The organism is Streptomyces sp. NPDC019937, from assembly GCF_040631655.1.
GTDB lineage: Bacteria > Actinomycetota > Actinomycetes > Streptomycetales > Streptomycetaceae > Streptomyces.
The window spans coordinates 111,134-226,476 of the sequence record NZ_JBEYAL010000008.1 but is presented as its reverse complement, the minus strand read 5'-3'; the positions used below and the strand labels follow the sequence as shown (position 1 = coordinate 226,476).

The window sequence follows — 115,343 nt, the reverse complement described above, 5'->3', positions numbered from 1 at the left end:
TGTCCCCGCTGTCCAGCAGCACGGTGCAATGGCGGTCGGGGACGGCCCCGTACGCGGGATCGGTGAGGGCCGCGGCCAGATCCTCGATGGTGTCGCGCACCACGGGAAGGTCCGGAAGCTTCGGATCGGAATAGCGACTTGTGCCGATCAGCACCGCCCGCGAACGCTCGGAATCGGGCAACCGCATGGCTATTCCTCTTCTGCGCGCAACGCCTGCCGGAGAATCTCCTCGACGGACTCCTTGGTCACGTGCCGGGCGTCGATCTCCAGCCGCCGCCCGTCCGGGCGGTGGACCGTGACCTTGATGCCGGAGCGGCGCGGCTGGGCCAGCCAGGCCCGCAGCGAGCACGCGAGGACGGAGAGGGCGCCGCCCGCGCCCAGCGACACCACGAGCAGCTCCGCGGCCGCCCCCATCTCGCCCTCGCGCGGCGGTGCCGCCTTCGGCTTGACCCGGCCCGCCAGTTCGGGCTCGCCCTGCAGCCACTCGGCGAGCTGCTCCAGGCTTTCGTCCGGCTCCGGGCCGTCGACCGAAATATGGCTCTCCACCGCTGCCCCCGTTTCCCCCCGGCGCGCGCCAAGCGGCATGGTGCGCGTCCATGCGAACACTCAAGGTAATGATAGGGCCCGGCACGGACAAACGCGCCCGCGGGCGCCGGGCGGTCGGCCCGGTGCCCGCGGGCGGCGCCCTCCGAGGAGGGCCTTGCGGCTCCCAAACAGGTATGTGGTTTTCCGGGGGTTATTCCCCGGTGTTGTACACGTGCATTCCCGGGATGGTCAGTTCGCCGCCGAACTGACCGGCCTGGGTGACCGTCACGTCGGTGAAGAACACCTCGGGGATGTTGACCGGCGGCGGGCTCTTCGGGCTGAAGGTGATCGGGATGATGCCCAGGAGGTTGCCCTTCAGCTCCTCGGTGTACATCGTGACCGTGCCGTTGCGGAAGGTCGAGGTGGAACCCTCGCGCGCCGCCACGTTGGTGGTCGTCCCGGCCGGGCCCTTGACCAGCTGGTGCAGGTCCTTGATGTCCACGCCGTCGGCGGTGAACTTGAGGACCTTCTTCGACTGGCCGTTGTGCGTCCTGACGTCGACGATGCCCTGGTAGTCCAGGCCGTGCAGGGTGAGCAGGGTGCTCCGGAGGGTCCAGGGGTCGTCGGGCAGCGGGCTCGCGGTCGGCTCGTCGTCGGCGTTGTTGTACGCGTCGGCGTCGAACTCGGGGCAGGGGTAGCCCTCCTTGCCGCCGTCCGCGCCGTCGCCGCTCGCCGACGGGGAGGGCTTCGGCAGGGCCTTGCCGGCCTTGTCCTTGGCGTCCTCGGCCGCCTTCTTCGCCTTGTCGACGGTGTCCTCGGCGCCCTCGCCGACCTTGTCCACCGTGTCCTTGACCGGGTTGTCGGCCTTCTTGCCGGTGGACGGGGAGGGGCTGGGCGAGGCGGAGGACGCCGACGGGCTGGGCGTGGCGCTCGGCTCGGCCGACGCGCCGCCCTCGTCGGCCTTGGCCTTGTCGGCCTCGTCCGGGGTGAAGATGTCGTGCAGCGTGTCCCCGAGACCCAGCGGGTCCAGCGGGTTCTTGGTCTTGGACTCCGACGGGCTCGGCGAGGCGCTGGGCTCCCCGGACTCCTCGTCGCCCCCGGTACCCGACGTGCCGGACGGGCTCGGGGTGGGGGTCGGCTTCGACGGTGCGGCGTCCCCGCCCCCGGACGGAGTCGAGGGGGCCGAGGGGGTCTTCGAGCCGGAACCGGACGTACCGTCCTGGTCCTTGGATCCCGAGTCCTTGCTGCCCGAGTCCTTGCCGTCCTTGTCCTTGCCGCCCTTGTCCTTGCCGTCGGACGCGTCCTTCTTGTCCCCGGCCTCGTCCTTGTCGGCCTCATCCGGCTGGGAGACACACGGTCCGGCCTTGTAGCGGTCCTCGGCCCGGGTGGTCGCCGACGCCAGCTGCGGGGTCAGCCCCATGCCCATGAGCACGGCCGTCGGCATGGCGGCCAGCGCTATCGCTTTCCCCGCGGGCACCTGAAGGCGAGTGAGCATCGACTTCCTCGGCGCCGCATGCCGCGGTCCGGTTCTGGCCCGGCGCGGACTTCCGTCCGCGGCCTGCTCCTCTTCACCCCGCACGGTGCCTCCCATTCGTGGCTTCCTGGTCCGGTGCGGGTCCGGCCCCGGCCGGCTCCGGCACACCGCCATCGTCAGCGCCGTCCTCGGGCGCGGTTCCCGGGCTCTCGGCCGGCTGTGCCGCGGGAGCCTCGCCCGGTGCCCAGGCGACGCTCATACCCCCACCGAAGAGGGCGAGCAGGAATCCGATCAGGAAGCCGCCGATGTTGGACACGGGCAGCGACACCAGGCCGAGCAGGATCGAGGCGACCCCCGCGAAGACCCGCACCATGGGCTGGAACCACATGGTCATGCCCAGCAGCACCAGCAGTACGCCGATGATGAGCGAGGCGGATCCGGCGGTGGTGGACAGGTTGATCGTGAACCCGCCCGCGTTCAGGTCGTTGTACGGGAAGTACATGATCGGCAGCCCGGCCAGGGTGGTGAGCAGCCCCGCCCAGAACGGGCGCTGCCAGCGCCATGCCCTGAAGGTCTCCCGCCAATGGCTGGTACGGTCACGCGCCCCCGGCGACTCGGCACTCATTGAAAACAGCTCCCTGGGGCTGGCGATCTAGGCGATCGCAAGTGTTCTACTGCGGTACTGAACTGCGTAGCGCCTCAAGCGCTGCTGGGCGTTGCCGGGTGAGGGGCAGCGCCGCGGCCCCCCACCCTTCCAGCTCAGCGCTTCAGAAGCACTCGTTCTTGCCCTTGCTGACCTTCATCGAAAGTCCGGAGAGCTTGAACGTGCCCGCGCTGGTCGCCCAGGCGGTCTGCTTCACACCGGTCAGCGTCGCCGAATCGGCTTGCTGAGCGAACGAGCCGGGAAGGGCCTTGTCGCCCTTGTTGATCCCCGGACCCTTGTTCGCGTCGCCCGCCGCCACGCCGATGTCGATGCCGCGGAACGTCGCGTCGGCGTCCAGCTGGTCGAGGTCGATGAAGAGGTTCTTCGCCTCGACCGTCTTGCTGCCGTTACCGGCCGACAGCTTCAGCGACACATCGCCGAAGACCGGGACCGGGACGACCACCGACTGGCACAGGCCCTTGAGCTTGGCGCTCTTGAACGCCGACACCGCGACGGGGATGTTCTTCCCGCCGTGCTGGGTGTCTATGGCGCCGTACTGCGCGAAGCCCGTGCCGTCGAGCCGGTCGACCGCGACCTTGAATTGCTGGCCGGACACGTTGAACGAGGCCGCGAGCGCACCCTGTGACAGGGCGACGCCGATCGCGGCCGTGGCAGCAACGCTCGGGACCATGACAACGGCGAACCGCTTCCATCTTGTCCCGCCACGAGCCAGGGACTCCATGACTTTCCTCCTTCTCGGACGTACATCTCCGGCCGGGGCCGCGGCCCCGAACTGGGATGGGAGAAGTGCTACGTCCTCGGGAAGGAGAGCGCCCACGTCTCACAGGCGCGAACTGCACCCGCCGAAACACCGGCGATCACCCCCGAGCGACAACCACTGGCCACGCTTCTCGCGCAACCTCCTGGACAGGCCCTGCCCGTTGGGCAGAGACCCCCCTGTCCACGGCCGGCGCCACTGCCGCCGGCCTGCTCGGTGGGGACCCACCCGCAGCACCACGCCGACCGGTTGCCGGGCTTCGATGAGGATGGACCGAGCTTGGCTGATCGTGGTCCATTCACGGCCGGGGCACAAGGGGTTCGTTACTAGCGAGTAACGGACGGATAACCGATCTGCGGCAGGCCGGTCGAGACCGGGCACGCAGGGTCGTCGCCCGACGGCCGGAAAGAGAGGGAGATTTGACGCCAAGAACGGACAAAGTCCAGGCGTTCACTTACTACCAGTAACAGCAGCCGCGTTTACCAAGTTTTGGTAAAGCGCGGCCGCTGTTCCGTTTGAGAGCCGGGAAGTCAGAACAGGACGCGCGCCAACGCGCTACGAGCTGTGACCACTCGGGGATCGTCACCGCCGATCACCTCGAAGAGGCCGAGCAGATGGAGCCGCGCCGCCTCGCGGTCCTCACCCACCGTGCGCCGCACCGTGTCGACCAAGCGACCGAAGGCGTCCTCCACATGACCGCCCACCAGGTCCAGGTCGGCCGCCGCGATCTGCGCCGCCGGATCCGCCGGGCTGTCGGCGGCCTCCTTGCGCACCTGCTGCGCGTCAAGACCCTGCACCCGCTCCAGCAACTGGGCCTGGGCCAGACCGAGCTTCGCCTCCGCGTTGGCCGGGTCGTCGTTCAGCACGTTCTGGTACGCGCGGACGGCACCGCCGAGGTCACCCGCGTCCAGCGCCTCATGGGCCGCGGCCAGCGCGCTGTCGTACGGGCCCGCGGGGGCCGGGGCCTCCTGCTCCGCGTCCTCCGCGCCCGCCGCCTCGGCCGGCGCGCCCACGATGCCGAACTGCTGCTCCGCGGCCTGGATCAGCTGGTCCAGCACCTGGCGGATCTGGGCCTCCGGCGCCGCGCCCTGGAACAGCGGCACCGGCTGCCCGGCGACCACCGCGAACACCGCGGGGATCCCCTGCACGCCGAACTGCTGGAAGAGCATCTGGTTGGCATCGACATCGATCTTCGCGAGGACGAACTTCCCCGCGTACTCCCCGGCCAGTCGCTCCAGGATCGGTCCGAGCTGCTTGCACGGCTCGCACCACTCAGCCCAGAAGTCGATGACGACCGGTACTTCGGTGGAGCGCTGCAGGACCTCCTGCTGAAAACCCGCCTCGTCGACGTCGAAGACCAGGCGTGTGGGCGCGGGCGCGCCCGTGCGGGCGGAGTCGGCCCGCGCCTTCTCCGCCTTCTGCTTCGCTTCCCCGGCCGCCTTCACCGCGGCGAGGTCGACCACTCCACTCATGGACATGTTCCGTGGCTGCATGGTCCTATCCTCCCCTCTCGACGCGGTGAATGGAAAAGCGCGTCGGCCGATCCGACGGACAGGCCTGTCTTACGCTACGAGCCGTAGCGTAACCGGCCGGGACACCCACGTCTACCTGCGAGTAGGGTCGTGCGCCATGAGCCCGCCGAAGCGGCGCACAGGGCGCCCCCGCAGCGAGGAGGCCGACCGTGCCATCCTCGGCGCGACGCGTGCCGCCCTGGTCGAGCTGGGCTGGGGAAAGCTCACGATGGGTGACGTCGCGGCCCGCGCAGGAGTCGCCAAGACGACCCTCTACCGCCGCTGGGCGGGCAAGAACGAGCTGGTCGTGGACGCGGTCGCGGCGGTCTTCGACGAGCATCTGCGGTCGGCCGACTGCGGCAGCCTGCGGGCGGACATCGAGAACGTGGTGGTGCGCTTCGCCGAGCTGCTGGAGCTGCCCGAGACCAAGACGGCGCTGATGGCCGTGATCGCCGAGGCCACCCACGACGAGGCGCTGGGAACCCGGGTCCGGTCCGCGATCGTCGACCGGCAGAAGCGGCTGGTGCTGATCGGCCGGGAGCGCGCCCAGCTGCGCGGCGAACTGCCGCGTGAGCAGGATCCGGGTGCGGCGGCCCGCAACGCGGATCTGATATTCGACGTGATCGCCGGATCGGTGGTGCACCGGCTGCTGGTCAGCGCCGAGCCGGTGGACGCGGAGTGGGCCCAGGGCTTCTCGACGCTGCTGCTGCACGGGCTGACCGCGGCGGCACTCCCCGGTGGCACACCGCCGGGGAGCGGGCCGGAAAGCGGCGAGGACGGTCAGAACCCGGCGGGCTCGGTGTAGACCCCCCACTCCTCGCGCAGCGCGTCGCAGATCTCGCCGAGCGTCGCCTCGGCGCGCACCGCCTCCAGCATCGGCTCGATCATGTTGGAGCCGTCCCGGGCGGCGGCCATCAGCGCCTTCAGCCCCTCGGCGACCTGGGCCTCGTCCCGCCCGGCCTTACGGGCCCCCAGGACCCGTACCTGCTCGCGCTCGACCTCGTGGCTGACCCGCAGGATCTCCAGGTCGCCGGTGACCGAGCCGTGGTGGCAGTTGACGCCGACGACCTTCTTGTCCCCCTTCTCCAGCGCCCGCTGGTAGGTGAAGGCGGACTCGGCGATCTCACCGGTGAACCAGCCGTCCTCGATGCCGCGCAGGATGCCGGAGGTGATCGGCCCGATGGTGTGCTGCCCGTCGGGGACGGCCCGACGGCCGCGCTCCTTGATCTGCTCGAAGATCTTCTCGGCGTCGGCCTCGATCCGGTCGGTGAGCGCCTCGACGTACCAGGAACCGCCCAGCGGGTCGGCCACGTTGAGGATGCCGGTCTCCTCCATCAGCACCTGCTGGGTGCGCAGGGCGATCTCGGCGGCCTGCTCGCTGGGCAGCGCCAGGGTCTCGTCCAGGGCGTTGGTGTGCAGCGAGTTGGTGCCGCCGAGCACGGCGGACAGCGCCTCCACCGCGGTCCGTACGACGTTGTTGTACGGCTGCTGGGCGGTGAGCGAGACGCCGGCGGTCTGGGTGTGGAAACGCAGCCACTGCGCCTTCTCGGACGTCGCCCCGTAGACGTCGCGCATCCAGCGGGCCCAGATGCGGCGGGCCGCCCGGAACTTGGCGATCTCCTCGAAGAAGTCGACGTGGGCGTCGAAGAAGAAGGACAGGCCCGGCGCGAAGGTGTTGACGTCCAGGCCGCGGGACAGGCCCAGCTCGACGTAGCCGAAGCCGTCGGCGAGGGTGTACGCCAGCTCCTGGGCGGCCGTCGCCCCGGCCTCGCGGATGTGGTAGCCGGAGACCGACAGCGGCTTGTAGGCGGGGATGCCGCTCGCACAGTGCTCCATCAGGTCGCCGATCAGCCGCAGATGGGGCTCGGGCGGGAACAGCCACTCCTTCTGCGCGATGTACTCCTTGAAGATGTCGGTCTGCAGCGTGCCGTTGAGCACCGCCGGGTCCACGCCCTGCCGCTCGGCGGCGACCAGGTACATGCAGAAGACGGGGACGGCCGGGCCGCTGATCGTCATCGAGGTGGTGACGTCGCCGAGCGGGATGTCCTTGAACAGGACCTCCATGTCGGCCGCGGAGTCGATGGCGACGCCGCAGTGGCCGACCTCGCCGAGCGAGCGCGGATCGTCGGAGTCGCGGCCCATGAGCGTCGGCATGTCGAAGGCGACCGACAGCCCGCCGCCGCCCGCCTTGAGGATCATCTTGTAGCGCTCGTTGGTCTGCTCGGCGTTGCCGAAGCCCGCGAACTGGCGGATGGTCCAGGCGCGGCCGCGGTAACCGGTGGCGTAGAGGCCGCGGGTGTACGGAAACTCCCCGGGCCAGCCGATGCGCTCGAATCCCTCGACCGTGTCACCCGGCGCCGGGCCGTAGACCGGCTCGACCGGATCCCCGGACAGGGTCGTGAAGTCCGCGTCGCGCTTGCGCGCCGCGTCGTACCGGGCCTGCCAGCGACGGCGGCCTGCCTCAATGCCTTCGGCGTCCATGGGTCAAATTTACTAGGACGTCCAAGTAATTGTCGATGGCTGACGGCACCGGACGGGCCGACCGGGTGAGCGATCGGCCCGTTGTCGCAGGTCAGAGCGGTTCAGGCCTTCGCGGTCTGCGGCTCGGCGCCGCTGACGAGCGGCTCCAGCTCGCGGGAAACCTTGCGCTCGACGAAGAACGCCGCGGTCGGGATGGTGCCCGCGAGCAGCACCCAGGCCAGCTTGCCGAACGGCCACTTCGCCTTGGAGCCCATGTCGAAGGCGAAGACCAGGTAGAGGACGTACAGCCAGCCGTGCGCGATACCGACGACGCTGGTGAACCCGGCCGCGCCGTCCACGTCCAGCAGATACTTGGCGATCACGCCGAGCGTCAGCAGGATCAGCAGCACACCGGTGATGTAGGCCATGGTCCGGTAGCGGGTCAGGACGCTTCGTTTCATGCGGTTGAGCGTAACCGCCCGTTCCGGGGCGATCTTCGCCGCCCCCAGCGGGTTACGCGCCCTCTTCCCCGGGCTCCTCGAAGTCCTCCGCGGCGATCCGCAGCGGGCGCAGCATCCGGAAGATCTCCCCGCACTCCTCGGCGTCGTACACCCCGAGCCCGAAGTCCATCGCCATCAGGTCGCGGGTGGCCGACTCGACCACCTCGCGGCCCTGGTCGGTGATGGTGGCCAGGGTGCCCCGGCCGTCGGCCGGATTGGGGCGCTTGGCGACCAGACCCGACTTGACCAGGCGGTCCACCGTGTTGGTGACCGAGGTCGGGTGCACCATCAGCCGCTCGCCGATCTTGGACATGGGCAGCTCACCGGATTTGGAGAAGGTGAGCAGCACCAGCGCCTCGTAGCGCGCGAAGGTCAGTCCGTAGGGCTTGACCACCGCGTCGACCTGGCCGAGCAGGATCTGCTGGGCCCGCATGATCGAGGTGATCGCGGCCATCGACGGCACGGATCCCCATCGCTGCTTCCAGCGCTCGTCGGCGCGGGCGATGGGGTCGAACGGGAGGCTGAGCGGCTTCGGCACGGTACCGACCCTACCGGCCGGTCATATCGCGGTCAGCCCGGTCTCACCCCTCGAACCGGGGTCCTGCCCGCCCCCGCGCACCGTGCGCCGCACCTCCAGCGCGGCCGGCAGCGAGCACAGCGCGCCGACACCGCCCGCCAGCGCCGCCACGGCGTGCACCGGCACGGCCTCCGCGACCGCACCCGACACGGCCATCCCCAGGCCCTGCGCGGTCATCAGCCCGGCCGTCAGCACGGTCATCGCCCGGCCGCGCAGCTCCTCCGGCACCGCCGCCAGGAACCACTGGTCCAGGCCGAGGCTGTACGCGATCCCGCAGCCGGTCGTCACCTGGAGGGCCAGCGCCCAGCCGAACGAGGGATTCCAGGCGTACCCGACGGCGGGCAGCGCCGCGAGCACGCCCACCGGCAGCGTCAGCCGGGCCCGTCCGCGCGGCCCCAGCAGGGTCCCCGCCAGCACCTCGCTCACCACCGCGCCGACCGGCATCCCGCACATCAGCAGCCCCAGCCCGGCCGGGCCGAGGCCCTGGGCGTCCGCGTACGGCGTCAGCAGCGCCTCCGGCATCACGACGAACATCGACGGCACCCAGGCCAGCAGCATCAGCGCCCGGACCCGGCGGTCGGCGAACAGCCGCCGGACGCCGCGCAGCGACTCCCCGAGCAGCGCCCCGCCCGCCCCGCCCGCCACCCGGCGCGCGGGGCGGTGGCGGGTGCCGAACCGGAGCAGCAGCGCCGAGCAGCACAGCGCCGCGGCCGTGAGCACGAGGACGGTGCGCGGCGACACCGCGGCCAGCAGCAGCCCGCCCGCCGCGAATCCGGCCAGCTGGGCGCTCTGCGCGGTGATCCGGATGACCGAGCGGCCCAGGACGAACAGATCGCCCTCGCCGACGATGTCGCCGAGCGTGGCCGCCCGGGTGCCGCTGAACACGGGCGAGATCGCCGCGGGGACGCAGCGCAGCGCGAGCAGCACGGCCACCGGCATCCCGGGCACCGTCATGGCGGCCACACAGCCCGCGTGCACCAGATCGCACCCGACGAGGACCCGGCGGGCCGGGTAGCGGTCGGCGACGGAGGACAGCAGGGTGCCGCCGATCACGTACGGCAGCAGCGCGGTCGCGAAGGTGAGGGCACTGAGGAGGGGCGATCCGGTGAGCCGGTAGACGAGGACGGACAGCGCGATCCCGCCGGCCATCTCGCCCAGCATGGAGATGAGGTGCGCGGCGAAGACGGTGCGGAACTCCGGGACGGCGAAGACGGCGCCGTAGCCGGGGCGCGGCGCCGGTCCGGGTACGGCGGCGGGGCGTAACGCGCCCGGGTCCGCCGCCCCGGACCCTGAGGTTGTCGTCATGCCCTCAGCCTGCCCGCGCGGGCGGCCCGGCTCCAGATGACGCTACGCCGAGAGGTGCCGCTCCACGGTGTCCACCTTGGAGGTGAGGCCGTCCGTCACGCCCTGGCGGATGTCGGCCTTCAGGACGACGGAGACGCGCGGGGCGCGCGCCTCCACCGCCGCCACGGCGCGCTTGACCACGGCCATGACCTCGTCCCACTCGCCCTCGATCGAGGTGAACATCGCGTCCGTGCGGTTCGGCAGGCCCGACTCGCGGACCACCCGCACCGCGTCCGCGACGTACTCCCCCACGTCCTCGCCGACACCCAGCGGGGTCACCGAAAAGGCGACGATCATACGTTGACCACGCCCTCGCGGCGGGCCCGGGCCGCGATCACACCGGCCTCGGCCTCGCGCTTGAGCTTGCGCTCGGCGAAGAAGCCGCCGGTGGGCAGGACGGAGAGGACGAAGTAGAGCGCGGCGGTCTGCCAGCCCCACTTGGTCTTGTTCCAGGCGTCCGCCCAGAAGACCACGTAGAGGATGAAGAGGACGCCGTGCACCATGCCCATCACCGGCACCGCGTTGAAGTCCGTCGTGCGCTTGAGCACCGAGCAGACGAGCAGCAGCAGGAAGGACACGGCCTCGGGCGCGGAGACCAGGCGGAGCCGGCGCAGCGCGGTGGCGGTCTTGAAGTCCACGAGAGCACCTTCGCATGAGGAGACACGGACAACGGATCGGAACAGGTGCTTGTGAAGCCATGCACAAGCGCTCCTATTGTCGCAGCCTCACCCGCGATCATTTCTCCAGGGTGGCGGGACCGATACGGTCGGCTCCGTGGCTCACTTTCGGCTCCAGGGATCCAGGGTGCTCGCCGTCGACCTGACCGGCGACTCCGTGAAGGCGAAGAACGGCGCGATGGTCGCGTACGAGGGGGACATGACCTTCAAGAAGAGGACGGGCGGCGGTGAGGGGCTGCGCGGCATGGTGACGCGGCGGCTCACCGGCGAACAGATGGAGGTCATGGAGGTGAAGGGGCACGGCACGTGCTACTTCGCCGACCGGGCGAGCGAGATCAACCTGGTGTCGCTGCACGGCGAGAAGCTGTACGTCGAGTCCGGGAACCTGCTGTGCACGGACGCGGCGCTGCGCACCGGCACCTCCTTCACCGGGCTGCGCGGCTCCGCCCAGGGGAACGGGCTGTTCACCACGACCGTGGAGGGCACCGGCCAGGCGGCGATCATCTCGGACGGCACGGCGATCGTGCTGCGCGTCACCCCGCAGACCCCGCTCCAGGTCGACCCGGGCGCGTACGTCGCCCACACCGGCGACCTGCGGCAGCACTTCCAGTCGGGCGTGAACTTCCGCGCACTGATAGGCGAGAGCGGGGGCGAGGCATTCCAGATCCGCTTCGAGGGCGAGGGACTGGTGTACGTGCAGCCCAGCGAGCGCAACACGATCGGGGGCGAGGTCTGATGCCGTTCACCACGCTCACCTCCCGCATGGTGGAGGCCCAGGTGACGCCCGGCCAGACGCTGTTCAGCCAGCGCGGCGCGATGCTGGCGTACCGCGGCCAGGTGCGGTTCACCCCCAGCATCACCGGCGGTCAGCGCGGGGTGATGGGCATGATCGGGCGGCGGGTGGCCAACGAGGCGACGCCGCTGATGACCATAGAGGGCCAGGGCACCGTGATGTTCGGCCACGGCGGCCACCACGTGCAGGTGATCGACCTGGTCGGCGACACGCTGTACGTGGAGTCGGACCGGCTGCTGGCGTTCGACGGCTCGCTGCGCCAGGGCACGATGTTCCTGGGGTCGCAGGGCGGGGTGATGGGCCTGGTGCGCGGCCAGGTGACCGGGCAGGGGCTGTTCACCACCACGCTGGAGGGGCGGGGTTCGGCGGCGGTGATGGCGCACGGCGGGGTGATCGAGCTGCCGATCCAGCCGGGCCGTCCGGTCCATGTCGATCCGCAGGCCTATGTAGCCCACCGGGGTGATGTCCGCAATAAGCTCTCGACGGCCCTCGGCTGGCGCGACATGGTGGGCCGCGGCTCGGGGGAGGCCTTCCAGCTGGAGCTGTCCGGCACCGGCACGGTCTACGTCCAGGCATCGGAGGAGAAGCTGTGAACGGCCCCGTCATCCACGACGCGTACACGCTGCCCGCCGACGACAACGTCAATCCGTACGCCTTCAGCGTGGAGCTGGACGGGCAGTGGTTCCTGCAGAAGGGGAAGATGGTCGCCTACTACGGGCAGATCGGCTTCCAGGGGATCGGGCTCGGCCGGCTCGACCGGCTCGTCGCGGGCAGCTTCCACTCGCCCCTGCACGCCGCCGAGTGGGTGGTGGCCGAGGGCAAGGGCAAGATGGTGCTCGCGGACCGCGCCTTCGACGTCAACTCCTATGACCTGGACGAGGGGAACCTCACCATCCGGTCGGGCAATCTGCTCGCCTTCCAGCCGTCGCTGGCGCTGAAGCAGTCGATCGTGCCGGGCTTCCTGACGCTCATCGGGACGGGGAAGTTCGTGGCGGCGTCCAACGGGCCCGTGGTCTTCATGGAGCCGCCGATCCGGGTCGATCCGCAGGCGCTGGTGGGCTGGGCGGACTGCCCCACGCCCAACCACCACTACGACCACGAGTATCTGCGCGGGGTCATGGGCGGCATCCGGGCGCACACCGGGCTCGGGGGCACATCGGGTGAAGAGCACCAGTTCGAGTTCGTGGGCGCCGGGACCGTGCTGCTGCAGTCCACGGAGGAGCTGATGGCGGAGATAGCCGTCGGCGAGACAGGGGGTACCGGTTCGTGAGCGCGAGGACGCGGAGTGTAACGTCGAACAGGTGACCTCTAGCCCGAGACAACCATTGGTTCGGAATTCAACTTCTATAGGTAGAATACATCCCATGGAGACCGAGAACGGCACGCGCTGGCTCAGCGACGAGGAACAGCGCGCCTGGCGCACCCACCTGGACGTCAGCCGGCTGCTGACCTACCAGCTCGAACGGGACCTCCAGCCGTTCGGCCTGACCATGAACGACTACGAGATCCTGGTCAACCTCTCGGAGTCGGAAGAGCACCGGATGCGGATGAGCGACCTCGCCTCCGCCACCCTGCAGTCCAAGAGCCGTCTCTCCCATCAGATCACCCGGATGGAGAACGCCGGGCTGGTCCGCCGCGAGAACTGCGAATCCGACCGGCGCGGGCTGTACGCCGTCCTCACCGAGCACGGCTGGGACACCATGCGCAAGGTCGCGCCCCATCATGTCGAATCGGTGCGCAAGCACTTCATCGACCTGCTCGCCCCGGCGGACCTGGAGTCGCTGTACGGGTCGCTGGTGCCCGTGGCCGACCATCTGCGCGCCGAGCGCGGCCGGGTCTAGACCGCCGGCGCCTCAGCCCGCGAGCGGCAGCCGCACCTCGAACAGGGCTCCGCCGCCCGGCGCCTCACCCACGGTCAGCGTGCCGCCGTGCCGCTGCACCACGTCCCGCGCGATGGCGAGGCCGAGCCCGGCCCCGCCGTCGTCGCGGCTGCGGGCGTCGTCCAGCCGTACGAACCGCTCGAAGATCCGCTCCCGTTCGGCCTCCGGCACCCCGGCGCCGTCGTCGGCGACCGCGACCACGCCCTCGGCGCCGTCCGCCCGCACCGACACCCGCACCTCGCCGCGCGCGTGCCGCTGGGCGTTGTCGACCAGATTGCCCAGCACCTGGGTGAGCTGCCCGCGCGAGCCCGTGGCGGCCACCTCCGCCAGCTCGGTGCGCACCGGCACCCGGTCCCCGGTCCGCTGCTCCACCGCCTGGCGCACCAGCGCGTCCAGCCGCACCCTGCCGTCCCCCCGGGGCCGCTCCCCCGCGTCCAGCCGGGCCAGCAGCAGCAGATCGGCCGCCAGCCGCTGGAGCCGCACCACGTCCTCGACCGCGCCCGGCAGGTCCAGCAGGTCGGGGTGGGCCACGCCCACCTCCAGCTGGGTGCGGAGCGAGGCCACCGGGGAGCGCAGCTCGTGCGAGGCGTCGGCCACGAACGCCCGCTGCCGCTCCACCGACGCCTCCAGCGCGGTCAGCGTCTCGTTGGTCGTCCGGGCCAGCCGTGCCACCTCGTCGTGCGAGCCGGGCTCGGGCACCCGCCGGGACAGGTCCGTGCTCGCCGTGATCGCGGCCATCTCCCGCCGGATCCCCTCCACCGGCCGCAGCGCGCGCCGCGTCACCAGCCAGGTCACGGCGGCGACCACGAGCAGCAGCAGCGGCAGCCCGATCAGCATCGCCCGCCCCACCGTGCCGACCGCGTCGCGCTGGGTGGCCAGCGGCGCGCCCGCGTAGACGGTGACGTCCCCGCCGTGCGGGTCGGTGGCCTCCACGGCCGCCCAGCGGTAGTCGGCGGTCGTGCCGTCGATCCGGGCGGAGCCGTCGGCGTACCGCACGTCCCCGTCGACCTCGCCCTCCTCGCGCTCGCCGTCCGGCGGCACGGACACCGGACGCACCGACCGGCTGCCCGTCCCCGTCACGGCCTCCAGGTCCTCGCTGACCGCCCGCACCCGGCGCTTGTCGTCCACCACCTGCACGGGGGCGTCGTCGCCGAGGTCCAGGGCGCGGTAGCCGGTCCCGGCGGCTATCTTCGAGGCCACCCCGCGCGCCTCCACCTGGGCGTGCAGCCCGGCCTGGTCCGCCAGGTTGCCGCGCAGCACCTGGAGCACCGCGAGCCCCGCGGCCACCAGCGCCACGGCCACCACCACGGTCGCGCCGAGCGCGGCCCGCGCACGTACCGAACCGAACGCCCTACGCACGGAGCCGGTACCCCGCTCCCCGCACGGTCTCGATGAACCCGGGACCCAGCTTGCGGCGCAGCGCGCTCACGTACACCTCGACGATGTTGGGGTCGCCGTCGTACGCGAAGTCCCAGACGTGCTCCAGGATGTCCGCCTTGGAGCAGACGTCGCCGCCGTTCGCCGCCAGGTGCTCCAGCACCGAGAACTCCTTGGCGGTCAGCGCCACCTCGTCCCCGTCCCGCTCCACCCGGCGCGCGCCCCGGTCCACCACGAGCGCCCCCACCCGCACCACGGGTGAGGCCCCGGCGCCGCGCCGCCGCAGCAGCGCCCGGATGCGGGCGACCAGCACGACGTACGAGAACGGCTTGGTCAGGTAGTCGTCGGCGCCGGTGTCCAGGCCCTCCGCCTCGTCGTACTCGCCGTCCTTCGCCGTGAGCATCAGGATCGGCACCTCGCTCCCGGCCGCCCGCAGGGCGCCGCAGACGCGGTAGCCGTTCAGCCCCGGCAGCATGATGTCGAGGACGATCAGGTCGTACGTGCCCTCCTGGGCCCGGTGCAGCCCTTCCCGTCCGTCGTGCACCACATCCACCGCGAACCCCTCGGCCCGCAGCCCCTTGGCGAGCGACAGGGCGAGCCGCCGCTCGTCCTCCACGATCAGCAAACGCATGGGGGCAAGCGTCGCAGAGCCCACCTGAAGGATTCTTCAGGTGGGCTCCGGGACGCGGCTGCCGCTACGAGCCCTCGGTGACCCCCGCCACCAGTTCGTCCGCCGCCGCGTACGGGTCCAGCTCGCCCGCGACGACCCGCTCCGCCAGCACGCCCAGGCGGCGGTCGCCGTGCAGATCGCCGATCCGGGCCCGCAGCGCGGTCACCGCGATGGTCTCGACCTCGCCCGCCGCCCGCCGCATCCGGCGCTCGGCCAGCACTCCGTGCTCCTCCATCCACGCCCGGTGCTTCTCCAGGGCCTGGACGACCTCGTCGGTGCCCTCGGCGCGCGCCGCCACGGTCTTCACGATCGGCGGCCGCCAGTCCCCCGCCGCCCGGGCCTCGCCCAGGCCCAGCATGTGGTTCAGCTCCCGGGCGGTGGCGTCGGCGCCCTCCCGGTCGGCCTTGTTGACCACGTACACATCGCCGATCTCCAGGATCCCGGCCTTGGCCGCCTGGATGCCGTCGCCCATGCCCGGGGCGAGCAGCACCATGGTCGTATCGGCCTGGGCGGCGATCTCCACCTCCGACTGGCCGACGCCGACCGTCTCCACGATCACCACCTCGCACCCGGCCACGTCCAGTACCCGGATGGCCTGCGGGGCGGCCCAGGCGAGGCCGCCCAGATGGCCGCGGGTGGCCATGGAGCGGATGTAGACGCCGGGGTCCGAGGCGTGCTCGGACATCCGGATCCGGTCGCCGAGGAGCGCGCCGCCCGAGAACGGCGAGGAGGGGTCGACCGCGAGCACCCCGACCCGCTTGCCCGCCCTGCGGTACGCCGAGACGAGCGCGGAGGTCGACGTGGACTTGCCGACCCCCGGCGAACCGGTCACCCCGACCACGTACGCGCCCTGCGCCAGCGGCGCCAGCGCGGCCATCACCTCGCGCAGCCGCGGGGAGTCGCCCTCGATCAGCGAGATGAGCCGGGCGACCGCGCGCGGCCGCCCCTGCCGGGCCTGCTCCACCAGCGTGGGCACATCAGCGTCAGCCATGGGTGCCGCGCTCCTCATCACTCGTACGGACGGAATCACTCGTACGGAACAACCGCACGGGCCGGTTATGCCCCCGGGACGCGGACGATCAGCGCGTCGCCCTGGCCGCCCCCGCCGCACAACGCCGCCGCCCCGACGCCGCCGCCGCGCCGCCGCAGCTCCAGGGCCAGGTGCAGCACGATGCGGGCGCCGGACATGCCGATGGGGTGGCCGAGGGCGATCGCGCCGCCGTTCACGTTCACCTTTTCGGGGGAAAGGCCCAGGTCCTTCATCGACTGCACGGCGACCGCGGCGAACGCCTCGTTGATCTCGATCAGGTCAAGATCGTCGACCGTCAGCCCCTCCTTGCCCAGCGCGTGCGCGATCGCGTTGGACGGCTGGGACTGCAGCGAGTTGTCGGGCCCGGCCACATTGCCGTGGGCGCCGATCTCGGCGATCCACTCCAGGCCCAGCTCCTCGGCCTTGGCCCGGCTCATGACGACGACGGCGGCCGCCCCGTCCGAGATCTGCGAGGACGACCCGGCCGTGATCGTCCCGTTCCCGCCGCCGGCGAAGGCCGGGCGCAGCTTGGCCAGGGACTCCACGGTGGTCTCGCCGCGGATGCCCTCGTCCTTGGCGAAGACGACCGTGTCGCCCTTGCGCTGCGGGATCTCGACCGGGGTGATCTCGGCGTCGAACAGGCCGTTCTTCTGGGCGGCGGCGGCGCGCTGGTGGGAGCGGGCGGCGACCTCGTCCTGCTCGGGGCGGCCGATGCCGAGCCGGGTGTTGTGCGCCTCGGTGGACTCGCCCATGGCGACGTTCTCGAAGGCGTCGGTCAGGCCGTCGTGGGCCATGGCGTCGAGCATCTGGATCGCGCCGTACTTGTGGCCGTCGCGGGAGCCCGGCAGCAGATGCGGCGCGTTGGTCATGGACTCCTGGCCGCCGGCCACCACGATGTCGAACTCCCCGGCCCGGATCAGCTGGTCGGCCAGCGCGATCGCGTCCAGTCCGGACAGGCACACCTTGTTGACGGTGAGGGCGGGCACGCTCATCGGGATACCGGCCTTGACGGCCGCCTGACGTGCGGGGATCTGCCCGGCACCGGCCTGCAGCACCTGCCCCATGATCACGTACTGCACCTGGTCGCCGGTGACCCCGGCCCGCTCCAGCGCGGCCTTGATCGCGAAGCCGCCCAGGTCGGCACCGGAGAACGAGCGCAGGCTACCGAGGAGGCGGCCCATGGGGGTGCGGGCTCCCGCCACAATCACTGAGGTCGTACGAGTCATGGTGCGTTCCTCCACGAGGAGAAGGAAGTTAACGAGGGTTATCGTCAATGTACTGACGAGTACCCGCCCGGTCACCGCCCCATCGGTGTGATCGCGCGCACGTTGCGTAACCGGCTGTGCAGCGGTGCACTAAGCCCATGCTGACGAGAATCGACCACATCGGGATCGCCTGCTTCGACCTGGACAAGACCGTCGAGTTCTACCGTGCCACGTACGGCTTCGAGGTGTTCCACACCGAGGTCAACGAGGAGCAGGGGGTCCGCGAGGCCATGCTCAAGATCAATGAGACCTCGGACGGCGGGGCCTCCTACCTCCAGCTGCTGGAACCGACCCGGGAGGACTCCGCGGTCGGCAAGTGGCTGGCGAAGAACGGTGAGGGCGTCCATCACATCGCGTTCGGCACCGCGGACGTCGACGCCGACTCCGAGGCCATCCGCGGCAAGGGGGTCCGGGTGCTGTACGAACAGCCCCGACGTGGGTCGATGGACTCGCGCATCACCTTCCTCCACCCCAAGGACTGCCACGGGGTGCTGACCGAACTCGTGACCGCGGCGGCACCCGGTGAAGCGGACCACTGAAGCGGACCACTGACCTACCCCTTCCCCGGCCGGTAGAGTGCAGGCTCGGCCGGGGTACGGGAATCGAAAGGGATCGGGGTCCGGCCCGGGCTGAGCCGATGATCTGACACCATTTCTTCGGAAGGGCCAGCTCCGGTCCGCCCGGCACGCATCACGCCGGGTCGGGGCCGCGAGGGACCGCAAGGGACTGCCAGGAACCGCGCGGTACGGAGCCGGCCGCCAACGCGACCAGGGGACGGATGGGACCGCGCAGTGCGGGGCTACGACCGCTACGAGCCTGACGATCACCTCTCGAAGTTCGAGGCCGAGATGGAGCGGCTGAAGAACGAGCGGGAGAAGGCCGTCCAGCACGCCGACGACCTCGGCTACCAAGTCGAGGTGCTGCGCGCCAAGCTGCACGAGGCGCGGCGCGCGCTGGCGAGCCGTCCTGCCTACGACAGCGCCAACCTCGGCTACCAGGCAGAGCAGTTGCTGCGGGACGCCCAGCTCCAGGCGGAGCAGGTGCGCGCCGACGCCGAGCGCGAGCTGCGGCAGACCCGTGCCCAGACCCAGCGGCTGCTGCAGGAGCAGGCCGAGCAGCAGGCCCGGCTCGAAGCCGAGCTGCACGCCGAGGCGGTGGCCCGCCGTCAGCGCCTGGACCAGGAGCTGGCCGAGCGCCGCGCCACCGTCGAGTCGCACGTCAACGAGAACGTCGCCTGGGCCGAGCAGCTGCGCGCCCGTACCGAGGCACAGGCCCGCCGGCTGCTGGAGGAGTCCCGGGCCGAGGCCGAGCAGGCGCTCGCCGCCGCCCGCGCCGAGGCCCAGCGCCTCGCCGACCAGGCCAGGGACCGGCTGGGCTCCGAGGCGGAGACGGCCCGCGCCGAGGCCGAGGCGATCCTGCGCCGGGCCCGCACCGAGGCCGAGCGGCTGCTGAACAAGGCGGGGGCGCAGGCCCAGGAGGCCACCGAGCACGCCGAGCAGCTGCGCACCTCCACCGCCCAGGAGTCGGACCAGGCCCGCCGGCACGCCGCCGAGCAGACCCGCGCCGCGGAGGCGCGGATGCTGGAGGCCGAGACGGCGCTGCGCGCGGCGCGCGCCGAGGCCGAGAAGGTGCTCGGCGAGGCGAAGGACGCCGCGGCCAAGCGGCTTTCGGCCACGGAATCGGACAATGAGCAGCGCGCCCGCACCGCCAAGGCGGAGGTCGCCCGGCTGGTCGGCGAGGCCACCAAGGAGGCCGAGGCGATCCGCGCCGAGGCCGAGCAGCTGCGGGACGACGCCCGCGCCGAGGCGGAGCGGCTGATCTCCGAGGCCGGTGAGGACGCCCGGGCCCGGGTCGCCGAGGACTCGGCGGCGCAGCTGGCCAAGGCGGCGCGCAGCGCCGAGGAGGTGCTGTCCCGCGCCTCGGAGAAGGCGCAGGCCACCACCAAGGCGGCGGCCGAGGAAGCGGAGCGGATCCGGCGCGAGGCCGAGGCGGAGGCCGACCGGCTGCGCTCGGAGGCGCACGACACCGCCAACCAGCTCAAGGGCGCGGCGAAGGACGACACCAAGGAGTACCGCGCCAAGACCGCCGAGCTGCAGGAGGAGGCGCGCCGGCTGCGCGGCGAGGCCGAGCAGCAGCGGTCGGAGGCGATCGCCGAGGGCGAGCGGATCCGGGCCGAGGCGCGCCGCGAGGCGGTCGAGCAGATCGAGGAGGCGGCCAGCACCGCCGAGGAGCTGCTGACGAAGGCCAAGCAGGACGCGGAGGAGACGCGTTCGGGCGCGACCCACGAGAGCGAGCGGGTCCGCACCGAGGCCATCGAGCGGGCGAACGCGCTGCGCCGGCAGGCGGACGAGCTGCTGAAGCGGGCCCGCGGCGAGGCCGAGGAGCTGGTGACCTCGGCCGAGGAGCAGGCCGAGCGGGTCAAGGAGGAGGCGGCCCGGACCGCCGAGGAACTGCGCGAGGAGGCCGAGCAGGCGGCCGAGGCGCGGCGCAGCGAGGCCGAGGCCGAGCTGACCCGGCGGCACGAGGAGGCGGAAGCCCGGTTCAGCTCCGCCGAGCAGGAGCTGAACGACGCGCGGACCGAGGCCGAGCGGCTGCGCCGGGAGACCACCGAGGACATCGAGCGGCAGCGCGCCGAGTCCGCGGAGCGGCTGGAGGCCCTGCGTCAGCAGGCCGAGGAGGAGGCCGACCGGCTGCGCGACGAGGCCGCCGCCGACGCGTCCAACGCGCGCGCCGAGGGCGAGTCGGTGGCGGTGCGGCTGCGGAGCGAGGCCGCCTCGGAGGCCGAGCGGCTGCGGAGCGAGGCGCAGGAGACCGCGGACCGGGTGCGGGCGGAGGCGGCGAGCGCCGCCGAGCGGATCGGCGCCGAGGCCGCCGAGGTCCTGGCCGCCTCCCAGGAGGAGGCGGCGCGCCGCCGCCGCGAGGCCGAGGAGCTGCTGGGCGACGCCCGCGAGGAGGCGCAGCGGGAGCGTACGGCGGCGCGCGAGCAGGGCGAGGAGCTGCTGGCGGCGGCCCGGACCCGGGTGAGCGAGGCGCAGGCCGAGGCGCAGCGGCTGGTCGAGGAGGCCGAACGGCACGCGGCGGACCTGGTGTCGGCCGCCGAGCAGCACGCGCAGTCCGTACGGGACTCCGTCGCGGGGCTGCACGAGCAGGCCGAATCGGAGATCACCGGGCTGCGGCAGGCCGCCGAGCACGCGGCGGAGCGCACCCGGCACGACGCGCAGGAGGAGGCCGACCGGGTCCGCGCGGACGCGTACGCGGAGCGGGAGCGCGCCTCGGTCGACGCCTCACGGGTGCGGCGGGCCGCGCACGAGGAGTCGGAGGCCGCCAAGGCGCTCGCGGAGCGTACGGTCGCGGAGGCGATCGCCGAGGCGGAGCAGCTGGGCGCGCGCTCCCGCGACGAGGCCAACCGGCGCCGCTCGGAGGCCGCGGAGCAGGCGGACCGGCTGCTGGCCGAGGCGAACCACGAGGCCGAGCGGCTGCGCGCCGAGGCCGACGAGACGCTGGACGAGGCGCGCAGGAGCGCCAACAAGACCCGCGCGGAGGCCGCCGAGCAGGCCGACACGCTGGTCAGCGGCGCCACGGAGGAGGCGCAGCGGATCGTCGCCGAGGCCACGGCGCGGTCGCAAGCGCTGCGGACGGAGGCGTCGGACGCGCGGGCGACCGCCGAGCAGGACGCGGCGCGCACCCGGGCGCAGGCCCGCAGCGACGCCAACAACATCCGCGCGGAGGCGGCGGCCCAGGCCGACCGGCTGGTCACCGAGGCGTCGAACGAGGCGGACCGGCTGCTCGCGGAGTCCACCGCCGAGGCCGAGCGGCTGCGTACCGAGGCCGCGGAGACGGTCAGCTCGGCGCAGCAGCACGCGGCGCGCACCCGCGCCGAGTCCGAGCGGGTCGCCGCGGAGGCGGCGGCCGAGGCGGAGCGCATCCGCGCCGAGGCGCAGAACGAGTCCGACCGGCTGGTGGACCAGGCCCGCGAGGACGCCAACAAGCGCCGCTCCGACGCGGCCGAGCAGGCGGACCGGCTGGTCACCGAGTCCGCGGCGGAGGCCGAGCGGCTCACCGCCGAGGCCCAGGAGTCCGCGCTGCAGGCGACGGCCGCGGCCGAGGAGCAGGCGGACGTCATGGTGGGCGCGGCCCGCCAGGAGGCCGAGCGGCTGGTGTCCGAGGCCACCGCGCAGGCCAACGGTCTGGTGGAGAAGGCCCGTACGGACTCCGACACCATGCTGGCCGAGGCCCGCGGCGACGCCACCGCCATCCGGGAGCGCGCCGAGGAACTGCGGGCGACGACGGCGGCCGAGGTGGAGGAGCTGCACGAGCGGGCCCGCCGGGAGTCGGCGGAGCAGATGAAGGCGACCGGCGAGCGGGTCGACAAGCTCGTCGCGGCGGCGACCGCCCAGCTGATGAAGGCCGAGGAGAAGGCGAAGACGCTGGTCTCGGAGGCGGAGACCGAGGCGAGCCGGGTGCGGATCCAGGCCGTGAAGAAGGCCGAGGGACTGCTGAAGGAAGCCGAGCAGAAGCGGATCGAGGCCGAGAAGGACGCCGAGCGCACCAAGTCCGAGGCGACGGCGGAGGCGAAGGAGATCGTCGACGAGGGCAAGCGCGAGCTGGAGCTGCTCAAGCGCCGCCGCGAGGACATCAACGCCGAAATCACCCGTGTCCAGGACGTCCTGGAGGCGTTGGAGTCTTTCGAGACCCCCGCGTCGGGCGGCGCGGGCGGCAAGGACAACGGCGGAGTCAAGACGGCGGCGGGAGCGGGAGCGACGCGGTCGAGTGGAAAGCGGTCCGATGGGTAGGGGAACACGGTCCGACGGATAGGGCCTGGCTGCACCCGGCGTGTCGTGTCCGTATCATCCCGACGAGTGACAAGGTCTCCGTCTTACGTCCACTCAAAAGGCTGGACATTCTCCAGATCAAACGGACGTTGACTCGATGACACGCCGTTCGGCCCCCTAGGATTTGCTCTATCACCTCACCGGTCTCTTTCGACAGGAACCCCATGAGCGACACTTCCTCCCCCTTCGGCTTCGAGCTCGTGCGGCGTGGGTACGACCGCGGTCAGGTGGACGACCGCATTACCAAGCTCATCGCCGACCGCGACAGCGCGCTGTCCCGCATCACCTCGCTCGAGAAGCGCATCGAGGAGCTGCACCTCGAGACGCAGAACGCGCAGGCCCAGATCAATGACGCGGAGCCGTCCTACGCAGGCCTCGGCGCCCGGGTCGAGAAGATCCTCCGCCTCGCCGAGGAAGAGGCGAAGGACCTGCGCGAGGAGGCCCGCCGGGCCGCCGAACAGCACCGTGAGCTGGCCGAGTCCTCCGCCCAGCAGGTCCGCAACGACGCCGAGGCGTTCGCCGCCGACCGCAAGGCCAAGGCCGAGGACGAGGGCGCGCGGATCGTCGAGAAGGCGAAGGGCGAAGCCACCACGCTGCGTCAGGAGGCGCAGAAGGACGCCCAGTCCAAGCGCGAGGAGGCGGACTCCCTCTTCGAGGAGACCCGCGCCAAGGCCGCGCAGGCCGCCGCCGACTTCGAGACCAACCTGGCCAAGCGCCGGGAGCAGTCCGAGCGCGACCTGGCCTCCCGTCAGGCCAAGGCCGAGAAGCGGCTCGCGGAGATCGAGCACCGCGCCGAGCAGCTGCGCCTGGAGGCCGAGAAGCTGCGCACCGACGCCGAGCGCCGCGCCCGCCAGACGGTGGAGACCGCGCAGCGCCAGGCCGAGGACATCGTGGCCGACGCGAACGCCAAGGCGGACCGCATCCGCAGCGAGTCCGAGCGCGAGCTGGCGGCGCTGACCAACCGGCGCGACAGCATCAACGCCCAGCTGACCAACGTCCGCGAGATGCTGGCCACGCTGACCGGCGCGGCGGTGGCCGCGGCCGGGAACCCGGGCGAGGAGGAGGCCGTCTCCCGCGGCGTCCCGGCGCAGCAGACCCGGTGACGCTCGGTCACGACTTAGCGCTCCGTGCCCCGTGCCGCCGACAGTAGCGGCGCGGGGCACACGCATGTCCAAGCGCCCCGCCCCCTCGGGCCGTGGCTCGCGTAGCCTCGGGAGCGTGGACGACCTCAGCCTCGCCGCGCTCGGCTTCGGCGACGTGCCCGCCGAGGCACCGCTCAGCTATCCCGGGCGGCCCGTCACCACGCCGACGCTGCTCACCGGCGGCGAGCTGCGCCCCCTCGACCCGGCGCTCCTGGCCCGGTACCGGCACCGGCATCCCGTCATCGCGGTCGGGTCCAACGCCTCGCCCGCCCAGCTGCACCACAAGCTCAGCCGGCCCGGGCACCCCGCCACCGTGCCCATGGTGCCGGTCCGGGTGCACGGGATCGCGGTCGGCTGCTCGGCGCACATCGCCCGGTACGGGTACGTCGCCTCCGCCCCGTACGGCGAGCCGGGCGCCCGCACGCCCCTCGTCGTCAGCTGGCTCGACGACGCGCAGCTGGCCGTCGTGGACCGCACCGAGGTGCCCAACTACCGGCGGGTCCGGCTGCCCGGGGCGGACTTCCCGATGGTGCTGCCGTCCGGGGAGCGGCTGGACGCGGCGTATCTCTACGTCAGCACGCACGGCGTGCTCACCGCGCCCGGCGACGGCGGGCGGCCCCTGCCGGGCGGCGGCGACCAGGGCGCGCTGCTGACCCGGCTGCTCGCCTCCTCCGCGCGGCTGCGGGACCTCCTCGGCCCCGATCCCGCCGCCTGGATCGGCCGGGCGGGCGCGGACGCGGCGGTGCGGACGGCGGGCACCCGGGTGTTCCACGACGAGGGCTGGGCCCGGCCACAGGATCACGATCCGCTCTCAACCCTGCCGTGAAGGGAACCGCCAGGTGGCCGATAGGCTCCTAAGCCTCACGGGGGCGAGGCGCCCCGACCCATTCGCACGAGGGGCGGAGCATGATCGAGGCAGTCGGCCTGACGAAACGCTATGGCGACAAGACGGCCGTGTACAACCTGTCGTTCCAGGTGCGGCCCGGCGCCGTCACCGGCTTCCTGGGTCCGAACGGCTCGGGCAAGTCGACCACGATGCGCATGATCCTCGGACTCGACGAGCCCACCGCGGGACACGTCACGGTCGGCGGCTACCCCTTCCGCAAGCTGCCCAACGCCCCGCGCCAGGTCGGCGCGCTCCTCGACGCCAAGGCCGTGCACGGCGGCCGCAGCGCCCGCCAGCACCTGCTGTGCCTCGCCCAGCTGTCCGGCATCCCGGCCCGCCGGGTGGACGAGGTGCTGGGCGTGGTCGGCCTGCAGAACGTCGCCCGCAAGCGCTCCAAGGGCTTCTCGCTCGGCATGGGCCAGCGCCTGGGCATCGCGGCCGCGCTGCTCGGCGACCCGCAGGTGCTGCTCTTCGACGAGCCGGTCAACGGTCTGGACCCCGAGGGCATCCTGTGGGTCCGCAACCTCATGAAGCAGCTGGCCTCCGAGGGCCGCACGGTCTTCGTCTCCAGCCACCTCATGAGCGAGATGGCGCTCACCGCCGACCAGCTGATCGTCATCGGCCGCGGGCAGCTGCTCGCGGACATGAGCGTCAAGGACTTCATCTCGTACAACTCGGCGGACTTCGCCCGGGTCCGCACCCCCGACGGCGAACCGCAGCAGCGCGAGAAGCTGACCGCCGCGCTGAGCGAGGCCGGTGGCCAGGTGCTGCCGGAGCAGGACGGCGCCCTGCGGGTGACCGGGCTGCCGCTGCCGCGCATCAGCGACCTGGCGCACTCGGCGGACGTCCGGCTGTGGGAGCTGTCCCCGCACCAGGCGTCGCTGGAGGAGGCGTACATGCGGATGACGCAGGGCGCCGTGGACTACCGCTCGACGGCCGACCAGCGGGCCGGGCTGCAGCAGCCGCCCGCCGGATACGGCCCGCAGGGCGGGGCGTACGGCTACGCGCCGGGCGCGCCGGGCGTTCCGGGGCAGCCGCCCGGGCCGTACCCGCCCGGGACCGTGATGCCGGGGTACGCCGAGCCGCCCGCCCCGCCGCAGGGCGCCGCCCCGGGCCAGGGCGCGGCCCCGGCGCAGGGCGCGGCCCCGGCGCAGGGCGCGGCACCGGCGCAGGGCGCGGCACCGGCGCAGGGCGCGGCACCGGCGCCGCCCGCCGCCGCGCCCGCGCAGCCGCCGGCCGCTCCCCCGGTCCAGCCGCCCGCCGCCCCGGCCCGGCCGCCCGCCTCCGCCTCCGCACCCGCCGACCTGACCAAGCGCGACAACGAGGACGCCCGATGACGACGCCGTACCAGCAGCAGGGCCAGGCGCCCGTCCCGCCGCAGACTCCGCCCCAGGCACCGCCGCAGCAGCCGTACGCTCAGCAGCCACCGCAGCACCAGGCGCCCCAGCACCAGGCGCCGCACATCCCGCCGGGGTACGTCTCGCCGCCTCCCGGCGCGCCCGCGCAGCCGTACGCCGCCGTGGGCACCTACACCTCGCCGATCCCGATCCAGCGCACCCACCTCGGGAACGCCCTCGCCTCCGAGTGGACCAAGATCAAGTCGGTGCGCTCGACGATCTGGACGCTGAGCGTCATGGCCGCGCTGGTGGTCGGGATCGGGTTCCTGGCATCGGCGGGCACCGACGACGGCGACTACGCCAGCGCCCCCACCACCCTCCCCGGGTTCTTCGGCGCCCTGCTCGGTCAGCTGTGCATCGTCACCCTCGGCGTGCTGGTGATCTCGTCCGAGTACGGCACCGGCATGATCCGCACGACCTTCACCGCCTCCCCGGCCCGCGCCCGGGTGCTGACCGCCAAGGCGCTGGTCTTCTTCGCGCTCTCGTTCGTCACCACGACCCTCTCGCTCGCCCTCGTGGCCTTCATCAGCTCCGGGATGCACAGCGGTCCGGGCGTCATGGACCCGACCAACGACCAGCTGATCGGCGCGACCCTCGGCGTCGGGCTGTATGTCTCCCTGCTGGGGCTGCTCTCACTCGCCGTCGGCAGCATGCTGCGGCACTCGGCCGGTGCGATCACCACGATGCTGGGTGTGGTGCTGCTCCCGTCGATCCTCCCGGCGTTCCTGATGATGTCGCCGAGCCTGGCCGAGCTGGGCACGCAGATGCAGAAGTACTCCTCGCCCTTCGCGCTGGCCGCGCTCTTCCAGATCGATGACTCGGTGGGCTCCGGCTGGTCGCAGCTGGGCGTGCTGGGTGGCATCACCGCGGCGGCCTTCGTCGGGGCGTTCGTGCTGCTGGAGAAGCGCGACGTGTAGCGACGACGGCGCGCGGCCGCCGCGGGATCAGTACCGCGGGGCGTTACGGGACCGCTGGAGCTTGGCGCTCCGGCGGTCCCGCGCGTTCCAGCAGGCCTTGTGCCAGTGGCGCCGGTCGTCCACGCCCATGTGCTGCTGCCAGGCCACCACATGCGGCACCCCGGGCGGGATCTCCTGGTCGCACCCGGGGCAGCGGTAGTGCTTGGCGGCGGCCCCGCCGCCCACCATCCGCACCACCCACTCCTCGCCCTGCCAGCTCTCGGTGCGCTCCAGCCCGTAACGGTCCGTGCCCACGCGGTCAACGGACTTCTCGCCACCTCGGGGACGGTTTCGGCGTGGAGACACGGGGCACCTCGACAGGGCTGGGAGCTACTGACTGTGACCAGCGTACGCGCTACGGTCACGCACCCGGTAAGTCGTCATCCACAACCACGCTCAGATCATCATGAAAGATACGTGCCAGACCGTGCCCTTGGCACGTGTCAGACGTTAATGCCAGTGAGGGGGATGCCCACGTCGGCGATGGAGCCACGACAAGGGAGGCAGCAGGCGATGCGTGTGGGGGCTTTCATTCTGGCCGCTCAATTTCCCGGCCAAGGACAGGAGGAGGCGCTGCACCGGGCGGTCCGCTCGGCCGAACTGTCCGAGGCCGCCGGGCTCGACGCGGTCTGGCTCGCCGAGCACCACTTCGTGCCGTACGGCGTCTGCCCGTCCGCCGTCACCCTCGCCGCGCTCCTGCTGGGACGTACCCGGCGCATAGGCGTCGGTACTGCGGTGAGCGTACTTCCGACCGCGCATCCCGTCGCGCTGGGTGAGCAAGCGGCACTGCTGCATCTCAGCTCCGGTGGCCGCTTCACCCTCGGCGTCGGGCGCGGTGGCCCCTGGGTGGACCTGGAGGTCTTCGGCGCCGGGCTGGGGGCCTACGAGCACGGCTTCCCCGAAGCGCTCGACCTGCTGCTGCGCTGGCTGCGGGAGCCCCGGGTGGGGGCGGACGGCGAGCGCTTCGCGTTCCGCGAGGTCCCGGTCGTACCGCGCCCGGACGACCCGGGCCGGACCGGCGCCCCGCCCGTGATCATGGCGTGCACCTCGCCTGGCAGTGTGCGGCTGGCCGCCGAGCGCGGGCTGCCCATGCTGCTCGGCATGCACTGCGGGGACGAGGAGAAGGCCGAGGCGGTCGGCCTGTGGAAGAAGTCCGCGCTGGCCGCGGGCCGTTCCCCCGAGGAGGTCGCGGCGGTGGCGGCGGAGCACGTCTCGGCCGGGGTGGTGCAGATCGAGGACGCGCGCCCCGCGGCACGTGAGACCCTGACCAAGGCGATGCCGGGATGGTTACGGCAGGGGCTGGGCGCCCATGTCACCGTCGACGGCCGGGAGCGCCGGATGCGCGACCCCGCCGGCTACGCGGAGCTGCTGTGCGAGCTGCACCCGGTGGGACCGCCCCGGCTGTGCGCCGACCGGCTGGCGGCGACCGCGGAGCGCACCGGCATCACGCGCTTCGCGCTGATGGTGGAGGGGTCGGGCGATCTGGCGGCCACGGAGCAGAACGTACGGCGTCTCGGTGGTGAAGTGCTGCCGCTCCTGCTCTGACACACCTCCCCCTGGTGGAGCGGCAGCGACATCGCGTCAGCAGTCGCGCAGCGTGGGCGACTGGTTCAGCAGCTGTCCCCGGACCGAGGTGAAGCGGGCCAGGCGCTCGTCGGCCGACGGGTCGAGCGGGAAGACCGCCACCCGATGGCAGTTCTGGAAGGCCAGCCGCACCCCGAAGTGGCGCTGGAGCGCGCCCCGTATCGCGTCACTCGCCAGCGCGCGGAGCAGCTGCCCGCGGGCCTGCTCGTCCGGCGGCGGCGTCTGGTTGTCGGCGAACTCCCCGCCGTCGACCTTCAGCTGGGCCACCAGAGAACTGATCATCTCCCATGCGTACGGTAGGGAGTTCCGGACGCAGTCGACGAATGCGGCTTCGTCGACCTCGCCTCGCTCGGCCTGTTCCAGAAGGGCCGGTGAGACGTCGAGCGACATGGGTTCTCCTCTCGCGACCCCGAACGCGGGGTCTCAGGGATGGGATGGGCGGACGGCGACGCAGCGTACCCGTCCGGCGACCGCCCGCTTCAAAGGTATTCCGGCCACTGTGCCCGCACCACCAGAATGGGCACACAACCAGCCAATGCTGAACGGGTCCATCGCCGGACGAATCGCGTGGAGCCTTCGTGGTCGAGTAGCGTTGCGGACCATGCGTCTCGTCATCGCCCGGTGCTCCGTGGACTACGCCGGCCGCCTCACCGCCCACCTTCCCTCGGCACCCCGCCTGATCCTCGTCAAGGCCGACGGCAGTGTGTCCATTCACGCGGACGACAGGGCCTACAAACCCCTCAACTGGATGTCTCCGCCGTGCACGCTGAAGGAAGGCGATGACAATGTGTGGACGGTCGTGAACAAGGCGGGCGAGAAGCTCATCATCACCATGGAGGACGTTCTCCATGATTCCTCGCATGAACTCGGGGTGGACCCCGGGTTGATCAAGGACGGCGTGGAAGCCCATCTGCAGGAGCTGCTCGCCGATCGGATCGAGACACTGGGCGATGGCTGGACGCTTATTCGGCGTGAATACCCCACTGCCATTGGCCCCGTGGACATTCTCTGCCGTGACGCGGACGGCACGACGGTGGCCGTCGAGATCAAGCGGCGGGGTGAGATCGACGGCGTCGAGCAGCTCACGCGCTATCTCGAACTGCTCAACCGGGATCCGCACCTGGCCCCGGTCAAGGGCGTCTTCGCCGCCCAGGAGATCAAACCGCAGGCCCGTGTCCTCGCCACCGACCGTGGCATCGGGTGCGCCGTCCTCGACTACGACGCGCTGCGCGGCATCGAGGACGACAAGCTCCGCCTCTTCTGACCCCCCGGGACCCACCTATTCCGGCCACGGCGGCCGAACAAGCCCCGGCCGGTTTGCGGTGCCTGTCCCCCACCGGACCCCCGTACGCCCCGAGGACGTACGGGGGTCCCGCCTTACGCCGTGGTGCTCGATGGGGTCGTGGTGGACGCCGACTGGCTCGGGGGCGGGCCGCCGGCCGTGTTCGACGTGGTGTTCGTCGGTGACGTCGTCGGGGTGTCCGTCGGAGTGTGGGGCGGCGGCGTCGTGGGGGATGTGGGGGCGTCCGTCGGGGTGTGCGTCGGCTCGTGCGTGGGTTCCTGCGTCCTCGGCGGCGACGTCGGCGCCGACGGGCTCTGGGGCTGCGTCGGCTCACCGCTCGTGGACGGGTCCGTCGGCCCACTCGTCCCGCTCGGGGTTCCGCTGCTCGTCGGTGCCGAAGACGGCGACGACAGCGGCACATTGCTCGGCCCCGGCTGGGGCGCACCCTGGCGGGGGGCGTTCGACGGCTCGTCGGCCGTCAGGTCCTTGTCGTCGTCCTGCCGCGAGGCCGATTCACGCGGCTTGACCCGGTCGGGCGCGTCCTTGTCGTCATCGCCGCCGAAGGCACCCAGGGTGACTACGGTGCCGAGGACGGCCACCAGCAGCGCACCGGCTCCCGCCGCGACCAGGTTGCGCCGGCCCCCGGTCAACGCGAGGGCTCGTAGCCCCTTCTTCTTGGCGGGCGGTGCCGCGAACGTCGTGGTGACGGCGGCCACCGGGGGTATCTTCGTGGTCTCGGCCACCACCGGGGTGACGATCGTGGTGGCGTTCGCCCCCGGAGCCGGGGCCGGCTCCGGTTCCGCTGCCGGCTCGGGTGCCGGCTCCAGTGCCGGTGCCGGTTCCGCCGGACGCGTCCGCGCGACGCCCGGGCCGAACGCACCGGCCATCGCCGCGCCCGTACGGTCGCTCACCAGCGCCAGCGCCCTGCGCCCCGCGACCGTGCCGCGCTTGTCTGCGAGGGCGCCGCGCAGCCCGATGGACGCCTCCAGCTCGGCACGGGCCCGGTCGAGGTTGCCGGTGCACAGGGCGAGGACGCCCAGCTCGTGGTGGAAGTACGCCTCGTCGGCGACCTGTCCGGCCAGCCGCGCCGCCTCCTGGCCGTGGCGTACGGCGCGTTCCCACGCGCCCCAGTGCAACGCCGCCGCGAAGGCGGGGGCGGCGGCCCGGGCCAGCTCCACGGCGGCGTCGGCGTGGCCGGCTTCCCGGTCGGAGACCAGGGCGGCCATCGCGGCGAGTATCGCGTCCGCCTCGACGGCGACCCGCTCGGGGGCCACCGAGGGGTGACCGGCCCACCAGGTGTAGTGCTGGGCCACGGTGTGCGCCCGCCCGGCGGACTCGGCCGCGTCGCCCGCGTACCCCTCCGCCGCGAGCTGGGCGGCCACCCCGGCCGCCAGCCGGTAGTGCGGGCCGACGGTGGTGGCCAGGCCGTGGGCGAGCAGTTCGCCGAGGGCGGCGTCCGCGTGCGGGTCGTCGGTGAGGGCGGGCAGATGGGCCTGGTGCGGGCATTCGCCGCCGAGCGCGACCGCGAACCGCAGGGCGTCGCGGGCCGCCTCGCCCAGCCCCGCGGCGAGCAGCGCGGCCGGGGCCGCGGCCTCGGGGATCGAGGGCAGCGGGGCCGCGTCCCGCGGCTCGGCGTCAGCCTCGGCCGCGTCCGCCACCGCCGCCTCGCGCTGCCGCAGCAACGCCCCCGCCTGTACGAACCGCAGCGGCAGCCCCTCCGACTCGAACCACAGGTCCGCCGCCCAGCTCGCCTCGTCCTCCTCCAACGGGCGCCGCAGGGCCCGCTCCAGCAGTTCCAGACCGGCGGTGCGGCTGAGCCCCGGGAGGGAGACCTCTTCGAGGTGCGAACCGGCGGACGGGGCCGGGACGTCCGGCGTGGCGGAGATCAGGAAGGCGCATTCCGGCGTCGCGTCGAGGAATTCGTCGAGCGCCGCGCCGCCGAACTCGATGTCGTCGAGGACGACGACCGCGCCGATCTCCTGCACCGCCTCCAGCAGTTCCGCCCGGTCGGGCCGGTGGAGCGGGGCGCGGTAGACGGCGGCGTACAGGTCGTACAGCAGGTCGGTGGGGGTGCGGTGGTAGCCGGAGAGCCGTACGACGCCGTCGGGCGCCAGGCGTTCGCAGTCCGTGGCGACGGCCTCCAGCAGCACGCTGCGCCCGGCGCCGGAGGGTCCGGTGACCCGTACGGAGCGGCCGCGGGCCAGCAGCCGGGCCAGCCGCTCGCGCTCCTCGTCGCGCTCCAGCATCGGCAGGTCGGGCACCACCGTGCCGGACGGCCGGGGCGCGGCCGCGGCCCGGCGCAGCTCGGCGCGCTGGTCGGGGGTGTGCCGCTCGGGCCGGGCTCGCCGGGCGGACCGCTCGGCGGGCGGGCAGGGCTCTATCTCGCTGCCGTCCACGGGGTTGATCGTCAGCAGATGGTCGCCGGCGACGATGCGTACGGTACGGACCGGCCCGGGGTCGGCGGTGCCCTCCGCCCCCTGCAGGGCGGCCGAAGCACCGCCCCGGGCGGGCCGCCGGGCGGGCAGAGCCGGCCGCGCGTCCGCGTCCGGCGGCGGCTGCTGCGGCGCGGCGGCGGCATCCGCGTCCCGCGGCTGCTGCGGCGCGGCGGCGGCGTCCGCGGAACGCGGGCTCGGGTCGTCGTGGCCGTGCTCATGCGGTGCGCGGTTGTGCTGCTCCATGGCCCTGTGCCCCCCAGATGCGTGGCGCGCCGGTGTGTGCCGCCGTAGGGATGATGTCCGGCGAGTACCGGACAAGACCTCGTCACAGTATCCACCGGGCCCGGAACGCCCCGCGCCACCCCGGGGATTCAGACGCGGGGCAGGCTCTCAGCCTCGAGGCCGCCCTCGATGGCCAGGATGCGGTGCAGCCGGGTGGCCACCAGCAGCCGCTGCATCTGGGGCGGCACCCCGCGCAGCACGAGCCGGCGGCCCGCCCGGCCCGCCCTCCGGTGCGCCCCCATGATCACGCCGAGCCCGGTGGCGTCCCAGGAGTCCAGGTCGGTCAGGTCGAGTACGAGATCCCCGCCGCCGGAGTCAACGGCGGTGTGCAGGGCCGTACGGGCGTCCGCCGCGCTCCGGACGTCCAGTCGGCCCCCGACGACCAGCTCGGCGTGGTCGCCCCTGATGTGCATATGCGCTCCCCTGGATGGTGCGTCGTCGTGTCGTCAATGCGCCATTTCTCTCTACAGAACTGACTGCCTCTCACCCGAGGAAGTTGCCGTCTGTAAGCGAACCGATACCGAATTCACCCGAGAGGGTGAGTTACGGGCCTGGCGCCGCACCAGGGCCCTCAGTAGCGGTAAAAGCCCCCACCGCTCTTGCGGCCGATGTCACCCGCGTCGACCATCCGGCGCATGATCTCCGGTGGCGCGAACTTCTCGTCCTGGGACTCGGTGTAGATGTTGTCGGTGGCGTGCAGCAGGATGTCCACGCCGGTGAGGTCGGCCGTCGCGAGGGGTCCCATCGCGTGGCCGAAGCCCAGCTTGCACGCGATGTCGATGTCCTCGGCCGTGGCGACCCCGGACTCGTAGAGCTTGGCGGCCTCGACCACGAGTGCCGAGATCAGGCGCGTGGTGACGAAGCCCGCGACATCGCGGTTGACGACAATACAGGTCTTGCCCACGCCCTCCGCGAACTCCCGCGCCGCGGCGAGCGTTTCGTCACTCGTCTTGTAGCCGCGCACCAGTTCGCACAGCTGCATCATCGGGACCGGCGAGAAGAAGTGGGTGCCGACGACCCGCTCCGGGCGCTCCGTCACGGAGGCGATCTTGGTGATCGGGATGGCGGAGGTGTTGGACGCGAGGATCGTGTCGTCCTTGACCAGGCCGTCGAGGGTGCGGAAGATCTCCCGCTTGACCTCGATCTTCTCGAAGACGGCCTCCACCACGACGTCCGCGTCGGCGGCGGCGTCGAGGTCGGTCGTGGTGGTGATGCGCGCCAGCGCCCGTTCGGCGTCCCCGGCGTCCAGCTTGCCCTTGGAGACGAACTTCTCGTACGAGGCGCGGATGCCGTCGGTGCCGCGGCGCAGCGCCTCATCGGTCACATCGCGCAGCACGACGTCCCAGCCCGCCTGGGCGGAGACCTGCGCGATCCCGGACCCCATGAGTCCGGCTCCGATGACCGCGAGCTTCTTGGCCACGACACACACCCCTTCGTCGACGTTCGGTGTGCGTGGACCTTAACGCCCGTTCACCCCTTCGGGCACCCCTTGGTAAGGCGCGTCACGGTGTGTTCTTCACCGCATAGTTGAGCACCGTGTCGCTGAGGAGCGACTCCATGACGTCGACCGCCCGCAGGGCGTCCTCGGCGACCTCGTCCACGCCGCCGCCCTCCGCGAGGGCGCGCATGATCCAGCGCTGAACGGCGTTCTGCAGCCCGACGAGTTGGTGGGCGACGAACTCGGGAGTCGGGTCCTCCGGCGCCGCGGCCACCTCCTCGCGCAGGGTGACCCCGAGCCGGTTGACCGCCTTGCCCTGGATGGTGAACAGCCGGGCCATCAGCGTGGGCGACTCCGTCATGACCTGCCGGAACCGGTCGTAGCCCGCGCTCAGCCCGACATACGCGTGCCGCTCCCGGAGGTCCTGGCGCAGCTGCCCCAGGATCGCCCGCGCCGCCGACTGGCCGACCGCGCGCTCCCGCACGAGCCGGGAGGGCCGGTCGACGACCTCGTCCTCGCGGTCGACGAAGAGGTCTTCCTTGGCCGGGAAGTAGTTGTAGACCGTGTTGACGGAGACCTCGGCCGCCTCGGCGATCTCCGCGATCGTGACCGCGTCGAAGCCGCGCTCCATGAACAGCCCGGTCGCCACGTCCGAGATGTACTGCCTGGTCTGCCGTTTCTTCCGCTCCCTGAGCCCTTCCGCCATGTCCCCATCCTAGCTTCGTTGGACTCACTCTGTTTTTGGGGTCATTGCAAAGTTTAAGTGGCTCTGCTTTTCTGGACGGCATGCCAGTCATCACCACGAGCGGGCTCGCCCGCACCTTCCCCACCAAGCGCGGCCCCGTGGAGGCCGTCCGCGGCGTCGACCTGACCGTCGAGGCCGGGGAGATCCTGGGCTTCCTGGGCCCCAACGGCGCGGGCAAGACCACCACGCTCCGCATGCTCACCACGCTGCTCCCGCCCACCGGCGGCACCGCGACGGTCGCCGGGCACGACCTCGCCGCCGACCCGGGCGGGGTGCGGCGCCGCATCGGGTACGTCGCCCAGTCCGGCGGGGTCGACCCCACCGTCTCCGTACGGGAGGAACTGGTCACCCAGGGCCGCCTCTACCGGCTCCCGCGGCGCGAGGCCGTGGCCCGCGCCGGCGAACTGGCCGAGGACCTGGGCCTGACCGAGTTTCTGGACCGCCCCTGCGCCGCCCTCTCCGGCGGGCAGCGGCGCCGTCTGGACATCGCGCTGGGCCTCGTCCACCGGCCCGGGATCCTGTTCCTCGACGAGCCGACGACGGGTCTTGACCCGGCCGGGCGCGCCGATCTGTGGGACCTCATCCGGCGGCTGCGCGCCGAGCAGGACATGACCGTCTTCCTGACCACCCACTACCTCGACGAGGCGGACGCGCTCGCCGACCGGCTCGTGGTCGTCGACCAGGGCCGGGTGGCCGCCGAGGGCACGGCGGCGCGGCTCAAGGCCGAGTACGGCGGCTCGCCGGACGCCACGCTCCAGGACACCTTCATCGCCATCACCGGGCGCCGCGCCGCCCCGCGCGACCCCGCCCCGCTCGCCGTCTGACCCCGGGATCCCCCATGCCTCACGTCATCTCCGACACGGCCCTGATCTTCCGCCGCTACGCCCGCCAGACCCTGCGCTCCAAGCCCGCCATGGTCTTCGGCCTCGTCCAGCCGCTGCTGTTCCTGGTCTTCTTCGGTCCGCTGCTCACCGGCATACCGCTGGGCGGCGCGGGCGACTCCTGGCAGACCATCGTCCCCGGCATCCTCATCCAGCTCGGCATGTTCAGCGCCTCGTTCGCCGGGATCGGCATCGTCTTCGAAAAGCGCACCGGCGTCATCGAGCGGATGCGGGTCACCCCGGTCAGCCGGTTGGCCCTGCTCATGGGCCGGGTGCTCAAGGACGTCGTGCAGCTCCTGCTCCAGTCCGTGGTGGTCGTCCTCGTCGCCGTCGCCATGGGGCTGCGCGCGCCGCTGCCGGGCGTCCTGATCGGCTTCGGCTTCGTCGCCGCGCTGACCGTCTCGCTCGCCTCGCTCTCGTACGCGCTGGCCATGCGCGTGGAGTCGCCGCAGGGCTTCGCCCCCGTCATCAACTCCGTCACCATGCCCGCGATGCTGCTCTCCGGCATCCTGCTGCCGATGTCGCTCGGCCCGCGCTGGCTCGACATCACCTCGCACGTCGTGCCGTTCCGCTACCTCGTGGACGGCGTACGGGCCGCCTTCGCCGGGGACTACGGGGACGGCAGGATCGGGCTCGCGTGCCTGGTCGCCACCGGGCTCGCCGCCGTCGCCGTCACCCTCGGCGCCCGGCTCTTCCGGCAGGCCGGCGCGTAGCCGCTGCGCGTAGGCTCGGCCCCATGGTCAATCTCACCCGCATCTACACGCGCACCGGGGACAAGGGCACCACCTCCCTCGGCGACATGAGCCGCACCGACAAGACGGACCTGCGGATCGCCGCGTACGCCGACGCGAACGAGGCGAACGCGGCGATCGGAGTGGCCATCGCGCTGGGCTCGCTGCCGGCCGAGATCACCGAGGTCCTGGTCCGGGTCCAGAACGACCTGTTCGACGTGGGCGCCGACCTGTCCACCCCGGTGGTCGAGAACCCCGAGCATCCGCCGCTGCGCGTCCAGCAGACCTACATCGACAAGCTGGAGGCGGACTGCGACCGCTTCCTGGAGGACCTGGAGAAGCTGCGCAGCTTCATCCTCCCCGGCGGCGCCCCGGGCGCGGCCCTGCTGCACCAGGCGTGCACGGTCGTACGGCGCGCGGAGCGCTCCACGTGGGCGGCCTTCGCCGAGCACGGCGACATCATGAACCCGCTCACCGCGACCTACCTCAACCGCCTGTCCGACCTGCTCTTCATCCTGGCCCGCTCGGCCAACAAGGAGGTGGGCGACGTCCTCTGGGTCCCCGGCGAGAACCGCTGACGCGGGGTCTCCCCCGCGTCCGGCCCGGCGGGGGCCTGCTTCGGCCAGAGGGTGTAGCTCAGCGCGATGATCACGTTGATGCCCATGACGAACAGCATCTTCCCCTGCCAGTCGCGCAGTGAGCCGATGTCGCCGTCGTCGCCGACGTACCAGATCGCCGCCTGCAGCAGCGCCATCGCGATGGCCGCCGCCAGGATCCAGCGGGCGGCGGTCTTCCATTCGTGGGCCGCGCGCGCCATGCCGTACTTCGGCGGCTTCACCGGCGGCGGGCCGTTGAAGAAGCGGTGGGCCACCCTCGCGTCGACCCACGTGATCGTCTGGTGGCCGAGGGCGATCGAGAAGCCGATGTAGGCGGCGGCGATGCCGTGCTTGACGTCCGGTTCTGCGCCGTTCTTCAGGTCGATCGCCGTCGCCACGAACAGCACCACCTCCAGCAGCGGTTCGCACAGCAGCACGGCCACGCTCGCACGCGGCATCCTGGCCACGTACCGCAGCGCGAGCCCCACGGCCAGCAGGACCCAGAAGCCGACCTCACAGGCGATGATCAGCGCGACGATCACGGTTCGCTCCTCTCGGTTTCTCCTCTCCCACCGTTCCGTGCGATCCGGGCGTCCGCCTCGTCGCGGGCGATGAAACCCGGCTGCATCCTTCGATGTACGCCGTGCGGGGACAAGCACGTCCCCAAGGGGAGGCCCGCGCGCCGTCTCGCGTGCTGTGATGGAGCCATGCCTGCCCGCCCCCACCGCGACGACCTGCTGATCGCCCTCACCGGGGTGCTCGGCGGGGCGCTGCTGTGGGCGCTGGGGCTGCACAACAATCCGCCGTTCTTCGGTACGCCCCAGTGGTCCGGGCTGGTCGCCCTCGTCGTCATCTCGGGGGCGGAGCTGCTGCGGCGTACGGCGCCGGTCGTGGGGCTCGGCATCGGGACCGTCGCCGTGGCCGTGGACCTGTGCAGCGGCGGGCTGGCCGCGACACTGCTGATGTACACGGACCTGATCTACGCGTGCGTCATGTACGGCACCCCCGCCACCGCCCGCCGCGTCCCCCGGCTGTGCGTGCTGGTCGCGGCGCTGGCGACGGCCGTGCCGCTGGCGGTCTTCCAGGAGCCCGAGACGCTGCTGATCGGCATGCTCGTCGCGGTGTTCACCATCAGCCCGGCGTGGACCGGGGTGCTGGTCCGCAACCACCGGGAGGAAGCCGCGGCCGAGCGGCTGCGCGCCGAGCAGACCGCGCTGCTGGCCGAGTTGGACCGCCGGGAGGCGGTCACCGCCGAGCGGGCCCGCATGGCCCGCGAGTTGCACGACATGGTGGCGGGCCACCTGTCCGCCATCGCCATCCACTCCACCGCCGCCCAGTCGCTCAAGGACCCGGCCGCGACGGAGGAGGCGCTCGGGGTCATCCGGGAGAACAGCGTGCACGGACTGGCCGAGATGCGGCGGCTGATCGGGCTGCTGCGGGACACGCGCGACGCGGACCGGCCGTCCGCCGCGCCCACCCTCGACGCGCTGGACACCCTGCTGGAGCAGGCCAGGAGCACCAGTTCACCGGGCGGGCAGGACTTCGTCCTGTACGACGAACGCCCGCCCGGCTCCGCCCCGCTGCCCGCCCCGGTCGAACTCGCCGCGTACCGCATCGTCCAGGAGTCGCTGACCAACGCCCTCAAGCACGCCGGGCCCGGCAGGGTGGACGTGACGCTGACGCACTCGGCGGACGGTGCGGACGGCGCCCTGGAGGTCCGCGTGACCAGTCCGTTGGGCGAACGCCCCGCGCCCCGGGCGCCCGGCTCCGGCACCGGGCTGGTCGGGATGCGGGAACGTGTGACGCTGCTCGGCGGCACCCTCGACGCGGGCCCCGCCCCCGGACCCTCCGGCACGGTGTGGCGGGTGCGGGCCGCCCTGCCGCTGGGTGACGGGGCATGACCACCATCCACAACCGCACGGGAGTCGCGGTGCATCCGAACCCCGAGGAGCCCATCCGGGTGCTCGTCGCCGAGGACCAGGCCGCGGTGCGCTCCGGGCTCGTGCTCATCCTGCGGTCGGCGCCCGGCATCGAGGTGGTCGGCGAGGCCACCGACGGCGAGGAGGCCGTGGCGCGGGCCCGGGCGCTCCGCCCCGACGTGGTGCTGATGGACGTCCAGATGCCCCGGCTCGACGGGGTCTCCGCGACCCGTCAGGTGGTCGCCGAGGGGCTGGCGGACGTGCTGGTGCTGACCACGTTCGACCTGGACGAGTACGTTTTCGGCGCGCTGCGCGCCGGGGCGGCCGGCTTTCTGCTCAAGGACAGCGACGCGGCACGGCTGGTCGAGGCGGTCCGTACGGTCGCGCGCGGTGAGGGGCTGATCGCGCCCGCGGTGACCCGTCGGCTGATCGCGGAGTTCGCCCGATCCGGCGCCGGGACGGTGGCCGATCCCGCCGTGCTCGCCGCGCTCACCCCGCGCGAGCGCGAGGTGCTGGGCTGTCTGGGCCGGGGGATGTCGAACGCGCAGATCGCGACGCACCTGACCATGGCGGAGGCGACGGTGAAGACCCACGTCAGCCGGCTGCTCGGCAAGCTGGACCTGCGCAGCCGGGTCCAGGCGGCCGTCCTGGCGCAGGAATTGGGGGTATAGAGAAGACCGTTACGCGACGTTGACGCGCTGGCCGGGCGGGGCGGCCTCCAGCCAGGCCAGGAAGCCGGTCAGGGCGTCGTCGCTCATCGCCAGCTCCAGCCGCGTGCCGCTGTGGCGGCAGGCCAGGATCACCGCGTCGGAGAGCAGGGCCAGCTCTTCCTCGCCCTTGGGGGTACGCCGCTCCAGCACCTCGATCGAGGCGCGCTCGAGCGTCCGCCGAGGCCGGAAGGCGTACGAGAAGACCCGGAACCACTCGATCCGGTCACCGTTGTAGCGGGCGATCCCGTAGACCCACCCCTTACCGCTGGGCTCCGCCTCGGGTCCGGGCGCGCCCCAGCGCATGGAACAGTCGAAGGTGCCGCCGGAGCGCTGGATCAGCCGCCGCCGCAGCCCGAAGACGAAGAGTCCCGCCACCACCAGCGCGACGACCACGCCGCTCACGAGCAGAGCGAGGACCATCTTCACCGACCTCCTCGCCTCATCCGGAAAAACCGCACCTGCATCGCCTCAGCCGCGGACCGCTGAAGAGGAGCTCCAGCGAGGTCCGCGGCTGAGGTTTTCCGACCGTACGTGACAGGCTCAGTGCACTCCCGCCACCGCACGCAGCCGGACGTCGGCGCGCCGCTCGGCGGCGGCGTCCGCCGCCGACTTGGCGCGCTCCAGCGCCCGCTCCGCGCGCTTGACATCGATTTCGTCGGACAGCTCCGCGATCTCGGCCAGTACCGAGAGCTTGTCGTCCGCGAACGAGATGAACCCGCCGTGCACCGCGGCGACGACCGTCCCGCCGTCGCTCGTACGGATGGTCACCGGGCCGGACTCCAGCACACCGAGCAGCGGCTGGTGGCCGGGCATGACGCCGATGTCACCCGATGTGGTGCGCGCGATGACCAAGGTGGCCGTGCCGGACCAGACACTACGGTCCGCCGCGACCATCTCGACGTGCAGCTCAGCAGCCAACGTGGCTCCTCGGGTCTGAAACCTGCCGGGAACGACAGGGCTTTCGTCAAAGAATAACGGGCGTACGGAGAGGGGTGGGACCGGGCCCACCCCTCTCCGGAGCTAGGACGCTCAGGAGACGCCCAGCTCCTTGGCCTTCGCCTTCAGGTCGTCCAGGCCACCGCACATGAAGAACGCCTGCTCCGGGAAGTGGTCGAACTCACCGTCGGCGATCGCGTTGAACGCGGCGATCGACTCGTCCAGCGGCACGTCCGATCCGTCGAGCCCGGTGAACTGCTTCGCCGCGTGGGTGTTCTGCGACAGGAAGCGCTCGATGCGGCGGGCGCGGAAGACGGTGAGCTTGTCCTCCTCGCCCAGCTCGTCGATGCCCAGGATGTTGATGATGTCCTGGAGGTCCTTGTACTTCTGCAGGATCGACTTCACGCGCGAGGCGCAGTCGTAGTGGTCCTGCGAGATGTAGCGCGGGTCCAGGATCCGGGACGTCGAGTCCAGCGGGTCCACCGCCGGGTAGATGCCCTTCTCCGAGATCGGCCGGGAGAGCACCGTGGTCGCGTCGAGGTGCGCGAAGGTGGTCGCCGGGGCCGGGTCGGTGAGGTCGTCCGCGGGGACGTAGATCGCCTGCATCGAGGTGATCGAGTGACCGCGGGTCGAGGTGATGCGCTCCTGGAGGATGCCCATCTCGTCGGCCAGGTTCGGCTGGTAGCCCACCGCGGAGGGCATGCGGCCGAGCAGGGTCGAGACCTCGGAACCGGCCTGGGTGAAGCGGAAGATGTTGTCGATGAAGAACAGCACGTCCTGCTTCTGCACATCGCGGAAGTACTCCGCCATGGTCAGACCGGCCAGGGCGACGCGCAGACGGGTCCCCGGGGGCTCGTCCATCTGGCCGAAGACCAGCGCGGTCTGCGGGAGCACGCCGGACTCGGCCATCTCCTCGATCAGGTCGTTGCCCTCACGGGTGCGCTCGCCGACACCGGCGAACACGGAAACGCCCTCGTGCAGCTTGGCCACACGCATGATCATTTCCTGGATGAGGACGGTCTTGCCGACGCCCGCGCCGCCGAACAGACCGATCTTGCCGCCCTTGACGTACGGGGTCAGCAGGTCGACGACCTTCAGGCCGGTCTCGAACATCTCGGTCTTGGACTCGAGCTGGTCGAACGCCGGGGCCTTGCGGTGGATGGACCAGCGCTCGGTGACCTCGGACTCGGCCTCGGGCTCGTTGAGGATCTGGCCGAGGGTGTTGAACACCCGGCCCTTGGTGACGTCGCCGACGGGCACGGTGATACCGGCGCCGGTGTCGGTCACCGCGGCCTGGCGGACCAGGCCGTCGGTGGGCTGCATGGAGATGGAGCGCACCAGGCCCTCGCCGAGGTGCTGCGCGACCTCGAGGGTCAGGGTCTTCTTCGCCCCGTCCTCGGCCGGGTCGGCGATCTCGACGTGCAGCGCGTTGTAGATCTCCGGCATCGCGTCGACGGGGAACTCCACGTCGACGACCGGGCCGATGACCCGCGCGACGCGGCCCGTCGCCGTGGCCGTCTCAACAGTGGTGGTCATAGTTGTCAGTCACTCCCCGCAGAGGCGTCGGCCAGAGCGCTCGCGCCACCGACGATCTCGCTGATTTCCTGGGTGATGTCGGCCTGGCGGGCCGCGTTGGCAAGCCGCGTGAGCGACTTGATGAGTTCATCGGCATTGTCGGTCGCCGACTTCATCGCCCGCCGGGTGGCCGCGTGCTTGGAGGCGGCGGCCTGCAGCAGGGCGTTGTAGATCCGGGACTCGACGTACCGCGGCAGCAGCGCGTCGAGGACGTCCTCGGCCGACGGCTCGAACTCGAAGAGCGGCAGCAGCTCGCCCTTCTTCTCCTGCTCCTCCGCCTGCTCCTCGAGGCTGAGCGGCAGCAGCCGGTCCTGGACCGGGGTCTGCGTCAGCATCGAGACGAACTCGGTGAACACGATGTGCAGCTCGTCCACGCCGCCGTCGGCCGTCTCCTGGAGCACGGCCTCGATCAGCGGTCCGGCGATCTTCTTGGCGTCGGCGTAGGTCGGGTTGTCGGTGAAGCCCGTCCACGACTCCGTGACCTTGCGCTCACGGAAGGCGTAGTAGGCGACGCCCTTGCGGCCGACGATGTAGGTGTCGACCTCCTTGCCCTCGCCCGTGAGCCGCTCGGTGAGCTGCTCGGCCGCCTTGATGACGTTGGAGGAGTAGCCGCCCGCGAGCCCGCGGTCGCTCGTGATGAGCAGCACCGCGGCGCGGGTCGGGTTCTTGGCCTCCGTGGTCAGCGCGTGCTGGGTGGTGGAGCCCTTGGCCACCGCGCCGACCGCGCGGGTCAGCTCGGTGGCGTACGGGGTCGACGCCGCCACCTGGCGCTGCGCCTTGACGACGCGCGAGGCGGCGATCATCTCCATCGCCTTGGTGATCTTCTTGGTCGCGGAGACGGACTTGATCCGCCTCTTGTAGACCTTGACCTGGGCACCCATACTCAGCCCTCGCCCAGCAGCTTGCCGTCCGAGGTCTCGAACTGCTTCTTGAAGCCGTCGACGGCCTCGCCCAGCGCCGCGATCGTGTCGTCGGACATCTTGCCGCCCTCGACGATGCTGGTCAGCAGACCCTTGTGCTCGCGGTGCAGGTGGTCCAGCAGCTCACGCTCGAAGCGGCGGACGTCCTCGACCGGCACGTCGTCCATCTTGCCGTTGGTGCCGGCCCAGACGGAGACGATCTCGTCCTCGGTGGAGAACGGGGCGTACTGGCCCTGCTTCAGCAGCTCGACCATGCGCGCACCGCGCTCCAGCGACGCCTTCGAGGCCGCGTCCAGGTCGGAACCGAAGGCGGCGAACGCCTCCAGCTCACGGTACTGGGCGAGGTCCACGCGGAGGCGGCCGGAGACCTGGCGCATGGCCCGGTGCTGCGCGGAACCACCGACTCGGGAGACCGAGATACCGACGTTCAGGGCCGGCCGCTGACCGGCGTTGAACAGGTCGGACTCCAGGAAGCACTGACCGTCGGTGATGGAGATGACGTTGGTCGGAATGAACGCCGACACGTCGTTCGCCTTGGTCTCGACGATCGGCAGACCGGTCATCGAACCGGAGCCCATCTCCTCGGAGAGCTTGGCGCAGCGCTCCAGCAGCCGGGAGTGCAGGTAGAAGACGTCACCCGGGTAGGCCTCACGGCCCGGCGGGCGGCGCAGCAGCAGCGACACGGCGCGGTACGCGTCGGCCTGCTTGGACAGGTCGTCGAAGACGATCAGGACGTGCTTGCCCTCGTACATCCAGTGCTGACCGATGGCCGAGCCGGTGTAGGGCGCCAGGTACTTGAAGCCCGCCGGGTCGGACGCCGGGGCGGCGACGATCGTCGTGTACTCCAGCGCACCGGCCTCCTCCAGCGCGCCGCGCACGGACGCGATGGTGGAGCCCTTCTGGCCGACGGCGACGTAGATGCAGCGGACCTGCTTCTTCGGGTCGCCGGAGCGCCAGTTGTCACGCTGGTTGATGATCGTGTCGACGCACAGCGCGGTCTTGCCGGTCTGCCGGTCGCCGATGATCAGCTGACGCTGGCCGCGGCCGATCGGGGTCATGGCGTCGACGGCCTTGTAGCCGGTCTCCATCGGCTCGTGCACCGACTTGCGCTGCATCACCGTGGGGGCCTGCAGTTCGAGGGCCCGGCGGCCCTCGGTCTCGATCTCGCCGAGGCCGTCGATCGGGTTGCCCAGCGGGTCGACGACGCGGCCGAGGTAGCCCTCGCCGACGGCTACCGAAAGGACCTCGCCGGTGCGGTGCACCTGCTGGCCCTCCTCGATGCCGCTGAACTCTCCGAGGACAACGGCACCGATCTCGCGCTCCTCGAGGTTGAGGGCGAGGCCGAGGGTTCCGTCCTCGAACTTCAGCAGTTCGTTCGCCATGGCCGAGGGAAGACCCTCGACCCTCGCGATGCCGTCGCCGGCAACGCTGACCGTACCGACCTCCTCGCGCGAGGCCGCGTCCGGCTTGTACGCCTGGACAAAGTTCTCCAGCGCGTCCCGGATCTCCTCCGGCCGGATCGTGAGCTCCGCCATCTGGGTTCCCTGCTCTCCTTGTTGGGCCCGAAGTAAGTGACTACGGCCCAACTCGGGCCGCTTACATGCTTGTTGAGTTGGTGGCTGGATCAGCCGGCCATCCGCCGGCTCGCCTCTTCGAGGCGGTCCGCGATGGTCCCGTTGATGACCTCGTCGCCGACGCGGACGACGACCCCGCCGAGGACCTCCGGGTCCACGTCGAGATTGAGGTGCACCTGGTGTCCGTACAGTGCCGCCAGGGCGGCGCCGAGGCGCTCCTTCTGCCGGTCGCTGAGCGGCACCGCCGAGGTGACGACCGCGACCATCCGGTCCCGGCGCGCCGCGGCGAGCCTGGACAGCTCGTCGAGACCCGCCTCCAGGCTACGTCCGCGCGGCTGGGTCACAAGACGCACGACAAGCCGCTCGGTGACCCGGTCGGCCCGGCCGCCCAGCAGCTCGCGCACCAGTCCGGCCTTGGCCGTACCGGTCGCGCGCCGGTCGGCCAGCGCCGACCGCAGCTCGGACGAGGAGGAGACGATCCGGCCGAACCGGAACAGCTCGTCCTCTACGTTGTCGAGAGTGCCGGCCCGCTGGGCCGCCACCAGATCGGCGCTGCTCGCCAGCTCCTCGACCGCGTCCGCGAGGTCGCGCGAGCGCGACCAGCGGGAGCGGACCATGCCGGAGACCAGGTCCAGGACCTCGCCGCCGACCTGCCCGCTCAGCAGGCGCCGGGCCAGCTCGGCCTTGGCCTCGCCGGGCTGCGCCGGGTCGGTGAGAACCCGGCGCAGCGAGACCTCACGGTCGAGCAGCGCGGTGACGGCGGCCAGCTCGTCGGCGAGCTTCGCCGCGTCGACGGACGTGTTGTCCGTCAGCGCGTCGAAGCGCTCGCGCGCGGCAGCCAGTGCCTCCCTGCTCGCTCCGTTCATCGTCCGGCCTCGGCCTTCGAGTCGTCGGCCGCCTTGGCCTCGAGGTCGTCGAGGAAGCGGTCGATGGTGCGGCTCTGCCGGGCGACGTCCTCGAGGGACTCGCCGACGATCTTGCCGGCCAGGTCGGTGGCGAGCTTGCCCACGTCCTGGCGCAGGGCCGTACCGGCCTGCTTGCGCTCGGCCTCGATCTGGGCGTGACCGGCCGCGATGATCTCCTCACGCTGCCGCTGGCCCTCCGCGCGCATCTCAGCGATGAGCGCGGCACCCTGCTCCTGCGCCTCCTGGCGCAGGCGCGCGGCCTCGTGACGGGCGTCGGCGAGCTGGGCGCGGTAGTCCTCGAGGACCTGCTGGGCCTCGGCCTGAGTTGCCTCGGCCTTCTCCATTCCGCCCTCGATCGCCGCGCGACGCTCGTCCAGAACCCGGTTGATGTTCGGGAGGAGCTTCTTGGCGAAGAAGATGAAAACGATGGCGAAGGCGATCAGGCCGATGACCAGCTCTGGGAGCGGCGGGAGGAGTGGGTTCTCCTTCGCCTCCGCCAGGGGTACCAGGGCGTTCACATCCGTACCTTTCGTCGCAACAGCTATCGGCTAGTGGTGATCACGGGCCGTAGACGAACGGCATGACCAGGCCGATCAGGGCGAGCGCCTCACAGAGGACGAAGCCGAGGATCTGGTTGGCGCGGATCAGACCGGCGGCCTCGGGCTGGCGGGCCATGGCCTGGGTGCCGTTACCGAAGATGATGCCGACGCCGACGCCGGGACCGATCGCGGCGAGGCCGTAGCCGATCGAGCCGAGGGAGCCGGAAACACCATCAGCAGCGAGGGACTGGAGAGCGGACATGCCGGTTCTTCCTTCTGTTTCATGGGCCGGTGGGGGTTGGCCACCGGATGTCTTGCGGACTCGGGCAGGGTGCTCAGTGGTGCTCGGCGAGAGCGCCCTGGATGTAGTTGCAGGCCAGCAGGACGAAGACGTACGCCTGAAGGGCCTGGATGAACAGCTCGAAGATGGTCAGCAGGATGACCATCACGAACGAGACGCTCGCGTACGCGACCCCGATGCCGTTCAGCAGGTACCAGCTGGCGATCGTGAAGATCAGCAGCAGCACGTGGCCGGCGAACATGTTGGCAAAGAGCCGGACGGCGTGGGTGAACGGCCGGATGAGCAGGTTGGAGAACAGCTCCAGGACCATGACCAAGGGCAGGACCGGGCCGAGCGACTTGTCGTAGCCGGAGATGTTCTTCCAGCCGCCGACGAAGCCGTGCTTCCTGAAGGTGAGGCTCACCCACAGGATGTAGACGATCGCGGCGAGTCCCGCCGGGAAGGCGATGATCGACGTCGCCGGGAACTGGGCGATCGGAATGACCGACCACAGGTTCATGATCCAGATGAAGAAGAACAGGGAGACCATGAGGGGGACGTACTTGTCGCCCTCCTTCTTCCCCAGGGCCTCGTAGACGATGCCGCGGCGTACGAAGTCGTAGCCCGCCTCACCGACCATCTGGAGCTTGCCGGGGACGACCTTGGCCTTCCCGAAGGCGGCCCAGAAGAACGCCACGACGACGACGGTCCCCAGCAGGGCCAGCAGCATCGGCTTGTTGAACTCGAAGCCGCCGATCGTCGCGATCGGCTCGAACGTGAACGAGTGAAGCCCTGGGGCCGGGAAGCCGCACCCGTCGAAGATGTGGCAATCGGTCTCGAAGGCGAGCGTCTGGTCAGGACTCACCGCGAGCTCCTTCAGCGTGGCGCATGGGTACGGCAACCTCGATGTGTCGGCGCGGCGCATGGCCACGGAACGGCACTGGACTGGTTCTTACGAATGTGGGGGCGGCTTGTGTGCACAAGACCGATGGGCTCACGGGCAGCAGCTGCATGGGCCGCCGATTCCGTCCCGTGGAATCCGGGGGTTCAGCCGCCTGCGCCCGCTGTGCCTCAGATGAAACCGGACGATAGCAGGTGAGCGCAGGGGTCTTTATAGCGGCCCTACAGATCACGATGCGGACCCGGCGGGGGAGGCTTCCTTCTCCCTCGCCGGCTTCTGTTCGTCCTCGGCTTCCGGTTGCACGTAGAGAATCTTGGCCTTCATGTGAGCACGGGTCTGCGCCGCGATCCACGTCAGTGTCGCAGCAAGCAGGGAGAACGCGAACGCCCGGGTGTTGAAGAGGGTGGTGTCCTTGAAGACGGCCAGCACAACCGCGATGAGCAGGAACTGCACCATGTAGAGGGCGAGGCCCATCATCTGGAACAGCTGCGGAAGATACTTCGCGGTGCGCACGAGCACGATCAGGTCGATCGTCATGACCGCGGCCACGAGAATGGTCCCGAAAGCGGCCCCGATCGCGCCCTTTCCACCGGCGAGCACAGAACTGGCGGCAACGGCGACCACCCCGACCACGGCGGTGGGCACGGCGCAACTGAGCAGCGTTCTGGCGTCGTTGGACTGCATGAAGGGTTTCTCCGGCAAGAGTCGGAAGCAACGATTCGTCGTGGACGAGCGTATCCCCGGGGAAGGGAAGAACCTCACGGCGAAGGACCGTCGCACTACGGTCCCTGGGCTCTAGCACCGGGTTTAGTGAACGGTATCACAAACTATTTGATGAGGTCTTTACCCGTTCGATGTGCTGCACATCACACATGCGAGTGACGCAGTGCGCATGTGTTGACGCACTGCGTCACCGCTACTGCGGGGTTCCGATCTTCCTGCGATGAGTGAAACGGGACCGGTCGCCGATCGCCGTGGCGCCGTTGAGCCCGGCGGGCAGCGGCTCGGGCGCGGCCGCCTCCGGCTGACCCGGCTGCTCCGGTCCGGACGCCCCGGCCGCCTCGGGCTCTTCCGCCCGGACCGCCGGTGCGGTCTCGGCCGTCCGCGCGGGCGCGGCCCGGCGGCGGTAGCGGGGCGGTACGAACGCCTCCGCCCACCGCGGCACCCGCGGGGTGAACCGCGGCAGCAGCAACAGCACCAGCCCCACCGCGCTCAGCACGACGATCGCGAGCACGAACCACACACCGGCCGAGTTCACCGAGTACGCGACCGCGCCGAAGGCGATCAGCGCCGACCAGAAGTACATGATCAGCACGGCCCGGCTGTGCGAGTGGCCGATCTCCAGCAGCCGGTGGTGCAGATGGCCGCGGTCCGCCGCGAACGGCGACTGGCCGCGCCAGGTGCGCCGGACGATGGCGAGCACCAGGTCCGCGAAGGGCACCGCGATGACGGTGAGCGGCAGCAGCAGCGGGATGTAGACCGGCACGGTCGCGTGCACCGCCGCCGTCTCGGATCCGGCGAACAGCTTCATCGCGTCCGGGTCCACCTGGCCCGTGATGGAGATCGCACCCGCCGCGAGCACCAGCCCGATGAGCATCGAGCCCGAGTCGCCCATGAAGATCCGCGCGGGGTGGGCGTTGTGCGGCAGGAAGCCCAGGCACATGCCCATGAGGACGGCGGCGAACAGGGTCGCGGGGGCGGCGGCCTCCAGCCCGTAGCCGAACCAGATGCGGTACGCGTACATGAAGAACGCGGCGGCGGCGATGCACACCATGCCGGACGCCAAACCGTCCAGCCCGTCAACGAAGTTGACCGCGTTGATGGTGATGACGACCAGAGCCACCGTCAGCAGCGTGCCCTGCCAGGGCGTCAGTGAGACGGGTCCCACACCGGGCACCGGCAGCCACAGGATGGTCAGACCCTGGAGCACCATCACACCGGCGGCGATCATCTGGCCGCCCAGCTTGATGAGCGCGTCCACGCCCCACTTGTCGTCCAGCACGCCGAGCAGCCAGATGAGCCCGGCGCCGGAGAGCAGCGCGCGCGGCTCGTTGGACGTCTCGAAGACGTCCTTGAGGTTGGTGAGGTGAGCGGCCACCAGCAACCCCGCGCAGAGGCCGCCGAACATGGCGATGCCTCCGAGCCGCGGAGTGGGCTCACGGTGCACATCGCGGGCCCGGATCTCCGGCATCGCACCAGCGGCGATGGCGAACTTCCGCACCGGCCCGGTGAGCAGATACGTCACCGCGGCCACGATGCACAGAGTCAGCAGGTATTCACGCACCTATTCCCCAGACGTCGCGAGGCAGATCAGGGCCACACCCTAGGAGACCTCACCCTAGCCTGCTCCGGTTCCCGATGTGCCGGGGACCGGCAGTGGCGCACGGTGTTCCACGGCCACCTCGCCGAACCTTCTGCGCATGTACGACAGATCCTCCGGCAACCCGGCGGAGGTGACCGGGCGCGCCCGCCGTGACGTGGCGATCCGCCCGATCGGCAGCGCGCCGGTCCGCTCCCACAGCAGCCTGCCGTCGTCGCCGATGCGGCCGCGGGTCTCGCCCCGGTTGTCCGGGTGCAGACGTACGGAATGTCGAGGTAGCCCGCGCGGAAGGCGCGCAGCAGGGCCTCCCCGATGTCCGGGTGGAGGTTCAGCACCGCCTCGATGAGGGCGGTCGGCCTCGCGGTAGGTCTGGGTGTCGGTCCCGGGGTCGGGCGCCCGGCCGGTGCGGGCCGCCGCCCGGTCCGCGTACTCCAGCGCGGCCACGTTCTCCTCGATGGTCGGGATGCGCCGGGATTTGGCCACGGTCTTGACGATCAGCCGCTCGGCCCCGCTCGCCACCGCCAGCTCGGCCGCCCGCCCCAGCAGGCGGTAGGCGCCGTGCTCGGTGGTCGGGTACAGCCCCATGTACGCGTACACCACCACGTGCCAGTCGTCGGTGGGCAGCAGTTCGCCGCACAGCCGTCGCAGCGCCGCCACCGCCTCGCGGTCCTGCCCGGGGTGGGTCTGCTGGGCGTAGCTCACGGACACGCTGCGCACCCCGTGCCGGATGAAGAAGAGGGCTTCCAGCACGCTGATCGCGATCAGCTGGCTGGGCGGGCACAGCTGGCCCAGCATGCAGCCGCCGAAGGTCTCCAGATGCGGTTCCACGCCGCGCTCGCGCAGCCCCGCGAACACCTCGCAGCTCTCCCGCCAGTTCCGTACGGATTCGGTCAGCGGTGTCCGCCCGTAGGGCAGGCAGTACGACACCGGCCCGCCCTCGCTGGCGCCCAGTCCCAGCCGGGTCAGCGTCCGGAAGATGTCGGCCGGGGCGGCGGAGCCGTGCCGCACCTGGACCGGGAAGCCGGGGCCGCTCGCCGCCGAGAGGACCCAGCGGGTGACGGGCTCCTCATGGCTGACGATGGGGTAGCCGTTGAGGTCCTGGCCGTCGCGCAGCGCCCGTTCGACCGCCTGGAGGTGGCCGACCCGGGTGTGGGCGTCGAGTGTGATGGTGCCCACGGTGAACGCGTCGGCGGCCCGGGTGGCCGCCAGGCCCTCCCGCATCCGGCGCGGGTCGCCGAAGCCCATGCGCGGCTGCACCACCAGGCGGCCGTCTCCCCCGTGGGCGCGGACGAACGCGCCGAACCCCTCGCTCATCGGGCCGGGGCCCGGCCCGCGAGGGCGGGCGGGTTCGCCCGGAGGGCGTGGACGAAGCCGCGCAGGGCGGTGGCGGGGTCGGCGCCGTCGTCGAAGACCGCGTCGTAGCCCGCCGCCATCAGCTCGGCGGCCCGTTCGCCGTCCTCGCCCCCGGTGACGCCCAGCTTCCCGCCGATCACCACGGGGGTGGTGGCGAGCGGGCCGCCGGCGCGCAGCCGCCGGATGACCCGCAGGCCGTCCTGGTAGCCGTGGCCGTTGACGCTGCTGATCACGACCATCTCGGGCCGCACCGCGCGGCACTCCTCGATGAGGACGTCGTCGGGGACGCAGGGGCCGAGGTTGACCACGCGGTAGCCCAGCTCCTCGATCAGCCCGAGGCGACGCTGCCCGCGCTGCCGTTGCCGATGTATCCCTCGAAGCCGTCGGGGGCCGTCTGCATCCGGGAGGCGTAGTCGTCGTACATGACCCCGGCGAAGACCCCTGCTCGGCTGCCCCGCAGCGACCGCGGATCGACGCCCGCCCGCTCGAACGCCTCCCAGGACGTCTCCAGCAGCAGCCGCTGCTGCGGGTCCATCGCCAGCGCCTCACGCGGCGAGATCCCGAAGAACTCCGGGTCGAACTCGGCGGCGTCGTGGAGGAAGCCGCCCTCCCGGGCGTAGGTCTTGCCCTGCCGGTCCGGGTCCGGGTCCGGGTCCGGGTCGTACAGGTTCTCCACGTCCCAGCCACGGTCCGCGGGGAAGTCCGAGATCGCGTCGGTCCCGCTCGCGACCAGGTCCCACAGCTCCTCGGGGGACCGCACACCACCGGGGAAACGGCAGCCCATTCCCACGATCACGATCGGGTCGTCGTCGGCGGCGACCGTCGAGGCCACCGGTGCCGGGGCCGTCTCGGTGGTGCCGAACAGCTCGGCGTGGAGGTGCCGGGCGAGCGCGTCGGGCGTGGGGTGGTCGAAGACCAGGGTGGCGGGCAGCCGAAGCCCGGTGGCGGCGTTGAGCCGGTTGCGCAGCTCCACCGCCGTCAGCGAGTCGAAGCCCAGGTCCTTGAACGCCCGGCTCTCCTCCACGGCCCTTGCCGAGCCGTGCCCGAGCACGATCGCGACGTGTCCGCGCACGAACTCCAGGAGTTCCGCGAGCCGTTCGGCCTCGGGACGCCCGGCGAGGCGCTGGGCGAGGCCCCCGGAGGCGGAGGCCGCCATGGCCCGGGTGCGGCGTACGGGGCCTCGGACCAGTGCGCGGAGGATGGCCGGGGCGGTCCCGTCCGCTGGGCGCAGCGCCGTCGTGTCGAGCCGCGCCGCCAGCAGCAACGCCTCATCGGACCCGACACCGGCGTCGAACAGCGCCAGCCCCTCGTCCGACGACAGCGCCCTCAGCCCCGAACGCGCGATCCGGGCAAGGTCTGCTCGGCCCAGCTCAGCGGTCATTCCGCTGCGCTGCTCCCACAATCCCCAGGCCAGCGAGGTCGCGGGCAGACCCTCGGCGCGACGCACCGCCGCCAGCGCATCCAGGAACACATTCGCCGCCGCGTAGTTGCCCTGCCCCGCGCTGCCCAGCACACCGGCGGCCGCTGTGGTGGTGCCCGCCTCGGCGCCCGGTGTGACGGTGGAGCGGGTCGCCGACCCGCTGGGGTGCCGGGCCGCCGGCCACGCCAACCTCCGGTTCGACTCGGTGCGGCTGCCCGCCACCAGTGTGCTCGGCAGCCCCGGCGCACCGCTTCCGCTGCTGGTCACCACCGCGCTCGCCTACGGCCGCATCTCGGTGGCCTGGGGGTGCGTGGGCATCCTGCGCGCATGCCGCAACACCGCGGCCAAGCACGCCGCCACCCGCAAGCAGTCCGGCGGGCCGCTCAGCGAACACCAGCTGGTCGGGCGCCATCTGGCCGAGCTGTTCGTCGCCGAGCAGACCGCCTCCCGGGCGTGTGAGCACGCCGGCGACCGCTGGGACGCGGGCTCTCCCGACATGGTCATCTCCACCGTGCTCGCGAAACACGTCAGCGCCGGCCACGCCGCCACGGGGGCCGCCGCGGCGGTCCAGGTGATGGCGTCGGCGGGAGCCCGGGACGGCCATGTGGTGGCGCGTGCGTACCGGGACGCGAAGCTGATGGAAATCATCGAGGGCAGCAACGAGATCTGCCAGTTGATCCTGGCACAGCACGCCGTTTCCACGGCGGAATGACGAATCAGGGGGAATGATCCGTGTCTGAAAAACCGGCCACGGTGAAGTGCTTGGTCTGGGACCTGGACAACACCCTCTTGCAGGGCACCCTGCTCGCGCACAGCACCATCGCGTTCATCGACGACCAGCCCGCCGAGCGCGCCGAGGTCACCTTCCATCTGCCGGACGTCCGGTGTTACGAGGCGGACCAGCTGCTCACCCTGACGGAGCTGCCGGAATTCAGCCCCGAGACGGTCACCGTCGATTCCCGGCGGCGCCGCCAGATGTATCAGGCGGGATTCCAGCGGGAAGCCGAACACTTCGGCCCGCACGGCGCGATCGGTGTGATGCTGCTCGAGACCCGGCCCGATGTCTGGAACCTCAAGCTGCTGGGCACGTCTGCCGGGTGGTCTCGTTCGGAGCGGGCGCGGCGATCCTCAACTGGCTGATCGACGAGGCGGCCCAGGCCGGTACGCACCTGGTGGCGGACTTCCGGCGCACGGACCGCAACCGCATGATGGAGATCGCCTACCGGTTCGCCGGCTTCACCGCCGACCCGTGTGCCTGTGGGGCCGGGCTGCCCGAGCCGGGCGCGCCGGAGATCGAGCGGCTGCACCTGGTGCCCGAGCGGCGCGAGGCGCACCCCACCCTCACGCTCACCGCTCCGGCCCTCGCCGCGGACCATGTGGCGGCAAGGGCCTGAACGAGGCGCTCGGCTTCAGAGCTTGCGCAGCACGGGTGATGCCGTCGGCATACCGGCGGTAGTTCGTCTTGTCGGCGTCGATGAACACGAAATCGAATGCGCCTGCGCCGTCTTCGGCGAGCAGCCCGGAAAGCGTTTCACCCGCGTCGCCGATACGGACGTCAATACGGTCAGCGACATCCGCCTTGGTCCAGTACTCGGCGGCGATGTCGGGCCATTTGCTGGTGATATCGCAGGTGACCAGCCGCCCGTCCGACGGGATCGCGCGGGCCATGCACAGGGTGCTGTATCCGGTGAACGTCCCGATCTCCAGTACGTTACGGGCGCCGATCAGGCCGACCAGAAACGCCAGGAACTGGCCCTCTTCGGCCATGACCTGCATGGCATGCCCCATGGGCAGTTCACCGGTGAGTTCCCGGAGGTCACGCAGAATGTCGTCTTCCCGCAGCGATACCTCGCGCACGTAGGACAGAATTTCCGACGAGGATTCGGCTTGATTCGCCACGCCCTCAAAATATTACCGGACCTCAGGACAACGCAAGGCAGGCGAATTACTGAGCATAGGGCGGAAAAGCGGCGGCCAGTTCCCTGACTTCCGCGCGCAGCCCGCGCGTCCTGGGCGCGGATTCCTCCTCGCGCAGGGCGATCGTCAGCAGCGCGCCGATGCGTTCCATCTCGCCCTCCCCCATGCCCTGCGTCGTGACCGCGGCGCTGCCCAGCCGCAATCCCCGGACACAGCCGCCGGGTTCGGTGGCGGAGGCCAGGGCACAGGTGTCCAGGATGATCCCGGCGGCCGCGCAACGGGCCTTCGCGTCACGCCCGTCGAGCCCCAGCGGGGACACATCGACGGTGATCATGTGGGTGTCGGTGCCTCCGGTGGCCACCGTCAGCCCCTCCGCCGCCAGCCCGTCGGCGAGGGTGCGTGCGTTGGCGACGACCTGCCGGGCGTACGCGGCGAACGCGGGCGTGGCGGCCTCGCCGAACGCCACCGCCTTGGCCGCCACGGTGTGCATCTGGGCGCCGCCCTGGGTGAAGGGGAACACGGCCCGGTCGACCCGCTCGGCCAGGTCCGCGCCGCACAGCAGCATGCCGCCGCGCGGCCCGCGCAGCACCTTGTGCGTGGTGGCGCACACCACGTCCGCGTACGGCACCGGGCTCGGCGCCGCCTTCCCGGCCACCAGGCCGATCGGGTGCGCGGCGTCGGCGACCAGATACGCGCCCACCTCGTCGGCGACGGCCCGGAAGGCGGCGTAGTCCAGATGACGGGGGTACGAGATCGAACCGCACACGATCGCCTTCGGGCGGTGGGCGAGCGCCAGCTCGCGCAGCCGGTCGTAGTCGATCAGCCCGGTGGCCGGGTCGACGCCGTAGCCGATGAAGTGGAACCAGCGGCCGGAGAAGTTCGCCGGGGAGCCATGGGTGAGGTGGCCGCCGTGCGGCAGCGCCATCGCCAGCACCGTGTCGCCGGGCCGCAGCAGCGCGGCGTACGCGGCGAGCACCGCGGAGGAGCCCGAATGCGGCTGCACATTGGCGTGGCCCGCGCCGAACAGCGCCGTCGCCCGGCCCTGGGCCACCCGCTCGGCGACGTCGACCTGCTCGCAGCCGCCGTGGTGGCGGGCCCCGGGATAGCCCTCCGCGTACTTGTTGGCCAGCGGCGAGGCCAGCGCGGCCAGCACGGCCCGCGAGGTGTGGTTCTCCGCTGCGATCAGCTGGAGACCGCCCCGGACGCGCTCCAGCTCGCTCATGATGATCCCGGCCAGCTCGGGGTCCTGCCGGGCCAGCTCGCCGAAGTCGGGCCCCCAGGGGACCGCGCTGACGGCCATCGCGTGCTCACATTCGTCGGGGCGTCACCCCCAATGTAGGCCCGCACCGGCGGTCACGCGCGACGGAACTACGCCGGGGCCGGGACCCCCGTCAGAGCGGTGACGACCGGGTCCAGCGCCTGGTTGATCTCGTCGCCGATGGAGCGGAAGAAGGTGATGGGCGCCCCGTACGGGTCGTGCACCTCGTCCGCCTCCTCGTTCGGCGCCAGCAGCCAGCCGCGCAGCGCGGCCGCCGCCTGGACCAGGGAGCGGGCGCGCTCGACCACGCCGCCCGCCTCCTCCGGGTCGGGCAGCGTCGCGGGGTCTATGGCCCGTACCAGCCGGGTGAACTCCTTGAGCGTGAAGGTGCGCAGCCCCGCCGAGTGGCCCATCGAGATGACCTGGGCCCGGTGGTCGCGGGTCGCGGTCAGCACGAGGTCGGCGCGGATGACGTGCTCGTCCAGCAGCTCCCGGCCGAGGAAGCCGTCCGGGTCGGCGCCGAAGTCGGTCAGGACGGTGGCGGCGTGCGCCTCCATCGGCGCGCCCTCATGGCCCCAGGTGCCGGCGCTCTCCACGATCAGCCCGCTGGTGCGGGCGGTGCCGAGCCGGTGGGTGAGGGCGTGCCGGGTCAGCCGCTCGGTGATCGGCGAGCGGCAGACGTTGCCGGTGCTGACGTGGAGGATGCGGAACGAGGTCTCGGCGTGCTTCGCCCGGTGTTCCGCTATGCCACGGCCCGTCTCCGGGGCTGTCAATTCGCCACCTCGAGGTCGGGTACGACCTCACGGAGCTGCTCGGCGGTCAGCGCGCCCGCCCGCAGCAGCACCGGGACCTTGCCGGTGACGTCGACGATGGAGGAGGGCACCGCCGCCGGGGTCGGGCCGCCGTCGAGGTAGACCGAGACGGAGTCGCCCAGCATGTCCTGGGCGGCGTCGCAGTCCTGCGGGGACGGGTGTCCGGTGAGGTTGGCGCTGGAGACCGCCATCGGGCCGAAGTCGGTCAGCAGCTCGATCGCGACCGGGTGCAGCGGCATCCGTACCGCCACGGTGCCCCGGGTCTCGCCCAGGTCCCAGGTCAGCGACGGCTGGTGCCGGGTGACGAGGGTGAGCGCGCCGGGCCAGAAGGCGTCGACCAGTTCCCAGGCCATCTCGGAGAAGTCGGTGACCAGGCCGTGCAGGGTGTTCGGGGAGCCGACCAGGACGGGGGTGGGCATGTTGCGGCCCCGGCCCTTGGCCTCCAGCAGATCGCCGACCGCCTCCGCGTTGAAGGCGTCCGCACCGATGCCGTAGACGGTGTCGGTGGGCAGCACGACCAGTTCGCCGCGGCGGACGGCGGACGCGGCCTCGCGCAGGCCGGTCTTGCGGTCGGTCGCGTCCCCGCAGTCGTATCGCCGTGCCATTATCGGTCCTCCTCGTACGTGGCCAGTGTGTGGTGCGGTGCCGCGGTCACGGCATGGCCTTCCGCGCGGTGGCGAATCGGGGCCGTTTGTTCAGGTCGGGGTGGTCGGCGGCGTCCGCCCAGCCACGCTCCTCCGTGAAGATCCACGGCACCTGGCCGCCCTGGGTGTCTGCGTGCTCGATGACGACGACGCCGCCCGGGCGCAGCAGCCGGTGGGCCGTGCGCTCCAGGCCGCGGATCACATCGAGGCCGTCCTCACCGGAGAAGAGCGCGAGCTGGGGGTCGTGGTCGCGCGCCTCCGGCGCCACGTACTCCCACTCGGTCAGCGGGATGTACGGGGGGTTGCTGATGACGAGGTCCACCTGCCCGTCCAGCTCGGGCAGGGCCGTCAACGCGTCTCCTCGCTGGAGAACGACGCGGGACCCCTCGACGTTCTTGCGGGCCCACTGCAGGGCGCCCTCGTCCAGCTCGACGGCGTGCACCCGGGAGCGGGGCACCTCCTGGGCGAGGGCCAGGGCGATGGCTCCGGAGCCGGTGCACAGGTCGACGATGAGGGGTTCGACGACGTCCATGGCCCGGACCGCGTCTATGGCCCAGCCGACGACCGACTCGGTCTCCGGGCGGGGGACGAAGACGCCGGGGCCGACCTGGAGCTCCAGGTAGCGGAAGAAGGCCCGGCCGGTGATGTGCTGCAGGGGTTCGCGGGCCTCGCGGCGGGCGACCGCCTCCCAGTAGCGGGCGTCGAAGTCGGCGTCGGGGACGCCGTGCAGCTCACCCCGCTTGACGCCGTGCACGAAGGCGGCCAGCTCCTCCGCGTCGAAGCGCGGGGAGGGCACGCCCGCGTCGGCCAGCCGCTGGGTGGCCTGGGCCACCTCGGCGAGCAGCACATTCACTGAATTTTCCTCCAGCCGGTCCGTAGTTGCGAAGAGGAAGTCCTACTGCGCCGCGGCGAGCTTCGCCGCCGCGTCGGCGTCGACGCACGCCTGGATGACGGGCGCCAGCTCCCCGTCGAGCACCTGATCCAGGTTGTACGCCTTGAAACCGACCCGGTGGTCCGAAATACGGTTTTCCGGGAAGTTGTACGTACGGATGCGCTCGGAGCGGTCGACGGTGCGGACCTGGCTGCGGCGCGCGTCCGACGCCTCCCGCTCGGCCTCCTCCTGGGCGGCGGCCAGCAGCCGCGAGCGCAGGATGCGCAGCGCCTGCTCCTTGTTCTGGAGCTGGCTCTTCTCGTTCTGGCAGGAGACGACGATGCCGGTGGGCAGGTGGGTGATGCGCACCGCGGAGTCGGTGGTGTTCACCGACTGGCCGCCGGGGCCCGAGGAGCGGTAGACGTCGATCCGCAGGTCGTTGGGGCCGATCTCGACCTCGACCTCCTCGGCCTCGGGCGTGACCAGCACACCGGCCGCGGAGGTGTGGATGCGGCCCTGGGACTCGGTCGCGGGCACGCGCTGCACCCGGTGCACCCCGCCCTCGTACTTCAGCCGGGCCCACACGCCCTGGCCGGGCTCGATGGTGCCCTTGGCCTTCACGGCCACCTGGACGTCCTTGTAGCCGCCGAGGTCGGACTCGTTGGCGTCGATGATCTCGGTCTTCCAGCCGATCCGCTCGGCGTACCGCAGATACATCCGCAGCAGGTCGCCGGCGAACAGCGCGGACTCCTCGCCGCCCTCGCCCGCCTTGACCTCGAGGATGACGTCCTTGTCGTCGCTGGGGTCGCGCGGGACCAGCAGCAGCCGCAAGCGGTCGGTCAGCTCCGCGCGGCGCAGCTCCAGCTCCTTGACCTCGTCGGCGAAGTCCGGGTCGTCCTGGGCCAGCTCCTGGGCCGTCTCGATGTCGTCCCCGGCCTGCTTCCAGTCGCGGTAGGTGCCGATGATCGGCGTCAGCTCGGCGTAGCGCTTGTTGAGCCGCTTCGCCTCGCGCTGGTCGGCGTGGACCGCGGGGTCGGCGAGCCGCTTTTCGAGGTCGGCGTGTTCGCCGATCAGTTCCTCGACCGCCTCGAACATGAGGGCTCCCTGGGTGGGTCTGCGTGGACGCGGGGGGTACGGGCCGGACGCGACGGCCGACGGGCCGGTCGACGGGCCGCGTGACGGACCGGGCGACGGGTCGGCCGACGCAAAACGCCGGTCCGGTCGCCCCTGCGCGGGGGCGACCGAGGACCGGCGCCGTGCGGGTCGCTACTTCTTGGCGGACCCGGCGTTCTTGCCGAAGCGGGCCTCGAACCGCGCCACACGGCCACCGGTGTCGAGGATCTTCTGCTTGCCCGTGTAGAACGGGTGGCACTCGGAGCAGATGTCGGCACGGACGGTGCCGCCGCTCATGGTGCTGCGGGTGGTGAAGGACGCGCCACAGGTGCAGCTGACCTGGGTCTCGACGTACTCGGGGTGGATGTCGCGCTTCAAGGGATTCTCCTGGTTCCTCGGGAGGGCTCCGGGTCGACGGGCGGGTTTGCACGTCGTGAACCGGGGCCGACGATCCAGTTTGCCAGCACTGGCCGCATCCCCCAAAACCGGGGGTGGGGCCGGGATATTCCCGGCCCCGTCCGACATCCGCCGCGCGGTCCTACTTGACCACCTTGCCGGCGTCGTTCGCGTCGCCCGCGGAGCCCTTGGTGGCGGCCGCCGGGATGGGCCGGTCCGCGCGCAGCGCCTTCCAGATCAGCTTGGTCTTCGACTCCATGGGCAGCACCCGGGCCGGGTCGTTCGGGTCGTACTGGACGGGCAGCGTGGTCATCTTCATGTTGCCCGAGCCGATGCCCTGGAGGCTCTTGGCGAAGCCCGACAGCTTGTTGACCGAGGCCAGCTCCGAGTCGGTGGTGAGCGCCTTGGTGGAGGTGTTCGCCAGGTCGTACAGCTTCTTCGGGTTGCCGAAGAGGTCGACGTGCTTGATCTGGTCCAGGAGCGCCTTGACGAACGCCTGCTGGAGCTTGATCCGGCCGAGGTCGCTGCCGTCGCCGACGCCGTGCCGGGTCCGTACCAGGCCCAGCGACTGCTCGCCGTTGAGGGTGTGCGGGCCCGCGTCCAGGTCCAGGTGGCTCTTGGGGTCGTGGATCGGCTGGGTGGTGGTGATGTCGACGCCACCGAGGTCGTCGATCAGCTGCTGGAAGCCGGCGAAGTCGACCTCGAGGAAGTGGTCCATGCGTATGCCGCTCATGGCCTCGACGGTCTTGATGGTGCAGGCCGGGCCGCCCGCCTCGTAGGCGCTGTTGAACATCGCCTCCTGGACGGCGGGGGTCTGCTTGCCGTCCTTGAGGCACGAGGGGCGGTGGACGAGCGTGTCGCGCGGGACGCTGATCACGCTGGCCTTCTTACGGCCCTTGTAGACGTGGACGATCATCGCGGTGTCGGAGCGCTGACCGCCCTCGTCCTTGCCGTACTTGGCGTTCTTCCCGGCCCGGGAGTCGGAGCCGAGGACGAGGATGTCCATGGAGCCGTTGTCGACGTTCTTGGGGCGGTCCGATCCCAGGGCCGCGTTGACGTCGACGCCGGTGAGGTTGCCGTTGAGCTTGTAGTAGAGGTACCCGGCCCCGGCGCCGCCGAGGACCAGGACGGAGGCGACCGACAGGACGGTGATGTGCGTGGCCCTGCGGCGGGCGCTGGGCCGTTTGCGGCGGCGGCCGGAGGGGCGGCTGGAGGCGCCTCCGCGGGCTCGGTGGCGGCCCGGGTTCACCGGCGTGCTCTGCTGGTCGTCAGCCATGTGCTCCTCAGTCCTCGTATCCCGGGTACCCCCTGCCGTCACGGTCAGGCGTGGCGTCGCGGATTCGACCTGACAGATGACAGGCCGAGCGCCAGGGTTGCATACGGAGTTCGGCTCGTTTTCATCTGGGCCGACCGGGGCGCCCTTCGTCCCGTTCGTCCGCCTTACCGCTCTCACCTGCGCTTTCGCAGGTGATAAGGGCATCGAGACCGTTCCGCGACTGTCCCTTTTGGTGTGGTTCACCTCTCACAAAAAACCGAGGCCTCCCCGCGCTGCGGGAAGGCCTCGGATGACGGAGCGTGATCGGCCCCGGGGAGATCCGTGAGCGGTCAGTCGCCGTTGTTGCCCGGAGTGGGCGTGGTCTTGGCGATCTGCATCAGGAACTCGGCGTTCGACTTCGTCTGCTTCATCTTGTCGAGCAGCAGCTCGATCGCCTGCTGCGAGTCGAGCGCGTGCAGCACCCGGCGCAGCTTCCAGACGATGTTCAGCTCCTCCGGCGCCAGCAGGATCTCTTCCTTACGGGTGCTCGACGGGTCGACGTCGACCGCCGGGAAGATGCGCTTGTCGGCGAGCTTCCGGTCGAGCTTGAGCTCCATGTTGCCGGTGCCCTTGAACTCCTCGAAGATCACCTCGTCCATGCGCGAGCCGGTCTCGACCAGCGCGGTGGCCAGGATGGTCAGCGAGCCGCCGTCCTCGATGTTCCGCGCGGCACCGAAGAACTTCTTCGGCGGGTACAGCGCGGTCGAGTCGACACCACCGGACAGGATGCGGCCGGAGGCGGGCGCCGCCAGGTTGTACGCGCGGCCCAGACGGGTGATGGAGTCCAGCAGCACGACCACGTCGTGGCCCAGCTCCACCAGCCGCTTGGCCCGCTCGATCGCCAGCTCGGCGACGGTGGTGTGGTCCTCGGCGGGACGGTCGAAGGTCGAGGAGATGACCTCGCCCTTGACCGAGCGCTGCATGTCGGTGACCTCTTCCGGCCGCTCGTCGACGAGGACGACCATCAGATGGCACTCGGGGCTGTTGCGGGTGATCGCGTTGGCGATCGCCTGCATGATCATGGTCTTACCGGTCTTCGGCGGGGCCACGATCAGACCGCGCTGGCCCTTGCCGATCGGCGCGACCAGGTCGATGATCCGGGTCGTCAGGCCCCCGGCCTCGCTCTCCAGCCGCAGCCGGTCCTGCGGGTAAAGCGGCGTCAGCTTGCCGAACTCGGGCCGCCCACGGCCGGTTTCGGGCGCCATACCGTTGACCGAGTCGAGGCGCACCAGCGCGTTGAACTTCTCGCGGCGCTCGCCCTCGCGCGGCTGGCGGACCGCACCGGTGACGTGGTCGCCCTTGCGCAGACCGTTCTTGCGGACCTGGGCGAGCGAGACGTACACGTCGTTCGGGCCCGGCAGGTAGCCGGAGGTCCGGATGAACGCGTAGTTGTCGAGGATGTCGAGGATGCCCGCGACCGGGATCAGGACGTCGTCCTCGGAGACCTGCGGCTCGTTGCCGAAGTCGTCACGGCCCCGGCGGCCACGGCGGTCGCGGTAGCGGCCGCGGCGCCCGCGGCGCCCGCCCTCGAAGTCGTCGTCCCCGTCGTCGGAGCGCTGCTGACCCTGGCCGCGCCCGTCGCGCTGCTGACGGCCGCCACCGCCCTGCTGGCCGTCGTCGCCCTTGCCGCCGCGGCCGCGGTCACGCTGGCCGCCGCGCTCACGGCGGTCGCCCTTCTGGCCGCGCTCCTGGCGGTCCTGACGGTCGCCGCCCTTGGCGCCCTTGCCCTCGGCGGAGTCCGCCGCCGCGTCGCCCTTGGCCTCGGAGCGGGCCGAGGTGTCGGTCCGGGTCTCCGTGCGGGTGTCGACCGCGGTGGCCGTGCCCCCCGCCTCGGCGGTGGCGGTGGCGGGCGCGGTCGCCCGGCGGCGACGGCGCTCACCGGCCGGCTGCTCGTCGGCGGCCGGCTCCCCGGACTGGCCCGGGATGTCGATCTGCGCCTGCGCCGCGGCCTTGTCCGCCTTGCCGCCCTTGGCGGCCCTGCCGGACTTCTCGGCATCGGCGGCCTGGTCGGCCTTGTCGGCCTTCCCTGCCTTCTCCTGCTTACCCGCGTCCGCGCTGTCGTCGCCCGTACGGGCCTTGGAGGTCGCACGGCGCTTCGGCTTGGTCACCCCCTCGGCGGCGGACGGGGCGGCCTCGGAGCCCTGGGCTCCGCCGCCGGATGCGGCCTGCTTCTCCTTGATGACCTCGATCAGCTGGCTCTTGCGCATCCGCGCGGTGCCCTTGATGCCCAGGCCCGAGGCGAGCTGCTGCAGCTCCGCCAAGACCATGGCGTCAAGGCCGGTGCCCGAGCGGCGTCGCCGCGGGGCAGTGCCAGTGGCAGCACCGGTGGCAGGCGCGGAAGCGTCCGTGGCGGGCGCGGCGGCATTGCCGACACCGCTGTCGGAGGTGCCGGAGGCGTTCACGCCCATCAGATCGGTGGTGTCGCTCACGAAGGGTCCTTCCCTGGAGCGGGCGTCGGCCTGTCTGGCTCGGCGACCGGTTGTGCTGTCCGGCTGTGGTCCTTCCGTTACGGACCGGGCCGGGGCGGTGGTCCGCCGGTACGGCGGAGAGAACATTCATGGTTCCGACGCGACGGAGTGTTCACTCGAATCCGCCACGCCGATTCCGGTGCGTGCACGACACTGCTCAGGCAGGCTGCTCAGGCAGTGTGGGAGGCTCCCGGAAGAAGGGTGGTCCCGGATGGGGACACTGAGCACTGCGCCTCCGCTTACATCCAAGAGGCTTCAAGTGCAGACTTGAGGTTAACACTACCGGATCCAACAAACATTCCCCCTCTCCAACCGGCAATCGAGTTGTGCGGGGCCCGGGGGGCGCCCCGGGCGGCTGGTCAGCTGAGCGGCAGGACGCTCGCCCCCCCGGCGTCGAGAGCCAGCCGGTTGGCCGCCCACCCCTCGCCCGCCAGCCGTGCGACCTTGTCGGCCGCACCGTCCTCGACCAGCGCGAGCACCGTGGGGCCCGCGCCGGAGACGACCGCGGGGACGCCGTCCGCACGCAGTCGGTGCACCAGGCTCACGCTGTCGGGCATCGCCGGAGCGCGGTATTCCTGGTGGAGCCGGTCCTCCGTCGCCGCGAGCAGCAGCTCCGGACGCCTGGTCAGGGCCTCCACGAGCAGGGCCGCCCGCCCCGCGTTGACGGCCGCGTCCACATGCGGAACGGTGCGCGGCAGCAGTCCGCGTGCGGTCTCCGTGAGCACCGGCTTCCCGGGCACGAAGACCACCGGAACGATGGAATCGGCAGGGTCCATCCTGATCGCCCGGGCGGCTCCCGCGTCCGTCCAGGCGAGGGTGAAGCCGCCGAGCAGACAGGCGGCCACGTTGTCGGGGTGGCCCTCGATCTCGGTGGCCAGCTCCACCAGCGCCTCGTCGTCGAGCTTCTCGGCGCCGCCTATCGTCACGGCGCGCGCGGCGGTGATACCGGCGCAGATGGCGGCGGAGGAGGAGCCGAGCCCGCGGCCGTGCGGAATGCGGTTGGCGCAGACCACCTCGAGGCCGCGCGGCTGCCCGCCCAGCAGGTCGAAGGCGGTACGGAGGGACCGTACGAGCAGATGGCTCTCGTCGCGCGGCAGGCTCTCGGCGCCCTCGCCCGCGATGTCGACGTGCAGACCGGAGTCGGCCACCCGGACCACCACGTCGTCGTAGAGCCCCAGGGCGAGACCGAAGGCGTCATAGCCGGGACCGAGATTGGCGCTCGAGGCGGGGACGCGCACTCGGACGGCGGCGGCGCGGAACGCTGGACCGGCCATCGCTCGATGACTCTCCTTGTGTGACGTGAGATTGCTCGAAGAGGTACGGAACACCGCGGGGGCCACCGTGACGGGACGGCGACGCCATGAACGCTCTGCGTCGGGGCGGATTCAGTACAGCCTATCGAAGGAAGGTTCTGTGGCGACATAGGGCGCACGGGAGGCGCACGATGCGTGTCGCACTCCCTGTCGTCGACCGGGTCCACTCTACTGGAGGGTTCCCCATGCCCTCATCGTTCCCGCGCATCTCGTCCACCACTCGAGTGGATCTTGAGATCACCCCACGGAGGGGAGGCGGCAGAAAGCGGGCACACGCCCCCTGACGTGGGCCGCAGCCGGGATCGCGGACCTCAAGGCGCGGACCCCGCACCCCTCCGCTCCGGGCCCGCACGGCCCCTCACGCGGAGATCCACGGGCCGGGCCGGGGACGCCGAAGACGGCACCCCGGCCCGCCGCGCGTGCTACGCCAGCCCGAGCCGTACGGCCGCCGCGTCGGCGTCCACCGGCACGATGACCGGCTGCGGGGCGCCCGCGACCGCCCAGTCGGGGTCCTTCAGTCCGTTGCCGGTCACCGTGCACACGATGCGCTGGCCCGGGTCGACCTTGCCCTGCTCGGCCGCCTTCAGCAGCCCGGCCACGCTCGCCGCGGAGGCGGGCTCGACGAAGACGCCCTCCTGGGAGGCGAGCATCCGGTAGGCGGCGAGGATCTGACGGTCGGTCACCTCGTCGATGAACCCGCCCGACTCGTCCCGCGCCCGCTCGGCCTGCGTCCAGGACGCCGGGTTGCCGATCCGGATCGCGGTGGCGATGGTGGCCGGCTCCTTGACCGGCTCGCCGCGCACGATCGGGGCCGAGCCCGCCGCCTGGAAGCCCCACATCCGGGGGGTACGGGAGGCCGGGCCGCCCTCGGCCGCGTACTCCTGGTAGCCGCGCCAGTAGGCGGTGATGTTGCCCGCGTTCCCGACCGGCAGGACGTGGATGTCGGGCGCGTCGCCGAGCATGTCCACGATCTCGAAGGCCGCGGTCTTCTGCCCCTCGATACGGGCCGGGTTGACCGAATTGACCAGCGCCACCGGGTACTTCTCGGACAGGCCGCGCGCGAGCGTCAGGCAGTCGTCGAAGTTGCCGTCGACCTGGAGGATCTTCGCGCCGTGCACCAGCGCCTGGCCCATCTTGCCCAGCGCGATCTTGCCCTGCGGGACCAGCACCGCGCAGACCATCCCGGCCCGTACCGCGTACGCCGCGGCCGAGGCCGAGGTGTTTCCGGTGGAGGCGCAGATGACGGCCTTCGCGCCGGCCTCCTTGGCCGCGCTGATCGCCATCGTCATGCCGCGGTCCTTGAAGGACCCGGTGGGGTTGGCGCCCTCGACCTTGAGGTGGACCTCGCAGCCGGTGCGCTCGGAGAGCACCTGCGCGGGTACCAGCGGCGTCCCGCCCTCGCGGAGGGTGACGACGGGGCTCGTCTCGCCGACCGGGAGGCGGTCGCGGTACTCCTCGATGATGCCGCGCCAGCCGTGCCACTGGCGGGTGCCGGACGTGCGAGGCCCGGCGTCAGCAATTGCGTTCATGATTTCCCTTTTTCTCCGCTCGCCCTCTACTCGGCCTCTGCTCCGCCTCTGTGGGCCCGGCCTGCTGGTTCGGCCTGCTCGGCCCGGCCCGCTGCCGGCCCGGCCCGCTATTCGCCCTCGACCCGCATGATGCTCGCGACATCACGGACGGTGTCGAGCCGGCGCAGTGTCTCGACGGTCGCCGAGAGCGCGGCATCGCTCGCGCGGTGGGTCACGACGACGAGGGACGCCTCGCCGTCCTTCCCCTGCTGGCGGACCGTATCGATCGACACGCCGTGCTCGGCGAAGACTGTCGCGACCTGAGCGAGAACACCCGGTTTGTCGGCGACATCGAGGCTGATGTGGTAGCGCGTGACGACCTGCCCCATGGGGCTCACGGGCAGCCGGCTGTACGCCGACTCGCCCGGCCCGGTGGTGGCACCCAGCTTGTTGCGGCACGCCGCGACCAGGTCCCCGAGGACGGCCGAGGCGGTCGGCGAACCGCCCGCGCCCGGCCCGTAGAACATCAGCTGACCCGCGGCGTCGGCCTCCACGAAGACCGCGTTGTACGCCTCGCGGACCGAGGCCAGCGGATGGGCCAGCGGAATCATCGCCGGGTGCACCCGCGCGGTCACCGACCGGCCGTCGGCGGCCCGCTCGCAGATCGCCAGCAGCTTGACGGTGCACCCCATGCGCTTGGCGGAGGCGATGTCGGCGGCGGTCACCTCGGTGATGCCCTCACGGTGCACATCGTCGAGGGTGACCCGGGTGTGGAAGGCGATCCCGGCCAGGATCGCGGCCTTGGCGGCGGCGTCGAAGCCCTCCACGTCGGCGGTCGGGTCGGCCTCGGCGTACCCGAGGGCGGTGGCCTCGTCCAGCGCCTCGGAATACCCGGCTCCGCTGCTGTCCATCCGGTCGAGGATGAAGTTCGTGGTGCCGTTGACGATGCCGAGGACGCGGTTGATGTTGTCGCCGGCCAGCGACTCGCGCAGCGGCCGCACCAGCGGGATCGCGCCCGCGACGGCCGCCTCGTAGTAGAGGTCCGTGCCGCGCTCCTGGGCGGCGGCGTGCAGCGCCGCGCCGTCCTTGGCGACCAGCGCCTTGTTGGCCGACACCACGCTCGCGCCGTGCTCGAAGGCGGTGGTGATCAGCGTACGGGCGGGCTCGATCCCGCCGATGACCTCGACGACCACGTCGATGTCCCCGCGCTTGACCAGGGCGGTCGCGTCGGTGGTCACCAACTCGGCCGGTACGCCCTCGCGGACCCGCCCTGGGCGGCGCACCGCGATCCCGGCCAGCTCGACGGGAGCGCCGATGCGCGCCGCGAGGTCGTCCGCGTGCGTCGTCATGATGCGCGTCACCTCTGAGCCGACGACTCCACAGCCCAGCAGCGCCACTTTCAGCGGACGCGTACGCATCATCCGACCTCGCTTCTCATCCATCTAGGTGGTGCACCAGTCTCATGCACTGGACGGGGTTTCCAGGCCCCGGGTCCAGTATCCGAGATTTATTTCTCGGCGATCGATCTACGCCGACCGATCCCGCTAACCGACGTCGAGCCGCAGAAGATCCTCCTCCGTCTCCCGGCGGACGATCTCCCGCGCCTCACCACCCCGGACGGCGACGACCGGCGGACGCAGCGCGTGGTTGTAGTTGCTGGCCATCGAGCGGCAGTACGCACCCGTCGCCGGGACGGCGATCAGGTCCCCGGGCGCCAGGTCGGCGGGCAGAAAGGCGTCCCGCACGACGATGTCGCCGGACTCGCAGTGCTTGCCGACGACCCGGGACACCATCGGCTCGGCCGTGGACGAACGGGAGACCAACGCCACCGAGTACTCCGCATCGTAGAGCGCCGTACGGATGTTGTCGGACATGCCCCCATCGACGCTGACGTACGTCCGCAGTCCCGGCAGCTCCTTGACCGTACCCACTTCGTACAGCGTGAACGCCGTCGGCCCGACGATCGCCCGCCCCGGCTCGACGGACAGCCGCGGCACCGCGAGCCCCGCCGCCTCGCATTCACGGTGGACGATCTCCCGCAACGCCTTCGCGATGTCCTCCGGCTCCCTCGGATCGTCGTCCGGCGTGTACGCGATGCCGAGGCCGCCGCCGAGGTCGATCTCGGGCAGCTCCACCCCGTGCTCGTCCCGGACCTCCTTGAGCAGCCCCACGACGCGGTGCGCGGCGACCTCGAAGCCGGAGGTGTCGAAGATCTGCGACCCGATGTGCGAGTGCACGCCGATCAGCTCGAGCCCGTCGAGCTTCAGCGCCCGCCGCACCGCCTCGGCCGCCTGCCCGCCCGCGAGCGGAATGCCGAACTTCTGGTCCTCGTGGGCGGTCGCGATGAACTCGTGCGTATGGGCCTCGACGCCGACCGTGACCCGGATCTGCACCTTCTGCCGCGTGCCCAGCCGCTGCGCGATGTGCGCGACGCGGACGATCTCCTGAAAGGAATCGAGCACGATGCGCCCGACGCCCGCGCTCACGGCCCTTTCGATCTCCCTGCCGCTCTTGTTGTTCCCATGCAGCGCGATCCGCTCCGCGGGCATCCCGGCGGCGAGCGCGGTGGCCAGCTCCCCCTCGGAGCAGACGTCGAGGTTCAGCCCCTCCTCGTGCAGCCAGCGCACCACGGCGCGGCAGAGGAACGCCTTCCCGGCGTAGAACACGTCCGCGTCCTCCCCGAACGCCTCCCGCCAGGCCCGGCAGCGGGCGCGGAAGTCGTCCTCGTCGAGGAAGTACGCGGGCGTCCCGAACCGCTCGGCGAGCGTGGCGACGTCGATCCCGCCGACGCTCACCACTCCTTCGTCATTCCTGGTGACCGTGCGGGACCAGACCCGGGCATCGAGCTGATTGAGATCGGCGGGCGGCGCGGCGTAGTGCCCCTCGGGCAGAACATCGGCGTGACGGGGCCCGGCGGGGTGGGCGGAACGGCTCATGCTGTCTCTCTCATTGATCAAATGCGTTTCGGGGCGCTGATGCCAAGCAGGCGGAGGCCATTGGCGAGCACGATGCCGGTGGCCTCGGCGAGACGTTTTCGCCGCGTACCAGCAAGGAACGCATCGGCGGTGGCAACAAGATGCCGCGCGACCCGATCGGGCGCACGGTGCCGGGCAGCAGCCTCGACGACACGAGGAAAGTCGCCGAGCAATCCAAGCAGCACCGCATCATCGGCGCCCTCTCCCCCGTCGACTGCACCCTCGACGGCCCGATGCGCCAGTGCATGCGCATACCGCACCCGGAAGAGCGGATTCCCCTCCCGCTGCGACAGCAGACGACCGGGATCAAGATCCGGAAGGTCATGCGCGGCAGCCCGCAACAACCCCCACCGAGCAGCATCAGAACCAAGCCGAGTAAGCAGCTCACGAGCGCCCGCCCCGGCACCCCGCACAGCGACAACCTCCCCGCCGACCTCTACGTCGACGGACCCCCCACACCCCTCGACAAGCCCGATGACCACATGCAGCACCAGCGCCGCCCGCACCTCGTCGGCGGGCGCGAAGCGCGCGTGCACCCCCGCGAGCCCATCCCCCAGCCCGTACGCGCCACCCTGCTCCAGCACGCCCCCGAGCAGCTGGTCGTGCGCCTCGGCCTCAAGGGTGATGTTCAAGAACCCAGGCCCAGCGATCTCCACGGCCGCGATCCCAGGCGTCCCGGCGAGCCGCCGCCGCAACACCTCGGCAATGCCCGCGGCAGCCCCCGGCCCCCGCCCCCGAGCGAGCTGCAACGCCACGTTGGTCGCGTAATCCCCGCACCCGGGCCGCGGCGGGGTCTGCACCTTCACCCGCTCCGGCACGTCGACACACAGCTCGTCGGCCTCGACGGCACGACGCACGGTGTGCAGCACAGTGCGGGAGAGCTGGGCGGGTGTCACGGCACCAGCGTATGGGAGGAGGGGGGTGCCTCCGCGAACCGGTTTCGCCCCTCGGACCACCACGCACCGTCTCGCGGAGGCTGCGGGCTCAGGAGGCCCACCGACCAACCCACGACCTCGGCTAGCCGGTGGGCCCCACAGCCGGCTCAGCATCACCGGGCGCCGCCGCCCCAGCGGTCCCTCGCTTCATCAGCCGCCCCACGAGCGTCACCAACTCGGCGGGCTCGAAGGGTTTCGCCAGAAAGGCGTCCACCCCCAGCGCCTGCCCCCGGTCCACCTCCACCTGCGTACACGCACTGATCATCGCGACCGGCACCTGCCGGGTCCGCGCGTCAGCACGCAACCTGGACGCCGTCTGCAGCCCATCCAGTCTGGGCATCACGACGTCGAGAGTGATCACATCGGGCCGCACCTGGTGAACGATCTCCAGGCACTCGGCACCATCGGCCGCGGTCACGACCTCGAAGCCCTCCAGCTCGAGGTTGACCCTGATCAGCTGCCGGATGACCTTGTTGTCGTCGACGACAAGGACCCGGCCGGACAAGCCAGGCACACCCTGAAGAGTAGGCGCGCCCCCGCCCCCGCGTCCGCGTTTTGCCCACTTCCACCACGTGAGAGGGACCTTCCCCCCACTCCCCTGCACCCCGCCCTCCCCATGCGGTATACCCCCTCCGCTCCCACCCGCCCCCTCTCTCGCCTGCCTCCCGCCCCTCCCCCGATAAGCGTTCATGAGCACCCTCTGCGAGCTGATAGTGTTCTACCTGTCGCCGCGAGACAGCAGCGACGGGCAAGCCCCCGTAGCTCAGGGGATAGAGCAACGGCCTCCGGAGCCGTGTGCGCAGGTTCGAATCCTGCCGGGGGCACCTCGAAGAAGGTGCCAGCAGACCCCGCCATCAGCCACAACGCTGGATGCGGGGTCTTCGCGTATGCACAACCGGACGCCGACGAGCGCAGTCCCGCGCCAGGTCCTGTAGACGGGTGTGGCCCACCCCTCCAGATTGAAGACACGGACGCCACGGCCATTGAAGAATGAGGGCCATGGTCGCAATCATCCGCACGGATGCCAGAGAAGAGGAACACATCGAGTCGTGGTGGCGCCCACGAGCGGACGGCAGCGCGCCTCGATGGGTTACGACGCAGTATCACGAGCACTGGCGAGGTAGGCACGTCACCCTGGTCGTCACGGGATCCCATCGAGGCGACCCTCGCGTGACCTATGTTGCACGGGCCAGCAAGGTGCCCGGTCCCGGAGATGACCTGAAGAGGCGCATTGAGGTAACGCGCCCCTACCGCCTGGCCTCACCAGTTCCATGGTCGGCACTCGAGGAAGCAGTCCCTCCGCTCTCTCGGCGATATCTGTTGCGTGATGGCGCCCTCCCTGACGGCGCCGGTAAGCACGTACTGCGAGCCCTGCGGCAACTGGCCAGCGATGTGGGTCCCCATCTTGAAGCTCTCGGAGCAAGGGACGAGTCCACAGCCGCGGACACACCCGCCGCCAAGTTGTTGATTGACGAGCGTGACGCGAGCCTCACCTCATTTCGCATGGCAGATTTCGACCCAGCGGAACTCGTTGATTGGGACGCATCCGGCGAAGCCGACGTTCCCTTCATCGCCCGGCTCCAGACACGCAACGGCCCCGCTCATGAGGACGACCTAATCGCGCATGACTCACGCCGATTTGGCGACTGGCTAGGACCAGAGGACTGGCTGCAGAGGTCAGCTTGGGCCGGATTCAGACAAGGGGACCAACGCCTTGTCATCTACAACGCGAATCGGAAAGCCGCAGAAAAGACACTCGGCGTCGATCTCATCTATTACCACGAGACGCGCGACTGCTTCGTGTTGGTTCAATATAAAAGGATGTCGAAAAGCGGAACTTCCGAATGGCGCTACTATCCGAGCAGCGACAGCAACCTTACTGAACAGCTTGAACGCATGCGGGAAATCGACACCGAATGCGACAAGCTGAGGCGCGACACAGACGACTATCGCCTCAGCGCTAAACCTTCATGGCTCAAGCTATGCCAAGGTGACTCCCTCATGACAGACGCAAGAACTCTGACACCCGGCATGTACCTAGCGCGCGAGCACTTTGATCAACTCCACAAGAAAATTCAAGACGCAGGGCAACCGAAATCCTTCAGCCGCAAAACAGTTGAGCGTTACCTCGACAATACCGAGTTCACTGACCTTGTCGCCGGCGGGTGGGTGGGGACAGCTGGCTTTGGATCAGAAGGAGTGCAACGACAACTCAAATTGAGTCTCGATGGCAGTCGAGAAGTAGTGTTCGCAGCAGTGTCCGGTCCTTCTCCATCTAAGCCCCAACGAATGCAGCGACGTCGAGACAGGGGCTCAACCGCCCAGCGTCCGTAATGGCCTCACGCCTCGCCCCCACACGCACAAAGACTGACGCCCGTCCCGGGCCGCACGCTTCATCACGTCCATCCAGCCATCTCCACGCCATCAGGAGGTGGTCTAGCGTGACGATGAGCAGTTGAGTAATGACCCTTGCGCACTCCGTCTCCGAAGGAGAGGCCCCACGTGCACATCGCGCCCCTCAGCCCCGAGGACCCGACCGAGCTCGGCGGCTACGAGTTGCTCGGCAGGATCGGGCACGGCGGCATGGGGCAGGTGTATTTGGGGGAATCGCCGGGCGGGGAACCGGCCGCCGTCAAGGTGATCAAGCCGTCTGTCGTGGACTCAGAGACGCGGCAGAGGTTCGCGCAAGAAGTGGAGATCCTCAAGGCGGTCTGGGGCGCGCGGATCGCCGCCTTGATGGACGCCGACGTGGAGTCGGACCCGCCATGGTTGGCCACGGAATACGTCGAGGGGCTGGACTTGAGCCGGCATGTGGGCACTCACGGTCCGTTGTCCGCCCTGCTCACCGCCTCTCTGGGCGCGACGCTCGCCGAGGCGCTGGCAACCGTGCACAAGCAGGGTCTGCTCCACCGCGACCTCAAGCCCGCGAATGTGCTTCTCGGCCCGAACGGCCCGAAGATCATCGACTTTGGGCTTGCGGTGTTCGCCGAGTCGAGCGTGTCGCTGACTTCCCCGAACACGGTCGTCGGGACGCCCTCCTGTATGCCGCCCGAGCAGGCGAACGGCGAAAGGCCGCTGACTCCTGCGGTCGACGTGTACGCGCTGGGTGCCGTGCTGCTGTTCGCCACCTCGGGCCACCTTCCCTATCGGGCCGACAACATCCACGTCCTGTTCCATCAGATCATCGATCCCGCGACCGCTCCGGATCTGTCCGGGGCTCCGGAGGAGCTGGTGCCGCTGCTGACGGCGATGCTGGCCCATCAGGCGCAGGACCGGCCCCCGCTCGACGATGTGGTGCGACGGTGCCGGACTCTGATCGAAGCGCAGGGGCTGAAGGTTGCCCAGGCGCGGCGCAGGCTCACTAGCTACACAGCCGCTCCGGCGCACCTCCTGGACGAGTTGCTCGCCGTGCCCCGAGCCGAGGCGTCCTCGCAGGCGGGCTCGAATGACCTGCGCGTCCCGGAGTCCCAGGCACACTCGGAGGCGGCCAACGCCCCGGCAGACGCTCCGCCCGGGCGACAGCAGCCACCAGTACCGCCTCCCGCCGCCCCGAACCGCGCTGCCGCAGACGCCCCCGCCGCACGGCCTCCCGTCCGCCCGCAGGGCCGCAGCGGCACCGGACGACGGTCACTGCGGCACAGTGCCCAGGCCCGTATCACCGCACAGCGGCTGCGCGAGGCATACGCCGCCAGTGCGTCCTTCTGACCCATACGCCCGTCTGACTAGCGATACTGAACAGGCCCTTGACGGGCCCCACGTACGAACGAACTGCATCAGGAGGCCACGGGTGACCCCCGTCCAGACCAGCGCAGAGCTCAGCGGCGCCACAGCGGACCGGACGGTGCAGGAGCAGTACCCGGCCGGTGCCCAAGTCCTCGTACGGGACGAGGAGTGGCTGGTCAGGAGCTCCGTGCCGACGACGGACGACGGCACCAAGCTTGAGGTCGTCGGGGTGTCGGAGTTCGTACGCGACCAGGAGGCCGTCTTCTTCTCGGGCCTGGACCGGATCGAGCTGCTGGACCCGCGTGATACCCAGCTGGTGCGGGACGACTCGCCGAACTACCGGCGCTCCCGCCTGTTCCTGGAGGCGGTGTTGCGCCGCACGGCGCTGCCCCAGTCCGAGCGCCGCCTCGCCCTGGCCGACTCCTTCCTGCTGGACTCCCTCCCCTACCAGCGGCGACCCGCCGAGCTGGCCCTGTCCGGCGCCAACCTGCGACCGCGTCTGCTGATCGCCGACGTGGTGGGCCTGGGCAAGACCCTGGAGATCGGCCTGACGCTCGCCGAGCTGATCCGCCGCGGCCGGGGCGAGCGCATCCTCGTCGTCACCCCACAACATGTGCTGGAGCAGTTCCAGCAGGAGCTGTGGACACGGTTCTCCATCCCCCTGGTACGGCTGGACTCGGTCGGCATCGAGCGGATCCAGCGGGAGATCCCGGCCGGCCGCAACCCCTTCACCTCCTTCAAGCGGGTCATCGTCTCCATCGACACCCTGAAGAACGCCGACCAGTACCGGCACCATCTGGAGCAGATCCGCTGGGACGCCGTCGTCATCGACGAGTCGCACAACCTGATCAATCGCGGCTCCCTGCGCAACCAGCTGGCGCAGATCCTCGCCCCCCGCACCGACGCCCTGATCCTGGCCTCCGCCACCCCGCACAACGGCGACGCGAGGTCGTTCGCCGAGCTGATCGGCCTGCTGGACCCGGCTGCGATCCGCGACCCGGAGAACTACCACGCCGACGACATCAGGCACCTGTTCATCCGCCGCACCAAGATCAGCCCCGAGGTCCGCGAGCAGATGAAGGGCCAGTGGGCGGACCGCGGTCCCTCACAGTCGGTGCGCTGCGCGGCGACCCCCGCCGAGGAGAAGATCTTCGAGGAGCTGGCGTCCGTCTGGCTCCCCCACGACGGCAGCCCCTCGGTCAGCTCGGTCCCCCTCTTCCCGTACACGCTGCTGAAGTCGTTCCTGTCCTCCCACGCGGCGCTGAGGGCCACCGTCTCCGCCCGCGTCAAAACCCTGGAGAAGAAGGACGACCCGCGGGCCACGGCTGCCGAACTGACCGCCCTGGGCCGGTTGTCGGAGCTGGCCGCCGATCTCACCGAGTCCGACTCCGCGAAGTTCTCCGCCCTGGTGCGCCAGCTCAAGGAGGAGATCGGTGTCGGCCCCACCTCCGACGCACGGGTCGTGGTCTTCTCCGAGCGCGTCCAGACCCTGGAGTGGCTGGCGAGGGTGCTCCCGGCCGCACTCGGCTTCAAGGGCCGGGCGGCCCGCGACTGCGTCCGCGTCATGCACGGTGGCCTCTCCGACGAGCAGCAGATGGCCCGGGTGGAGGAGTTCGGCCTGGCCGACACGCCCGTACGGGTGCTGCTGACCGGCGATGTGGCCTCCGAGGGCGTCAACCTGCACCGCCAGTGCCACCAGCTGGTGCATTACGACGTGCCGTGGTCGCTGATCCGCATCGAGCAGCGCAACGGCCGTATCGACCGGTACGGGCAGGCCCGGCCGCCGCAGTTCCGCGCGCTGATCCTGACCAGCGAGGTCGAGGGCGCCAAGGACGACACGGTCGTCGCCGAGCGGCTGCTGGGCCGTGAGGACGAGGCCCACCGCTCACTGGGCACGGCGGAGGCCGTGACCGGCCTGTACCGGGCGGAGGTGGAGGAGAAGTCCCTCATCCAGGACCTGCTACGCGGGAAGACCGTGGACGAGTCGCTGGACTCCCGCCGCCCCGGCGCGGACGACGTAGACACGGGCATGGACGACTTCCTGGCCGACTTCTTCGGCCCGGTCGGTGAGGAACCGGCGGACCAGGCCGACCCGGCGGACTCCGCGGGTACGAGCAGGCCGGACGCCGCCTCGGCGGCTCCAGGGCGCGCCACCGGATCGGCCGTGCTCCCCCGTCTCTTCGACTCGACCGCACACTTCCTGGACGAGGCGCTGGGCGAGGTCTACCCCGACGCCCACACCCGGCTGGAGCTGGACCGCGACCCGCAGTCGGGGCTGCTCTCCTTCCAGCCTCCCGCGGATCTCGTCCACCGCCTCAAGGCCCTGCCGATGGACTACCTCCGCGAGCAGCGGCTGCGCGAGCGGCTTCTCGTCACCTTCAACCGCCGCCTCGCGGAGCACTCCCTCCAGCGGGCCCGCGAGTCGTCCACGTCCAGCTGGCCGGAGATCTCCCTGCTGACGGACCTGCATCCGGTCGTCGAATGGCTCACCGACAAGGTCCTCGTCCGCCTGGGCCGCCAGGAGGCTCCGATGATCACCGCGAACGTGGCGGAGCCGATCTACCTCGTCCAGGGCGTGTACTCGAACAAGCTCGGCAAGCCCACGGTCGTCAAGTGGATGGGGGTCACGCGCAGGGGCGCGGTCGACGACGACATGGTGTCGTTGCTGCGCCGCTGCGGGGTCGACCCGAGCATGGCCAACAAGCGTCACTACCGCGACCCCGAGCCCCTGCGCGAGGCCCTGCCCGACATCCTCGGCACGGCGGAGGCGTTCCTCGACGAGCACCGCGACGCCTGGGACGAGCCGCTGCGCGAGCCCATCGCGGAGTACAAGAGCCGGCTCGCCACCTGGCACCAGCCGACCCTCGCCGGGGAGCGCGCCAAGGAGCGCCTGGCCGACCTCGCCGACTCCCTGCTGACGACCGGCCGGCCGCTGCTGCGGGTCCTGGCGGTTCTCCTGCCCGACCCCGATCGCAAGCCGGACGCCGCCCGCAAGCGCGACCCTGATGAGCCGCCGCCCGTCGTCCTCGGTCCCCCGCCGCTGTCCGTGCCCGCCGCTTGGTGGCTCTCCGCCCCCGTGACCCGCTGAGAGAAGCTGTCATGACGTACGACTCCCTGGTCAACCGCGGCGACTACTTCTCGGCCCACTACCTGGCCGAGGTCTTGCCCAAGGACCTCAAGTCGGGCCTGCTGCAAACGTGGAAGGAGCGCGAGGAGGCAGCGAAGCCCTCCGCGCGGACCGACGGCACCCCGGAGCCCGGAGTGCCCGAGGCAGCAGCGCCCGGTGGCGGTGAACTGCCCGTGACGCCCAGGGCCGGGCTGCGAGAGCTGCGCCGCTCCTACTTCAGGGCCCGCTCCTTCTTCGCCCTCCCCGAGGACGAGGACGGCATCGTCGCCGTACGAGACACCGACGACGACGCGCTGACGTACGACGCGCCGGAGTGGCGGGAGCGGGTGCGGGCCCTCAACGCCGAGGTGCTGCGCGCCCTCGGATACGACGCGAAGCCGCGCACCCTCACGGTGGAGCGCGCGCGGCAGACGTACGAGATTCCGGTCGCGCACGCCGAGAAGGGCCTGGTCGCCCTGGACTGCGGCTGGGCGGCCGAACCGGACGCCGCCCTCGACTCCGAGGGGCGCGGACGGCTGTTGGAGGAGGTCGTGCTCGACGGCCCGGCCCCCGTCGCCACGGGCTCGAAGCTGGCCTCGTTCCTGTTCGTCTGCGAGGAACCACCCCGGTACGTGCTGCTCCTCGGCGGCGGGGTGATCGTCCTCGCCGACCGCGCGGTGTGGGGCGAGGGCCGCTACCTCGCGGTCTCCCTGGACACGGCCTTGCAGCGCAACGACACCAGGGCGGGCGGCGAACTCGACACCGTGGCCGCGCTGTTCGGCGCGGACTCGCTGCGCACCCCGGAGGAAGGCGGCGAGAACCCCCTCGCCGAGCTCCTCGGCAAGTCCGCGAGGCACGCGGTGGGCGTCTCCAGCGATCTGCGCGACGGGCTGCGGACGAGCGTCGAGCTGATCGCCAACGAGGTGCTGGCCCGGCTGCGCGAGCAGGGCATCCGCCCCGAGGACATCGGCGAGCTCCAGGAGCTGGGCCGCCAGTTGACCCGCGAGTCACTGCGCTACCTGTACCGCATCCTGTTCCTGCTGTACGCCGAGGCCCGCCCTGAGCTGGGCATCCTGCCCGCCGACTACCCGGAGTACCAGCAGGGGTACGGACTGGGCCGGCTCGGCGAGCTGATCGCCGACCGGCAGCCGGTCGGCGAGAAGGCCCGCGAGGGCGTCTATCTGTACGAGTCCCTGGACCTGCTCTTCCGCAAGGTGCAGGACGGCTACCGCCCGCGCCGCACCCACGGTGTGGAGGCGGATCCGGTGGACGTGAAGGCCAGCGAGGACATCGGCCTGCGCTTCGAGCCGCTGCACAGCAAGCTGTTCGAGCCGGAGGCGATCCGCCTGATCGGCGCCGACACCCTCCCCGACCCCCGCCACGACTCCGACGAGGCCCTCGCCCGGGGCGAGTCCGTCCGCTACCTCGACACGCGGCTGCGCAACGCCGCGCTGTACGAGGTGCTGCACCGCCTGATGATCACGCAGGGGAAGAGGGGCAAGCGCGGCGGCTTCATCTCGTACGCCCAGCTCGGCATCAACCAGCTCGGCGCGGTGTACGAGGGCCTGATGTCGTACAGCGGCTTCATCGCGGGCGAGGAGCTGTACGAGGTCGCCAAGGGCGGCGACCCGAAGGACGGCTCCTGGCTGGTGCCGAAGTCGAAGATCGAGGAGTACGAGGACGCGGTCTTCGTCACCCGGCGCGACCGGGACACGGGCGAAGTGCTGCGGGCCCGGTACGCGCCTGGTGAGTTCGTGTACCGGCTGTCGGGCCGCGATCGCCAGACCTCGGCCTCGTTCTACACGCCCGAGTCGCTGACCAAGGTCACCGTGCAGCTGGCCCTCCAGCACCGGCTGGACCAGGACGGCACGGACACCGAGGCCCGGGAGCTGCTGGACTGGCGGATCTGCGAGCCGGCGCTCGGCTCCGGCGCGTTCCTCAACGAGGCGATCAACCAGGTCGCGGCGGAGTATCTGCGGCGCAGGCAGGGCGAGCTGGGGCGGTCGATCGACACTGAGCAGTACGCCGTGGAGCTGCAGAAGGCCAAGGCGTACATCGCCCTGCACAACTCGTACGGCGTCGACCTCAACGAGACGGCCGTGGAGCTGGCCGAGGTCTCCTTGTGGCTCAACACCATGCACCCCGGCATGGAGGCCCCCTGGTTCGGCCTCCACCTGCGGCGCGGCAACTCGCTGATCGGCGGGCGGCGCGAGGTGTACGCGGCCGATCGGTTGAAGAAGGGCGGCTGGCTGGGGGCAACCCCGGAGCCCTTCCCGCTAGCGGACGCGCTGGGGGGTGAAGAGCTGCCGGAGGGGGCGGTGCACCACTTCCTGCTCCCGGCGAAGGAGTGGGGCGCGGTCGCGGCCGAGAAGGAGGCAAAGGCGCTCGCGCCGGAGGCGGCGAAGGCGCTGGCCGCGTGGCGGAAGGCGATCACGAAGTCGCCGACGGCCAAGCAGACGGCCCGCCTTCAGGGGCTGGCCCGGCGGGCCGAGTACCTGTGGGATCTGGTGGTACAGCGGCTGGAGTTGTCCGAGCGGGACATCTCCCGGCGGATCGGCGTATGGGGCGCGGAGGACGACTGGCTACGGAAACCGGAGGTCGCGGTGCAGCGGGAGGCTGTGCTGGCGGATCTGCTGGCGGCCGACACCCCGTACTGGCGGCTGAAGACGCTGATGGACGCATGGTGCGCGCTGTGGTTCTGGCCGGTGCAGAGTGCTTCGCTGCTGAACGGTACGCATGAGCAGTACGCGCGGGCGGAGGCGCTGGCGGAACGGGCGGCGGAGTTCGAGGCGGGGGTGGGGTCGGTTCCGGCTGCGGCTGGTGACGGCGCCGAGGGCGATGAGGAGGGCTCCGGTGTCCTGATGGCCTGGGAGGCGGACGCGCTGCCCGGCTTCGCGGCGGAAACGCAGCAGTTGACGCTGACCCGCGACTCGGTGTCCCGCCGCCGCAAGGGCCGCCGCGAGGAGCGGATCAAGGGGCAGCGTCGGCCGGTCATCCCGCTGGCCGATCTGGACGACTGGCTCGACTTCGCGGAAGCGTTGCTGGGCACGCAGGACGTGCCGGAAGAGTCGCTGGTGTCGACCTTCGAGACGCTGGACGACCTGTACGTGTACGAGGAGGAGCTGCCCGAGTGGATGGGCATGGACCGCTTCCAGTGGCTGGGGACCCGGTTCCCTTGGACGGCGGTCGCGAAGGATGTCGCGAAGGCGCAGGGGTTTTTCCACTGGGAGTTGGAATTCGCGCAGGTGTTTGCGCGGGGTGGGTTTGATCTGCAGGTGGGGAATCCGCCGTGGGTGAGGCCGAGGTGGCAGGAGGACGTGGTCCTGGCGGAGTTGGAGCCGTGGTTCGTACTGGCGGAGAAGCCTAGCGCGGCAGAATGGCGCCTCCGCAAGGAAGACGTGCTGGCTACGCGCGTGGATGACCATGGTTTCCTCCTCAACGAGCTGGCCGCCCATTCGGGAGCCGTCGCCACACTTGGCAGCCCAACTATGTATCCGCTTCTGGTTGGCACACAGGGCGACCTATACCGGGCGTTCATGGCTCGGGTTTGGCAGCACACTGCACCGCATGGCAGTGCAGGCCTAATCCACCCGGACACCCATTTTGGTGGCGTACGCGAGGGTGTCATCCGAGCCGCCGCGTACCGACATCTCCGGATTCACGCGCATTTTGTTAACTCGGCGAACTGGGCGTTTGAGGACCTTTCCCGTGCCCAGGAATTCGGAATGCACGTATACGGAACGCCGCAAGATCCCTACTTTCTGCACCTGAGCCAACTCCGTGATGCCGAGGTGCTGCCTGATTCCCTGATTCACAACGGACAAGGCCCAACGCCCGGAATCAAACACAATGGCTCATGGGATATCCGACCGCACCGCGACCGCGTGGTGCGCGTGGACAGCGCCTTGCTAGCAAGTTGGCACGCCTTGACGGGCTCGGCAGGTGGAGCAACACAGACCCCGCTGCTCTATCCGGTCCTCGTCAGCGAGCAAGGGGCAATCGAGGCGCTGGCTGCCTATCACAGCAGTCTGGCCGATTATGGACCGCTGATCACAAGGGGATACGACGAAGCTGGTGCCAAGAAGGACGGACTGATCCGCTGGGGCAACCAGAGCGTTTCCGAGCTTGGCGACGTCATCCTCCAAGGCCCCCACTTCGCATCCGCGCTTCCCTTCTCGAAGGAACCGAGGGTTCCCTGCCGGAGCAACCGGGATTGGGAATTTCTCGCGCCGACAGAATTGCCCGAGGCGTATACTCCCGTGACCAACTACGTGCGGGCCACCGACGAGGCCACGTACATGGCAGCCCAGGACTCCTGGCTCGGGAAGCCGTACACGACATATTTTCGTCTGGCCTGGCGAGTCATGATTCCCTCCGACAACAGTCGCAGCTTGCAGGCCGCCCTCCTCCCGCCTGGGCCCGCTCACGTCCACAACGTGCATTCGGCAATCCAGGAGGATGACCGGCTGACCACCCTGAACGCGGGCTTCTGGGCAACGCTGCTGCTTGACTACGTATTGCGTATCACCGGCCGCTCGCACCTCCAAGTCGCCGAAGCCCGCAAGATGCCAGCCCCCGACCCGAATCATCCCCTTGCCCCCGCCCTACTTCTCCGCACTCTCCGCCTGAATGCCCTCACCTCCCACTACGCCCCCCTTTGGATGGATCTATTCGATTCCCAGTGGGCGGGGGACGAGGAGTGGGCCAACCCCCATTGGCCCCGCCTCAACCCCCTCGCCGCCAGCCTCAAGCCGACCTGGGAGTACGCCACCCCCCTCCGCTCCGAGTACGAGCGCCGAGCCGCACTCGTCGAGCTCGACGCGCTCGTTGCCGTCTGGCTCGGCATCACCGCCGACCAACTCGCCGCGATCTTCAAGTCCCGCTTCCCACAGCTGTACGACTACGAGTCGGCGACCTACTTCGACGCCAACGGCCGCAAGATCGCGGCCGACTTCAACACCTATGGGCACGGTCAGACCAAGCAGGACTACCTCGACCTCCTGGCCCACCTGGAAGACCCGGAGCGCACCCCGCCCCCGTACGGTTACCGGGGCCCCTTCTACAAAGCGGATCGTGAGGCGGAGATGAGAGCCGCGCACGCGCACTTCCAGGCGCGGCTGGAAGCGGAGATCTCCGCCGGGCGCTGGACACCGCCCGTCCGTGAAGAGACGAAGGTGTAGTCGAAGGCCGTTGGCTCGACACAGGGCTGGCCCTGACGCTGTGGCGTCCGGGCCAGCCCCTCGATGTCTCTCGCTGCGACTCTTATCGGCCCGCGAAGTTGACGAACGTCGTCCAGGCAGCAGCATCAACCGTAAGGCCCGGGCGGGTTATGTCCTTGGAGTCCCGTACGTGAACGGTATGTGGGCAGACTGCTATCTCTACGCACTCTCCGCCATCTCCGGCGCTGTGACTGGACTTGCACCACTCCATGGCGACCTCGACGCAGTCTCCACCATCTCCCGCGCTGTGACTGCTCTTGAACCAAGCAAGTACGTCGCTTCGGCGCACGGCATCCTCCACGCTCATTCCTCTCTCAGCAGCTTCTCAATCAAGGCCACCGACTCCTGCGGGGTGAGAGCTTGAGCTCGCAGAGTCCCGTAGGTAGCTTCCAGCTCTCGCACTCTGACTCGCTCTGTATGCAAGCGACTGTCGCTCTGGACCTCTGTATAGGCGATCCTCCGCCCATCCTTCATTTCCATCAAGGTGAACGGGCCTGCCAAACCAGCGTGCTCCTTACGCCTCAGAGGCATCACCTGCACATCTACGTTGCGGGCCTGCCCGATCAACATGATCTGCTCCAACTGGCCTCTCCAGACCTGGTCACCCCCGAGACGCTTGTGCAGCGCGGCCTCTTCGATAATGAAGCTCATATGCGGGAGTGGCCGACGGGTGAAGATCTCCTGTCTCGCCAGACGCGCAGCGAGACGTTGTTCGATGGTCTCCTCGTCCAGCAGAGGACGCCACTCCCGAAAGACCGCCCTCGCGTAATCCGGCGTCTGCAACAGCCCCTTGACCACATGCGTGTCGTAAGCATGCAGCTCGACCGCCTGCGCCTCCAGCCTGGCCGCGCCCTGGAAGAACGGCGGATACTGCGCCTTCTCCATCTCCTCCTTCATCTCCAGGAGGACGCCACCAGCATCCAGCACCTCGTCCGCCCGGTCGATCAACCGGGGCGGTGGGATCCGCCGACCCTGCTCGTAGGCGGCGATGGTGGACACCGAGTACCCGACCATCGACGCGAACTCCGGGCGTTCCAACCCCGCCCGCAACCGGCAGCACTTCAGCTGCCGCCCGAACACCCGCACAATGCCCGAGCCGACCTCCGGCTCCGGGCCCGGATCCGGCTGGTACCCCTCCCCCAGGCCCAACGTCCCGTCGTTCTCCACACCCGTCGGTTCGCTCATCTCCATAACCGCCTCCCCGGCCAACGCAACCCCGCGTCGTTCGTCACGCTCCGCCCTGCTGACACGCGCATACCGGCCACGTACAGCGACAGCCCGTGTGCGCGTCGTATCTCGTCACGCTAGGACCAGAGCGGAAGCGTGGACCACATGAACAGCGAGAATTCCCCCGTACAGGGGGCCACCAGCCACGCCCCCAAGCCCGCTCCCGCCCCGGCTCACCCCTCCCAGACCAGCCACCCCCACCTCCTGCGCGAGTTCTCCATGCGGTTCACGTCCTCGCGGCACGGCGCGCGCCTCGCCCGTCGGCTCGTCTCGCACCGGCTGGACACCTGGGGCCACCCGTACGACGGCCGCGCCAACGAGACGCTGACCCTGATCACCGCCGAGCTGACCGCGAACGCCATCCGCCATGGGCACGTACCCGGCCGGGACTTCCGCGTCCGCCTGACCGAGACGGGGGATACCCTCCGCGTCGAGGTCACCGACACCCGTACCGAACGCGTACCGCCGCTGACCGCTCAGGAGCCGCCGGGCGATGTCGAGTCGGGCCGGGGCCTGCTCATCGTCGCCCAGTTGGCGACCCGTTGGTCGCTCACCCCGCGCGAAAGCGGGCCAGGCAAAACCGTCTGGGCCGAGCTGCGCCTCCGCTGAGAGATGGCTGACCCGCCACCGGCCAGCCGTTTTCACGCCAACGGCCAGCGGTTTCCACAAGTGGAAGCGCCCGTTGTCAGTCGCGGGGACTAACGTCGTGCGTTCCGTGTGGGACGTGAGCCCGCACGGCCCGACCGCACACCACGGAAGCCCAGGGGGGACGCACCGTGACCACCACGCCCAACGACCCGACCGGATACCGGATCTCCATCGTCGACGAGGACCCGTTGCGCGCCCGCAAGGAGGCGCGAGAACTCCTCGCCGAGATCGCCGACGCCGATCCGGGCGCGGCCCTGGACATCCCCCGGAAGCCCGCTCCCGAGGACACGGCGCTCGGCACCCTGGACAAGGGCGGGCTGTCCGTCGACACGATCGGGGTGCTGATCAGCGCCGGGTCGCTGGTCGTGGCCGGGGTACAGCTCTGGCTGTCCCGCGTACCGCAGCGGACGATCATCGCCAGGCGGCCCGACGGCGCGACCCTCCAGATCACGGGCAGGGACGCACGCGAGGACGACGGGCGGATCGAGCGGTTCTTCGCGGCCCACGGCGCGCCCGCCGCCGACAACGAGGACGACCACGAGGGCGACGACGGCGACGCGACGACGGCGAGCTGAGCACGCATGGCCGACAACGACCGGTACGCCATGCTCGTCGGCGTCTCCACGTACGACAGCGACGCCTACCCCGATCTCCCGCCCGTCCGGGCCGACCTGCACTACATGCGGGCGGTGCTGGAGAACACCGGGATCGGCATGTACAACGACTGCGCGATGGTCGCCGAGCCGACCCGCGCGGAGATGCTGCACGCCGTCGAGACGTTCCTGGAGGAGCGGCAGCCGAGCGAGACGGCCCTGCTGTACTTCAGCGGGCACGGCGAGTTCTGCGAGGACGACAACCAGCTGTACTTCCTCACCCGGGACACGGACCCGAACGACCTGCCGGGCACGGCCGTACCGGCGGATTTCCTGGAGCGGGTGCTCCAGTCCTGCCGTGCCCCGTCGAAGCTCGTCCTGCTGGACTGCTGCTCCAGCGGCTCCGTCGTCCAGGGCTGGACCGCCAAGGGCGCCCCGGGCGATGCCGACGAGCGCCCCGCGCCCAGCACCCTGCTGCGGCCGACCGGCGTGTACTTCATCACCGCTTCCGACGCACTGCAGTCGGCGTCCGCGATGGCGCCGCCCGGGTCCACGCTCGGCACGTCCCGGTTCACCGGTGAGATCGTGGAGGGGCTGCGGAACGGACTGATCAAGGGCGGCGGCTGGATCACTCCGGACGACCTGTTCGAGTACCTGACGGCGCAGATGACCCGTAAGGGCGTGCCCGAGGAACAGCGCCCCACCAAGTCCACGTTCCGGGCCACCCGAAGCCTGCCTTTCGCGCTGTCCGTGGCGCGTCCCGTCCACCTCCCGGCGCTGCCACGTGGCGCGACGGAGGGGGCGCAGCAGCAGCCGTCCCCCGCCCTGCTGAAGGCCCGCCAGCTGGCGGCGCTGGACGCGCGGGACGGCGTGGACTGGCAGCGGCTGCTGCACTACTACGTGCAGTGCCTCACCGCCGAAGCGGCGGCCGGGATGGTGCCCGACCGCGACAAGGAGCGGGACTCGGGGTATTTCCTGCTGGGCAGGGGCGAGGAGATCATCCAGTCGGGGCGCGGCTCGACGTTTCGGGCACCCGGGCAACTGCCCAGGCCGCAGGCCCGGCCCGGCAGGGGCGACGACGCGGGAACGCAGCAGGAGTACTGGTACGGCTATCCGGCCGTCACGCTCCCCGTACGCGAGGGAGGCGGCCGGGGACGCCGTACGCCCGTGATGATCGCGCCGCTGCTGATCCAGCAGATGGAACTCGCTCCGGACGAGAACGGCCAGGACGTACTGCGGCCGACCGGGGTGCCGTCCCTGCACACCGGTGTCGTCTCGGAACTGCTCGACACGGACGACGCGGCCGACCTCATCGCCGGCTGGCAGCCGACCTGGCAGGAGGGCAACGACGCGCAGATGCTGCGGGCCGTGCGGCAGTTGCTGGAGGAGCTGAAGCTGCCGGAGCTGGAGCCGCTCGATCCGTCGGCGCTCAGCGAGCGGACGGTGAATGAGGCGCTGCGGCCCGGCGCGCACAACGCGGCCGTCCTGCTGGTGCCGTCCGGTGTGGAGGCGAACGCGACGCAGGGTCTGGTGGACAACCTGCTGCAGATGTCGGCGCGGACCGGGCAGATCCCCGGCACCGCGCTGGACGCGCTGCTGAGCGGCGGTGAGGAGGAGGCGGGGGCGGGGTCCCCGGCCGTCGTGGTGGCGCCGGGGCCGTGCAACGAGAGTCAGGAGCTGGTGGTCTCCTCGGCGATGACGCGGGCGCTGACAGTGGCCACGGGGCCGCCCGGTACGGGCAAGAGCGAGGTGGTCACGGCCACGGTCACCACCTGTGTCTCCGCTGGGCAGTCCGTGCTGGTCGCGTCCACGAACAACGAGGCGGTGGACGTCGTCGCCGAGCGCTGCGATGCCATCGCGCCGGGGCTCATGATGCGGACGGGCAACGCGAAGGCGCTGAAGGAGGAGGCCGAGAAGCTGGAGCGGCTGCTCGGCGAGCCCACGGAGGCCCCGCGGCGGGGTTCGGCGACCGTGGGCGGGGACCTGCGCAACACCCGTACGCGGGCCGATGGGCAGCGGGCGGAGGCGGAACGCCGTGTCGGCGAGGAGGAGCGGCTGCTGGACCTGCTCCGTGAACGGGTCGAGCGGGCGGCCGCGCTGGAGCTGCCGCTGACCCTGCTGGAGTCCGCGTGGGCGACTGCGGCGGCCGGGGACGGTACGGCCGCGCTGGGCCGCTGGGAGAGCAGGGCCCGGAAGGCGGCCGGGGCCGGCCGGTGGCTGCTCGGCGGGTGGCGCAGGGCACGGGCTCTGGCCACGCTGGTCGCGGCGGCCGGCACCCCGGAGGGTGAGGGCCCGCCGTGGCCGGGGTGGGCGAACGAGCGGCCCGTGCCGCCGGAGCTGCTGGAGGCCCTCGCGGACGCGGTGGCCGTGGAGCGCCGTCTGCGTGAGCTCGTACCCGGACACACCGACTGGGATGAAGACGGGCTGAAGCAGGTGCGGCTGGAGACGGCGGGTGCCCTCTCGGGGCTGTCCGCGGAACTGTCCCGGGCGGTATCGGCGGAGGCGCTGTCGCGGGCACAAGGGCTGATGGGGCAGCGGCTCCAAGCGCTACGGAGCCGTCGGGGCTTCCGGAAGAGCCAGCAGAACCTGATGGCGCACCTCAAGGGGTGGGCGATCAGCACCCACTCGGTGCGGCAGCTCGAACTCACCCCGAAGATGTTCGACCTCGTCGTCATCGACGAGGCCAGCCAGTGCTCCATTCCGTCGGTGCTGCCGCTGCTCTTCCGGGCCCGTCGGGCGCTGATCATCGGCGACCCGATGCAGCTGGGCCACATCACCAAGATCGCGCCGCAGCAGGAGCGGCAGGCGAGGGTCCGGGCCGGGCTGAGCGCGGCACAGCTGGAGGACCACCGGCTCACGTACCACGTGCACTCCGCGTACCACGCGGCCGCGCAGCACGGCGACGCCGCTCTCCTGCTCGACGAGCACTACCGCTGTCATCCGCGGATCGCCGATGTGGTCAACGGCTACTGCTACGCAGGGCAGTTGCAGGTGCTCACCGACGTACGGCGGCAGGTTCCGGCACTCGACCCGGTGGGGGCGACCGATCCGGCGCCGGTACTCGGCTGGGTGGACGTGCCCGGCGGCGAGTCGGCGCGGGGCAGTGGCGGTCAGTCCTGGCGCAATGAGACCGAGGCCGGGGCCGTGCGGCGGGTGGTGGACGAACTGCTCGCGCGGCTGCCGCAGGACGCGACGGTGGGCGTGGTGACGCCGTTCCGGGCGCAGAAGCAGGCGCTGGCCCGGGTGTGGCACGACGACGACCGGGTGCGGGTGGGGACCGTGCACGCGTTCCAGGGCGGGCAGCGCGACGTGATGGTGCTGAGCCCGGTGGCCACGCTCAACACCCCGCCGAGGACGACACACTGGGTGGCTGGCCAGGTCAACCTGTGGAACGTGGCGATCACACGGGCCAAGTCGCAGCTGATCACCGTGGGTAGCCATGCCTTCTGGCAGGGTCAGAGCGGTCTTCCCGCGATGCTCGCCGGGCGCTCGGCGCTGCTGGGGTCCGATTCCGACCACGGCTCGGGCGCCGGGGACGCCGTCGGCGGCACGCAGGGTGCGGCCGGCCCGGGAACCGCGTTCCGCCAAGGGCTCGCCGATCAGCTTCAGCAGTACCTCGGCGAGCGCGGCATCACCGATGTGGAGCGCGCGGCGGTCGTCGGCGGCCACGCGGTGGATTTGGTGTTCACGGTGGACGGAGAGAACACGGCGGTACTGATCGACACGGGCCCACCGCCCGGCCGGGACCCGGCGAGGCACCTGCGGCTGACGCATGCCCGCGGCGACCTGCTCACAGGACTGCCGTCCGGTGGCCACGGGGCGAAGGCGTGCGAGGTGCGCCGAACGGTGCGGGTGCCGGCGTGGCGGATCATGGCGGGCGAGGAGATGCTGGCACCGCTGTTCGACTGACCCGGTCCATGCCCAGGCGGGAAGGCCGGGTCAACGTCCCAGAAGGCACCGGACGACGTAGGACATGTGCTGGACATTCCCGGCCCGCAGCCAGTCCATGACCTGTCCGGTGCCCTTGCTGGACGAGAGGGGGCCTTCGGCGCAGTCGCGCAGCCAGGTCTCCCCGGCGCCGGCAGAGGCTCCCCTGAACTCAGGCAGGTCGCGGATCCGGCGGGCCGCCGTCCGGATGCTCGCCGTGCGGTCGGGGCCGCCGTTCAGCACCTTGCACAACACGAACCAGTCGTCGGTGGTGTAGCGGAGGAGACCCCAAGGCGGGCCTCCGCCGCCCTGCACTTGGGCAAGAGCGGTGACTGACTGCACGCCGTAGTCGCCATACGTGAGCCGCGACAGATAGTCGCGGCCGCTCGCCTGTACCTCGTTCCACATGTGCCAGTCGGCGCGAGGCTCTTCGTGAAGCTCTCCCAGTTCCAGCATGTCGTCCGTGGCCCGGGGGAAGCTCCCGCCGAAAACGGCAGCCGTGCGCCAGGCCGCCAGGGGGTACAGGGCGTCCAGGGCCCGCAGCGCCTCCTTGCCCGCGTCGGGGCGGCCGGGGAGGACGCGGCCCAGGTCCAGCAGCAGATCGACGGGCACATCGGGTGCGGCCCGGCCCAGGAGCTGGCCAACCGCTTCGGTCGTACGACCGTCCCACTCCCCCGGCACGCCTACACGAATGCCGACCCCACAGCCATAGCGGTGGGCTGTCCCCAGGGCGGCGGACTGCTGGGCCATGCCGCGCTCGGGCCCGGTCACCGGTCGGAGCAGGCGGGAGAGCCCGGTGCACTCGGCCAGGATCTCCGCGAATGCCGGTAGCTGCGCCTCCTCGGCGAACGGGGCATCGAGCCACCCGGGATGACGGCGGTGCGCTCCCCTGACCTTGCTCAGTTCCCTCTGCCAACGGGCCTTCGTCAGCGCCGACGGAGGCATTCCGGGGCACGGCGGAAGGTTCCACAGCGGGGCAATCGCGGCCTGTATGTCCGGCCGGACATGTTCGTAGGCCATCCGGGCGTGCTGCCGGACGGGTAGGACGGGAACGTAGAGCGGTTCGGCCATCGCGGCTCCCCCTCGGCACTGCCCGCGCGCTTTCCCTTCTCGCCAGGATCGGCGGACGGCAAGACGCTGGAAAGAGAGCCCTTCCGGTCCGGATGGCTGGAACTGGCAAGTACCTGGTACGGCTGTGACACAGGATGTACTGTTTGTGATGCTCGGTGGCCGGTCACTTCATGTGAACGGCGCACGTGGGGGACTGAGTACTGTTCAGCCAAGTGCGTGTGATCCGTCCGCCGTGCGCCGGAGCAGTCCGCCGGGCCCTTGGCGCCCCGGCCGTTCACGATTGGCGCAAGGCTTGAACCACCGCTTAACGAGGCTGACGGTGCGCAACTTCCGCACCTTGACCGACACGAAGCTGCCTCTGGGCCCCTTGACCGTCATGGTCGGTCCCAATGCGGCAGGCAAGTCGAACGTTCTGCACGCCCTGGAGTTCCTGGGTGATGTGTCCCGCAAGGGGATCGAGGAGGCCGTCGAGAAACGGGGTGGATTCGACGTCCTGGCCTTCCGGGGCGGCCCGAAGCCGGTGTCGCGCTTCACCGTCGGCGTCGAGGGCATCTGGTCCGACTTCGCGTCGGAGGAAGCGCCGGACCGCTACGAGTTGAGCGTCTCTCAGCGTCGACTCCCCGAGCCACGCCACCGTGAGCACGTGCTCTCCCGACAGGAACGGCTCGTCCAGCACCCGACCACGCAAGCGGAGATGTCGGCTGAGCTGGCGAGCGATTCCATCGTCGTCCACAGCCCGTCAGAGACCGGCCGCCCCGAAGCTACCGCCAGCATCGGAAGAATGGGGTCCGCCCTTCACCACGGCCTTGTTCCACCTTTGCCGGACGGCAGTCCATCCGCCCGGGCGATTGAGGAGGTGCGACGCCACCTCTCCGAAATCCGAGTGTTCGATCCTGATGTGCGAGCCGCCAGGAAGCCCTCGGCGGTCAGTGAATCCGCACCACCCCTGAAAGACGACGCCTCCAACCTGGCGGACTTTCTGCTGAGCCTTCGGGAGCACCGTGACACCTGGGAGCTCCTCCTGGAGGACGTCAGGGCCGTGGTTCCGCAGATCCGCAATATCCACGTACCACTCCTCGCGGGCTCCAGCCGGGCCGAAGTGCAACTGGAAGAAGAGAGCCTGCGCGGGCGCACTCGGCTCTCGGACGCCTCGTGGGGCACGGTCCGCGTCCTGTGCATGCTCGCGATCATCCACGATCCGAATCCTCCGCTGCTGACGTGCATCGAGGAGATCGACCATGGCCTCCATCCACACGCACTGACCCTTCTGGCGGTCAGGCTCCGCGAGGCCAGCAGCCGTGGCCAGTTCCTCGTGACCACCCATTCGCCGGTCCTCATCAACGAACTGGAACCTGAGGAATTCGTGGTCTGCGAGCGAGACCCCGACGGGGCCTCCCGTATCCCAGCCCTCACGACCAGCGAGGTCCAACAGGTCATCGACGCTTCCGAAGGCATGCCCATGGGGGAGCTGTGGTTCGCCAACACCCTGGGAGGTGGTCTGTGAAAGACAAGGCCAAGAACTACAGGGGAAATAAATCGGTCATAGTCGTCGCAGGCGAGGGCAACTACGACAGGCAAGTCATCTGGCACCTCATTCGAGCTTTCCGCCCGGATGCGAAGATCGTCAACATACGGGACAAGACCGCACTCAGAGAGGCGGACAAGGAGCTCACCCCGCGCATCGACAAACTGCGCAGGCTCGCCCAGGCAGCTTCCGTCAGGTCTGAGCTGGCAGGGATCGTCGTACACGTCGATCTCGACGACGTGAACAAGGACACGTACTCAGAGGTTCGCAAGCGCATCAGCACGGAACTGCGCAAGACGTTCAGCTGCCCTTCCGCCGTGGCCCTGGCGGCCTTCGAGACCGAGGCCTGGCTCATGCAGTTTCCCTCCGCCTTCGCCAAGGTCAATGCCAGTTGGGTCCTCAAGGAGAAATACCGGGGATGTGATCTCTCGAAGGTTGACTATCCGAAGGAGAGACTCAAGGAGCACCCCTGGAAGCCCCGCTACTCGGAATCGGAGGCGCCCCGCATCATGGAGAAAGCCTTCGATCAGGACGGCAAGCTCATCCAGCCTGACGGCAAGAACTACTCGTACGAAGAGTTCATCACCGAACTGGCCGGCTGGTAGCCGCAATACCAGGCCCGCACGTCCACACCACGGCAGGCTGTCGGTGCCGCCTATTACCGTGGTACCGATCATCAGGGCACCGGCATCGCAAGGGGGACCGTCGTGAAGCCCACCATGGCCGCCGCGCAGTTGCGCGGCAGTCTGACGCAGTACCTCACGACGACGTATGCCCTGGCCGACGAGGACACCAGAAGCGCCCTCGAACGCTTCCTCGGGCATCCGGAAACCGGCATCTTCCGGGGGCCCTATCTGCGGATCAGGACACCGTTCCACCTCGCCGAAGACGGCTGGCAGCAGGACGTGGAGGGAGTAGCCGGGTTCCCGGGGTTCGTGCCGTGGCGGCACCAGGCGAAGGCGTGGGCGCGGCTGTCCACCCTGCGCGGCGCCGCCCAGCCGACTCTGGTGACGACCGGCACCGGCTCCGGCAAGACGGAGTCGTTCCTCGTTCCCGTACTGGACCACTGCCGGCGGCAGAAGGCCGAGGGGCGGGGCGGAGTCAAGGCGGTTCTGCTGTATCCGATGAACGCGCTCGCCACCGACCAGGCGGGGCGCATCGGGGAGTATCTGGCGCGGCCGGAGCTGGCGCAGGTCACCGCGGGCCTCTACATCGGCGACCGGCCCGACACCGACTTCCGGCGGGTGATGACGCGCCGGGAGGAGATGCGGGCGTCCCCGCCCGACGTGCTGATCACCAACTACAAGATGCTCGACCTGCTGCTGCAGCGCGGGGAGGACCGGAGCCTGTGGGAAGGTGCCGACCTCACCTATGTCGTGCTGGACGAGTTCCACACGTACGACGGGGCTCAGGGCACCGACGTCGCGATGCTGTTGCGCCGGCTGGCCGCCGCCACCGGCGCGTCCCGGCCCGGCAGGCCGCTGGGGTCGATCTGCCCGGTGGCGACCTCGGCCACGCTCGGCGAGGGGGCACCGGACAGCGGGGCCGGGGGCGTCCTCGACGTGGCGGCGCGGGTGTTCGGGATGCCGTTCCCCGCTGACGCGATCATCGGCGAGGAGCGGCTGACCGCAGATGAGTTCACCGGATCCGTGGACTACGAGCTGGAGGAGCCGCCCTCCCCGCAAGAAGTGGTGGCGGTATCCGGCGGGCCGGACGTGGAGGCCCAGCCCGACCTGCTGGATCTGGACGCTCTCGCCACGAGGCTGCTGGGCCGCTCCGGGCTGGACGCCTTCCGTATGGGGCGGCTGCTGAAGCGGCACGACTTCACCCATGGCGTGCTGTCCCTGCTGAGCGGGGAGCCGCTGGACGAGTGGGCTCTGCGGGACCGGCTGGCCCGGTTCGGCTACTCCTGGGGCCGCACCGCGCGGGAGAACCCGCGGCTGGTGCTCCAGGCGCTCGGCCGGTTCGTGGCGCTGCTGTCGGCGGCCCGCGACCCGGAGTCCGACGAGCGCAGGCCCCGGCCCCTGCTGCACATCGAGGCGCATCTGTGGGTGCGGCCCGTGACGCGGGTGCTGCGCGGGGTGGGGCACGCCCCGGAGTTCCGCTGGTACGAGGACGATCGGACCGCCGCCCGGCGGGCCGCGCTGAGCGCCGCGCCGCCCGGCGACGAGGACCCGGACGCCTCGTCCGGGGGCTGGCCGTCGTCCTCGGCCAGCAGCCCGCGGCCACTGCCCGGTGCCGACACCGCGCCGCGCCCCGCCCAGGTGCACCTGCCCGCCGTGTACTGCCGCAACTGCGGGCGCTCCGGGTGGGCGGCGCTGTCCCCCGAGGCCGATCCTCAACAGCTGGTGACGGCGCAGGACCGCATCTGGCGAGCCGCGGTGGGGCGGGACAAGCGGCGCATCCGCTACTTCATCTCCGCCACCCACGGCGAGCGGCAGCAGGCGCTCGACGCGCTGACCGGGGCGCGGCCCACGGACGGCAAGGGCGACCCGCTGTCGGTCGTGGTCTTGGACGGGGGCCAGGGCACCTACCGGTTGCCCACCACGGCAGACGACGGCGAGCTCGTCGACGCCTGGTTCGCGCGGGCCCTGCTCGACAAGAAGACCGCCGACCGCGCGGCGAAAGACGACCGCTGCCCGGCCTGCCACACCGACAACAGCATCCGCTTTCTCGGCACGGCCCAGGCGGCCCTCGCCTCGGCGACCGTGACCCAGCTGTTCACCGGCGGCGACATCGCGCTCGTGCCCGAAGAGCGCAAGACGCTGCTGTTCAACGACTCCACGCAGGACGCGGCGCATCGCGCGGGGTACGTCGCCAACGCCTCGTACAAGTTTTCGCTGCGTTCGCTCCTCGCCCACAATCTGGACGACTCAGGAGCCCCGACAGCGCTGAACGAACTGATCGGCCATGTCCTGGACTCGGTGGACGACGCGGAGGCCCTGGCCGCCGTGGTGCCCCCTGATCTGCACGACGAGCCGGGCGTCGACCGTCTGCTGTCCGGCCGCGGCACCGGCGACGCGCCGACCTGGAAACTGATCGGGGAGCGGCTGGCGTTCGCGACCGTGATGGAGTTCGGGCTGCGCAGCCGCATGGGGCGCACCCTGGAGCTGACCCGCACCGCTGCCGCCGAGGTCGTCGTGGCGGAGCCCGACCGCATCACGGACCTCGCCCGTGACCAGCATCTGGCCCTGCCCGGCCAGTTGCTGGCGACAGGGGGCCTGCCCACGCCCGAGCGCTATCTGGCGTATGTGCGGGGGCTGCTCGAACGGCTGCGGATGCGCGGCGCGGTGCGGCACCGCTGGCTGGACAATTGGATCAAGGAGGCCGGCAGCAACCGCTACCTCATCTGGGGGCTCAGGCCGCCCGGCATGCCCGCCTTCCCTGAAGGGGTCGCCCCGCCTCGCTTCCTGCTGGACGGGCAGAAGGACCGGTCCGAGTTCGACGCGGTCACGGGGCGCCTGGGCTGGTACCAGGACTGGACCCGCAGGTGTCTGGGGCTGGATGCCGCCGGGGCCGTGGAGTATCTGCGCAGGCTGCTGCCCGCGCTCGCCGAGGAAGGCGTCTTGGCGGTGCGGACCGCCCGCGACCGGCAGACCCGGATCTACGGGCTTCAACCGGGGCACATCCAGGTGCGGCTGCTCGGCGACACGGTCGTCAACAAGGCATTCGTCAGCTGTGAGGACTGCGGCTGGCAGCAAGTGGTAGCGCCCGAGCGGCGCACCCGCTGGTACGGGCACCCCTGCCCCAGGTACCGCTGCGGGGGGCGGCTGACCGCACCGCAGCCGGGTATGCCCCGTGACACGGCGAGGCTCTCCCACTCCGTCGGTGCCGTGCAGGAGCGGGACTACACCGGCGATTACTACCGCCGCCTCTACCTGACGGGCGGCACGTTCCGTGTTGTCACCGCCGAGCACACCGGCATGCTCAGCCGCCCGGAGCGGGAGCGCGTCGAGCGCACCTTCAAGGCCGGCACGCACTACACCGACCCCAACGTGCTGTCGTGCACGCCGACATTGGAACTCGGCATCGACATCGGGGAGTTGTCCGCCGTACTGCTCGGCTCCCTGCCCGCCGGACCGGCCAACTACGTGCAGCGCGCCGGGCGGGCCGGACGGCACACGGGCAACGCGCTGGTGGTCGCCTTCGGCGGACGCAAGGCACGCGACCTGTACTACCTGGACGACCCGAAGGAAATGATCGCCGGGACCATCCTGCCGCCGGGCTGCTACCTGTCCGCCGTGGAGATCCTCCGCCGCCAGTACACGGCCCAGCTGCTGGACCTCGCGGCCCGTGCCGAACTGCGGACGTCCGACGGCGAAGTGCTGGCACCGCTCCCCCGGCTGTCGTCGGCCCTGTTCGGGACCAGCGGATGGTGCCAGGACCTGGCCGATGCCGCGCAGACCCGCGGTGCCGAACTCGCCGAAGAGTTCCTGGCCCTGTTCCCCGAAGACAGCAGCAGGCGAGAGTCCGACGGCTCTGACGGCACGAGCGTCTCGGCGTACGCGGCCGAGGAGCTGAGGGCGTATGCGACCGGCGGCATCGTGCGTACCCTCCAGGAGGCCGAGGAGGACTGGACGGGGCGGCGCGAGGAACTGCGGCGCAGGATCTTCGCGATCGACGAGGCCGCCGAGCAGCTGGCCCGGTCGGACGAGTCGCAGAACCGGGAGCGGCATGAGCTGCTGGCCGAGCGCCGCAGCGCCGGGGACCTGCTTCGGGAGCTGAGCCAGTCGAGCGCCCACGCCACCCTGGTGGAGCTCGGTCTGCTGCCCAACTACAGCCTGACCGATACCACCACGCAGCTGGAAGCGACGCTGTACTGGTCCGAGAATCCGGGCGAGGAGGACGAGGGGCAGGAGGCGGGCACCGAGGAAGGGCCGGCCCGCAAGATCTACCGCAGTGAGACGCGGGACTACGAGCGGTCCCGCAAACTGGCGCTCACCGAACTGGCCCCCGGCAACAGCTTCTACGTCAACGGCTACCGCCATGTGGTACGCGCCCTCGACATCGGCAGCCCCGATCGCAGGGCCTGGTCGGCATGGCGGCTCTGCCCCGCCTGCGGCTACGTACGCACCGAGCACGAGGACGCCGAGAACAACACCGACCCGTGCCCGCGCTGCGGCGGACGTGAGATCGCCGATGCGGGATGCGTGCAGTACGTACTCCAGCCGAGGCGGGTGTTCTCCCGCGACAAGCGGGACGACGCCCGGGTGCGGGACGACCGCGACGAGCGGGACCGCAGGCACTACGCGGTTCTCACCACGGTCGATGTCGATCCCGACCGGCTCGCCCCCGGTTCCTGGCGGCACGACACCGCGGTCTTCGGAGTGGACTTCACCCGCCATGCGAAGATCCGGACGCTCAATCTCGGGCTGGACCGCGAGGACGGCAGCAGCACGGTGCCCCTGGCGGGGCGGGACGTGCGGATCAACCCGTTCTTCGTCTGCACCAGTTGCGGCGGGGCGACGGCCGACGGGCGTCCCGTGGTGGACGTACCGCAGCACGCGCTGACCGAGTCGGGAGCGGCGAGCACCCCGGCCGCGAGGCACCATCTGCTGTGGTGCCCGCGTCGCCGCGCCGGGGGATCCACGACCGGCGGAGGCGGGCAGGGCAGGGGACGGGATGTGCCGCTGCTGCTCGCGCACGAGCTGACCACGGAGGCCGTGCGCATCCTGCTGCCCGCTTCGATGGCCCGGGTCAAGGAGCGCCTCGCCTCGTTCACCGCCGCCCTGTTCGCGGGCATAGCGGCCCGTTACGGCGGCGACCCCGACCACATCGACATCGCCGAGGCGACGATGCCCGACCACGCGGGCGGCTTGGGCGCGGACTGGCCGAGGCGCTTCCTCGTCGTGTACGACCGGCTGCCCGGCGGCACCGGCTACCTGCACCGGCTGGCGTCCGCCGACGGCTTCCGGGAGGTGCTCCTCAAGGCGCGCGAGGTCATCGAGGAGTGCGCCTGCCGCGAGAAGGGTCTCGACGGCTGCCACCAGTGCCTGCTGCGGCGGGTCCCGGCCGCCGACTACGACAAGGTGAGCCGCAACGAGGTCCGGCAGATGCTCGACGAGCTGCTCGGCGCGGACGGCGAGCGCTGGGGGACCTCGCCGGTCGCGACGACACGGCACATCTCCCTCCAGCGGCAGGCCGAGAGCGATCTGGAGGTCCTGTTCATCGACACGCTCCAGGACTGGGCCAAACTGGCCGAGTCCAAGGCGGCCGCGGACACGTACACCACATCGGCCGGTACGTACGCGCTCGATCTGCGGCTGACGGCGGCGGACGGCACGACCGTGAGCTGGCGTGTCTCCCAGCAGCGCGCGCTGGACGGCACCCGGCCCGATTTACTCCTCGAACGGCTCGACGCCCCCGGCCCGCGCGTGGCCCTGTATCTCGACGGCTACGCCTACCACGCCACCAGCGAGCACAACCGGCTCGCCGACGACGCCATGAAGCGGACCCGGCTCAGGGCCGAAGGTCTGCGGGTGTTCCAGCTGACCTATCACGACGTCAAGGAGTGGCGTCAGCACGTCAACGACACCGGTTACGCGGCGGCGGGGCCGAGCGATCCGGTGCGGGAGCTGTACGGGACGAACGGCCGCAAGCGCGCCCGTGACTACTACGAGCGGGTGGGCCGGGGCCTGCCCGGCGAGCTGGCCGAAACGATGTGGGTCAATCCGGCCCGGCTCCTCCTGGCCTATCTGCGTGCCCCGGAGCCCGGGCGCTGGCAGCGGCGGGCAGAGGCGGTGGCCGCGGGCCTGAGCGGGGCCGACGGCATCCGTACCGCCGCCCTCGTCGGTGACGGCGTCGGCGAGGGCATCCGGGAAGCGTTGCGCGGCGGTACTCCCTCCGGGGCCGCCGGGCCGGTGCGGCTGCTGTCCGGCCCGGACGCGTCGGGCTGCCACCTCGTGCTGGCCGCGGATGGCAGGCGCACACCGCCGGTGTGGACGGGGCTCACCGTCCTGGACGACAGCGACGCGGCCCTGGCCGACGAGCAGGCGCACAAACGGCGCTGGCGAGCCTGGCTGTACTGGGGCAACGTGCTGCAGTTCCTGGAGCACGGTGGCGGTGACAGCGCCCAGCTCACGACCAGCATGCTCGACGGTTTCGCCACCGAAGCGCTCATTGTGACGGGCGGAGTGGGCTGGCTGACGTCGACGGGGATCCCGGTACCGGCACAGACGGGAGAGCCCGCCGTCCCCATCGTGGCCGCACCGGCCGTGCCCGCTCCCACCCGTGGTGAGAAAGTCCCGCCCCGGTCCGGGGCGCGCGAAGCAACCACGCTTGCCGATCCAAAGCGGGACCCCGGCTGGGACCGGGTCATCGAATACCTCGATCCGGAGGAGCCAGGGCTCGCCGGCCTCGCGCACGCGCTGGCGGACGCGGGTGTGCCCGCCCCTCGGGACGGCTACGAATTGGACGGGCACGGGTGGCAGGCCGAACTGGCCTGGCCCGACGCACGTATCGGAGTGGTCCTGGCCCCCCGCGTGGACCGGGGCGAACCGGACCACGAGGCAGCGGACCGGGACAAGGCCTTCGCAGCCGCGGGCTGGGAGGTCCGCCCAGCCACGGCATGGGACGGCGTGCGTCTGATCGCCCGCCTCACCGGCCAGGAGCAGAACAGCACGGTCACCAGCGACGGGGAGTCGAAGCGATGAACACCTCGGGCGTCACTCTGCGCCTGCTCGACAAAGCCGACAAGGAGATTCTCAAGCTCCCCCGTGCGGTCAAGGGCGCGTTCTTCGACTTCCAGCACAAGTTCAAGACCAACCCGCACACCGCCGGCCTCAAACTCCAGCAGCTCAAGGGCGACAACAGGCTGTGGTCGGCGCGGGTCAACGACGAGTACCGCGCACTGCTGCTGCGGCTCGCCGAGGACGACTGGCTGATCGTCTCCGTCAAGCACCGCAAGGCCGTCTACGACCGGCTGTCGTACGGCGTCAACCAGGTCACCGGCGGTATCGAGTACGTGGACCTGGAAGTGGTGGAGGACAGCGTGCTGCGCCGTCTGCCGCCTCCGTCCTCCTCGAAGCCCGCACCCGACGCACCCGACGCGGCCCAGGCGCCCGCGCCGCCCGAGTCGGCACGGCCGCTGTTCGCCGACTGGAGCGACGGGCAGCTGCTGGACCTGGGCGTCGCCGAGCCGCTGCTTCCGGTCATCCACACGCTCACCACCGAGGACCAGTTGCTCGGCCTGGTCGAGTACGCGCCGCAACTCACCGGCGAAGTGCTGCTGTCGCTGTTCGACGGGGCGTCGTACGACGACGTCCTCGATCAGGTGACGAAGCCCGTGGCCACCGCCGAGCCGGTCGACCGCGAGGACTTCACGGCAGCCGTACGGCGTCCGGCAACGGTCATCACCACGACGGACGAGGCCCTCCGGGAGGCGCTGGAAAGCGGTGACTTCGGCCGCTGGAAGGTCTTCCTGCATCCCACCCAGGCCAAGCTGGTCGAGCGGCGCTACAACGGCCCCGCCCGGGTGGGCGGCGGCCCCGGTACCGGCAAGACCATCGTCGCCCTGCACCGGGTGCGGCATCTCGTGCGGCAGCTCTCCCCCGGCCGCGACAAACCCGTCCTGCTGACGACCTACAACAAGAATCTCGCCGCCGACCTGCGCTCCCGGCTCCTGGAACTGGGCGGCGAGGAGTTGCTGGCCCGGGTCGAGGTGAGCCACGTCGACCAGCTGGCGCTGCGTATCGTCCGGGAAGCCGAACCCGGCAACGGCAAGCAGACCATCGACGACAGCCAGGCGGTTCGGGAATGGCGTGCGCTGCTCGACGAGCTCGATGAGAACACCTGGGATCCGGAGTTCCTGCACGAGGAGTGGACGCAGGTCATCCTGGGACAGGCCGTCGGCACCCGCACCGACTACTTCCGTGCCCGGCGTGCCGGTCGCGGCAGGAACATCGGCCGCGCCGAGCGCGCCGAGATCTGGCAGCTCGCCGAACGCTTCACCCAGCGGCTCGACCGTCTCGGGCGGCAGACCTGGGACCAGGTGGCCGAGCGTGCCGCGCGCCTGGAGATGGGCCGTGAGCAGCGCATCCTCGGCATCGCCCGGCAGCGGGAGGAGGCGGGCGGCCTGGACAACGTCCACGTGGCGGACGGCTCGGGAGGTTGGCTGCGCTACCGGTACCGGCACATCGTCGTGGACGAAGCCCAGGACCTGCGGCCCGCCCACTGGAAGATGCTGCGAGCGATGGCTCCCCGTACGGCAGACGACCTGTTCCTGGTCGGCGACACCCACCAGCGCATCTACAAGAACCAGGTGACGCTCGGCAGTCTGGGCATCCATATCCGCGGCCGGTCCTCGAAGCTGAGCCTCAGCTACCGTACGACCCGGCAGATCCTGAGCTCCGCCTTGGCCGTACTCGGGGAAGCCGAGTACGACGACCTCGACGGCAGTGCAGAATCCCTGGCCGGCTACCGATCGGTGCTCAGCGGCAGCCGACCGTCCGGGCACCCGTTCCCGGACTGGGCCTCCGAGCGGGAAGGCATCGCCGCACTCATCAAGGAATGGGACGCGACCGCGGAGCCGAGCACTCCGCACGAGCAGATCGCGATCTGCGTACCGACCAACCAGATGGCGGCAGAGGTGGGTTACACACTCAAGCTGCACGGCCTCCACTCGGTCGAGATCCGCTCCGACGGCCCGCACGGCACCGGAGGAGTGCACATCGGCACCATGTTCCGGTTCAAGGGACTCGAGTACCAGCGGATGATCATCGCTGGTGTGACGGATGGTCTCGTGCCCCGGGAAGCCGTCAACGCTTTGCGTAATACGGACCCCGTACGATACCGACACGAGGTCCAGCGAGCCCGTTCCCTGCTGTTCGTAGCGGCCACCCGGGCACGCGACACCGTGGATCTCTTCTGGCACGGCAGCCCCAGCCCATTTTTGAACTCCTCGCTGACAAACTCAGAGGAAGCGATCAGCCGATAGACTGCTCACCGCTGCCGGATGTCAGCACCAAGTTGTTCTCAGGTGGTGGTCGCTCCGTAGTCCGGGTCGTAGAGCCGCAGCATGCCTACGAAGCGGTCGAGCAGGTCGAGTTGCTCGGGCCTGAGCGAAGGTGCGTTGAAGTGCATAACCGTGTTGCGGACATCTTTCACACGGGTGAGCAGCCCGATGAAGTGATCCCTGTCAACGCCTGGCCAGCCGAGTTTGCCCCAGCGTTCCTCATCGTCCAAGAGGCGGATGTACTCACCGAACATCATCTCGTCGGCAGACTTCTTCCTCTTGTGCACCTTCTGGAAGTCAGTCTCGCTATAGACCCGGCCGAGACAGCGCCGCAACCGCCGCTCGATCTCTCCGAGGGTGAAGAAAGGCCGCGCGACCGTGCCAAACTGTCCTGCGAGATCAGCGGAGGTGACGATGCCACTCACCCGGTGGTCCGCACTGAGGACGAGGACGAATTCGTGGGTGCGAATGAGTGGTAGCACTGGAAGCAGATGAGCGGAAGCGTTGACGATCTCGCAGTCGCTAGTGATCGCGTTGGTGAGGCATGGCTCGCGCCCGGTCGCATGCATATGAGCGATCGACGCCCAGGTGACGACCCCATGCAGAGTACCCGCGAGGTCGAGTACAGGCAGTTGTGAGTATCCGTGCTCCGCCATCATGCCCATCGCGAGAGGGAGGGGGGCATCCGGCGGGATGGATGTGACCCTGTGGGCGCACGGCAGGTCGTGGACCCGCATCGCCGTCTGTGGGAACACGCCGACAGATTCCTCGGCGTCGTCGAGGCCGTCGGCCGCCTCCTGATCGGGCCTCTCGCTGTCGACGGGCCTATCGCTCTCGCGGGTGGCCAGGATGACCTCGACGTGGTCGTCCAGCGGCCCGGTTGCAAAGTGCGGCACGGTGATCAGCCCGACGTTCTTCAGATCGAGTTCGACCTGCGGGACGGATGCATGATCACGAACGCGGAAACCCCATAAGGACAGAAGGTCCCGGATCGACAGGGTCGTATCTTCCAGAGCTTTGAGGGTCACATCATCCGGTGTAGCCATCACTCGTCCCCTCACGGACCGCGGCTTTGCCCATCGCCCGGTCCACAAGCCCCAGAAGCCTCTCCGTCCTGTCCCGGTAGAAGGCTTCGAAGTCGTCGGCACGCAGCGTCTTGGGGTCGATCAGATGGGTGCTCACGATGTCATCGAACCAGTCGCCAGGACTGCTTGTATGCCGTTCGAAGGAAGGCAGATAGACCGACGGGAAGTTGCTGCTCATGGTCTGCTGCGCCAAATAGGACAGCGGAGTCTTGTTCACGATGCTGCTCATCGACGCGCCGTCCACCTCGTGGCGTTCAAACCACGCCTTCGGGAAGACCTGTCGGATGTCCACGTACTGCCCGATGACAGTCTGCTCACCGATCGGCTCTTCATGGAAGAACCAGTCGATAGCCCCCTCCTTGATGAGGAGAGCGTAGATTCCCTTGTAGGCCGCGCTGTTGCGAGAGGTGAGCCGGTGCAGACGCTGTTCCTGAAAGTTTGCTTCCGTGATGGTGTCGGGCTCCGCGCCACCGTCCCGGACCCAGCCGACCACCTGCTCGACGTCTCGGACGAACCGAGTGTCGGTGACCCCTCCGTAGAGCTCACCGAGCACACCGCACCAGTACCAGCGTGCGAGCTTCTCCTGGACGCCCGGCTCTTTCACTGCATTCCCGAGAATGACGCCAATGGCCGCGAGGGGCACCACCTGGGACCCGTACGGCAGGTCGCGTTCCCGAAACACGTGCTGTGAAGCCAAGAATCGGCCCACCCACGAGAGTGCTTCCTCCGTCTTCGGTGCGATCCGCGTGTAATCGGCGAGCGGAAGGTGCAGCAGATCACGACGCTTGCAGCTCACCGCCGGCGCATTCGTCGCCCCGGGATGCTCCACCAGGAAGTTCTGCTTACGCTCGTACGTTCGCACCAGTGCGATGGACTGGAGAAAATCCAGACTACTGAGGCCGGTCTCCTGACCAGTGTCCTTGTCCAGGGTTCCAAACACCGGGTAATCGGAACCCAGCTTGCTCTTGATCGCCCGCCAGTCGTCGATGAGGCTGAAGTCCTCGCCACCGTTGCGTTCCGCGAACTGCGCGTCACCCGCATAGGTCGCGGTGAGCAGCTCGAATACGTTGAGGACGACACCTCCTGTATTCACACGTTCGAAGACCGAACACACCGCTTCCTTGCGGGTCTCCTTGGGCAGACGGATCAACGGCACCTTGAATCCCTTGACCGTGTCGATGACCCGCGCCTGGAATTCCGACCACAGATCCCAACGATCGTCGCCACCGTTGACGTAAACCCGTTGCCATTTTCCGGTCTGCTCCGGATCGAAGAGCAAATTCAACGGGAAGAGGCCGTTCTCGCACTCATTCTCACGCGACGTTAGATCCCAGGACGATCCACGACCGAATGAGCCCCGTACGATCCGGTCTTCCGGAACAGAAAGGATCGCCTCGTCCCGGTCCGCTGCCTCGTCCACCGCCTTGGCAATGTCAATGTAGTACCAGCGCCTGAGCGGCTTGTTACGCGCACCAGTCGTCTCGACCGGGCGACCCGACTTGAGAGCCTGGTATAAGGACGTCAGTCGCTGTTGCCCATCGAGCAGCAACTGCTCCGGGGCGACGCCTGGACCCACCTCAGTGCCATGCAGCGGCCGGGCCTTGAACTGAGCCTCACCGCCTGTCTCCAGCGTCATGGCGACACCCAACGGATAGTCGAGTGTGACCGTCGCTAGCAGGGCACGAATCCGGTCGTCATCCCACTTCCACGGGCGCTGAAAGTCGGGGAGTTGAATCTTCCCCACCGCGACATCGTCCAGCATCTTGCCCAGGCTCGGCCCGTCCAGCGCCACCCCACACCCCCAGTAACAAAGACGCACTCTTGCGTCACAAGCAGACATGCTACTGGCAGGCACGTCAATGCGCGTAGCCTCCCAGACATGCAGCAAATGGGGCAGTCCCTGAGATGCGCGGCCGAATCGCAAGGGAGAGGCAACATCGGCAGCGCCTCACGTGGCGGATCAAGCAAGTGGGATGAGTGCGCCTTGTGCGGCGCGGTCCCCCAGCCGTTCGGCTGCCGCCAGTCCGATGCGGCCCACGGCTGGCGCCTGAGGCGGAGGGGAACTGGGCGTTCCACAGGACTGTGGCCAACTGCCACGCCAGGCGGTCGTGCCCGGCGTCGGCGGCCGTGCGTACGGCCTGGAGGAGGTTGTCGTGCTCCCGCTCGGCCCAGTCCACGGCGGCGTCGTATTCGGAGAACGTCAGCGGGCTGATGTCATCCGGGACGGGCGCGAGGGGCACGCGGTCCTCGGCGGGGTTGAGCCAGCTCTGCGCCGCGTCGGCGGTGTGCAGGTACCACTCCAGCACGCGGCGCAGGGCTGCTTCCCGCTCGGCCGGCGGCTCCTCGTGCTGGGCCTGGTCGATGGCGTACGCGCGCAGCAGATCATGGAACTGGTAGCGGTCCGGGGCGGTCTGTTCCAACAGGTGGGCACCGACCAACGAGTCCAGCAGTTGCCGGGATCGGCTGATGCTGGTCGTACCGGCCAGGGCCGCGGCGGCCCGTAGTCCGAACTCGGGTCCGGGGTGCAGGCCGAGCAGTCGGAACAGGCGGGCGGCCGGCTCGGAGAGGGCGCGATAGGACCACGCGAAGACGGTGCGGATGGCTTCGGCCTCCTCGTCATCGCCCGTGCTCAGTGCGTCCCAGAGGGCCGACTCGTCGCGCAGGTCAGCGATCAGGTCGTCCAGACGTAGGTGGGGATGGCTGGCGGCGCGTTCCGCCGCTATGCGCAGGGCGAGCGGGAGTCGTGCGCACAGGCGGGCCAGTTCGGCGAGCTGCCGTTCGTCGTCGGTCGACCGGTATCCCGCGGTGACGGCGCGCAGCAGGGCAACCGCCTCCGGCTCCGGCAGTACGCCGAGGGTGAGTCGGCGGGCTCCGTCGCGGACGGCGAGGCCGGACAGGCGGCTGCGGCTGGTGACCAGGACCAGGCTGTGTGCGCTTCCGGGCAGCAATGGCCTGACTTGGCCGACGCCGGCCGCGTTGTCCAGGACGACCAGCACCCGGCGGTCGGCCAGCAACGAGCGGTACAGCGCGGCGGCCGTGTCGAGGTCCTGGGGTACGGATGCGGCGGGGACGCCGAGCGAGGTCAGGAGGCGGTGCAGGGCCTCGCCTGCCGCTACCGGCTCTCCGGGGTCGTAGCCGCGCAGGTTGGCGTACAGCTGACCGTCCGGGAAGCGTTCCCGGACCTGGTGGGCCCACCGCAGGGCCAGCGATGTCTTTCCGGCGCCGGCGGTACCGGCGATGACGTATACGCAGACGACGAGCGGACTGCCGTCCTCGCTTGTGAGGACGGCGTTCAACTGGGCCAGTTCGTCCGTCCGGTTGACGAATCCGCCTACGTCGGCAGGCAGCTGGCGTGGGACGGGACTGGAGGATCTGCCCGGGCCCGGCGTGCCCTGGGTGTGGAAGTGGATGCCTCCGTGGACGTTTCTCGCCTGGACGACGTCACGTGAGGACCCCGACAGCTCGGAGTGGGTGTTGCCGAAGTGCTCGTCCTGTCCCTCTGGCGCTGCGATCGGCCTACTCCCCTTCTGCGCTCAGCTTCGGCGGGTCGAGGTGCGCCACCTCGCGGTCGAAGTAGGAGATCACGTCTTCACCGAGGTCGTAGAGCGCCTTGATGTAGGTCTCCCAGCGCTCGACGAGTTCACGGTCGGTGTAGCGGATCGCTCCGTCCGCGACTCCTGCGTCGGTGTAGAGGACCTGGAAGAGGGTGTGGCCGCCGAGGATTACCACTTCCGGGAGCGGGCCGGTGTTCTCCGAAGCTGCCACCTGCTCGGCGGGAACGATCCTGATTCGCTGGCCGTGCTCGGCGCGCTGCCGCTGGGAGTGGAGTTCCCACTGCACGTACGGTGTCAGCGGCTTCTCGATCACCCGCACGCGGTGAAAGGCGTACCCCCTGCGCTTCTCCTCCTGGGCGGCCGTGGCCAGGTCGTCATGCCGGTCGGCGAGGAGCCGTAGGGCCTCCTGCCAGTCACCGCGGCGCAGGGCGTCGCGGCTCGGGCCGCCCTGCTCCTCAAAGTGCTGTCGGCGCTCCAGTTTCCAGGAACTCCCGTCGCGGATCGCGTCCTCTCGTTGCCGGAAGTCCTGCTTGTAGGCGGGCCGGGTAAGCCGGTCGCCCTGCTCGGGATCGAGAACGGGGGCGAGGGGATCAGGCATCGGGGATGTCCTTCTCCGCAGCGCTGAGCATGTTCCCGGGGATGACGACCAGCCGCTCGTCCGGAGCGAGGTGCACGCCCTGCGGCAGGCGGGTGCCGTAGACGGCCGTCAGGTCTCGGCCGATCACGGCCACATCGCCGTTGCCGAGCTGCCAGATGTACGGGCACTCGTCATTGCCGTCGGAGTTTCCGAGCTCTGCGGCCGTTTTCCGTCGAGCGCGCTGTGGCTACCCACTGTATCCAGGACCACACCCATTGGTGAGGGTGTCGCCCCACGGCCGAGCCGCCGGGCTGGTGGCACGGAAGCCGTCAGGGGCGGCTCCCCGCGCGGTCGGAGCGCCGGTCGGTTACGTGCGCGCTCGAGTCAGCGGCACCGGGATGGTCGTCTGGACCACCAGCTCCCCGCCCAACAAAGGCTCGCTCCCCATGTGCCGCGTCCCCCGCCGGGCACTCGAGCCTGCGAGAAGCGCTTCACTACAGCAGTCGGCCTATGCCATACGACGATTCCCAACCGACCGTCGGACGTCCCAGGCTCCGGTCGTACAGGCTCGGCGTTCGGAGGCCGGTTGTGGGTTCACAGGCCGTGCTGGTCGAGGAGCCGCATCAGGTTGCGCTTGCGCTTCTGGTCGGCGCGCAGGGCGGTGAGGTAGGTGGTGAACTCGTCCTGGGTACCCAGACGGCGGTGGCAGTCGCGGATGCTCAACATCAGGCTGACGAGTTCCTCGTAGACCGCGTTGCCGGTCTGCTTGGTCAGCGGATCGATCAGGCGCAGGTAGACGCCGAGCGCGTCGGCGGGGCGGGTGGGGCGAGCCTGGTCGGCGAGCGTGAGCCACTGCCGGTCGTCGGCGTCGGTCTCTGTGGCGGCCTCCCAGGCGGCGTCGACGTCCTTGTCGTCGAGCAAGGCGTCGACCAGGACGGGGCCGCCGTTCCAGCCCTGTTGTCGCCGCCCAGCGTCGGCACGCAGCAGGGCCAGCGCTCCCTCACGCTCGGCCGGCCAGCAGTCCCCGGCTCGGGCGGCGGCTCGCAGTTGCTGGTACGCGAGCAGGGTGCGGCGGGCGCCGAAGTGGTCCCGGCGCAGGGCGACGGCATCGGGCAGCCGATCCGCCTGCGCGTAGCGGTCGCAGAGGTAGTCGACGAGGGCGGTGTCGACGTCGGCGAGGGCGCGGGCGTCCTGGATGCCGCGTTCCGCCCAGCGCAGGGCCTCGGCGGGGCGCCGGGCGGTGTCCAGCTCGTGGGCGATGACCAAGTGGGTGTGGCCGTTCGGTGACAGGTCGGCCGCGTGCACGGCGATCACCGCGTCCACGTCACCTCCCGCCTTGGCCAGACGCTCCATCAGATACTTCTCCGCCCAGCCGCGGCGGTTGCCCCGCCACGCCTCGACCGCCAGCTTCCGCAGGACGGTCATCCCGTCTTCGCCGAGGATGTCCTCGTAGTCGAGCGGATCGATGTCCGTGAGGCCGTCGTCCACGTCGCCGAGCGCATGGCCGACCAGCCAGCGCGCGAGCTCCTCGGGGTCCGGGCGTGCCGCACGGCACGCTTCGAGGTGGGCGGCGGCGAGGTCCGCACCGACCTGCCCGAGCCATCCATCCGAGTCGTCGACGCTCTCCACCGCGCCGGCGAGCAGCTTCATCGCCTCCCGCGCCAGGGTGATCGCGTCGTCGGCCCGGCCCGAACCGGTGAGCGCGCCGATCGCGGACACCGCCTGCCCGGCCTGGTCGGCGTAGGCGCGGGCATCGGCGTACTCGACGTACCCGTACTGCGCGAATGGTGAGAGGTCCAGCAGATCACGGATACGGCCCCGGACCACGGCGAGGTCGCCGCGAGCGCTCGCGGCCCGAAGCTCCAGGCGGCGGCGCAACTGCCGGTCCTCGGCGATCTGTTCCCGTACGAGGGCGAGCAACTCATCCTTGGACAGGCCGGACAACCACCCATCGAGGTCCTGCGCACGGTCCCGGGCCGCCTTCCGCTGCCGCGGCAGCTCCCGCTTGGCGAGCACCGTCAGACCGAGAGCGACCAGATGCTTGCAGAAATTGCCCTCCATCCCGTACGGGCAGTCACACTCACCGGACAGCCCGCCAGGCCCGTCCAGCGCCAACTCCACCTCGTACCGCTCCGTGCCGTGGACACTCGCGGTGACCCAGCCGTCACCGACTTCGACACCGGACACCGCGTCCAGGTAGCCGAACCCGCGCTCGTAGGAACGGACGCCGGCCAACGCCCGCAGAGTCGACTCGCTGAACCCTTCCATGGCCTTCCTCTCCCGGACCTCGTTCCCGCGGGACGTGGCGCGTAACTTGTATCCACGGACGGGTTGGATGTGTGTTGAGGCCCTCCGCTACGCGGCCAGGTGGCGGATTCCCGCCCGGCTCGGAGGCACCGCCATGGCCTGGACCCCGATGACCTCGACTTCGGCACCTCTTCGAGTGCCCGTGTTCCTTCAAGCTCCGCCTGCTCTACGGCTTCGACTCGCCCCTTCAGAAGGAACTCGGCTTCGGCGAGTCATCGTCGACGGGCAGGGCTCCGTGGGAGCCCCTGTTGCGCCACCGGACGCCGCCGAAGGCCACGGCCCACCGCGATCAGTCCAGTCATCGTTGGGTCCGGCCGGTCGAGCGGGCGTATTCGGTGGGGGTTTGGCCGTACTGCTTTTTGAAGGTACGGATGAAGTGGCTGCTGTCGGCGAAGTGCCAATGTGCGGCGATGTCTGAAATGCTCGGCCTACCGACCGGCGTCGCCAATTCGAGCCGGGCTTGTTCCAGCCGCCTACGGCGGATATACGCGGCCACTGAGTCTTCGGTCTCGGCGAACGCCCGGTGCAGCGTCCGTACGGAGACGTTGAGTTCCCGGGCCAGGGCCGCAGGGGAGAGATCGGGATCGGTGAGGCGGCTGTCCGCGATGTCCCTGGCCGCTTGGGCCAGCGCGGGGGCCAGCCGGGGCTCGCTGTCGTCGAATGCTTGCGCAAGCACCCCCTTGACCAGCTCGATCAGAGCGTTGCGAGCGGCGCGCACACCGGCAGGGGTGAGGTCGTTCAGCGTCGCGTCGACGTTTTTGGCGTACGCCGTGAGCACACGTAGTTCGGGCGAGTCGGCCGCCCCGACGATCGCCCGGTCGCGGATCAGTGGCCTGAGCTGCGAGGCCGGCAGGATCAGCACCCTCGCTGTCGTGCGCGGTTCGATCTCGAACCGCACCGGAGGGCCATTGTGCCGCACGATGAACTGTCCGGCCGGTACGGAGGTCCCGCCTCCGTCGCGCGGACGGATGAAGCGCCACTCGCCACGCTCCATCACGTGCACCAGGACGCGGTCGTCGAGGTGGTGGAAGGCGCCTTGAGGGCTGCCGGCCATCGACTCGCCGTAGAGGTCCGCGATCACCGTGTCATGCAGCTTTGACGCGCGGACCCTGACCCGGAAATCACCCGATCCGATCGGCTCCATGGGCGGCAGCGGGAGCGCCTCCCCGACCTGCGATTCCCATTCACGCCGGAAGACGTCGAAGCCGTCCCGCGCGGTGCGCGGAGCCGTGACGTCCACGAAGAAGTTCCTTGCTGGTCCGCCGGTCCGCGGTTCGGTGTTCCCCGTGTCGCTCATGGTCATACGGCACACGCTTTCCTGGCACTGACATGCCATCAGAGTGGCGCAATGGTACAAGCGCACGCCGTGGCAATCTCCCTAGGGTGAGCGATGCGGACGATGCCGAAAGCGCGGAGGCCGGGTTACGCCTCTTCCGAAACGGACAGACGGCAGCTCGGGGCCACCGCCGTGCCGCTCATGGAGCCATCACGTCGCTGGACGTCGGAATTTCCCAGGCTTGCTTTCATGCTTTCCGCTCCCACTGTGAATTCTGAAGGGTTTTGACCGTCATGCCTGACACGAACCGTGGCACCGACGTCGCGTCGAGCGATCCCGCAGCCGATGCCGCCGCCGTCTTCGACCTGCTGATCGGCTTGGTTCGCGCCCAAGTCCTGAGGGGCGTGGCGGCGCTTCGTATAGCCGATCATCTCTCCGACGGGGCCCTGACGGCCGAGGAAGTGGCCCAGCGCGAGGGCAGTCATCCGCAGGCCACGTACCGGCTGATGCGCGCGGCCTCGTCGTTGGGCCTGCTGAGCCACGAGGGGGAGCATCGTTTCGCTCTCACCGGCCGGGGCCGGCTGCTGCGTTCAGACCTGCCCGGCTCCCTGCGCTCCTTGGTACTGGCCCAGACCGGCCAAGCGCACTGGCGGTCCTGGACGCACTTCCCCGAGGCTGTGCGACAAGGGGAGACGCAGGCCAAGAAGGCGCTGGGGATGGACGTCTTCGAGTATTACGCGCAGCCGGAGAACGCCGAGGAAGCAGCTCTCTTCGCTCAGGCGATGGGCGACATGTCCAGCCTGGTGACACAGGGCGCCGTGGCCGCGGTCTCCACCGCCGGGGTGTCCACCGTTGTCGACGTCGGCGGTTCGAACGGTGATTTCGTCCTGGCGCTGATGGAGGCCAACCCCCAGCTCAGCGGGCAGGTCCTCGATCTGGCTCATGTCGTCGAGGGAGCACGCGGCGAGGCCGAGAAGCGCGGTCTGTCCGATCGCTTCTCCGCGGTGGCGGGCGACTTCTTCGAGGAGGTTCCCCCGGCGGACCTCTACCTGGTGAAGACGATCCTGCACGACTGGGACGACGCCCAATGCACGACCATCCTGCGCCGCTGCAGGGCCGCCGTGAACGAGGGGGGACGCGCGCTGGTCGTCGAAATGGTCATCGGCGAGATCGGTCAGCCCGACATAGCCGCCTTGTCGGACATGGCCATGCTGACCATGACCAACGGCATGGAACGCGATCTGGACGAATTCGACGCCCTCTTCGCGGCCTCGGGGTGGCGCCGGTCGAAGACGTACCCCGTGGGCGGCGGATACTTCGGCTTGGAGCTCGTCGCCATCTGAGGCGATCGCTCGCGGCGCGGCGCACCGGCCCACGACCGGTCATCGGAGTGATGGCAGACAGGGCTGGTCGGCCCCCTCACGGCGCTGTGCAGCGGACGCGTCACCGTCATCAAGATCTGACTGGATCCCGGAAGTCACCCCGGCCCCGTACGTGCGCCGAGCAGGTGCCGCATCGACTCTGCTGCGCGGACCGCCGCGTCCGCGCAGCAGTTGTTGAACAGGGCGTGGACCTCGTCGGCTCGATCGGCCATCTCGCGGAGGCGTGGGGCCCATTCCTCCAGTTCGTCGGTCGTGTAGGTGTGGCGGAAGCGCTCCTCCTTGGTGCCGGTACCCCAGGCCCTGTTGCGGCCGTGGAAGCGGGCCACCGCCAGGTGGGGTGAGGCGATGGGGGTGACCGGGGGTATGGAGGTGGCGAGCGTCTGGGTCATGTCCACGGCTACGGCCGACATGCCCCAGTCCTTGAGCATCGCCTCGGTCTCGGCTCGCTCGCCGTCCTGCCACCAGCCGGGGTGGCGGAACTCCACGGCGACGGGCCACCCGGCCGTACGGCGCGCGCATTGGGCGAGGAACGCCTTCGACCGTGGGTCGTCGGGGGCGAACCAGGGCGGGAACTGGAAGAGGAGGGTGCCGAGGCGCCCAGCCTTCTTCAGCGGTTCCAGCGCTCCGGTGAAGCGTTGCCAGATGTCGTCCAGCAGTGCTGGATCGTGTCCTGCCCGGCGGCTGCCGGACAGGGCGGGGCGTAGGTCGGCGGGCAGGGCGTTCGGGGTCGTCGGGTGGCCGGTGAGCAGGGAGAACGCCTTGACGTCGAAGCGGAAGCCGTCCGGGGTGCGCTCGGCCCAGAGGGTGCTGTTACGGGCGCTGGGCAGGGAGTAGTACGTGGCGTCGACCTCGACGACGGGGAACTGGGCGGCGTAGTGCCGCAGTCTGCCCTCCGCGTCGCGCCGCCCCGACGGGTACCAGCCGCTGGACAGCAGCGCACGGTCCGTCCATGAACAGGTGCCGACCAGAATCTCACCCATGCGGTGCCGACTACCCCGGGTCGGGGTAGTCGGCACCACCGGGTCCGAGCCCACGCGTCGCATACGTTTCGACGGCGAAGCGAAAAATCGCGCTGCCCAACTTTGGCGCCGTACCGTGGCACGTGGTCAAGAGCTGATAGCGGCGCCGCACATTTTCGGGGAGTGCCTGTGTTTCCGCCTACCGTCATTGTGGGTTTGCACGGGATTCTCAAGCGGAATCCGTGGTTCGACCGGGTCGTGGAACAGGATGAGGAAGGCAGCGTCGAGGAGGACCTTCTCGGGCTTGCGATTGATCGGGCTGGTTCCTACGGCTGGCACTCCCTGACGAGCTGGCTCCACGAGGACGGAAAGGTCACCGCCCGCCATGAGCCCACTTCCTGGGCCCATGAGGAGGTCGGCGGTGACTGGACGCAGGATGGCAGGGTTCACCAGTTGGCCTGGTTACAGGCCGGAGTTCTTACTGATCCTCCACGCCTCGGTCTGCCCGTCCGGCCGATCGCTTTGGTGATGGCCGAGACGCTGGCTCGCGTGGGCACGGTGACGTTCACCGGTCTGCATGCTCTGCTGCCCTTGCGGGCGGCCGAGCGCAACACGGCTTTCCGTCCAATCGAGTTGGCACCGTGGTTCGGGCTGGCGGATCCGGATGACCGGTACGAGGTGGTGGTCGCCGTCTTCTGCCATCCCCAGGAGGACGCGGTGGCCGTCTGCGAAGCGGTGCGGGGCATGGCGCAGGGGGCGGTGGATGTCTCCGCTTCCGTGGCGGGAGGCGATCTGCCGGGGTTGGAGCTCGATCTCGACCGCGTGCTGCATACCGAGGGGATGCGTGAGGTGATGCGGTTGAGCTGCCGTACGCGCGAGTGGTCACCAGATATCGCGGTGTGGCTGGTGGAGATGGTCGCGGATGGTTTGCGTCGGGCGGGGCGGTTGGCGCCGGTGGTGGTGACGGTCTCGTTGGCGTCTGCCCCGGCGTAGGCCGCGGCGCCAACGGCGCGTTTCACACTGACCCCGTCGGGGAAGCTGCGACATTGGGAGCGCTCCCACATCCCTCCCATTCCCCCACGAACGATGGAGGAAGATCGCGCAATGATTTGTCATGAACGCGCCATAAACTTACGCCGCTGGGCCTCTCGCGCCCTCGGGCTGCTGGCCGCGCTGCTGCTCGGCCTGATCCCCATGTCCGGCACCGCCAGCGCGCACGGATCGGTCATCGACCCCGCCTCCCGCAACTACGGCTGCTGGCAGCGTTGGGCGAGTGACTTCCAGAACCCGGAGATGGCCCAGAAAGACCCCATGTGCTGGCAGGCCTGGCGGGACAACCCCAACGCCATGTGGAACTGGAACGGGCTGTACCGCAACGGCTCCGCCGGCAACTTCCCGGCCGCTGTGCCGGATGGGCAGCTGTGCAGCGGTGGGCACACCGAGGGCGGGCGCTACAACTCCCTCGACACCCCCGGCGCCTGGAAGACCACGAACATCGGCCGGAACTTCACCGTGAAGCTGTACGACCAGGCCAGCCACGGAGCGGACTACTTCAAGGTCTACGTCACCCGGCAGGGCTACGACCCCACCACCCAGCCGCTGAAGTGGAGCGACCTGCAGCTGGTCACCACGACCGGCAAGTACGGCCCCAGCCAGAACTACTCGATCGACGTCAGCACCTCCGGCTACACCGGCCGCCACGTCGTCTACACGATCTGGCAGGCCTCGCACATGGACCAGACGTACTTCCTGTGCAGCGACGTGAACTTCTCCTGAGCCGCCGCCCGTCGAGCCCCGCCGGAAGCATTGCCTCCGGCGGGGTTTGACGATTCGGCGGTCTCGTCCGGCGTATCCGGGGAACTAGGTATCCCCAGTCGTTGAGAGGAGTTGGAGACATGACGCACTTAGCCAGCGGGATACGGGCGGGCGCGATCGGTGCCGTGGGGCTCCTCGCGTGCGGCGTGCTGACCGCGTGCGGGAGTGACGGCGACTCCGAGGGCAAGGGCGGGAAGACCTCGTCGGCGGCCGGCGGTGGTGAGGGAGGCACGGCCGCGGTCCGTACCGCGTACCGCAAGACCGCCGAGGAGGAAACGGCGCGGATGACCCTCCGGACGGAGACCTCGGCCGCCGGGAAGTCGGCGGTCGCGCAGGGGGAGGGGGCCATCGACCTGGAGGACGGGGACAGCACCATGTCCATCAGCGCCGGGGGTCAGAAGGTCGAGCAGCGCGTCGTCGACCAGGTGGTCTACCAGAAGCTTCCGTCCAAGCAGCGCGCGCAGGTGCCCGGCGACAAGCCGTGGATCAAGATCGATCTGAAGAAAGCGGCCGCCGAGCAGAACAGCGGCAGCAGCAATCAGATCAACGACCCCGCGCAGTCGGCCTCGTTCGGAAAGGGCATCACCGACCGGAACACCAAGAAGGTCGGCACGGCCACGGTCGACGGCGTGAAGACCACCCGTTACCGGGTCACCGTCGACATCGACAAGCTCTCCGGCGCCGCCGCGTTGAAGCGCCAGGTCGGTCCCACCGTCCCGATGGACGTCTGGCTGGACGACCAGGGCCGCATCCGCCGCCAGCAGATCACCATGGACATCAAGCCCACCGATCAGCCGAAGGGGACGACCACCCCGAAGAAGCTGACGGTGCGCACGCTGATCGAGTTCTCCGACTTCGGCACCGAGGTCGACCCGGAGGCCCCACCTGCGGGGCAGACCACCGACATGACGGGCAAGCTCGGCAAGCGGTAGAGCCGGGTCACCGGGCCTGGGGACACGGCAGGTCCGGGGCCAGGGCGTTGGGGCCGCATGTCACCACGGCCAGGGAGAGGAAGGACGTGCGGCCTACGTAGAAGCCCAGGGAGACGTCGCCGCCTTGGGTCAGGCGGTCAGCGGCGGTGGCTACCAGGTGGGACAGGCGTGCGGTGTCGGCTTCCTGGCGGGAGAGGAAGCCCGGCGCGTGTTCGGTGAGCTGCCGGCCCAGCCAGGTGGCGGCGTCCTTGGGTTCGTGGAAGGTGGCGCGGATGAGGGCGGGGGATTTGAGGAGCCAGTACGCCGTCTCCATGGGGGGCAGCTCCGAGCGGCGGAAGGTGTCGAGGAGGGCTCGGTAGTGCTCCTCGTCCTCCGGGGTGGCCGGGGGCAGGGGGCGGTCGGGGAGGCGGCGGAGGATCTCGTGGTCGAACAGCTCCTTCTCGCCCAGCCAGGAGTACGCGTGGAGGTGCACGCGTCAGCCGTTCCCCCTGGGAGTGAAGGGGAAGGCCACTGATGGGGTGATGGGGTCTCCCGGAGGGTCAGGAGACCTCGACCTTGGCTGTTGTGTCGTAGAAGCAGAGGTGGTTCTTGATCTCGGCCACGGCGTCGATCGGCTGCGGGTACGCCCACACCACGTCCGGGCGCAGTTCGGTGCCGCTGTCCGGGCCGATGTACGTCCAGTACGCCGCCTCGCCCTTGAACGGGCAGGTGGTGCGGGTGTCGGTGGGCTCGAACAGGGTCAGGTCCACGTCCTCCGGCGGGAGGTAGTAGCGCACCGGCAGGCCGGTCTCGTGGAGCAGCAGCGGGCGGTCCGTCTCGGCGACGACCTGGCCGTCGATGGTGACCTTGACGTGCTGCGTGCCGCGCGTCACGTCCACACGGTGGCCGGAGCCCGAG

The 115,343-nt window shown here is 70.4% G+C and carries 96 protein-coding genes, 1 tRNA gene and 4 pseudogenes (2 of these 101 running past the window's edge); 36 read left to right on the top strand and 65 right to left on the bottom strand.

Annotation, left to right across the window (positions count from 1 at the left end; translation table 11 throughout):
* The 6 genes from ABZ562_RS10700 to ABZ562_RS10675 all read right to left on the bottom strand — a co-directional run.
* Positions 1–187, bottom strand: partial view of a tetratricopeptide repeat protein gene (locus tag ABZ562_RS10700; RefSeq protein ID WP_361476390.1) — the 5' portion only. 1,115 nt of this gene lie to the left of the window's left edge; 187 of the gene's 1,302 nt are visible here — the first part of the coding sequence; it begins with the start codon at positions 185–187; its stop codon lies off the left edge, out of view.
* A gap of 2 nt (positions 188–189) precedes the next feature.
* The gene (locus ABZ562_RS10695; protein ID WP_361476388.1) at positions 190–546 is read right to left on the bottom strand and encodes a hypothetical protein; all 357 of its coding nucleotides are present in this window, start codon (positions 544–546) and stop codon (positions 190–192) included.
* Between the two features lie 190 nt (positions 547–736).
* Entirely contained in the window at positions 737–2,020 is a 1,284-nt protein-coding gene (locus tag ABZ562_RS10690) for a hydrogenase expression protein HypF (protein WP_361476386.1), read from the bottom strand.
* 73 nt (positions 2,021–2,093) lie between these two features.
* Positions 2,094–2,624 (bottom strand): DUF6114 domain-containing protein, encoded by a 531-nt coding sequence (locus ABZ562_RS10685; protein ID WP_361476384.1) that lies wholly within the window; start codon positions 2,622–2,624, stop codon positions 2,094–2,096.
* Between the two features lie 142 nt (positions 2,625–2,766).
* Entirely contained in the window at positions 2,767–3,384 is a 618-nt protein-coding gene (locus tag ABZ562_RS10680; protein ID WP_009714968.1) for a DUF6230 family protein, read from the bottom strand.
* Between the two features lie 566 nt (positions 3,385–3,950).
* Positions 3,951–4,913, bottom strand: coding sequence for a tetratricopeptide repeat protein (locus ABZ562_RS10675; RefSeq protein WP_361476381.1), 963 nt, complete (start codon positions 4,911–4,913; stop codon positions 3,951–3,953).
* A 136-nt stretch (positions 4,914–5,049) separates the two neighbouring features.
* Here ABZ562_RS10675 and ABZ562_RS10670 point away from each other — a divergent pair, with 136 nt between their 5' ends.
* The gene (locus tag ABZ562_RS10670) at positions 5,050–5,736 is read left to right on the top strand and encodes a TetR/AcrR family transcriptional regulator (RefSeq protein WP_361476379.1); all 687 of its coding nucleotides are present in this window, start codon (positions 5,050–5,052) and stop codon (positions 5,734–5,736) included.
* Here ABZ562_RS10670 and ABZ562_RS10665 read toward each other — a convergent pair.
* From ABZ562_RS10665 to ABZ562_RS10640, 6 genes are all read right to left on the bottom strand, one after another.
* Positions 5,712–7,412, bottom strand: a complete 1,701-nt coding sequence (locus ABZ562_RS10665; RefSeq protein ID WP_361476377.1) for a methylmalonyl-CoA mutase family protein — start codon at positions 7,410–7,412, stop codon at positions 5,712–5,714. The two genes, ABZ562_RS10670 and ABZ562_RS10665, sit on opposite strands and share 25 nt — an antisense overlap.
* A 101-nt stretch (positions 7,413–7,513) precedes the next feature.
* On the bottom strand, positions 7,514–7,852 hold the full coding sequence (locus tag ABZ562_RS10660; RefSeq protein ID WP_361476375.1) for a DUF3817 domain-containing protein: 339 nt from the start codon (positions 7,850–7,852) through the stop codon (positions 7,514–7,516).
* A gap of 52 nt (positions 7,853–7,904) precedes the next feature.
* On the bottom strand, positions 7,905–8,429 hold the full coding sequence (locus tag ABZ562_RS10655; RefSeq protein ID WP_361476373.1) for a MarR family transcriptional regulator: 525 nt from the start codon (positions 8,427–8,429) through the stop codon (positions 7,905–7,907).
* Between the two features lie 21 nt (positions 8,430–8,450).
* Entirely contained in the window at positions 8,451–9,773 is a 1,323-nt protein-coding gene (locus tag ABZ562_RS10650; protein ID WP_361476371.1) for an MFS transporter, read from the bottom strand.
* 42 nt (positions 9,774–9,815) lie between these two features.
* A complete protein-coding gene (locus ABZ562_RS10645) occupies positions 9,816–10,109 on the bottom strand; it encodes an MTH1187 family thiamine-binding protein (protein WP_179936819.1) in 294 nt (97 codons plus the stop codon).
* A complete protein-coding gene (locus tag ABZ562_RS10640) occupies positions 10,106–10,450 on the bottom strand; it encodes a DUF3817 domain-containing protein (RefSeq protein ID WP_055547622.1) in 345 nt (114 codons plus the stop codon). The genes ABZ562_RS10645 and ABZ562_RS10640 overlap by 4 nt, the downstream gene beginning before the upstream one ends.
* Positions 10,451–10,586: 136 nt before the next feature.
* On the opposite strand from ABZ562_RS10640, the gene ABZ562_RS10635 reads away from it, so the two are divergent.
* The 4 genes from ABZ562_RS10635 (at position 10,587) to ABZ562_RS10620 (ending at position 13,123) form a co-directional block, all read left to right on the top strand.
* Positions 10,587–11,225 carry an AIM24 family protein gene (locus ABZ562_RS10635; protein ID WP_361476368.1) on the top strand — a complete coding sequence of 213 codons (639 nt, stop codon included), beginning with the start codon at positions 10,587–10,589 and terminating at the stop codon, positions 11,223–11,225.
* Complete coding sequence (locus ABZ562_RS10630) at positions 11,225–11,875, top strand: AIM24 family protein (RefSeq protein ID WP_361476366.1); 651 nt, start codon at positions 11,225–11,227, stop codon at positions 11,873–11,875. The genes ABZ562_RS10635 and ABZ562_RS10630 overlap by 1 nt, the downstream gene beginning before the upstream one ends.
* A complete protein-coding gene (locus ABZ562_RS10625; RefSeq protein ID WP_361476364.1) occupies positions 11,872–12,552 on the top strand; it encodes an AIM24 family protein in 681 nt (226 codons plus the stop codon). Before ABZ562_RS10630 ends, ABZ562_RS10625 begins: the two co-directional genes overlap by 4 nt.
* Positions 12,553–12,646: 94 nt before the next feature.
* The gene (locus tag ABZ562_RS10620) at positions 12,647–13,123 is read left to right on the top strand and encodes a MarR family transcriptional regulator (protein WP_361476362.1); all 477 of its coding nucleotides are present in this window, start codon (positions 12,647–12,649) and stop codon (positions 13,121–13,123) included.
* 12 nt (positions 13,124–13,135) lie between these two features.
* Here the strand turns inward: ABZ562_RS10620 and ABZ562_RS10615 are convergent, their stop codons facing one another.
* From ABZ562_RS10615 to ABZ562_RS10600, 4 genes are all read right to left on the bottom strand, one after another.
* Positions 13,136–14,521: a HAMP domain-containing sensor histidine kinase gene (locus ABZ562_RS10615; protein ID WP_361476360.1), complete on the bottom strand. Its 1,386-nt coding sequence runs from the start codon at positions 14,519–14,521 to the stop codon at positions 13,136–13,138.
* Positions 14,514–15,170, bottom strand: a complete 657-nt coding sequence (locus ABZ562_RS10610; RefSeq protein WP_361476358.1) for a response regulator transcription factor — start codon at positions 15,168–15,170, stop codon at positions 14,514–14,516. Before ABZ562_RS10610 ends, ABZ562_RS10615 begins: the two co-directional genes overlap by 8 nt.
* Positions 15,171–15,234: 64 nt before the next feature.
* On the bottom strand, positions 15,235–16,200 hold the full coding sequence (gene meaB, locus ABZ562_RS10605) for a methylmalonyl Co-A mutase-associated GTPase MeaB (protein ID WP_361476356.1): 966 nt from the start codon (positions 16,198–16,200) through the stop codon (positions 15,235–15,237).
* A gap of 65 nt (positions 16,201–16,265) precedes the next feature.
* The gene (locus ABZ562_RS10600) at positions 16,266–17,447 is read right to left on the bottom strand and encodes an acetyl-CoA C-acetyltransferase (RefSeq protein WP_361476460.1); all 1,182 of its coding nucleotides are present in this window, start codon (positions 17,445–17,447) and stop codon (positions 16,266–16,268) included.
* A gap of 155 nt (positions 17,448–17,602) precedes the next feature.
* Here ABZ562_RS10600 and mce point away from each other — a divergent pair, with 155 nt between their 5' ends.
* The 6 genes from mce (at position 17,603) to ABZ562_RS10570 (ending at position 26,678) form a co-directional block, all read left to right on the top strand.
* Entirely contained in the window at positions 17,603–18,043 is a 441-nt protein-coding gene (gene mce, locus ABZ562_RS10595; RefSeq protein WP_361476354.1) for a methylmalonyl-CoA epimerase, read from the top strand.
* 252 nt (positions 18,044–18,295) lie between these two features.
* On the top strand, positions 18,296–22,297 hold the full coding sequence (scy, locus tag ABZ562_RS10590) for a polarized growth protein Scy (protein ID WP_361476352.1): 4,002 nt from the start codon (positions 18,296–18,298) through the stop codon (positions 22,295–22,297).
* A 203-nt stretch (positions 22,298–22,500) separates the two neighbouring features.
* Positions 22,501–23,439 (top strand): cellulose-binding protein, encoded by a 939-nt coding sequence (locus tag ABZ562_RS10585; RefSeq protein WP_361476350.1) that lies wholly within the window; start codon positions 22,501–22,503, stop codon positions 23,437–23,439.
* Between the two features lie 115 nt (positions 23,440–23,554).
* Positions 23,555–24,304, top strand: a complete 750-nt coding sequence (locus ABZ562_RS10580; protein ID WP_361476348.1) for a hypothetical protein — start codon at positions 23,555–23,557, stop codon at positions 24,302–24,304.
* 80 nt (positions 24,305–24,384) lie between these two features.
* Positions 24,385–25,701, top strand: a complete 1,317-nt coding sequence (locus ABZ562_RS10575) for an ATP-binding cassette domain-containing protein (RefSeq protein WP_361476346.1) — start codon at positions 24,385–24,387, stop codon at positions 25,699–25,701.
* Positions 25,698–26,678 (top strand): ABC transporter permease subunit, encoded by a 981-nt coding sequence (locus ABZ562_RS10570; RefSeq protein ID WP_361476344.1) that lies wholly within the window; start codon positions 25,698–25,700, stop codon positions 26,676–26,678. Before ABZ562_RS10575 ends, ABZ562_RS10570 begins: the two co-directional genes overlap by 4 nt.
* A 27-nt stretch (positions 26,679–26,705) precedes the next feature.
* Here ABZ562_RS10570 and ABZ562_RS10565 read toward each other — a convergent pair whose 3' ends face one another.
* Complete coding sequence (locus ABZ562_RS10565) at positions 26,706–27,023, bottom strand: ATP/GTP-binding protein (protein WP_361476342.1); 318 nt, start codon at positions 27,021–27,023, stop codon at positions 26,706–26,708.
* A 207-nt stretch (positions 27,024–27,230) separates the two neighbouring features.
* On the opposite strand from ABZ562_RS10565, the gene ABZ562_RS10560 reads away from it, so the two are divergent.
* Complete coding sequence (locus ABZ562_RS10560; protein WP_361476340.1) at positions 27,231–28,262, top strand: LLM class flavin-dependent oxidoreductase; 1,032 nt, start codon at positions 27,231–27,233, stop codon at positions 28,260–28,262.
* A gap of 36 nt (positions 28,263–28,298) precedes the next feature.
* Here the strand turns inward: ABZ562_RS10560 and ABZ562_RS10555 are convergent, their stop codons facing one another.
* The gene (locus ABZ562_RS10555) at positions 28,299–28,691 is read right to left on the bottom strand and encodes an SCO5389 family protein (protein WP_361476338.1); all 393 of its coding nucleotides are present in this window, start codon (positions 28,689–28,691) and stop codon (positions 28,299–28,301) included.
* Positions 28,692–28,902: 211 nt separating this feature from the next.
* Here ABZ562_RS10555 and nucS point away from each other — a divergent pair, with 211 nt between their 5' ends.
* Positions 28,903–29,565: an endonuclease NucS gene (gene nucS, locus ABZ562_RS10550; RefSeq protein ID WP_039937600.1), complete on the top strand. Its 663-nt coding sequence runs from the start codon at positions 28,903–28,905 to the stop codon at positions 29,563–29,565.
* A 113-nt stretch (positions 29,566–29,678) separates the two neighbouring features.
* Here the strand turns inward: nucS and ABZ562_RS10545 are convergent, their stop codons facing one another.
* The 4 genes from ABZ562_RS10545 to ABZ562_RS10530 form a co-directional block, all read right to left on the bottom strand.
* On the bottom strand, positions 29,679–32,261 hold the full coding sequence (locus ABZ562_RS10545) for an ATP-binding protein (RefSeq protein WP_361476336.1): 2,583 nt from the start codon (positions 32,259–32,261) through the stop codon (positions 29,679–29,681).
* Between the two features lie 128 nt (positions 32,262–32,389).
* Positions 32,390–32,713 (bottom strand): STAS domain-containing protein, encoded by a 324-nt coding sequence (locus ABZ562_RS10540; RefSeq protein ID WP_361476334.1) that lies wholly within the window; start codon positions 32,711–32,713, stop codon positions 32,390–32,392.
* 158 nt (positions 32,714–32,871) lie between these two features.
* Positions 32,872–33,720, bottom strand: coding sequence for a 3-hydroxyacyl-CoA dehydrogenase family protein (locus ABZ562_RS10535; protein ID WP_361476332.1), 849 nt, complete (start codon positions 33,718–33,720; stop codon positions 32,872–32,874).
* A gap of 82 nt (positions 33,721–33,802) precedes the next feature.
* Positions 33,803–34,444 (bottom strand): TetR/AcrR family transcriptional regulator, encoded by a 642-nt coding sequence (locus ABZ562_RS10530; protein ID WP_361476330.1) that lies wholly within the window; start codon positions 34,442–34,444, stop codon positions 33,803–33,805.
* An 80-nt stretch (positions 34,445–34,524) separates the two neighbouring features.
* Between ABZ562_RS10530 and ABZ562_RS10525 the strand changes: the two genes are divergently transcribed.
* From ABZ562_RS10525 to ABZ562_RS10515, 3 genes are read left to right on the top strand one after another with little or no spacing between them, the layout of a single operon-like run.
* Positions 34,525–35,307 (top strand): ATP-binding cassette domain-containing protein, encoded by a 783-nt coding sequence (locus ABZ562_RS10525; RefSeq protein WP_361476328.1) that lies wholly within the window; start codon positions 34,525–34,527, stop codon positions 35,305–35,307.
* Between the two features lie 14 nt (positions 35,308–35,321).
* Positions 35,322–36,077, top strand: coding sequence for an ABC transporter permease (locus ABZ562_RS10520; RefSeq protein ID WP_361476326.1), 756 nt, complete (start codon positions 35,322–35,324; stop codon positions 36,075–36,077).
* A 23-nt stretch (positions 36,078–36,100) separates the two neighbouring features.
* A complete protein-coding gene (locus ABZ562_RS10515) occupies positions 36,101–36,673 on the top strand; it encodes a cob(I)yrinic acid a,c-diamide adenosyltransferase (protein WP_361476324.1) in 573 nt (190 codons plus the stop codon).
* On the opposite strand, the gene ABZ562_RS10510 is transcribed toward ABZ562_RS10515, so the two are convergent.
* Positions 36,577–37,233, bottom strand: a complete 657-nt coding sequence (locus tag ABZ562_RS10510; protein WP_361476322.1) for a hypothetical protein — start codon at positions 37,231–37,233, stop codon at positions 36,577–36,579. The genes ABZ562_RS10515 and ABZ562_RS10510 overlap by 97 nt on opposite strands.
* Positions 37,234–37,398: 165 nt before the next feature.
* Between ABZ562_RS10510 and ABZ562_RS10505 the strand changes: the two genes are divergently transcribed.
* Positions 37,399–38,592 (top strand): histidine kinase, encoded by a 1,194-nt coding sequence (locus tag ABZ562_RS10505; protein WP_361476320.1) that lies wholly within the window; start codon positions 37,399–37,401, stop codon positions 38,590–38,592.
* The gene (locus ABZ562_RS10500) at positions 38,589–39,281 is read left to right on the top strand and encodes a response regulator transcription factor (RefSeq protein WP_361476318.1); all 693 of its coding nucleotides are present in this window, start codon (positions 38,589–38,591) and stop codon (positions 39,279–39,281) included. The genes ABZ562_RS10505 and ABZ562_RS10500 overlap by 4 nt, the downstream gene beginning before the upstream one ends.
* Positions 39,282–39,290: 9 nt before the next feature.
* Here the strand turns inward: ABZ562_RS10500 and ABZ562_RS10495 are convergent, their stop codons facing one another.
* The 14 genes and pseudogenes from ABZ562_RS10495 to ABZ562_RS10430 all read right to left on the bottom strand — a co-directional run.
* Complete coding sequence (locus ABZ562_RS10495; protein ID WP_361476316.1) at positions 39,291–39,740, bottom strand: DUF2550 domain-containing protein; 450 nt, start codon at positions 39,738–39,740, stop codon at positions 39,291–39,293.
* A 120-nt stretch (positions 39,741–39,860) separates the two neighbouring features.
* Positions 39,861–40,238, bottom strand: coding sequence for a F0F1 ATP synthase subunit epsilon (locus ABZ562_RS10490; RefSeq protein WP_361476314.1), 378 nt, complete (start codon positions 40,236–40,238; stop codon positions 39,861–39,863).
* A 111-nt stretch (positions 40,239–40,349) separates the two neighbouring features.
* On the bottom strand, positions 40,350–41,792 hold the full coding sequence (gene atpD / locus ABZ562_RS10485; RefSeq protein WP_361476312.1) for a F0F1 ATP synthase subunit beta: 1,443 nt from the start codon (positions 41,790–41,792) through the stop codon (positions 40,350–40,352).
* Between the two features lie 5 nt (positions 41,793–41,797).
* On the bottom strand, positions 41,798–42,712 hold the full coding sequence (locus ABZ562_RS10480; RefSeq protein WP_361476310.1) for a F0F1 ATP synthase subunit gamma: 915 nt from the start codon (positions 42,710–42,712) through the stop codon (positions 41,798–41,800).
* A gap of 2 nt (positions 42,713–42,714) precedes the next feature.
* Complete coding sequence (atpA, locus tag ABZ562_RS10475) at positions 42,715–44,286, bottom strand: F0F1 ATP synthase subunit alpha (RefSeq protein WP_361476308.1); 1,572 nt, start codon at positions 44,284–44,286, stop codon at positions 42,715–42,717.
* Between the two features lie 89 nt (positions 44,287–44,375).
* On the bottom strand, positions 44,376–45,191 hold the full coding sequence (locus ABZ562_RS10470; protein ID WP_361476306.1) for a F0F1 ATP synthase subunit delta: 816 nt from the start codon (positions 45,189–45,191) through the stop codon (positions 44,376–44,378).
* A complete protein-coding gene (locus ABZ562_RS10465; protein ID WP_361476304.1) occupies positions 45,188–45,748 on the bottom strand; it encodes a F0F1 ATP synthase subunit B in 561 nt (186 codons plus the stop codon). Before ABZ562_RS10465 ends, ABZ562_RS10470 begins: the two co-directional genes overlap by 4 nt.
* A 40-nt stretch (positions 45,749–45,788) precedes the next feature.
* Positions 45,789–46,031, bottom strand: coding sequence for an ATP synthase F0 subunit C (atpE, locus tag ABZ562_RS10460; protein WP_361476302.1), 243 nt, complete (start codon positions 46,029–46,031; stop codon positions 45,789–45,791).
* A 73-nt stretch (positions 46,032–46,104) separates the two neighbouring features.
* Complete coding sequence (gene atpB / locus ABZ562_RS10455) at positions 46,105–46,914, bottom strand: F0F1 ATP synthase subunit A (RefSeq protein WP_361476300.1); 810 nt, start codon at positions 46,912–46,914, stop codon at positions 46,105–46,107.
* Between the two features lie 264 nt (positions 46,915–47,178).
* On the bottom strand, positions 47,179–47,634 hold the full coding sequence (locus ABZ562_RS10450; RefSeq protein WP_361476298.1) for a hypothetical protein: 456 nt from the start codon (positions 47,632–47,634) through the stop codon (positions 47,179–47,181).
* Between the two features lie 232 nt (positions 47,635–47,866).
* A complete protein-coding gene (locus tag ABZ562_RS10445) occupies positions 47,867–49,204 on the bottom strand; it encodes an MraY family glycosyltransferase (protein WP_361476296.1) in 1,338 nt (445 codons plus the stop codon).
* An 84-nt stretch (positions 49,205–49,288) separates the two neighbouring features.
* Positions 49,289–50,584, bottom strand: a pseudogene (locus tag ABZ562_RS10440) (methylaspartate mutase).
* Positions 50,581–50,994, bottom strand: coding sequence for a cobalamin-dependent protein (locus ABZ562_RS10435; RefSeq protein WP_361476458.1), 414 nt, complete (start codon positions 50,992–50,994; stop codon positions 50,581–50,583). Before ABZ562_RS10435 ends, ABZ562_RS10440 begins: the two are co-directional and overlap by 4 nt.
* A pseudogene (locus ABZ562_RS10430) lies at positions 50,955–52,151 on the bottom strand (beta-ketoacyl synthase N-terminal-like domain-containing protein); the annotation flags it as partial. The pseudogene ABZ562_RS10430 and the gene ABZ562_RS10435, both read right to left, overlap by 40 nt.
* Here ABZ562_RS10430 and ABZ562_RS10425 point away from each other — a divergent pair.
* Both ABZ562_RS10425 and ABZ562_RS10420 read left to right on the top strand, forming a co-directional pair.
* Positions 52,141–52,755, top strand: a pseudogene (locus ABZ562_RS10425) (acyl-CoA dehydrogenase); the annotation flags it as partial. The pseudogenes ABZ562_RS10430 and ABZ562_RS10425 sit on opposite strands and share 11 nt — an antisense overlap.
* Before the next feature lie 20 nt (positions 52,756–52,775).
* A pseudogene (locus ABZ562_RS10420) lies at positions 52,776–53,437 on the top strand (hypothetical protein).
* Here the strand turns inward: ABZ562_RS10420 and ABZ562_RS10415 are convergent.
* The 15 genes from ABZ562_RS10415 to ABZ562_RS10345 form a co-directional block, all read right to left on the bottom strand.
* A complete protein-coding gene (locus tag ABZ562_RS10415) occupies positions 53,391–53,942 on the bottom strand; it encodes a class I SAM-dependent methyltransferase (protein WP_361476294.1) in 552 nt (183 codons plus the stop codon). The pseudogene ABZ562_RS10420 and the gene ABZ562_RS10415 sit on opposite strands and share 47 nt — an antisense overlap.
* Positions 53,943–53,988: 46 nt before the next feature.
* Positions 53,989–55,260 carry a serine hydroxymethyltransferase gene (gene glyA, locus ABZ562_RS10410; protein ID WP_361476292.1) on the bottom strand — a complete coding sequence of 424 codons (1,272 nt, stop codon included), beginning with the start codon at positions 55,258–55,260 and terminating at the stop codon, positions 53,989–53,991.
* 68 nt (positions 55,261–55,328) lie between these two features.
* Positions 55,329–55,991 carry a low molecular weight phosphatase family protein gene (locus tag ABZ562_RS10405; protein ID WP_009715055.1) on the bottom strand — a complete coding sequence of 221 codons (663 nt, stop codon included), beginning with the start codon at positions 55,989–55,991 and terminating at the stop codon, positions 55,329–55,331.
* Positions 55,988–56,635 carry an L-threonylcarbamoyladenylate synthase gene (locus ABZ562_RS10400; RefSeq protein WP_055547725.1) on the bottom strand — a complete coding sequence of 216 codons (648 nt, stop codon included), beginning with the start codon at positions 56,633–56,635 and terminating at the stop codon, positions 55,988–55,990. Before ABZ562_RS10400 ends, ABZ562_RS10405 begins: the two co-directional genes overlap by 4 nt.
* A 46-nt stretch (positions 56,636–56,681) precedes the next feature.
* The gene (gene prmC / locus ABZ562_RS10395; protein WP_055547728.1) at positions 56,682–57,527 is read right to left on the bottom strand and encodes a peptide chain release factor N(5)-glutamine methyltransferase; all 846 of its coding nucleotides are present in this window, start codon (positions 57,525–57,527) and stop codon (positions 56,682–56,684) included.
* Positions 57,528–57,569: 42 nt separating this feature from the next.
* Positions 57,570–58,640: a peptide chain release factor 1 gene (prfA, locus tag ABZ562_RS10390; RefSeq protein ID WP_361476289.1), complete on the bottom strand. Its 1,071-nt coding sequence runs from the start codon at positions 58,638–58,640 to the stop codon at positions 57,570–57,572.
* 171 nt (positions 58,641–58,811) lie between these two features.
* Complete coding sequence (gene rpmE, locus ABZ562_RS10385) at positions 58,812–59,036, bottom strand: 50S ribosomal protein L31 (RefSeq protein WP_055547732.1); 225 nt, start codon at positions 59,034–59,036, stop codon at positions 58,812–58,814.
* A 160-nt stretch (positions 59,037–59,196) separates the two neighbouring features.
* On the bottom strand, positions 59,197–60,330 hold the full coding sequence (locus ABZ562_RS10380) for an LCP family protein (protein WP_361476286.1): 1,134 nt from the start codon (positions 60,328–60,330) through the stop codon (positions 59,197–59,199).
* A 329-nt stretch (positions 60,331–60,659) separates the two neighbouring features.
* On the bottom strand, positions 60,660–62,798 hold the full coding sequence (rho, locus tag ABZ562_RS10375) for a transcription termination factor Rho (protein WP_361476284.1): 2,139 nt from the start codon (positions 62,796–62,798) through the stop codon (positions 60,660–60,662).
* A 398-nt stretch (positions 62,799–63,196) separates the two neighbouring features.
* On the bottom strand, positions 63,197–64,111 hold the full coding sequence (gene thrB / locus ABZ562_RS10370) for a homoserine kinase (protein WP_361476282.1): 915 nt from the start codon (positions 64,109–64,111) through the stop codon (positions 63,197–63,199).
* Positions 64,112–64,572: 461 nt separating this feature from the next.
* Positions 64,573–65,679 (bottom strand): threonine synthase, encoded by a 1,107-nt coding sequence (gene thrC, locus ABZ562_RS10365; RefSeq protein ID WP_361476280.1) that lies wholly within the window; start codon positions 65,677–65,679, stop codon positions 64,573–64,575.
* A 107-nt stretch (positions 65,680–65,786) separates the two neighbouring features.
* Complete coding sequence (locus tag ABZ562_RS10360) at positions 65,787–67,079, bottom strand: homoserine dehydrogenase (RefSeq protein WP_361476278.1); 1,293 nt, start codon at positions 67,077–67,079, stop codon at positions 65,787–65,789.
* A 123-nt stretch (positions 67,080–67,202) separates the two neighbouring features.
* Complete coding sequence (gene lysA, locus ABZ562_RS10355) at positions 67,203–68,594, bottom strand: diaminopimelate decarboxylase (RefSeq protein WP_361476276.1); 1,392 nt, start codon at positions 68,592–68,594, stop codon at positions 67,203–67,205.
* A gap of 17 nt (positions 68,595–68,611) precedes the next feature.
* Positions 68,612–69,529 (bottom strand): arginine--tRNA ligase, encoded by a 918-nt coding sequence (locus ABZ562_RS10350; RefSeq protein ID WP_361476274.1) that lies wholly within the window; start codon positions 69,527–69,529, stop codon positions 68,612–68,614.
* Positions 69,530–69,650: 121 nt separating this feature from the next.
* Positions 69,651–70,082, bottom strand: coding sequence for a response regulator (locus ABZ562_RS10345; protein ID WP_234356823.1), 432 nt, complete (start codon positions 70,080–70,082; stop codon positions 69,651–69,653).
* Between the two features lie 238 nt (positions 70,083–70,320).
* Between ABZ562_RS10345 and ABZ562_RS10340 the strand changes: the two genes are divergently transcribed.
* The 5 genes from ABZ562_RS10340 to ABZ562_RS10320 all read left to right on the top strand — a co-directional run bounded on the left by ABZ562_RS10340 (position 70,321) and on the right by ABZ562_RS10320 (position 81,577).
* A tRNA-Arg gene (locus tag ABZ562_RS10340) sits at positions 70,321–70,392 on the top strand.
* A gap of 679 nt (positions 70,393–71,071) precedes the next feature.
* Positions 71,072–71,902, top strand: a complete 831-nt coding sequence (locus ABZ562_RS10335) for a hypothetical protein (protein ID WP_361476272.1) — start codon at positions 71,072–71,074, stop codon at positions 71,900–71,902.
* A 168-nt stretch (positions 71,903–72,070) separates the two neighbouring features.
* Positions 72,071–73,273, top strand: coding sequence for a serine/threonine-protein kinase (locus ABZ562_RS10330; protein WP_361476270.1), 1,203 nt, complete (start codon positions 72,071–72,073; stop codon positions 73,271–73,273).
* An 82-nt stretch (positions 73,274–73,355) separates the two neighbouring features.
* Entirely contained in the window at positions 73,356–76,379 is a 3,024-nt protein-coding gene (locus tag ABZ562_RS10325) for a DEAD/DEAH box helicase (protein WP_361476268.1), read from the top strand.
* 11 nt (positions 76,380–76,390) lie between these two features.
* Positions 76,391–81,577, top strand: coding sequence for a class I SAM-dependent DNA methyltransferase (locus ABZ562_RS10320; protein ID WP_361476266.1), 5,187 nt, complete (start codon positions 76,391–76,393; stop codon positions 81,575–81,577).
* Positions 81,578–81,659: 82 nt separating this feature from the next.
* Here ABZ562_RS10320 and ABZ562_RS10315 read toward each other — a convergent pair whose 3' ends face one another.
* Both ABZ562_RS10315 and ABZ562_RS10310 read right to left on the bottom strand, forming a co-directional pair.
* Complete coding sequence (locus ABZ562_RS10315) at positions 81,660–81,923, bottom strand: DUF397 domain-containing protein (protein WP_361476264.1); 264 nt, start codon at positions 81,921–81,923, stop codon at positions 81,660–81,662.
* Positions 81,920–82,801, bottom strand: a complete 882-nt coding sequence (locus ABZ562_RS10310; RefSeq protein ID WP_361476456.1) for a helix-turn-helix transcriptional regulator — start codon at positions 82,799–82,801, stop codon at positions 81,920–81,922. Before ABZ562_RS10310 ends, ABZ562_RS10315 begins: the two co-directional genes overlap by 4 nt.
* 147 nt (positions 82,802–82,948) lie before the next feature.
* On the opposite strand from ABZ562_RS10310, the gene ABZ562_RS10305 reads away from it, so the two are divergent.
* The 3 genes from ABZ562_RS10305 (at position 82,949) to ABZ562_RS10295 (ending at position 87,993) form a co-directional block, all read left to right on the top strand.
* Positions 82,949–83,452, top strand: coding sequence for an ATP-binding protein (locus ABZ562_RS10305; RefSeq protein WP_361476262.1), 504 nt, complete (start codon positions 82,949–82,951; stop codon positions 83,450–83,452).
* A 167-nt stretch (positions 83,453–83,619) separates the two neighbouring features.
* Positions 83,620–84,066, top strand: coding sequence for a hypothetical protein (locus tag ABZ562_RS10300; protein ID WP_361476260.1), 447 nt, complete (start codon positions 83,620–83,622; stop codon positions 84,064–84,066).
* Between the two features lie 6 nt (positions 84,067–84,072).
* The gene (locus tag ABZ562_RS10295; RefSeq protein ID WP_361476258.1) at positions 84,073–87,993 is read left to right on the top strand and encodes an AAA domain-containing protein; all 3,921 of its coding nucleotides are present in this window, start codon (positions 84,073–84,075) and stop codon (positions 87,991–87,993) included.
* Positions 87,994–88,023: 30 nt separating this feature from the next.
* Here the strand turns inward: ABZ562_RS10295 and ABZ562_RS10290 are convergent, their stop codons facing one another.
* Positions 88,024–89,082, bottom strand: a complete 1,059-nt coding sequence (locus ABZ562_RS10290; protein WP_361476256.1) for a beta family protein — start codon at positions 89,080–89,082, stop codon at positions 88,024–88,026.
* Between the two features lie 232 nt (positions 89,083–89,314).
* On the opposite strand from ABZ562_RS10290, the gene ABZ562_RS10285 reads away from it, so the two are divergent.
* The 4 genes from ABZ562_RS10285 to ABZ562_RS10270 all read left to right on the top strand — a co-directional run bounded on the left by ABZ562_RS10285 (position 89,315) and on the right by ABZ562_RS10270 (position 100,541).
* Entirely contained in the window at positions 89,315–90,586 is a 1,272-nt protein-coding gene (locus tag ABZ562_RS10285) for an AAA family ATPase (protein WP_361476254.1), read from the top strand.
* Entirely contained in the window at positions 90,583–91,212 is a 630-nt protein-coding gene (locus ABZ562_RS10280; protein ID WP_361476252.1) for a hypothetical protein, read from the top strand. The genes ABZ562_RS10285 and ABZ562_RS10280 overlap by 4 nt, the downstream gene beginning before the upstream one ends.
* Positions 91,213–91,314: 102 nt before the next feature.
* Positions 91,315–98,259: a DEAD/DEAH box helicase gene (locus ABZ562_RS10275; protein ID WP_361476250.1), complete on the top strand. Its 6,945-nt coding sequence runs from the start codon at positions 91,315–91,317 to the stop codon at positions 98,257–98,259.
* On the top strand, positions 98,256–100,541 hold the full coding sequence (locus tag ABZ562_RS10270; protein WP_361476248.1) for a UvrD-helicase domain-containing protein: 2,286 nt from the start codon (positions 98,256–98,258) through the stop codon (positions 100,539–100,541). The genes ABZ562_RS10275 and ABZ562_RS10270 overlap by 4 nt, the downstream gene beginning before the upstream one ends.
* Before the next feature lie 38 nt (positions 100,542–100,579).
* Here the strand turns inward: ABZ562_RS10270 and ABZ562_RS10265 are convergent, their stop codons facing one another.
* From ABZ562_RS10265 to ABZ562_RS10235, 7 genes are all read right to left on the bottom strand, one after another.
* Positions 100,580–101,605: a CBS domain-containing protein gene (locus ABZ562_RS10265; protein ID WP_361476246.1), complete on the bottom strand. Its 1,026-nt coding sequence runs from the start codon at positions 101,603–101,605 to the stop codon at positions 100,580–100,582.
* Positions 101,589–103,436: a DUF262 domain-containing protein gene (locus ABZ562_RS10260; RefSeq protein WP_361476244.1), complete on the bottom strand. Its 1,848-nt coding sequence runs from the start codon at positions 103,434–103,436 to the stop codon at positions 101,589–101,591. The genes ABZ562_RS10265 and ABZ562_RS10260 overlap by 17 nt, the downstream gene beginning before the upstream one ends.
* Before the next feature lie 64 nt (positions 103,437–103,500).
* Positions 103,501–104,940, bottom strand: coding sequence for a hypothetical protein (locus tag ABZ562_RS10255; RefSeq protein WP_361476242.1), 1,440 nt, complete (start codon positions 104,938–104,940; stop codon positions 103,501–103,503).
* A gap of 220 nt (positions 104,941–105,160) precedes the next feature.
* Complete coding sequence (locus tag ABZ562_RS10250; protein WP_361476240.1) at positions 105,161–105,796, bottom strand: DUF6879 family protein; 636 nt, start codon at positions 105,794–105,796, stop codon at positions 105,161–105,163.
* On the bottom strand, positions 105,789–105,923 hold the full coding sequence (locus ABZ562_RS10245) for a hypothetical protein (protein ID WP_361476238.1): 135 nt from the start codon (positions 105,921–105,923) through the stop codon (positions 105,789–105,791). The genes ABZ562_RS10250 and ABZ562_RS10245 overlap by 8 nt, the downstream gene beginning before the upstream one ends.
* Positions 105,924–106,369: 446 nt before the next feature.
* Positions 106,370–108,043: a hypothetical protein gene (locus ABZ562_RS10240; RefSeq protein ID WP_361476236.1), complete on the bottom strand. Its 1,674-nt coding sequence runs from the start codon at positions 108,041–108,043 to the stop codon at positions 106,370–106,372.
* Positions 108,044–108,380: 337 nt separating this feature from the next.
* Positions 108,381–109,322 (bottom strand): helix-turn-helix domain-containing protein, encoded by a 942-nt coding sequence (locus ABZ562_RS10235; RefSeq protein ID WP_361476234.1) that lies wholly within the window; start codon positions 109,320–109,322, stop codon positions 108,381–108,383.
* 329 nt (positions 109,323–109,651) lie between these two features.
* On the opposite strand from ABZ562_RS10235, the gene ABZ562_RS10230 reads away from it, so the two are divergent.
* Positions 109,652–110,701, top strand: coding sequence for a methyltransferase (locus ABZ562_RS10230; RefSeq protein ID WP_361476232.1), 1,050 nt, complete (start codon positions 109,652–109,654; stop codon positions 110,699–110,701).
* Between the two features lie 134 nt (positions 110,702–110,835).
* On the opposite strand, the gene ABZ562_RS10225 is transcribed toward ABZ562_RS10230, so the two are convergent.
* The gene (locus ABZ562_RS10225; RefSeq protein ID WP_361476230.1) at positions 110,836–111,720 is read right to left on the bottom strand and encodes a DUF72 domain-containing protein; all 885 of its coding nucleotides are present in this window, start codon (positions 111,718–111,720) and stop codon (positions 110,836–110,838) included.
* Between the two features lie 168 nt (positions 111,721–111,888).
* On the opposite strand from ABZ562_RS10225, the gene ABZ562_RS10220 reads away from it, so the two are divergent.
* The 3 genes from ABZ562_RS10220 (at position 111,889) to ABZ562_RS10210 (ending at position 114,446) form a co-directional block, all read left to right on the top strand.
* Positions 111,889–112,692: a hypothetical protein gene (locus ABZ562_RS10220; RefSeq protein ID WP_361476228.1), complete on the top strand. Its 804-nt coding sequence runs from the start codon at positions 111,889–111,891 to the stop codon at positions 112,690–112,692.
* 111 nt (positions 112,693–112,803) lie between these two features.
* Complete coding sequence (locus ABZ562_RS10215; protein WP_361476226.1) at positions 112,804–113,475, top strand: lytic polysaccharide monooxygenase; 672 nt, start codon at positions 112,804–112,806, stop codon at positions 113,473–113,475.
* Positions 113,476–113,594: 119 nt separating this feature from the next.
* Positions 113,595–114,446, top strand: coding sequence for a hypothetical protein (locus tag ABZ562_RS10210; RefSeq protein WP_361476224.1), 852 nt, complete (start codon positions 113,595–113,597; stop codon positions 114,444–114,446).
* 7 nt (positions 114,447–114,453) lie between these two features.
* Here the strand turns inward: ABZ562_RS10210 and ABZ562_RS10205 are convergent, their stop codons facing one another.
* A complete protein-coding gene (locus ABZ562_RS10205) occupies positions 114,454–114,918 on the bottom strand; it encodes a hypothetical protein (RefSeq protein WP_361476222.1) in 465 nt (154 codons plus the stop codon).
* A gap of 67 nt (positions 114,919–114,985) precedes the next feature.
* Positions 114,986–115,343 carry the 3' portion of a DUF427 domain-containing protein gene (locus tag ABZ562_RS10200; protein WP_361476220.1) on the bottom strand. It continues 23 nt past the right edge of the window, so the window shows 358 of its 381 coding nt (coding positions 24–381); its start codon lies beyond the right edge, outside the window — the gene reads right to left on this strand; its stop codon occupies positions 114,986–114,988.

Coding starts and splice junctions, on each gene's coding strand:
- ABZ562_RS10690 (WP_361476386.1), bottom strand. CDS start 2,020: ATGCTCACTCGCCTTCAGGTGCCCGCGGGGAAAGCGATAGCGCTGGCC.
- ABZ562_RS10685 (WP_361476384.1), bottom strand. CDS start 2,624: ATGAGTGCCGAGTCGCCGGGGGCGCGTGACCGTACCAGCCATTGGCGG.
- ABZ562_RS10680 (WP_009714968.1), bottom strand. CDS start 3,384: ATGGAGTCCCTGGCTCGTGGCGGGACAAGATGGAAGCGGTTCGCCGTT.
- ABZ562_RS10675 (WP_361476381.1), bottom strand. CDS start 4,913: ATGCAGCCACGGAACATGTCCATGAGTGGAGTGGTCGACCTCGCCGCG.
- ABZ562_RS10670 (WP_361476379.1), top strand. CDS start 5,050: ATGAGCCCGCCGAAGCGGCGCACAGGGCGCCCCCGCAGCGAGGAGGCC.
- ABZ562_RS10665 (WP_361476377.1), bottom strand. CDS start 7,412: ATGGACGCCGAAGGCATTGAGGCAGGCCGCCGTCGCTGGCAGGCCCGG.
- ABZ562_RS10660 (WP_361476375.1), bottom strand. CDS start 7,852: ATGAAACGAAGCGTCCTGACCCGCTACCGGACCATGGCCTACATCACC.
- ABZ562_RS10650 (WP_361476371.1), bottom strand. CDS start 9,773: ATGACGACAACCTCAGGGTCCGGGGCGGCGGACCCGGGCGCGTTACGC.
- ABZ562_RS10645 (WP_179936819.1), bottom strand. CDS start 10,109: ATGATCGTCGCCTTTTCGGTGACCCCGCTGGGTGTCGGCGAGGACGTG.
- ABZ562_RS10630 (WP_361476366.1), top strand. CDS start 11,225: ATGCCGTTCACCACGCTCACCTCCCGCATGGTGGAGGCCCAGGTGACG.
- ABZ562_RS10620 (WP_361476362.1), top strand. CDS start 12,647: ATGGAGACCGAGAACGGCACGCGCTGGCTCAGCGACGAGGAACAGCGC.
- ABZ562_RS10610 (WP_361476358.1), bottom strand. CDS start 15,170: ATGCGTTTGCTGATCGTGGAGGACGAGCGGCGGCTCGCCCTGTCGCTC.
- meaB (WP_361476356.1), bottom strand. CDS start 16,200: ATGGCTGACGCTGATGTGCCCACGCTGGTGGAGCAGGCCCGGCAGGGG.
- mce (WP_361476354.1), top strand. CDS start 17,603: ATGCTGACGAGAATCGACCACATCGGGATCGCCTGCTTCGACCTGGAC.
- ABZ562_RS10585 (WP_361476350.1), top strand. CDS start 22,501: ATGAGCGACACTTCCTCCCCCTTCGGCTTCGAGCTCGTGCGGCGTGGG.
- ABZ562_RS10575 (WP_361476346.1), top strand. CDS start 24,385: ATGATCGAGGCAGTCGGCCTGACGAAACGCTATGGCGACAAGACGGCC.
- ABZ562_RS10570 (WP_361476344.1), top strand. CDS start 25,698: ATGACGACGCCGTACCAGCAGCAGGGCCAGGCGCCCGTCCCGCCGCAG.
- ABZ562_RS10560 (WP_361476340.1), top strand. CDS start 27,231: ATGCGTGTGGGGGCTTTCATTCTGGCCGCTCAATTTCCCGGCCAAGGA.
- ABZ562_RS10555 (WP_361476338.1), bottom strand. CDS start 28,691: ATGTCGCTCGACGTCTCACCGGCCCTTCTGGAACAGGCCGAGCGAGGC.
- nucS (WP_039937600.1), top strand. CDS start 28,903: ATGCGTCTCGTCATCGCCCGGTGCTCCGTGGACTACGCCGGCCGCCTC.
- ABZ562_RS10545 (WP_361476336.1), bottom strand. CDS start 32,261: ATGGAGCAGCACAACCGCGCACCGCATGAGCACGGCCACGACGACCCG.
- ABZ562_RS10540 (WP_361476334.1), bottom strand. CDS start 32,713: ATGCACATCAGGGGCGACCACGCCGAGCTGGTCGTCGGGGGCCGACTG.
- ABZ562_RS10530 (WP_361476330.1), bottom strand. CDS start 34,444: ATGGCGGAAGGGCTCAGGGAGCGGAAGAAACGGCAGACCAGGCAGTAC.
- ABZ562_RS10525 (WP_361476328.1), top strand. CDS start 34,525: ATGCCAGTCATCACCACGAGCGGGCTCGCCCGCACCTTCCCCACCAAG.
- ABZ562_RS10520 (WP_361476326.1), top strand. CDS start 35,322: ATGCCTCACGTCATCTCCGACACGGCCCTGATCTTCCGCCGCTACGCC.
- ABZ562_RS10515 (WP_361476324.1), top strand. CDS start 36,101: ATGGTCAATCTCACCCGCATCTACACGCGCACCGGGGACAAGGGCACC.
- ABZ562_RS10505 (WP_361476320.1), top strand. CDS start 37,399: ATGCCTGCCCGCCCCCACCGCGACGACCTGCTGATCGCCCTCACCGGG.
- ABZ562_RS10500 (WP_361476318.1), top strand. CDS start 38,589: ATGACCACCATCCACAACCGCACGGGAGTCGCGGTGCATCCGAACCCC.
- ABZ562_RS10495 (WP_361476316.1), bottom strand. CDS start 39,740: ATGGTCCTCGCTCTGCTCGTGAGCGGCGTGGTCGTCGCGCTGGTGGTG.
- atpD (WP_361476312.1), bottom strand. CDS start 41,792: ATGACCACCACTGTTGAGACGGCCACGGCGACGGGCCGCGTCGCGCGG.
- ABZ562_RS10480 (WP_361476310.1), bottom strand. CDS start 42,712: ATGGGTGCCCAGGTCAAGGTCTACAAGAGGCGGATCAAGTCCGTCTCC.
- atpA (WP_361476308.1), bottom strand. CDS start 44,286: ATGGCGGAGCTCACGATCCGGCCGGAGGAGATCCGGGACGCGCTGGAG.
- ABZ562_RS10470 (WP_361476306.1), bottom strand. CDS start 45,191: ATGAACGGAGCGAGCAGGGAGGCACTGGCTGCCGCGCGCGAGCGCTTC.
- atpE (WP_361476302.1), bottom strand. CDS start 46,031: ATGTCCGCTCTCCAGTCCCTCGCTGCTGATGGTGTTTCCGGCTCCCTC.
- ABZ562_RS10450 (WP_361476298.1), bottom strand. CDS start 47,634: ATGCAGTCCAACGACGCCAGAACGCTGCTCAGTTGCGCCGTGCCCACC.
- glyA (WP_361476292.1), bottom strand. CDS start 55,260: ATGGCCGTCAGCGCGGTCCCCTGGGGGCCCGACTTCGGCGAGCTGGCC.
- ABZ562_RS10400 (WP_055547725.1), bottom strand. CDS start 56,635: ATGGCACGGCGATACGACTGCGGGGACGCGACCGACCGCAAGACCGGC.
- prfA (WP_361476289.1), bottom strand. CDS start 58,640: ATGTTCGAGGCGGTCGAGGAACTGATCGGCGAACACGCCGACCTCGAA.
- ABZ562_RS10380 (WP_361476286.1), bottom strand. CDS start 60,330: ATGGCTGACGACCAGCAGAGCACGCCGGTGAACCCGGGCCGCCACCGA.
- thrB (WP_361476282.1), bottom strand. CDS start 64,111: ATGGCCGGTCCAGCGTTCCGCGCCGCCGCCGTCCGAGTGCGCGTCCCC.
- thrC (WP_361476280.1), bottom strand. CDS start 65,679: ATGAACGCAATTGCTGACGCCGGGCCTCGCACGTCCGGCACCCGCCAG.
- ABZ562_RS10360 (WP_361476278.1), bottom strand. CDS start 67,079: ATGATGCGTACGCGTCCGCTGAAAGTGGCGCTGCTGGGCTGTGGAGTC.
- lysA (WP_361476276.1), bottom strand. CDS start 68,594: ATGAGCCGTTCCGCCCACCCCGCCGGGCCCCGTCACGCCGATGTTCTG.
- ABZ562_RS10335 (WP_361476272.1), top strand. CDS start 71,072: ATGGCAGATTTCGACCCAGCGGAACTCGTTGATTGGGACGCATCCGGC.
- ABZ562_RS10320 (WP_361476266.1), top strand. CDS start 76,391: ATGACGTACGACTCCCTGGTCAACCGCGGCGACTACTTCTCGGCCCAC.
- ABZ562_RS10315 (WP_361476264.1), bottom strand. CDS start 81,923: ATGAGCGTGGAGGATGCCGTGCGCCGAAGCGACGTACTTGCTTGGTTC.
- ABZ562_RS10310 (WP_361476456.1), bottom strand. CDS start 82,801: ATGAGCGAACCGACGGGTGTGGAGAACGACGGGACGTTGGGCCTGGGG.
- ABZ562_RS10305 (WP_361476262.1), top strand. CDS start 82,949: ATGAACAGCGAGAATTCCCCCGTACAGGGGGCCACCAGCCACGCCCCC.
- ABZ562_RS10295 (WP_361476258.1), top strand. CDS start 84,073: ATGGCCGACAACGACCGGTACGCCATGCTCGTCGGCGTCTCCACGTAC.
- ABZ562_RS10290 (WP_361476256.1), bottom strand. CDS start 89,082: ATGGCCGAACCGCTCTACGTTCCCGTCCTACCCGTCCGGCAGCACGCC.
- ABZ562_RS10270 (WP_361476248.1), top strand. CDS start 98,256: ATGAACACCTCGGGCGTCACTCTGCGCCTGCTCGACAAAGCCGACAAG.
- ABZ562_RS10265 (WP_361476246.1), bottom strand. CDS start 101,605: ATGGCTACACCGGATGATGTGACCCTCAAAGCTCTGGAAGATACGACC.
- ABZ562_RS10250 (WP_361476240.1), bottom strand. CDS start 105,796: ATGCCTGATCCCCTCGCCCCCGTTCTCGATCCCGAGCAGGGCGACCGG.
- ABZ562_RS10240 (WP_361476236.1), bottom strand. CDS start 108,043: ATGGAAGGGTTCAGCGAGTCGACTCTGCGGGCGTTGGCCGGCGTCCGT.
- ABZ562_RS10230 (WP_361476232.1), top strand. CDS start 109,652: ATGCCTGACACGAACCGTGGCACCGACGTCGCGTCGAGCGATCCCGCA.
- ABZ562_RS10225 (WP_361476230.1), bottom strand. CDS start 111,720: ATGGGTGAGATTCTGGTCGGCACCTGTTCATGGACGGACCGTGCGCTG.
- ABZ562_RS10215 (WP_361476226.1), top strand. CDS start 112,804: ATGATTTGTCATGAACGCGCCATAAACTTACGCCGCTGGGCCTCTCGC.
- ABZ562_RS10210 (WP_361476224.1), top strand. CDS start 113,595: ATGACGCACTTAGCCAGCGGGATACGGGCGGGCGCGATCGGTGCCGTG.